General features: G+C 70.7%; 111 protein-coding genes, 1 tRNA gene and 2 pseudogenes (1 of these 114 cut by a window edge). 51 read left to right on the top strand and 63 right to left on the bottom strand.

Annotated elements, in window-relative coordinates; all coding sequences use genetic code 11:
* The 3 genes in view from leuC to M1105_RS11920 are tightly spaced (at most 17 nt apart) and all read left to right on the top strand, a layout consistent with a single transcriptional unit that may run on beyond the window.
* Positions 1-740, top strand: partial view of a 3-isopropylmalate dehydratase large subunit gene (leuC, locus tag M1105_RS11930; protein ID WP_249580595.1) — the 3' portion only. It extends 664 nt beyond the left edge of the window; the window shows 740 of its 1404 coding nt (coding positions 665-1404); its start codon lies off the left edge, out of view; the stop codon is at positions 738-740.
* Positions 741-757: 17 nt separating this feature from the next.
* Entirely contained in the window at positions 758-1372 is a 615-nt protein-coding gene (gene leuD, locus M1105_RS11925) for a 3-isopropylmalate dehydratase small subunit (protein WP_249580594.1), read from the top strand.
* Positions 1372-2562: an endonuclease/exonuclease/phosphatase family protein gene (locus M1105_RS11920; protein WP_249580593.1), complete on the top strand. Its 1191-nt coding sequence runs from the start codon at positions 1372-1374 to the stop codon at positions 2560-2562. Before leuD ends, M1105_RS11920 begins: the two co-directional genes overlap by 1 nt.
* A 74-nt stretch (positions 2563-2636) precedes the next feature.
* On the opposite strand, the gene M1105_RS11915 is transcribed toward M1105_RS11920, so the two are convergent.
* The 8 genes from M1105_RS11915 to ubiE form a co-directional block, all read right to left on the bottom strand.
* Entirely contained in the window at positions 2637-3401 is a 765-nt protein-coding gene (locus tag M1105_RS11915) for a HesA/MoeB/ThiF family protein (RefSeq protein WP_406600619.1), read from the bottom strand.
* Positions 3398-3703, bottom strand: coding sequence for a hypothetical protein (locus M1105_RS11910; RefSeq protein ID WP_249580592.1), 306 nt, complete (start codon positions 3701-3703; stop codon positions 3398-3400). Before M1105_RS11910 ends, M1105_RS11915 begins: the two co-directional genes overlap by 4 nt.
* A gap of 22 nt (positions 3704-3725) precedes the next feature.
* Positions 3726-4679, bottom strand: a complete 954-nt coding sequence (gene cysK, locus M1105_RS11905; RefSeq protein WP_249580591.1) for a cysteine synthase A — start codon at positions 4677-4679, stop codon at positions 3726-3728.
* Positions 4680-4712: 33 nt separating this feature from the next.
* A complete protein-coding gene (locus M1105_RS11900; protein WP_249580590.1) occupies positions 4713-5165 on the bottom strand; it encodes an RrF2 family transcriptional regulator in 453 nt (150 codons plus the stop codon).
* Between the two features lie 27 nt (positions 5166-5192).
* On the bottom strand, positions 5193-5660 hold the full coding sequence (gene dut / locus M1105_RS11895; protein ID WP_249580589.1) for a dUTP diphosphatase: 468 nt from the start codon (positions 5658-5660) through the stop codon (positions 5193-5195).
* Positions 5657-6877 (bottom strand): bifunctional phosphopantothenoylcysteine decarboxylase/phosphopantothenate--cysteine ligase CoaBC, encoded by a 1221-nt coding sequence (coaBC, locus tag M1105_RS11890; protein ID WP_249580588.1) that lies wholly within the window; start codon positions 6875-6877, stop codon positions 5657-5659. The genes dut and coaBC overlap by 4 nt, the downstream gene beginning before the upstream one ends.
* A gap of 183 nt (positions 6878-7060) precedes the next feature.
* On the bottom strand, positions 7061-8620 hold the full coding sequence (gene ubiB / locus M1105_RS11885; protein ID WP_249580587.1) for a 2-polyprenylphenol 6-hydroxylase: 1560 nt from the start codon (positions 8618-8620) through the stop codon (positions 7061-7063).
* A 3-nt stretch (positions 8621-8623) separates the two neighbouring features.
* Entirely contained in the window at positions 8624-9376 is a 753-nt protein-coding gene (gene ubiE, locus M1105_RS11880) for a bifunctional demethylmenaquinone methyltransferase/2-methoxy-6-polyprenyl-1,4-benzoquinol methylase UbiE (RefSeq protein WP_249580586.1), read from the bottom strand.
* Positions 9377-9538: 162 nt separating this feature from the next.
* On the opposite strand from ubiE, the gene mutM reads away from it, so the two are divergent.
* The 10 genes from mutM to M1105_RS11830 all read left to right on the top strand — a co-directional run bounded on the left by mutM (position 9539) and on the right by M1105_RS11830 (position 21653).
* Positions 9539-10390, top strand: a complete 852-nt coding sequence (gene mutM / locus M1105_RS11875) for a bifunctional DNA-formamidopyrimidine glycosylase/DNA-(apurinic or apyrimidinic site) lyase (RefSeq protein ID WP_249580585.1) — start codon at positions 9539-9541, stop codon at positions 10388-10390.
* An 88-nt stretch (positions 10391-10478) separates the two neighbouring features.
* Positions 10479-11255: an enoyl-CoA hydratase gene (locus M1105_RS11870; RefSeq protein ID WP_249580584.1), complete on the top strand. Its 777-nt coding sequence runs from the start codon at positions 10479-10481 to the stop codon at positions 11253-11255.
* 89 nt (positions 11256-11344) lie between these two features.
* Positions 11345-11611, top strand: a complete 267-nt coding sequence (gene rpsT / locus M1105_RS11865) for a 30S ribosomal protein S20 (protein WP_249580583.1) — start codon at positions 11345-11347, stop codon at positions 11609-11611.
* Between the two features lie 359 nt (positions 11612-11970).
* A complete protein-coding gene (locus M1105_RS11860; protein WP_249580582.1) occupies positions 11971-12432 on the top strand; it encodes a rhodanese-like domain-containing protein in 462 nt (153 codons plus the stop codon).
* Positions 12433-12915: 483 nt separating this feature from the next.
* Positions 12916-14310: a chromosomal replication initiator protein DnaA gene (gene dnaA, locus M1105_RS11855; protein ID WP_264759607.1), complete on the top strand. Its 1395-nt coding sequence runs from the start codon at positions 12916-12918 to the stop codon at positions 14308-14310.
* A gap of 130 nt (positions 14311-14440) precedes the next feature.
* Positions 14441-15559, top strand: coding sequence for a DNA polymerase III subunit beta (gene dnaN / locus M1105_RS11850; protein WP_249580581.1), 1119 nt, complete (start codon positions 14441-14443; stop codon positions 15557-15559).
* Between the two features lie 91 nt (positions 15560-15650).
* Positions 15651-16799, top strand: a complete 1149-nt coding sequence (gene recF / locus M1105_RS11845) for a DNA replication/repair protein RecF (RefSeq protein WP_249580580.1) — start codon at positions 15651-15653, stop codon at positions 16797-16799.
* A gap of 47 nt (positions 16800-16846) precedes the next feature.
* Positions 16847-19252, top strand: coding sequence for a DNA topoisomerase (ATP-hydrolyzing) subunit B (gene gyrB / locus M1105_RS11840; protein WP_249580579.1), 2406 nt, complete (start codon positions 16847-16849; stop codon positions 19250-19252).
* A gap of 105 nt (positions 19253-19357) precedes the next feature.
* Positions 19358-20371, top strand: a complete 1014-nt coding sequence (locus tag M1105_RS11835; RefSeq protein ID WP_249580578.1) for a DMT family transporter — start codon at positions 19358-19360, stop codon at positions 20369-20371.
* Positions 20372-20378: 7 nt separating this feature from the next.
* Positions 20379-21653, top strand: coding sequence for a glycerate kinase type-2 family protein (locus M1105_RS11830; RefSeq protein ID WP_249580577.1), 1275 nt, complete (start codon positions 20379-20381; stop codon positions 21651-21653).
* A gap of 401 nt (positions 21654-22054) precedes the next feature.
* On the opposite strand, the gene M1105_RS11825 is transcribed toward M1105_RS11830, so the two are convergent.
* Both M1105_RS11825 and M1105_RS11820 read right to left on the bottom strand, forming a co-directional pair.
* Positions 22055-23653, bottom strand: coding sequence for a thiamine pyrophosphate-binding protein (locus M1105_RS11825; RefSeq protein ID WP_249580576.1), 1599 nt, complete (start codon positions 23651-23653; stop codon positions 22055-22057).
* 82 nt (positions 23654-23735) lie between these two features.
* Complete coding sequence (locus M1105_RS11820) at positions 23736-24275, bottom strand: adenine phosphoribosyltransferase (protein WP_249580575.1); 540 nt, start codon at positions 24273-24275, stop codon at positions 23736-23738.
* A 166-nt stretch (positions 24276-24441) separates the two neighbouring features.
* On the opposite strand from M1105_RS11820, the gene M1105_RS11815 reads away from it, so the two are divergent.
* Positions 24442-25185: a Crp/Fnr family transcriptional regulator gene (locus tag M1105_RS11815; protein WP_249580574.1), complete on the top strand. Its 744-nt coding sequence runs from the start codon at positions 24442-24444 to the stop codon at positions 25183-25185.
* An 88-nt stretch (positions 25186-25273) separates the two neighbouring features.
* Here the strand turns inward: M1105_RS11815 and M1105_RS11810 are convergent, their stop codons facing one another.
* From M1105_RS11810 to M1105_RS11795, 4 genes are all read right to left on the bottom strand, one after another.
* Positions 25274-25516 carry a CDGSH iron-sulfur domain-containing protein gene (locus M1105_RS11810; protein WP_249580573.1) on the bottom strand — a complete coding sequence of 81 codons (243 nt, stop codon included), beginning with the start codon at positions 25514-25516 and terminating at the stop codon, positions 25274-25276.
* Positions 25517-25738: 222 nt separating this feature from the next.
* The gene (gene serA / locus M1105_RS11805) at positions 25739-27331 is read right to left on the bottom strand and encodes a phosphoglycerate dehydrogenase (RefSeq protein ID WP_249580572.1); all 1593 of its coding nucleotides are present in this window, start codon (positions 27329-27331) and stop codon (positions 25739-25741) included.
* 114 nt (positions 27332-27445) lie between these two features.
* Positions 27446-28621, bottom strand: a complete 1176-nt coding sequence (locus M1105_RS11800; protein ID WP_249580571.1) for a phosphoserine transaminase — start codon at positions 28619-28621, stop codon at positions 27446-27448.
* Positions 28622-28774: 153 nt separating this feature from the next.
* Positions 28775-29395: a glutathione S-transferase family protein gene (locus M1105_RS11795; RefSeq protein ID WP_249580570.1), complete on the bottom strand. Its 621-nt coding sequence runs from the start codon at positions 29393-29395 to the stop codon at positions 28775-28777.
* A gap of 178 nt (positions 29396-29573) precedes the next feature.
* On the opposite strand from M1105_RS11795, the gene M1105_RS11790 reads away from it, so the two are divergent.
* The 3 genes from M1105_RS11790 to argC all read left to right on the top strand — a co-directional run bounded on the left by M1105_RS11790 (position 29574) and on the right by argC (position 32431).
* On the top strand, positions 29574-30200 hold the full coding sequence (locus M1105_RS11790) for a GNAT family N-acetyltransferase (RefSeq protein WP_249580569.1): 627 nt from the start codon (positions 29574-29576) through the stop codon (positions 30198-30200).
* 151 nt (positions 30201-30351) lie between these two features.
* Positions 30352-31395, top strand: coding sequence for a Leu/Phe/Val dehydrogenase (locus M1105_RS11785; protein WP_249580568.1), 1044 nt, complete (start codon positions 30352-30354; stop codon positions 31393-31395).
* Between the two features lie 109 nt (positions 31396-31504).
* On the top strand, positions 31505-32431 hold the full coding sequence (gene argC / locus M1105_RS11780) for an N-acetyl-gamma-glutamyl-phosphate reductase (RefSeq protein WP_249580567.1): 927 nt from the start codon (positions 31505-31507) through the stop codon (positions 32429-32431).
* A gap of 4 nt (positions 32432-32435) precedes the next feature.
* On the opposite strand, the gene glmM is transcribed toward argC, so the two are convergent.
* Together glmM and folP are read right to left on the bottom strand one after the other, a co-directional pair.
* Positions 32436-33779: a phosphoglucosamine mutase gene (gene glmM, locus M1105_RS11775; RefSeq protein WP_249580566.1), complete on the bottom strand. Its 1344-nt coding sequence runs from the start codon at positions 33777-33779 to the stop codon at positions 32436-32438.
* Positions 33776-34816, bottom strand: a complete 1041-nt coding sequence (gene folP, locus M1105_RS11770; RefSeq protein WP_249580565.1) for a dihydropteroate synthase — start codon at positions 34814-34816, stop codon at positions 33776-33778. Before folP ends, glmM begins: the two co-directional genes overlap by 4 nt.
* Before the next feature lie 185 nt (positions 34817-35001).
* Here folP and M1105_RS11765 point away from each other — a divergent pair, with 185 nt between their 5' ends.
* From M1105_RS11765 to M1105_RS11750, 4 genes are read left to right on the top strand one after another with little or no spacing between them, the layout of a single operon-like run.
* Complete coding sequence (locus M1105_RS11765) at positions 35002-35316, top strand: DUF2849 domain-containing protein (protein ID WP_249580564.1); 315 nt, start codon at positions 35002-35004, stop codon at positions 35314-35316.
* A 10-nt stretch (positions 35317-35326) separates the two neighbouring features.
* A complete protein-coding gene (locus M1105_RS11760; protein ID WP_249580563.1) occupies positions 35327-36988 on the top strand; it encodes a nitrite/sulfite reductase in 1662 nt (553 codons plus the stop codon).
* On the top strand, positions 36972-37463 hold the full coding sequence (locus tag M1105_RS11755) for a DUF934 domain-containing protein (RefSeq protein ID WP_249580562.1): 492 nt from the start codon (positions 36972-36974) through the stop codon (positions 37461-37463). The genes M1105_RS11760 and M1105_RS11755 overlap by 17 nt, the downstream gene beginning before the upstream one ends.
* A complete protein-coding gene (locus M1105_RS11750; protein WP_249580561.1) occupies positions 37456-38226 on the top strand; it encodes a phosphoadenylyl-sulfate reductase in 771 nt (256 codons plus the stop codon). Before M1105_RS11755 ends, M1105_RS11750 begins: the two co-directional genes overlap by 8 nt.
* A gap of 22 nt (positions 38227-38248) precedes the next feature.
* Here M1105_RS11750 and M1105_RS11745 read toward each other — a convergent pair whose 3' ends face one another.
* Complete coding sequence (locus M1105_RS11745) at positions 38249-38875, bottom strand: prolyl hydroxylase family protein (RefSeq protein WP_249580560.1); 627 nt, start codon at positions 38873-38875, stop codon at positions 38249-38251.
* A gap of 19 nt (positions 38876-38894) precedes the next feature.
* Positions 38895-41555, bottom strand: coding sequence for a DNA gyrase subunit A (gyrA, locus tag M1105_RS11740; protein ID WP_406600621.1), 2661 nt, complete (start codon positions 41553-41555; stop codon positions 38895-38897).
* 312 nt (positions 41556-41867) lie between these two features.
* Here gyrA and M1105_RS11735 point away from each other — a divergent pair, with 312 nt between their 5' ends.
* Positions 41868-42551 carry a DUF2270 domain-containing protein gene (locus tag M1105_RS11735; protein ID WP_249580558.1) on the top strand — a complete coding sequence of 228 codons (684 nt, stop codon included), beginning with the start codon at positions 41868-41870 and terminating at the stop codon, positions 42549-42551.
* An 18-nt stretch (positions 42552-42569) separates the two neighbouring features.
* Here the strand turns inward: M1105_RS11735 and M1105_RS11730 are convergent, their stop codons facing one another.
* The 5 genes from M1105_RS11730 to M1105_RS11710 form a co-directional block, all read right to left on the bottom strand.
* Positions 42570-42890, bottom strand: coding sequence for a DUF3144 domain-containing protein (locus M1105_RS11730; RefSeq protein WP_249580557.1), 321 nt, complete (start codon positions 42888-42890; stop codon positions 42570-42572).
* Between the two features lie 12 nt (positions 42891-42902).
* Positions 42903-43409 carry a single-stranded DNA-binding protein gene (gene ssb / locus M1105_RS11725; protein WP_249580556.1) on the bottom strand — a complete coding sequence of 169 codons (507 nt, stop codon included), beginning with the start codon at positions 43407-43409 and terminating at the stop codon, positions 42903-42905.
* A 92-nt stretch (positions 43410-43501) separates the two neighbouring features.
* Positions 43502-44536 carry a phytanoyl-CoA dioxygenase family protein gene (locus M1105_RS11720; RefSeq protein ID WP_249580555.1) on the bottom strand — a complete coding sequence of 345 codons (1035 nt, stop codon included), beginning with the start codon at positions 44534-44536 and terminating at the stop codon, positions 43502-43504.
* 78 nt (positions 44537-44614) lie between these two features.
* Positions 44615-45322, bottom strand: a complete 708-nt coding sequence (locus tag M1105_RS11715) for an LrgB family protein (RefSeq protein ID WP_249580782.1) — start codon at positions 45320-45322, stop codon at positions 44615-44617.
* Positions 45323-45330: 8 nt separating this feature from the next.
* Positions 45331-45684, bottom strand: a complete 354-nt coding sequence (locus M1105_RS11710; RefSeq protein ID WP_249580554.1) for a CidA/LrgA family protein — start codon at positions 45682-45684, stop codon at positions 45331-45333.
* 202 nt (positions 45685-45886) lie between these two features.
* Here M1105_RS11710 and uvrA point away from each other — a divergent pair, with 202 nt between their 5' ends.
* Positions 45887-48766 (top strand): excinuclease ABC subunit UvrA, encoded by a 2880-nt coding sequence (uvrA, locus tag M1105_RS11705; protein WP_249580553.1) that lies wholly within the window; start codon positions 45887-45889, stop codon positions 48764-48766.
* 121 nt (positions 48767-48887) lie between these two features.
* Here the strand turns inward: uvrA and M1105_RS11700 are convergent, their stop codons facing one another.
* Positions 48888-49496, bottom strand: a complete 609-nt coding sequence (locus M1105_RS11700) for an RcnB family protein (RefSeq protein WP_249580552.1) — start codon at positions 49494-49496, stop codon at positions 48888-48890.
* A 166-nt stretch (positions 49497-49662) separates the two neighbouring features.
* On the bottom strand, positions 49663-49965 hold the full coding sequence (locus M1105_RS11695) for an RcnB family protein (protein ID WP_249580551.1): 303 nt from the start codon (positions 49963-49965) through the stop codon (positions 49663-49665).
* A gap of 179 nt (positions 49966-50144) precedes the next feature.
* On the opposite strand from M1105_RS11695, the gene M1105_RS11690 reads away from it, so the two are divergent.
* Together M1105_RS11690 and coaD are read left to right on the top strand one after the other, a co-directional pair.
* A complete protein-coding gene (locus M1105_RS11690; protein ID WP_249580550.1) occupies positions 50145-50576 on the top strand; it encodes a CBS domain-containing protein in 432 nt (143 codons plus the stop codon).
* A gap of 99 nt (positions 50577-50675) precedes the next feature.
* Positions 50676-51173, top strand: a complete 498-nt coding sequence (gene coaD / locus M1105_RS11685) for a pantetheine-phosphate adenylyltransferase (RefSeq protein ID WP_249580549.1) — start codon at positions 50676-50678, stop codon at positions 51171-51173.
* A gap of 87 nt (positions 51174-51260) precedes the next feature.
* On the opposite strand, the gene rnhA is transcribed toward coaD, so the two are convergent.
* From rnhA to folK, 18 genes and pseudogenes are all read right to left on the bottom strand, one after another.
* Positions 51261-51752, bottom strand: coding sequence for a ribonuclease HI (gene rnhA, locus M1105_RS11680; RefSeq protein ID WP_249580548.1), 492 nt, complete (start codon positions 51750-51752; stop codon positions 51261-51263).
* Positions 51749-52165, bottom strand: coding sequence for a DUF805 domain-containing protein (locus tag M1105_RS11675; RefSeq protein ID WP_249580547.1), 417 nt, complete (start codon positions 52163-52165; stop codon positions 51749-51751). The genes rnhA and M1105_RS11675 overlap by 4 nt, the downstream gene beginning before the upstream one ends.
* Positions 52166-52204: 39 nt before the next feature.
* Entirely contained in the window at positions 52205-53155 is a 951-nt protein-coding gene (gene ispH / locus M1105_RS11670) for a 4-hydroxy-3-methylbut-2-enyl diphosphate reductase (RefSeq protein WP_249580546.1), read from the bottom strand.
* Positions 53152-54939 (bottom strand): ABC transporter ATP-binding protein, encoded by a 1788-nt coding sequence (locus tag M1105_RS11665; RefSeq protein WP_249580545.1) that lies wholly within the window; start codon positions 54937-54939, stop codon positions 53152-53154. The genes ispH and M1105_RS11665 overlap by 4 nt, the downstream gene beginning before the upstream one ends.
* A 287-nt stretch (positions 54940-55226) precedes the next feature.
* A pseudogene (recO, locus tag M1105_RS11660) lies at positions 55227-55946 on the bottom strand (DNA repair protein RecO); the annotation flags it as partial.
* Positions 55947-56035: 89 nt separating this feature from the next.
* Positions 56036-56368, bottom strand: coding sequence for a DUF1491 family protein (locus M1105_RS11655; RefSeq protein ID WP_249580544.1), 333 nt, complete (start codon positions 56366-56368; stop codon positions 56036-56038).
* Positions 56369-56371: 3 nt separating this feature from the next.
* Positions 56372-57283 (bottom strand): GTPase Era, encoded by a 912-nt coding sequence (gene era / locus M1105_RS11650; protein ID WP_249580543.1) that lies wholly within the window; start codon positions 57281-57283, stop codon positions 56372-56374.
* A gap of 31 nt (positions 57284-57314) precedes the next feature.
* Entirely contained in the window at positions 57315-58013 is a 699-nt protein-coding gene (gene rnc, locus M1105_RS11645; RefSeq protein ID WP_249580542.1) for a ribonuclease III, read from the bottom strand.
* A 93-nt stretch (positions 58014-58106) separates the two neighbouring features.
* Positions 58107-58991, bottom strand: a complete 885-nt coding sequence (gene lepB, locus M1105_RS11640) for a signal peptidase I (protein WP_249580541.1) — start codon at positions 58989-58991, stop codon at positions 58107-58109.
* A gap of 86 nt (positions 58992-59077) precedes the next feature.
* A complete protein-coding gene (locus tag M1105_RS11635; protein WP_249580540.1) occupies positions 59078-60889 on the bottom strand; it encodes a TRAP transporter permease in 1812 nt (603 codons plus the stop codon).
* Positions 60890-61016: 127 nt separating this feature from the next.
* The gene (locus M1105_RS11630) at positions 61017-61976 is read right to left on the bottom strand and encodes a TAXI family TRAP transporter solute-binding subunit (RefSeq protein WP_249580539.1); all 960 of its coding nucleotides are present in this window, start codon (positions 61974-61976) and stop codon (positions 61017-61019) included.
* Positions 61977-62193: 217 nt separating this feature from the next.
* Positions 62194-62607 (bottom strand): holo-ACP synthase, encoded by a 414-nt coding sequence (gene acpS / locus M1105_RS11625; protein ID WP_249580538.1) that lies wholly within the window; start codon positions 62605-62607, stop codon positions 62194-62196.
* A gap of 16 nt (positions 62608-62623) precedes the next feature.
* The gene (locus tag M1105_RS11620; protein ID WP_249580537.1) at positions 62624-63250 is read right to left on the bottom strand and encodes a LysE family translocator; all 627 of its coding nucleotides are present in this window, start codon (positions 63248-63250) and stop codon (positions 62624-62626) included.
* Positions 63247-64062 (bottom strand): pyridoxine 5'-phosphate synthase, encoded by an 816-nt coding sequence (locus M1105_RS11615; RefSeq protein WP_249580536.1) that lies wholly within the window; start codon positions 64060-64062, stop codon positions 63247-63249. Before M1105_RS11615 ends, M1105_RS11620 begins: the two co-directional genes overlap by 4 nt.
* Positions 64055-64657: a DUF2062 domain-containing protein gene (locus tag M1105_RS11610; RefSeq protein ID WP_249580535.1), complete on the bottom strand. Its 603-nt coding sequence runs from the start codon at positions 64655-64657 to the stop codon at positions 64055-64057. The genes M1105_RS11615 and M1105_RS11610 overlap by 8 nt, the downstream gene beginning before the upstream one ends.
* Positions 64658-64715: 58 nt before the next feature.
* Positions 64716-66911, bottom strand: a complete 2196-nt coding sequence (locus tag M1105_RS11605; RefSeq protein WP_249580534.1) for a RelA/SpoT family protein — start codon at positions 66909-66911, stop codon at positions 64716-64718.
* Positions 66912-66969: 58 nt separating this feature from the next.
* Positions 66970-67341 (bottom strand): DNA-directed RNA polymerase subunit omega, encoded by a 372-nt coding sequence (rpoZ, locus tag M1105_RS11600; RefSeq protein WP_249580533.1) that lies wholly within the window; start codon positions 67339-67341, stop codon positions 66970-66972.
* Positions 67342-67405: 64 nt separating this feature from the next.
* Positions 67406-67984 (bottom strand): 2-amino-4-hydroxy-6-hydroxymethyldihydropteridine diphosphokinase, encoded by a 579-nt coding sequence (folK, locus tag M1105_RS11595; RefSeq protein ID WP_249580532.1) that lies wholly within the window; start codon positions 67982-67984, stop codon positions 67406-67408.
* 133 nt (positions 67985-68117) lie between these two features.
* Between folK and M1105_RS11590 the strand changes: the two genes are divergently transcribed.
* On the top strand, positions 68118-68711 hold the full coding sequence (locus tag M1105_RS11590; protein WP_249580531.1) for a LabA-like NYN domain-containing protein: 594 nt from the start codon (positions 68118-68120) through the stop codon (positions 68709-68711).
* Positions 68698-69354 (top strand): uracil-DNA glycosylase, encoded by a 657-nt coding sequence (locus M1105_RS11585; RefSeq protein ID WP_249580530.1) that lies wholly within the window; start codon positions 68698-68700, stop codon positions 69352-69354. Before M1105_RS11590 ends, M1105_RS11585 begins: the two co-directional genes overlap by 14 nt.
* Positions 69355-69522: 168 nt before the next feature.
* On the opposite strand, the gene M1105_RS11580 is transcribed toward M1105_RS11585, so the two are convergent.
* Complete coding sequence (locus tag M1105_RS11580; protein WP_249580529.1) at positions 69523-69942, bottom strand: hypothetical protein; 420 nt, start codon at positions 69940-69942, stop codon at positions 69523-69525.
* 196 nt (positions 69943-70138) lie between these two features.
* Positions 70139-71827, bottom strand: coding sequence for an acyl-CoA dehydrogenase family protein (locus tag M1105_RS11575; RefSeq protein ID WP_249580528.1), 1689 nt, complete (start codon positions 71825-71827; stop codon positions 70139-70141).
* 288 nt (positions 71828-72115) lie between these two features.
* Between M1105_RS11575 and M1105_RS11570 the strand changes: the two genes are divergently transcribed.
* Complete coding sequence (locus M1105_RS11570) at positions 72116-72895, top strand: sulfite exporter TauE/SafE family protein (RefSeq protein ID WP_249580527.1); 780 nt, start codon at positions 72116-72118, stop codon at positions 72893-72895.
* A 3-nt stretch (positions 72896-72898) separates the two neighbouring features.
* Here M1105_RS11570 and M1105_RS11565 read toward each other — a convergent pair whose 3' ends face one another.
* Together M1105_RS11565 and M1105_RS11560 are read right to left on the bottom strand one after the other, a co-directional pair.
* Positions 72899-74419 (bottom strand): gamma-glutamyltransferase, encoded by a 1521-nt coding sequence (locus tag M1105_RS11565; RefSeq protein WP_249580526.1) that lies wholly within the window; start codon positions 74417-74419, stop codon positions 72899-72901.
* A gap of 85 nt (positions 74420-74504) precedes the next feature.
* On the bottom strand, positions 74505-76109 hold the full coding sequence (locus tag M1105_RS11560; RefSeq protein WP_249580525.1) for a phosphoenolpyruvate carboxykinase: 1605 nt from the start codon (positions 76107-76109) through the stop codon (positions 74505-74507).
* A gap of 416 nt (positions 76110-76525) precedes the next feature.
* On the opposite strand from M1105_RS11560, the gene M1105_RS11555 reads away from it, so the two are divergent.
* Genes M1105_RS11555 through M1105_RS11530 form a run of 6 tightly spaced genes read left to right on the top strand, consistent with a single transcriptional unit; the run spans position 76526 to position 81091 of the window.
* The gene (locus M1105_RS11555; RefSeq protein ID WP_249580524.1) at positions 76526-77227 is read left to right on the top strand and encodes a response regulator transcription factor; all 702 of its coding nucleotides are present in this window, start codon (positions 76526-76528) and stop codon (positions 77225-77227) included.
* A 35-nt stretch (positions 77228-77262) separates the two neighbouring features.
* A complete protein-coding gene (locus tag M1105_RS11550; RefSeq protein WP_249580523.1) occupies positions 77263-78993 on the top strand; it encodes a stimulus-sensing domain-containing protein in 1731 nt (576 codons plus the stop codon).
* Positions 78990-79493 carry a serine kinase gene (locus M1105_RS11545; RefSeq protein ID WP_249580522.1) on the top strand — a complete coding sequence of 168 codons (504 nt, stop codon included), beginning with the start codon at positions 78990-78992 and terminating at the stop codon, positions 79491-79493. Before M1105_RS11550 ends, M1105_RS11545 begins: the two co-directional genes overlap by 4 nt.
* A complete protein-coding gene (gene rapZ, locus M1105_RS11540) occupies positions 79490-80377 on the top strand; it encodes an RNase adapter RapZ (RefSeq protein ID WP_249580521.1) in 888 nt (295 codons plus the stop codon). The genes M1105_RS11545 and rapZ overlap by 4 nt, the downstream gene beginning before the upstream one ends.
* Before the next feature lie 28 nt (positions 80378-80405).
* Positions 80406-80813 (top strand): PTS sugar transporter subunit IIA, encoded by a 408-nt coding sequence (locus M1105_RS11535; protein ID WP_249580520.1) that lies wholly within the window; start codon positions 80406-80408, stop codon positions 80811-80813.
* Between the two features lie 8 nt (positions 80814-80821).
* A complete protein-coding gene (locus M1105_RS11530) occupies positions 80822-81091 on the top strand; it encodes an HPr family phosphocarrier protein (protein WP_249580519.1) in 270 nt (89 codons plus the stop codon).
* On the opposite strand, the gene M1105_RS11525 is transcribed toward M1105_RS11530, so the two are convergent.
* A complete protein-coding gene (locus M1105_RS11525; RefSeq protein WP_249580518.1) occupies positions 81088-81693 on the bottom strand; it encodes a DNA-3-methyladenine glycosylase I in 606 nt (201 codons plus the stop codon). The genes M1105_RS11530 and M1105_RS11525 overlap by 4 nt on opposite strands.
* Positions 81694-82116: 423 nt before the next feature.
* On the opposite strand from M1105_RS11525, the gene M1105_RS11520 reads away from it, so the two are divergent.
* The gene (locus M1105_RS11520; protein WP_249580517.1) at positions 82117-83304 is read left to right on the top strand and encodes an EAL domain-containing protein; all 1188 of its coding nucleotides are present in this window, start codon (positions 82117-82119) and stop codon (positions 83302-83304) included.
* A gap of 42 nt (positions 83305-83346) precedes the next feature.
* Here the strand turns inward: M1105_RS11520 and phaR are convergent, their stop codons facing one another.
* Positions 83347-83985 (bottom strand): polyhydroxyalkanoate synthesis repressor PhaR, encoded by a 639-nt coding sequence (gene phaR / locus M1105_RS11515; protein ID WP_249580516.1) that lies wholly within the window; start codon positions 83983-83985, stop codon positions 83347-83349.
* Between the two features lie 294 nt (positions 83986-84279).
* On the opposite strand from phaR, the gene M1105_RS11510 reads away from it, so the two are divergent.
* Entirely contained in the window at positions 84280-85455 is a 1176-nt protein-coding gene (locus tag M1105_RS11510; protein ID WP_249580515.1) for an acetyl-CoA C-acetyltransferase, read from the top strand.
* 77 nt (positions 85456-85532) lie between these two features.
* Complete coding sequence (gene phbB, locus M1105_RS11505; RefSeq protein WP_249580514.1) at positions 85533-86258, top strand: acetoacetyl-CoA reductase; 726 nt, start codon at positions 85533-85535, stop codon at positions 86256-86258.
* Between the two features lie 77 nt (positions 86259-86335).
* Here phbB and M1105_RS11500 read toward each other — a convergent pair whose 3' ends face one another.
* Entirely contained in the window at positions 86336-86521 is a 186-nt protein-coding gene (locus M1105_RS11500) for a hypothetical protein (RefSeq protein WP_249580513.1), read from the bottom strand.
* A 114-nt stretch (positions 86522-86635) separates the two neighbouring features.
* On the opposite strand from M1105_RS11500, the gene gcvA reads away from it, so the two are divergent.
* Together gcvA and M1105_RS11490 are read left to right on the top strand one after the other, a co-directional pair.
* Complete coding sequence (gene gcvA, locus M1105_RS11495) at positions 86636-87583, top strand: transcriptional regulator GcvA (protein ID WP_249580512.1); 948 nt, start codon at positions 86636-86638, stop codon at positions 87581-87583.
* 64 nt (positions 87584-87647) lie between these two features.
* Complete coding sequence (locus tag M1105_RS11490) at positions 87648-88394, top strand: glutamine amidotransferase-related protein (RefSeq protein ID WP_249580511.1); 747 nt, start codon at positions 87648-87650, stop codon at positions 88392-88394.
* A 174-nt stretch (positions 88395-88568) separates the two neighbouring features.
* Here the strand turns inward: M1105_RS11490 and M1105_RS11485 are convergent, their stop codons facing one another.
* The 5 genes from M1105_RS11485 to M1105_RS11465 form a co-directional block, all read right to left on the bottom strand.
* Positions 88569-89030, bottom strand: a complete 462-nt coding sequence (locus tag M1105_RS11485; protein WP_249580510.1) for a DUF302 domain-containing protein — start codon at positions 89028-89030, stop codon at positions 88569-88571.
* Positions 89031-89206: 176 nt separating this feature from the next.
* Complete coding sequence (locus tag M1105_RS11480; RefSeq protein WP_249580509.1) at positions 89207-89380, bottom strand: YdcH family protein; 174 nt, start codon at positions 89378-89380, stop codon at positions 89207-89209.
* A 138-nt stretch (positions 89381-89518) separates the two neighbouring features.
* Positions 89519-90718 carry a M20 aminoacylase family protein gene (locus M1105_RS11475; protein WP_249580508.1) on the bottom strand — a complete coding sequence of 400 codons (1200 nt, stop codon included), beginning with the start codon at positions 90716-90718 and terminating at the stop codon, positions 89519-89521.
* Positions 90715-91506 carry a tRNA1(Val) (adenine(37)-N6)-methyltransferase gene (locus tag M1105_RS11470; protein ID WP_249580507.1) on the bottom strand — a complete coding sequence of 264 codons (792 nt, stop codon included), beginning with the start codon at positions 91504-91506 and terminating at the stop codon, positions 90715-90717. The genes M1105_RS11475 and M1105_RS11470 overlap by 4 nt, the downstream gene beginning before the upstream one ends.
* Positions 91503-91733: a putative signal transducing protein gene (locus M1105_RS11465; RefSeq protein ID WP_249580506.1), complete on the bottom strand. Its 231-nt coding sequence runs from the start codon at positions 91731-91733 to the stop codon at positions 91503-91505. The genes M1105_RS11470 and M1105_RS11465 overlap by 4 nt, the downstream gene beginning before the upstream one ends.
* 134 nt (positions 91734-91867) lie before the next feature.
* Between M1105_RS11465 and M1105_RS11460 the strand changes: the two genes are divergently transcribed.
* Entirely contained in the window at positions 91868-92884 is a 1017-nt protein-coding gene (locus M1105_RS11460; protein WP_249580505.1) for a polyprenyl synthetase family protein, read from the top strand.
* Positions 92885-92896: 12 nt separating this feature from the next.
* Here M1105_RS11460 and M1105_RS11455 read toward each other — a convergent pair whose 3' ends face one another.
* From M1105_RS11455 to M1105_RS11435, 5 genes are all read right to left on the bottom strand, one after another.
* Entirely contained in the window at positions 92897-93790 is an 894-nt protein-coding gene (locus M1105_RS11455; RefSeq protein ID WP_249580504.1) for a 4-(cytidine 5'-diphospho)-2-C-methyl-D-erythritol kinase, read from the bottom strand.
* Between the two features lie 2 nt (positions 93791-93792).
* A complete protein-coding gene (locus M1105_RS11450; protein WP_249580503.1) occupies positions 93793-95544 on the bottom strand; it encodes a tetratricopeptide repeat protein in 1752 nt (583 codons plus the stop codon).
* A 320-nt stretch (positions 95545-95864) separates the two neighbouring features.
* Positions 95865-96968, bottom strand: a complete 1104-nt coding sequence (locus M1105_RS11445) for an alpha/beta fold hydrolase (protein WP_249580502.1) — start codon at positions 96966-96968, stop codon at positions 95865-95867.
* Positions 96965-97705 (bottom strand): poly(R)-hydroxyalkanoic acid synthase subunit PhaE, encoded by a 741-nt coding sequence (locus M1105_RS11440; protein ID WP_249580501.1) that lies wholly within the window; start codon positions 97703-97705, stop codon positions 96965-96967. Before M1105_RS11440 ends, M1105_RS11445 begins: the two co-directional genes overlap by 4 nt.
* A gap of 80 nt (positions 97706-97785) precedes the next feature.
* Positions 97786-98772: a 2-hydroxyacid dehydrogenase gene (locus M1105_RS11435; RefSeq protein ID WP_249580500.1), complete on the bottom strand. Its 987-nt coding sequence runs from the start codon at positions 98770-98772 to the stop codon at positions 97786-97788.
* A gap of 165 nt (positions 98773-98937) precedes the next feature.
* Here M1105_RS11435 and M1105_RS11430 point away from each other — a divergent pair, with 165 nt between their 5' ends.
* The gene (locus M1105_RS11430; RefSeq protein ID WP_249580499.1) at positions 98938-99561 is read left to right on the top strand and encodes an SH3 domain-containing protein; all 624 of its coding nucleotides are present in this window, start codon (positions 98938-98940) and stop codon (positions 99559-99561) included.
* Positions 99562-99590: 29 nt separating this feature from the next.
* Here the strand turns inward: M1105_RS11430 and irrA are convergent, their stop codons facing one another.
* Positions 99591-100016, bottom strand: coding sequence for an iron response transcriptional regulator IrrA (irrA, locus tag M1105_RS11425; RefSeq protein WP_249580498.1), 426 nt, complete (start codon positions 100014-100016; stop codon positions 99591-99593).
* Between the two features lie 168 nt (positions 100017-100184).
* Between irrA and fabA the strand changes: the two genes are divergently transcribed.
* Genes fabA through M1105_RS11410 form a run of 3 tightly spaced genes read left to right on the top strand, consistent with a single transcriptional unit; the run spans position 100185 to position 102786 of the window.
* Positions 100185-100700, top strand: coding sequence for a 3-hydroxyacyl-[acyl-carrier-protein] dehydratase FabA (gene fabA, locus M1105_RS11420; RefSeq protein WP_249580497.1), 516 nt, complete (start codon positions 100185-100187; stop codon positions 100698-100700).
* A gap of 41 nt (positions 100701-100741) precedes the next feature.
* A complete protein-coding gene (gene fabB, locus M1105_RS11415; protein WP_249580496.1) occupies positions 100742-101968 on the top strand; it encodes a beta-ketoacyl-ACP synthase I in 1227 nt (408 codons plus the stop codon).
* Between the two features lie 14 nt (positions 101969-101982).
* Positions 101983-102786: an enoyl-ACP reductase FabI gene (locus M1105_RS11410; RefSeq protein WP_249580495.1), complete on the top strand. Its 804-nt coding sequence runs from the start codon at positions 101983-101985 to the stop codon at positions 102784-102786.
* Between the two features lie 5 nt (positions 102787-102791).
* Here M1105_RS11410 and M1105_RS11405 read toward each other — a convergent pair whose 3' ends face one another.
* On the bottom strand, positions 102792-103061 hold the full coding sequence (locus M1105_RS11405; RefSeq protein WP_249580494.1) for a BolA family protein: 270 nt from the start codon (positions 103059-103061) through the stop codon (positions 102792-102794).
* Positions 103062-103164: 103 nt separating this feature from the next.
* On the opposite strand from M1105_RS11405, the gene M1105_RS11400 reads away from it, so the two are divergent.
* The 6 genes and pseudogenes from M1105_RS11400 (at position 103165) to cobT (ending at position 108435) form a co-directional block, all read left to right on the top strand.
* Positions 103165-103836 carry a J domain-containing protein gene (locus M1105_RS11400; RefSeq protein ID WP_249580493.1) on the top strand — a complete coding sequence of 224 codons (672 nt, stop codon included), beginning with the start codon at positions 103165-103167 and terminating at the stop codon, positions 103834-103836.
* 6 nt (positions 103837-103842) lie between these two features.
* Complete coding sequence (locus tag M1105_RS11395) at positions 103843-104718, top strand: MBL fold metallo-hydrolase (protein ID WP_249580492.1); 876 nt, start codon at positions 103843-103845, stop codon at positions 104716-104718.
* Positions 104678-104950, top strand: a pseudogene (locus M1105_RS11390) (DUF3253 domain-containing protein). Before M1105_RS11395 ends, M1105_RS11390 begins: the two are co-directional and overlap by 41 nt.
* A gap of 152 nt (positions 104951-105102) precedes the next feature.
* The gene (gene cobS / locus M1105_RS11385) at positions 105103-106092 is read left to right on the top strand and encodes a cobaltochelatase subunit CobS (protein WP_249580491.1); all 990 of its coding nucleotides are present in this window, start codon (positions 105103-105105) and stop codon (positions 106090-106092) included.
* A 46-nt stretch (positions 106093-106138) separates the two neighbouring features.
* Positions 106139-106543, top strand: a complete 405-nt coding sequence (locus M1105_RS11380) for a VOC family protein (protein ID WP_249580490.1) — start codon at positions 106139-106141, stop codon at positions 106541-106543.
* Positions 106540-108435: a cobaltochelatase subunit CobT gene (gene cobT, locus M1105_RS11375; RefSeq protein WP_249580489.1), complete on the top strand. Its 1896-nt coding sequence runs from the start codon at positions 106540-106542 to the stop codon at positions 108433-108435. Before M1105_RS11380 ends, cobT begins: the two co-directional genes overlap by 4 nt.
* A gap of 3 nt (positions 108436-108438) precedes the next feature.
* Here cobT and M1105_RS11370 read toward each other — a convergent pair whose 3' ends face one another.
* Entirely contained in the window at positions 108439-108738 is a 300-nt protein-coding gene (locus tag M1105_RS11370; protein ID WP_249580488.1) for a hypothetical protein, read from the bottom strand.
* A 132-nt stretch (positions 108739-108870) separates the two neighbouring features.
* On the opposite strand from M1105_RS11370, the gene M1105_RS11365 reads away from it, so the two are divergent.
* A tRNA-Ser gene (locus tag M1105_RS11365) sits at positions 108871-108960 on the top strand.
* Positions 108961-109027: the final 67 nt, after the last annotated feature.

Genomic DNA, 109027 nt, shown 5'->3' with positions numbered 1-109027 from the left:
ACATGGCGATCGAGGGCGGCGCCCGCGCGGGCCTGATCGCGCCGGACCAAAAGACCTTTGCCTACCTCAAGGGCCGTCCGCACGCGCCGAAGGGCGATGACTGGGACAAGGCGATGGCCTACTGGGCCACTCTGTTCTCGGACGAGGGCGCGACCTATGACAGGGTGCTGACGCTCGACGCCGCGAAGATCGCTCCCGTTGTGACCTGGGGCACCAGCCCCGAGGACGTGCTGCCGATCACCGCGACCGTGCCGCACCCCGAGGACTTCGCCGACAAGGGCAAGCAGGCAGCCGCCCGGCGCGCGCTCGACTACATGGGCCTCACGCCCGGCATGCGGCTCTCGGACATCGAGATCGACACGGTCTTCATCGGCTCGTGCACCAACGGCCGGATAGAGGACCTGCGCGAGGTCGCCCGCGTCATGGAGGGCCACAAGGTCAAGGCGGGCCTGCGCGCCATGATCGTCCCCGGCTCGGGCCTCGTGCGCAAGCAGGCCGAGGAGGAGGGTATCGCCCGAAAGCTGATCGAGGCGGGCTTCGACTGGCGCATGGCCGGCTGCTCGATGTGCCTTGGCATGAACCCCGACCAGCTTGCGCCGGGCGAGCGCTGCGCCTCGACCTCGAACCGCAATTTCGAGGGGCGGCAGGGCTACAAGGGCCGCACCCATCTGATGAGCCCGGCCATGGCCGCCGCCGCCGCGATCACCGGGCGGCTGACGGACGTGCGCGAGATCGCCTGAGGCGGGGGAGAGAGACCATGGACAAGTTCACCAAGCTCACCGGCGTCGCCGCGCCCCTGCCGCAGATCAATGTCGACACCGACATGATCATCCCCAAGCAGTTCCTCAAGACGATCAAGCGCACAGGCCTCGGCGTCAGCCTGTTCAGCGAGATGCGCTATGACAGCGATGGGCGCGAGAACCCCGATTTCGTGCTGAACAAGCCCGCCTACCGCGATGCCAAGATCCTCGTCGCGGGCGAGAATTTCGGCTGCGGCTCGTCGCGCGAGCACGCCCCCTGGGCGATTCTCGACTTCGGCATCCGCTGCGTGATCGCGCCCTCGTTCGCGGACATCTTCTACAACAACTGCTTCAAGAACGGCATCCTGCCGATCGTGCTGCCGCAGGAGGAGGTCGACAAGCTGATGGACGACGCCGAGCGCGGCGCCAACGCCATCGTGACCGTCGATCTGGAGAGCCAGACCATCACCGGCCCCGATGGCGGCTCGATCGGCTTCGAGGTGGATCCCTTCCGCAAGCACTGCCTGCTGAACGGGCTCGACGACATCGGCCTCACGATGGAGAAGGCGGACGCCATCGCGGACTTCGAGGCGAAGCGCGCGACCCGGACCCCCTGGCTCGCGGGAGCCTGATGCGCCGGGCGGGCGCCGCCGTCGCGCTCGCGCTCGCCCTCGCCGCGCCCGACCGGGGGGCGGCGCTCGACCTTGGGCGCGCCGAGGGCGCGGTGCGGGTCGCGACCTTCAACACCGCGCTGTCGCGCCGTGGCGCGGGGCTGCTGGAGCAGGACATCCTCAAGCGCGCGCCGCAGGTGATGGCGGTGGCCGAGATCCTGCTTCGGGTCCGGCCCGACATCGTGTTGCTGCAGGAGTTCGACCGCGACCCCGAGGGGCGCGCGCTTGCTGCCTTCGCGGCGCTGCTGGCCGGGGGCGTCGCGGACCTGCCGGGCCTCGCCTATCCCCACCGCTTCCAGGGACGGGTGAATTCGGGCGAGCCCTCGGGGATCGATCTCGACGGCGACGGGCGGCGTATGGGGGCGGAGGATGCCTGGGGCTTCGGGATGTTTCCGGGGCAGTACGGCATGGCGGTCCTCAGCCGCCTGCCGCTGGGCGAGGCGCGCAGCTACCGCCTGTTCCTCTGGTCGGCGCTGCCCGAGGCACGCCGCCCCCGGCACCCCGGCGGTCGCCCGTTCCACGACGACGCGGTGTGGCAGGCCCTTCGCCTCAGCTCGAAATCGCATTGGATCGTGCCCGCGACCCTGCCGGGCGGAGACAGGCTGCACCTATTGGCCGCCCATCCCACGCCGCCCGTGTTCGACGGCCCCGAGGACCGCAACGGCGCGCGCAATGCCGACGAGATCAGGCTTCTTGGCGCGATGATCGACGGTGCGGGCTGGCTCACGGACGATGCGGGCGCCCCCGGCGGGCTTGGCCCCGGCGACCGCTTCGTGGTCGCGGGCGACCTCAATGCCGACCCCGCTGACGGCGAGGCAAGGCGCGACGCGATCGAGGCCCTGCTTGCCCATCCCCGCCTGCGCGACCCGGCGCCCGAAAGCCCCGGCGCGGCCGAGGCGTCGGCGCGGCAAGGCGGCGCAAATGCGCGCCATCGCGGCCCGCACGCCACCGACACCGCGGACTGGCGCGATGCGCCCGGCCCCGGCAACCTGCGGGTCGACTACCTCCTGTCCTCGGCGGACCTGACGGTCGCGGGCGCGGGCGTGTTCTGGCCCGGCAAGGGCGATCCTCTTGCCGCCCTCGTGAAAGGGGGGCGCGAGCCTGCATCCTCGGACCACCGGCTGGTTTGGGTCGATATCCTGCCCGAGTAACGGATGCGTGCGGGCTGCGGCGAGGCAGGCGGTCCCGCAGCGTAAGCCGTCACGGGTCCGCGCCCGAGCGGCCGTCAGCTCTGCCCGGCGCCCGCGCAGACCGCGCAGCCCTCGCGCCGCCTGACGCGGATCACGCGCGCCTCGGCCCCCAGCGCGTCGTAGAGCATCAGCCGCCCGCGCAGCGGCTCGCCCGCCTGCACGATCAGCTTCACGGCCTCGACCGCCTGCATCGCGCCCACCACGCCCGCCATGGCACCCAGCACGCCGGCCTCGGCGCAGGCCGGCACGAGGCCGGGCGCCGGCGGCTCGGGGAAGATGCATTCGTAGCAGGGCCCGCCGCGCGCGGGGTCGAACACCGCGACCTGCCCCTCCCACCGTCCGATGGCCGCGAAAACCAGCGGCTTGCCCAACCGCGCCGCCGCCCGGTTCACGAGGTAGCGCGTCGAGAAATTGTCCGACCCGTCGAGCACGAGATCGTAGTCCGCGAGGATCGACGCGGCATTCTCCTCGTCCAGCCGCAGGGCATGGGGCACCACCTCGACATGCGGGTTGAGGCGCGCCACGGCGCGCCCGGCGCTCTCGGTCTTAGGGGCACCCACCTCGTCGGTGTGGTGCAGCACCTGCCGCTGGAGGTTCGACAGGCTCACCTCGTCGTCGTCCACGACCCCGAGCCGCCCGACGCCCGCCGCCGCAAGATAGAGGATCGCGGGCGAGCCAAGGCCCCCCGCCCCCACCACCAGCACGCGCGCGCGCTTGAGCCGCTGCTGGCCGGGGCCGCCGATCTCGTGCAGCACGATGTGGCGCGCATAGCGCTCCAGCTCGTCGCGGTCGAAGCTCATCGGTCCCTCCCGGCCTGCCTCGCGCGGCGATGCGCCCAGCGCAGGAACAGGACGAAACCCCCCACGGGCAGCGCCGTCAAGCCAAGATAGCCCAAGCCCCGTGCCACCGCGCCGGGATGCGCCGCCGCCCAGACCAGTTCGGGATACCAGTAGAGCCCGACGACAAGCGCGAGCGCCGCGCGCATCACGCCCCGGGCCGCGGGGGCGTCGAGCGCGCCGGCGCGCCGTGCCGCCCGGATCGCCGCGCGGGCGATCAGCCAGCCGACGCCGAACAGCGCGAGCTTGATGAGCGGGAACAGCATGGCTCCCCCGCCGCGGCGGGCCTCAGAGCCCGTCGAACAGCGCGGTCGAGAGATACCTCTCGGCAAAGCTCGGAAGGATCGCAACGATGCGCTTGCCCTGCATCCCCTTGCGCTCGGCCACCTCCAGCGCCGCCGCGATCGCCGCGCCCGACGAGATGCCGCCGGGGATGCCCTCGAGCCTCGCCAGACGGCGGGCCATCTCGAAGGCGGTCTCGTTCGCCACCGTCAGCACCTCGTCGATCAGCCCGCGCTCGAGGATGCCCGGCACGAAGCCCGCGCCGATCCCCTGGATCTTGTGCGGGCCCGGCGCGCCGCCCGACAGCACGGGGCTGTCCTCGGGCTCAACCGCGACGATGCGCACATTGGGGTTGCGCGCCTTCAGCACCCGGCCGACGCCGGTGAGCGTGCCACCCGTGCCGACGCCCGAGATCAGCACGTCCACCTGCCCGCCGGTGTCGGCCCAGATCTCCTCGGCGGTGGTCTCGACATGGACCTGCGGGTTGGCGGGGTTCTCGAACTGCTGCGGGATCACTGCGCCCGGGATCGTGGAGGCAAGCTCCTCGGCCCGCGCGATCGCGCCTTTCATGCCCTTGGCGGCGTCGGTCAGCTCCAGCTCGGCACCCAGCAGGGCCAGCATCTTGCGCCGCTCGATCGACATCGATTCGGGCATCACCAGGATCAGCCGGTAGCCCTTGGCGGCGGCGACGAAGGCGAGCGCGATGCCGGTGTTGCCGGAGGTCGGCTCGATCAGCACGGCGCCCTGGCCGATCCGGCCCTGGGCCTCCATCGCCTCGATCATGCTCACGCCGATGCGGTCCTTGACCGACGACAGCGGGTTGAAGAATTCGAGCTTCGCAAGGATCTCGGCACCGACCCCGGCCTCGGCCGGGAGACGCTTCAGCCGCACAAGCGGCGTCGATCCGATCGTCTCGGTGATACAGTCATAGATCCGCCCGCGCGGCGCCGCCTCGAACATGCGTCCCCCTTAGAAAGAGCGTTGGTCTATCCCTCAAATGGTAAAGTCCGGCGTCGGTTTCGAGCCATGCGGCACGCCAAGTTCCTGCGCGCGCCGGCAAAGATCCTCCATGGTGATCGAATCGAGCTTGTCCAGCACCGCGTCGCGCGTCTCGGTCCACAGCGGCTGGATGACCTGCTCGCCCAGCGGCGCCTGGCTCAGCGGCTCGGCATCCGACTCGGCATCGATCTGGTCGACGACGCGCACGATGTCGCCCACGGTGATGCGCCGCCGCTCTCGCGCCAGCGTGTAGCCGCCCTTCGGCCCGCGAACGCCCTTGAGGATGCCGTGGCGCACGAAGCACTGCATGACATGCTCGAGATATCGCTGCGGGATGCCCTGCCGCTTGGTGATCTCCTTCGACTGCACCGGGTCGGGCCGGGCGTTGTAGGCCACGTCCAGCACCGCCTCGAGAGCCAGCATCGTCTTGCGCGACAGTCTCAGCATCTTCCTTGCGCCTCTCCCCGTTCCGTCTCAGCCCCGCCCGGTCGAGCCGAAGCCGCCCGCCCCCCGCGCGGTGTCGCCAAGCGCCCCCACCCGCACCATCGCCGCCCGCGTGACGGGGGCGATGACAAGCTGCGCGATGCGCTCGCCATGCCGCACTCGGAAGGTTTCCGGCCCGAGATTGACCAGCAGCACCCGCACCTCGCCGCGAAAGTCGCTGTCGATGGTTCCCGGCGCGTTGAGCACCGTGATCCCCTGCCGGGCGGCGAGGCCAGAACGCGGCCGCACCTGCCCCTCGAAGCCCGACGGGATGGCCATGGCGAGCCCCGTGGGGATCAGCGCCCGGCCCATCGGCGGCAGCGCGATGCCGCCGGCGCGGTCCTCGGGCATCAGCGAGGCGCGCAGGTCCATGCCGGCCGCCCCCTCGCTCTCGTAGGCGGGCAGCGGCAGCGCCGGGTCGTGGTGTCCGAGCGGCGTGACCGGAATTTCCAGTGTCATGCGACCCCCTCCCCCGCCAGATGCGCGGCGATCCGCGCGGCAAGCCGGCGCGCGATCTCGGCCTTCGAGGCCCTCGGCCAGTCCTCGGCACCCTCGGGCGTGATCAGCGTCACCGCGTTCTCGGCCCCGCCCATGATGCCCGTGGTCGGGCGCACGTCGTTCGCCACGATCCAGTCACAGCCCTTGCGGGCGCGCTTCTTCGTGGCGTTCGCGATCACGTCGTCGGTCTCGGCGGCGAAGCCCACCACCAGCGCGGGGCGCGCGCCCGCGGGCAGGTGGCTGACGGTCCTGAGGATGTCCGGGTTCTCGGTCAGCTTCAGCTCCGGGCAGCGGCCCGAGCCGTCCTTCTTGATCTTGGATGCCCCCGCCCCCTCGACCCGCCAGTCGGCCACCGCGGCGGCGAAGACCGCGGCCTCGACCGGCAGCGCCGCCTCGACCGCGGCCAGCATCTCGCGGGCGCTCTCGACCGCTAAGATGCGGGCGCCCTTCGGCATCGGCGCGCTGGCGGGTCCGGTGATGAACACGACCTCGGCCCCCAGCGCCGCCAGCGCCTCGGCGATCGCCGACCCCTGCGCCCCCGACGAGCGGTTGGCGATGTAGCGCACCGGGTCGATCGGCTCGTGCGTGGGGCCGGAGGTCACCAGCACCCGGCGTCCCGTCAGCGGCCCGGCGGGCGCGAGCCGCGCGGCGATGGCGGCGAGGATCTCGGCAGGCTCGGCCATCCGCCCGAACCCGTATTCGCCGCAGGCCATGTCGCCCTCGTTCGGGCCCACCACCGCGATCCCGTCGTCCGCCAGCGTGGCAAGGTTGCGCCGCGTCGCCGCGTGCTCCCACATCCGCACGTTCATTGCAGGCGCGATCAGCACGGGCGTGTCGGTCGCCATCAGGAGCGTCGAGGCAAGGTCGTCCGCATGCCCCTGCGCCATCTTCGCCATCAGGTCGGCGGTGGCAGGCGCCACCAGCACGAGGTCGGCAACGCGGCTCAGCTGGATATGCCCCATCTCGGCCTCGGCGGTGAGGTCGAACAGCGCCGTATGCGCCTTCTCCTCGGCCAGCGCAGCGACACTGAGGGGGGTCACGAACTGCTCGGCCGCGCGCGTGAGCACCGGGGTCACCGCGCCGCCCGCCTTGCGGATCAGGCGGATCAGCTCGAGGCACTTGTAGGCCGCGATGCCGCCCCCGACGATCAGCAGGATACGCTTGCCTTCCAGCGACATCTGCCCGGCCCTGTTAATCCCTCGCGCGATTGCCAACCTGCGAGGGGATTGCGTGAAATTCCGGCTGAACTTTGTAGTTTGAAGCCGCGCGCGGTTCAACCGCCAAGATCGCGCGCGCTCGCCGCGCGGCGGCGCCGGATTGCGAATCGGTTGATCGGGTGGCGCCGCAGGTCGCGCCCGGCGTCAGACCAGCCAGGCGACGATCCCCGCGACCGCCGCCCCCGCCGCGAAGGCGACGAGCCGGGGGCGCAGCAGCCCTTGCGCCGGCAGTTCGCGCACATCGACGGCCAGCGGCCCGCGCAGGCGGCGGGTCCGCATCTCCTCGGCCAGCATCAGCAGCTCCTCGGCGACGCCCGGCAGGCGGGGCCCGAGGCGCGCTATCACCTTCGCCGTCTCGGCAAGGTCGGCCAGCACCCGGCGGGGTCCCAGGTTCTCGCGGATCCAGCCCTCCACCTCGGGCTTCGCCGCCTCCCAGATGTTGGTGCGCGCGTCCAGCGTGCGCGCCACCCCCTCGACCACCACCATGGTGCGCTGAAGCAGGATCAGCTCGGTCCGCGTCTCCATGCCGAAGCGCTCGGTGTTTTCGAGCAGGTAGGCGAGGAGCTTGGCCATCGAGATCTGGCTCACATCCTGCCCGTGGATCGGCTCGCCGATCGAGCGCAGCGCCTGGGCAAAGGCCTCGACGTCGCGGTCGGCGGGGACATAGCCCGCCTCGAAATGCACCTCCGAGACACGGCGGTAATCGCGCGTGATGAAGCCGTAGAGGATCTCGGCGTAATGCCGCCGGGTGATCGCGTCGAGCCGACCCATGATGCCGAAGTCGAGCGCGATCAGCGTGCCGTCGGGCGCCACGCGCAGGTTGCCCTGGTGCATGTCGGCATGGAAGAAGCCGTCCCTCAGCGCGTGGCGCAGGAACACCTGGATGATCCGCGCCCCCAGGTCCTGCGTGTCGATGCCCGCACCCGCGACGATCACGGGGTCGAGCGGCATCCCGTCGATCCACTCGAGCGTCAGCACCCGCCGCCCGGTGCCCGGCCAGAACACCGCGGGCACTCGGAAGCCCTCGTCGCCGGCCGCGTTCTCGCGAAACTCGCTCGCCGCCGAGGCCTCGAGCCTGAGATCGAGCTCGGTCATCACCACGCCCTCGAAATGGGCGACCACCGCAGTGGGGCGCAGGCGGCGGGCCTGCGGCACGACCAGCTCGAGCGAGCGGGCGATGAAGTAGAATGCGCCGATGTCGCGGCGGAACTGCGCACGGATCGCCGGGCGCAGCACCTTGACGGCCACCTTCTCGCCGGTAGGCCGCCAGGTCGCGGGGTGGACCTGCGCGATCGAGGCCGCGGCCACCGGCTCGCCCAGGTCGTCGAACATCTCCCAGGCGCGCTGGCCGAATTCCTCCTCGATCGCGGCGCGGGCCTCGTGCAGCGGGAAGGGCGGCAGGCGGTCCTGCAGGTAGCGAAGCTGGCCCACGATGGTGTCGCCCACCACGTCGGGGCGGGTGGACAGCACCTGCCCGAACTTCACATAGGCCGGGCCCATCGCCTGCAGCGCGCGGGCAACCGGCGGCAGGCCGGGATCGCCGTCGCGGCCGAACCAGCCGAAGGGCCGCGCGATGGCGCGGATCGCGAGCCGCGGCCAGCCGGTGATCTCGAGCTCGTCGAGGATCACCCGCATCGCGCCCGTCCGCTCGAAGGTCGCGCCGGTGCGGAACAGGCGCCAGAGGTGCGAGACGGGATTCGCCATCGCTCAGAGACGCCAGCCCGAGTGGATCGCCGCGATCCCCATCGAGAGGTTGCGATAGGCCACGCGCTCGAAGCCCGCCGCGCGGATCATGCCGGCGAATGTCTCCTGATCGGGGAACTTGCGGATCGACTCGACCAGGTACTGGTAGCTGTCGCGGTCCCCCGTCACCGCCCGGCCCATCGGCGGAATGACGTTGAAGGAATAGAGATCGTAGAGCTTCTGCAGCATCGGCACGGGCATCTGGCTGAACTCGAGGCAGAGGAACCGCCCGCCGGGCCTGAGCACGCGGAAGGCTTCCGCCAGCGCGTCCTCGATGCGCGTGACGTTGCGGATGCCGAAGGCGATGGTGTAGGCGTCGAAGCTGCAGTCGGGGAAAGGCAGGCGCATCGCGTCGCCCGTCACCCAGTCGAGCCCGTGGATGCCCCGCGCCTCGGCCCGGCGCGCGCCCTCGCGCAGCATCGCCTCGGTCATGTCGCAGACGACGGCCTCGCCTTCGCCCTTAACGCAGCGCAGGAATCGGAAAGAGATGTCGCCCGTGCCGCCCGCCACATCCAGAAGCCGCATGCCGCGACGCGGCGCCATCCAGTCGATCAGCGCGTCCTTCCAGAGGCGATGGACGCCCGCTGACATCAGGTCGTTCATCAGGTCGTAGCGCGCGGCGACCGAGGAAAAGACGCCGTGCACGCGCCCCGCCTTCTCGTGCTCGGGGATGGTCTGGAACCCGAAATGGGTCTCGCGGGGGCTGTTCTCGCTCATGGGGCCGACAGATAGCGCGGATGTGCGCCCCGCGCTACTGCGCCGGCGCCGCGCCGGCCCCTTTGTCGCAATCCCGGCGCCGCGCCCGCGCAGGCCCCTTGATCGCGGCGCGGCAAGGGGCGACACAGGTCGGCATCCGCCATCCGATCCTCCGAGGACCCCATGCCCGAACTGCCCGAGGTCGAGACGGTGCGCCGCGGGCTCGAGCCCGTGCTCGCCGGGCATGTGCTCGCGCGGGTCGAACAGCGCCGCGCCGACCTGCGCTGGCCCCTGCCCGAGCGATTCGCCGAGCGCCTGACCGGCCGGCGCGTCGGGGCGCTGGGACGGCGGTCGAAATTCATCCTCGCGAGCCTTGATGGCGACGAGACGTGGCTGATCCATCTCGGCATGACGGGCCGCGTGCTGATCGAGGGCCGGATGATGGGAGAGTTCCACCATGCGACGCCCGCTCCGGGGCCGCACGACCACGTGATCCTGACCACCGGGGACGGTGTGCGCATCGTCTACAACGATGCCCGGCGCTTCGGTGCGATGGACCTGTGGCCGACCGAGTCGTTGTCCGCGCATCCCTGGCTCGCCCGCCTCGGGCCGGAGCCGCTCGGCAACGACTTCTCGGCCCCGGTTCTGGCGGCAAGGCTCGCGGGCCGGATGACGCCCATCAAGGCCGCGCTGCTCGACCAGCGCACGGTGGCGGGGCTGGGCAACATCTATGTCTCCGAGGCGCTGCACCGTGCCGGCATCCACCCCGCGCGGATGGCGGGCGCGATCTCGGCCGCCCGGATCGAGCGGCTGGTGGCCGAGATCCGCGCGACGCTGTCCGAGGCCATCGCCGCCGGGGGATCGAGCTTGCGCGACTACCGGCAGGCGGATGGCGAGCTCGGCTACTTCCAGCACGCGTTCCTCGTGTATGATCGCGACGGCGAGCCGTGCCGCCGACAGGGATGCGCCGGCACCATCCGGCGCATCGTGCAGGCGGGCCGCTCGACCTTCTACTGCGCGAAATGCCAGCATTGAGCCCGCGCCCCGCACTTGATCGGGCGTTCCGCGAGGGCTACACCCTGCGCGGCGCCGTCAGGCCCCGCCAGACAGCCGGAGGACCCCGATGGCCTACGAGAACATCATCGTCGAGACGCGCGATCACGTCGCGCTGATCCGACTGAACCGCCCCAAGGCGCTTAATGCGCTCAACTCGGCGCTGATGCGCGAACTCGGCGAGGCGCTCGCCAGGGCCGACGCGGACGAGGACGTGGGCGCCATCGTCATCACCGGCTCGGAGAAGGCCTTCGCCGCCGGGGCCGACATCAAGGAAATGCGGCCCAAGTCCTTCGTAGACGTCTACCGCGAGGACTTCATCACCTCGGAATGGGAGGCGGTGACGCGCGTCCGCAAGCCCGTCATCGCCGCGGTCGCCGGCTACGCGCTGGGCGGGGGCTGCGAGCTCGCGATGATGTGCGACTTCATTCTGGCCGCCGACACCGCCAAGTTCGGCCAGCCCGAGATCAATCTGGGCGTCATGCCGGGCGCGGGCGGCACGCAGCGCCTCACCCGCTTCGTCGGCAAGTCGACCGCGATGGAGATGAATCTCACCGGACGCTTCATGGACGCGGCCGAGGCCGAGCGGAAGGGCCTGGTGAGCCGGATCGTACCGGCCGACGAACTGGTCGACGAAGCCATCGCCACCGCCGCCAAGATCGCCGACAAGTCGCCCCTCGCGGTGATGGCGACGAAGGAGGCGGTGAACCGCGCCTACGAGACCACGATGGCCGAGGGCGTGCGCTTCGAGCGGCGCCTCTTCCACGCGCTGTTCGCGACCGAGGACCAGAAGGAAGGCATGGACGCCTTCGTCGAGAAGCGGACCCCCCAGTTCCGCGGACAGTGACCGAGACTGCCCGGGGGCAGCAGTTGACGGGCGGCGGGCTTTGAGCTAAGGACGCCGCTCACCCGGAATCGAGGATACGGACGATCAAGATGGCCAACAATCCGCAGGCAAAGAAGCGCGCACGTCAGACGCTCAAGCGCACCGAGATCAACAAGGCGCGCCGCTCGCGGATCCGCACCTTCATCCGCAAGGTCGAGGAGGCGATCGCGACCGGCAACCAGGCGACCGCGCTCGCGGCGCTCCAGGCCGCTCAGCCCGAGATCATGCGCGGCGTGACCAAGGGCGTGCTGCACAAGAACACGGCCAGCCGCAAGGTCTCGCGCCTGCATCACCGGATCGGCAAGCTGTCGGCCTGACCCCCGCACTGACGGGCACGCATCGGCGCCGCCTCACCCCGGGGCGGCGTTTTTGCATCACTGTCATCGAACCGAGATGTTCGCGTTTCGGACCGGTTGTCGAAAAGACGATTCTGTGGAATCGTGTCGCCTCATCTTCCCGCGCTCCAGGGACGATCTCACAAATAATGACCGATCAATCGTGCGGCTGCGTCAATCGAACGACGCGGCGTTACTTGCCATTCCGAAATAACGTTAGAGATTCTTCCCGCCCAATTGGTCGAATTTCTTGCCCGATCGGGTCGGATTCCTGTTGCCCCGAATCTTGCCCGGAGCTTAGTTCGGCTTGGCGTGGCAGAACAGAAACGGACAGGGCGGAGATGATGTCGGCAGGGCTTGGCGTGACGGTCGATGTGGTTGACCCAGGCGAGGCTTGGCACCTTCTCGAGACCGACCCTTCCGCCCAGCTCGTGGACGTGCGCACGCGGGCCGAATGGAGCTTCGTGGGCCTGCCGGACCTCTCGGCGCTCGGGCGCCAGGTCTGGCCGATCGAGTGGCTCAGCTTCCCCGCGATGACCCCCAATCCCGGCTTCGTCGACTCGGTGGCCGAAGCGCTGCGGCGGGACGGCGGCAGGATGCCGTCGCGAATCCTCTTCATTTGCCGCTCGGGGGCACGCTCGCTGGCCGCGGCCCGCGCCGTGGCCGAGGCGATCGGGCCCGGCAGCGGCCTCGAGCACTGCACCAATGTCGCCGAGGGTTTCGAGGGCGACCTCGATTCGGACGGTCATCGCGGCACGCTGAACGGCTGGAAGACGCGCGGCCTGCCGTGGCGGCAGAGCTGACGGAATTCGGGCGCCGGGCCCGTTAACTCGGCAGAACGACACGGGACGCCAAGATCCCGGAGGTCAGGAGCACAGTGCACTTCGCAAGCGGGCCGCATGGCCTGTGGCGAGAATGTTTTCCTGACCGAGACGACGGCGAGGGGCGAGAACCGCTCACGCTTTGCGCCACCGCGGGGCCCGAAAGGGCGCACCGGGTGGCAAAGTGGGGGCGCAAGCCCGGCAGTTGGCGGCGTGTGCGGCCGCGTGGTGATGTGTGGCGTGGATCATCGGGCGCGGACCCGATGAGGGCTGGGCGTTTCCCGCCGAACCTCCCCCGGACAGGCCCGGGCGGGGATCGGGACTTCCAACGGCGACGACCCGGACCAACCGGGCGCAGGCGACAGAACCGGGACCGAACCGGTCGATCTTCGTGAGGGCGAGCAGGCATGAGGAGTGGTTCAAGTCGGGGGTGGGAAGATGCCTTTGCAGGAAAGGAGCGCCGCCATGTCTGGTTCCGTCAGCGGGCTGGAGGGGGTCTGGCGCGACGTTCTGATCATGGCGCGGCGCGAGTTCGGCGATAAGGCGGTCGAGCAGTGGCTCGGCCAGGTTTCGCTGGTCGGCCTCAGCCAGGATCTCGCGACCCTGGTCGCGCCCACCCGATTCCTTGCCGACTGGATCGAGCGCAATTTCGGCCAGGCGCTCGTCCGGATGCTTGGCCATGCCGAGCCGGAGGTGCGCCGCATTCAGGTCGTGGTGCAGGACCGCGTCCTGCGCGCACCGATCCGGCTCCCCGAGCCCGCGATGGTCGCGCCGTCGGCGCCCGCCGTCCCGGCGCCGTTGCCCGAGACCGACCGGGTCCTGAACTCGGCCCCGCTCGACCCGCGCTTCACCTTCGACAGCTTCGTCGTCGGCAAGCCGAACGAGCTTGCACACGCCGCCGCGCGCCGCGTGGCCGACTGCCCGGACGCGAGCTTCAACCCGGTGTTCCTGCATGGCGGCGTCGGCCTCGGCAAGACGCACCTGATGCACGCGATCGCCTCGCACCTGCAGGCCACGCGCCCCGGGGTGAAGGTGCTGTATCTGTCGGCCGAGCAGTTCATGTACCGCTTCATCCAGGCGCTCAGGTTCCGCGACACCCTCTCCTTCAAGGAGGAATTCCGCTCGGTCGACGTGCTGATGGTCGATGACGTGCAGTTCATCGCCGGCAAGGATTCGACGCAGGAGGAATTCTTCCACACCTTCAACGCGCTGATCGACCAGAAGAAGCAGATCGTGATCTCTGGCGACAGCTCGCCCGACCGCATCGAGGGCATCGAGGAGCGGATCCGCTCACGCCTGCAATGGGGCCTCGTGGTCGACATCCACCCCGCCGATTACGAGCTGCGCCTCGGCATCCTGCATTCCAAGGCCGAGCGCATCATGGCGACGCATCCCGAGATCGTGCTCGACCCCAAGGTGCTCGAGATGCTGGCGCACCGCATCAACTCGAATGTCCGCGTGCTCGAGGGGGCGCTGACGCGCCTCGTCGCCTTCGCCTCGCTGGTGGGGCGGCGGATCGACCTCGACATGGCCATGGAATGCCTCGCGGACCTGCTGCGCGCCGCCGAGCGCAAGGTCACGATCGACGAGATCAAGCGCCGCGTCGCCGACCACTACAACCTGCGCCTCTCCGACCTCGTGTCGGCGCGGCGCGCGCGCGCCGTCGCCCGGCCGCGGCAGGTGGCGATGTATCTCGCCAAGACCCTGACCTCGAAGAGCCTGCCCGAAATCGGCCGCGGCTTTGGTGGGCGCGACCACACCACCGTGATCCACGCCGTCAAGAAGATCGAGAGCCTGCGCGAGAGCGACGGTCAGCTCTCCGAGGATGTCGAGCTTCTGCGGCGTATGTTGGAGGGGTGAGCCCCTCCGACCCCTGCATCTTGTGGCATTCTGGCATTGATCCGGCCCCGGATTTGACTAGTCTGGGTGTCCCGAAAAATCTGCCGGGCGGCCCCAAGCGGGCCGCCTTCGCGAGGGAATGGATCACGCGATGAAGGTCTCGATCGAACGCGCCCAGCTTCTGAAGGCCATGAGCCGCGCCCAGGGCGTGGTCGAGCGCAAGAACACCATCCCGATCCTCGCGAACGTGCTGATCGAGGCCGAGGGCGGCAGCGTCAGCCTGCGCGCGACCGACCTCGACATCGAGGTGATCGAGCGCCTGCCCGCGATGGTCGAGCAGGCGGGCGCCACCACCGTGGCCGCGCACCTGCTGTTCGAGATCGTGCGCAAGCTGCCCGAGGGCGCGCAGCTTCAGCTCATCGCCGACACGGCCTCGGGCCGGCTCGACGTGATCGCAGGGCGCTCGCGCTTCTCGCTCGCGACGCTGCCGCGCGAGGACTTCCCCGTGATGGCCTCGAGCGAGTACCGGGTCTCCTACGCCGCGCCGGTGCCGACGCTGCGCCGGCTGTTCGACAAGTCGCAATTCGCGGTGTCGACCGAGGAGACGCGCTACTACCTCAACGGCGTGTTCCTGCATGTCGCGGAGGGCGCCGAGGGCCCGGTGCTGCGCGCGGTCGCGACCGACGGCCACCGCCTCGCCCGGATCGACGCCCCCCTGCCCGACGGCGCCGACGGCGCGCCCGGCGTGATCGTGCCGCGCAAGACCGTGGGCGAACTTCGCAAGCTGCTGGAGGCGGACGACGGCGAGGTGGCGATCTCGGTCTCCGAGACCAAGATCCGCTTCTCGGTCGACGGGCTCGTGCTCACCTCGAAGGTGATCGACGGCGCCTTCCCCGACTATTCCCGCGTGATCCCCACCGCCAACAGCCGCAAGATGGAGGTGGACGCGAAGGAGTTCGCCCGCGCCGTCGACCGCGTCGCGACCGTCAGTCAGGAACGCTCGCGCGCCGTCAAGCTCAGCCTCGATCACGACCGTCTGGGCCTCTCGGTCAACTCGCCCGAGGCAGGCTCGGCCGCCGACGAGCTGACGGTTGCCTATGACGACGAGCCGCTCGAGATCGGCTTCAACGCGCGCTACCTGCTGGAGATCGCCGGCCAGATCGACCGCGAGAACGCGGTCTTCCTGTTCGCCGACCCCGGCGCGCCGACGCTGGTGCGCGAGGGCGAGGACCTCTCGGCCGTCTATGTCGTGATGCCGATGCGGGTCTGACGGGCCCCGCGCGCGCCATGCGCCCCGATGCTGCGGCGCGCACCCTCCGGCGCGGGGACGTCGCCACGTCGCCGCCCGCCGGACCGCAGCCATGAGCCGATCCGCCATCCTCAGCCTGCGCCTCGCGCAGTTCCGCTCCTACGACGCTGCCACGGTCGAGACCGGCGGCGCCTCGGTCGCGCTCCACGGGCCGAACGGGGCCGGCAAGACCAACCTGCTCGAGGCGGTCTCGATGCTCTCGCCCGGACGCGGCCTGCGACGGGCGGGGGCCGAGGAGATCCCGCGCCGCGGCGGGCCCGGCTGGCGCATCCGCGCCGAGGTCGAGACGCCCACGGCCGAAGTCGAGATCGTCACCGGCGTCGAGGGCGAGGGCGAGACGCGGCGCTCGGTCGAGATCGACGGCAAGCCCGCGCCGCAGACGCGGCTGGCCGAACTCGTCGGCATGGTCTGGCTTACCCCTGCGATGGACCGCCTGTGGACCGAGGGCGCGACCGAGCGGCGCGGCTTCCTCGACCGCCTGACCATGGGCTTCACCCCCAGCCACGCCGAGGCCGCGACAGGCTACGAGAAGGCCATGCGCGCCCGCAACCGCCTGTTGCGCGAGCCGCCCTGGGACGACGCCTGGCTCGGCGGCATCGAGGCGCAGATGGCCCGCCTCGGCGCCCGGATCGCCCGGGCACGCGCCGCCGCGCTGATCCGTCTCGTCGCGGCCCAGCGGGGGGCGCAAACATTGTTTCCGCGCGCCGATCTGGCTATCTTGGGAGACATGGAAACCCGCTTTCATCAAGCCCTTGCCGAAGGGGGCGATCCCGACACGCTGGAGGCTGAGGAAGCGGCGGGGCTGGCGCGCGCGCTGGCCCTCGGGCGCGCCCGCGACGCGGCGGCGGGACGCACGCTGGACGGGCCGCACCGCTCGGATCTCGAGGCCGTCTATGCCGAAAAGGCAATGCCGGCGCGGGCTTGTTCGACGGGCGAGCAGAAGGCTCTCCTCATCTCGCTGGTGCTGGGCCATGCCAGGGCGCTGGCCGAGGCGACTGGGGCCGCGCCGATCCTGCTGCTCGACGAGGTGGCCGCCCATCTCGACGCCGGGCGCAGGCATGCGCTCCACGCCGAGATCGGGGCGTTGGGCGCGCAGGCCTGGATGACCGGCACCGGGCCGGAGCTGTTCGACGGGCTGGACGGCGCCCGGATGATCGCCGTGAGCGAGTCGGATGGCCGCTCGCACCTCGCCGCCGCCTGACCGGGCCGCGGCGCAACATGACAACGATACGGGTCAGGACCTGACAGATGGCAGAGAACGGGCAGAACGGCGAGGACTACGGCGCCGAGTCGATCAAGGTGCTCAAGGGCCTCGAGGCGGTGCGCAAGCGCCCCGGCATGTATATCGGCGACACCGATGACGGCTCGGGCCTGCACCACATGGTCTACGAGGTGGTGGACAACGCCATCGACGAGGCGCTGGCGGGTTATGCCGACCACGTCAAGGTCGTGCTCCACGCCGACGGCTCGGTGTCGGTGACCGACAACGGGCGCGGCATCCCGACCGACATCCACCCCGAGGAGGGCGTCTCGGCGGCCGAGGTCATCATGACCCAGCTCCACGCGGGCGGGAAATTCGACCAGAACAGCTACAAGGTCTCGGGCGGGTTGCACGGCGTGGGCGTGTCGGTGGTCAACGCGCTGTCGGACTGGCTTGAACTGACGGTCTGGCGCAGCGGAAAGGAACATCAGGCCCGCTTCGAGCGCGGCGAGACGGTGAAGCACCTCACCGTCACGGGCGACGCAAAGGGCCAGCGCGGAACGCGGGTGCGCTTCCTCGCCTCGACCTCGACCTTCTCGAACGTCGACTACAGCCTCAAGACGCTCGAGCACCGGCTGCGCGAGCTCGCCTTCCTCAATTCCGGCGTGCGCATCATCCTGCGCGACCAGCGCCATGCCGACGCGGTCGAGCAGGAGCTGTTCTACGAGGGCGGTGTCGAGGCCTTCGTGCGCTACCTCGACCGCTCGAAACAGCCGCTGATCTCGAACCCGATCGTGATCCGGGGCGAGCGCGACGGCATCTCGATCGACGCGGCCCTGTGGTGGAACGACGGCTACCACGAGAACATGCTCTGCTTCACCAACAACATCCCGCAGAAGGATGGCGGCACGCATCTCGCGGGCTTCCGCGGCGCGCTCACCCGCACGATCAACGCCTACGCCGCCTCGTCGGGACTGGCGAAGAAGGAGAAGATCAGCTTCACCGGCGACGACGCGCGCGAGGGGCTGACCTGCGTGCTGTCGGTCAAGGTGCCCGACCCGAAATTCTCGTCCCAGACCAAGGAGAAGCTGGTCTCGTCCGAGGTCCGCCCCGCGGTCGAGAGCCTGATGGCCGAGAAGCTGGCCGAATGGTTCGAGGAAAACCCCGCCGACGCGCGCCAGATCGTCGGCAAGATCGTCGAGGCGGCGCTCGCGCGCGAAGCCGCGCGCAAGGCGCGTGAACTCACGCGCCGCAAGACCGCGATGGACGTGGCCTCGCTGCCCGGCAAGCTCGCCGACTGCCAGGAGAAGGACCCGGCCAAGTCCGAGCTCTTCATCGTCGAGGGCGACTCGGCCGGCGGCTCGGCCAAGCAGGGGCGGAGCCGCGCCAACCAGGCGGTGCTGCCCCTGCGCGGCAAGATCCTCAATGTCGAGCGCGCGCGTTTCGACAAGATGCTGTCGAGCCAGGAGATCGGGACCCTCATCACCGCGCTCGGCACCGGCATCGGGCGTGAGGAGTTCAACCTCGGCAAGCTGCGCTACCACAAGATCGTCATCATGACGGACGCCGACGTCGATGGCGCGCATATCCGCACGCTCCTGCTGACCTTCTTCTACCGCCAGATGCCGGAGCTGATCGAGGCCGGGCACCTCTTCATTGCCCAGCCGCCGCTCTACAAGGTCACCCGGCGCGGCCAGTCGGTCTATTGCAAGGACGAGCGCGGACTCGAGGACTACCTGATCCGCGAGGGGATAGAGGCCGCGACCCTGGTACTCGGCTCGGGCGAGCAGATCGCCGGCGCCGACCTCATCCGGCTGGTCGAGGAGGCGCGTCGCGTCAGGGCGGTGCTCAACGCCTTCCCACCCAGCTACCCGCGCTTCATCCTCGAGCAGATGGCCATCGCGGGCGCCATGGCGCCGGGGGTGACGCCGGAGAAGGCGGCGGCCGTCGCCGCGCGCCTCGACGCGCTGGCGCCCGAGACCGAGCGCGGCTGGCAGGGCGAAGCGACGCCCGATGGCGGCGTGCGCTTCACCCGCGTCCTGCGCGGCGTGGCCGAGACCCGCGCGATCGACGCCTTCGCGCTGCGGGCGGCCGAGGCGCGCAGGCTGGCCGAGCTTGGCCCCGGTCTTGCCGAGACCTATGCCGCGCCCGCACGGCTGGTGCGCAAGGACCGCGAGACGGCGATCCGCTCGCCCTCGGAACTCCTCGACGTCATCATGGCCGAGGGCGAGAAGGGGCTGACACTGCAGCGCTACAAGGGCCTTGGCGAGATGAACGCCGACCAGCTGTGGGAGACCACGCTCGACCCCGAGGCGCGCACGCTGTTGCAGGTCCGCATCGAGCACATGGCGGATGCCGACGAGATCTTCTCCAAGCTCATGGGCGACGTGGTGGAGCCGCGGCGCAACTTCATCCAGGAAAACGCCCTCTCGGTCGCCAATCTCGACATCTGACGGGGGCGCGCGCCCGGTCGCGCGCCTTCGCGACGCGATCCGCCGCGAAGGCGCGCGACCGGGCGCGCGCCCTGCCCGCATCCTGACGCCCGAGGAGGGGCCGCGATGACGACCGCGACCGAGGAGAGCGCCGCCCCCGGGCGGCACGCGGGCGGGATCGGCCTGATCCTGTTCGCCATGCTCTGCTTTGCGGTGCAGGACGCGAGCGTCAAGGCGATCGCCGGAGAGGTGTCGCTGTGGCAGCTTCAGACGGTGCGCTCGGCGGCGACGCTTCTCATCCTCGCTGTCGTCGCGCGCGCCATCCTTGGCGGGCAGACGCTCCTGCCCACGCGGTGGCGCTGGCCGCTGATCCGATCCGTCGTGTTCTCGGGCGCCTATCTGTTCTTCTACGCGTCGCTGCCGTTCCTCACGCTCACGCAGGCGGTGTCGGCCTTCTTCATCGGGCCTTTGCTGATCACCGTGTTGGCCGCGTTGATCCTGGGCGAGCAGATCGGGCCGCGGCGCATCGTGGCGGTGATCGCGGGCTTCTGCGGTGTGCTGCTGATCATCCGGCCGGCGTCGGGCGAGATCCAGCTTGCCGTGCTGCTGCCGCTGGCGGCGGCGGTGTGCTACGCGCTGGGCGTGATCACCACGCGCTGGCGCTGCGTGGGAGAATCCTCGATCGCGCTGACCTTCACGCATAACATCCTCTACACCGTCATCGGGCTTGCCGGCATCGCGGCGGTGAGCCTGCTGCCGCTCGACGCCGCAACGCGCGCAGCCCTGCCCTTCATCGCGACCGGCTGGCACCATGCGGGGATCGCGGTCTTCGCGGTGATGGTCGGCACCGCCGTGACCCATGTCTGCGGCATGATGTCGAGCATCCAGGCCTATCGGCGCGAGGAGGCGAGCCGCATCGCCCCCTTCGAGTATAGCTACCTCGCCATCATGCCGGTGTTCGACCTCGCCTTCTGGGACGAGTTGCCGGCGCCGCAGACATTGGCCGGTATGGCGCTGATCGCGGTCTCGGGGGCGTTCGTCGCCCGCCGCGAGGGCCGCGCCGCGCGCCCCCGCGTCGCCGGCCCCGCCGAGGCCGCCGCCGATGCCCCGTGGACAGCCGCCGGGGATGAGGGCAAATAACGTGCCCATGACCAGCTTCGCCCCTCCCCCCGCCGACCCCCGCGCGCTGCTGCGCGCCATGTTCGACGCGGCCGTCGCCGCCGCCGACCCAATGGCGATGCTGGCCCGCCACCTGCCCGCCCCGCCGAAGGGCCGCACGGTGGTGGTGGGCGCCGGCAAGGCCTCGGCCCGGATGGCCGAGGCGCTCGAGGCCGCCTGGGACGGCCCGCTCTCGGGCGTCGTGATCACCCGCTACGGCCACGCCTGCCCGACCCGGCAGATCGAAATCGTCGAATCCTCGCATCCCGTGCCCGACGAGGCCGGGCGGCGCGGCGCCGAGCGGGTGCTGGCGGCGGTGCAGGGGCTGACCGAGGACGACCTCGTGATCGCACTGATCTCGGGCGGCGGCTCGGCGCTGATGACGCTGCCCGCGGGCGACATCACGCTGGCCGAGAAGCAGGCGGTGAACCGCGCGCTGCTGGCCTGTGGCGCCGCGATCGGCGAGATGAACGTGCTGCGCAAGCACCTCTCGGCCATCAAGGGCGGGCGGCTTGCGGCCGCGGCGTGGCCCGCGCGCGTGGTGGGGTTGCTGATCTCGGACGTGCCGGGCGACGACCCCGCGGTGATCGCCTCGGGGCCCACGGTGGGCGAGCGCTCGACGCCCGAGGACGCCCGCGCGATCGTCCGACGATTCGGGCTTGAGCTGCCCGAGAGCGTGACGCGGCACCTGGCCGCCACCGATGGCTGCCCGGCGCCCGACGATCCGCGCCTGTCGCGCACCGAGAACCACGTGATCGCGGCGCCCCAGCTTTCTCTCGAGGCCGCGGCCGAGGTTGCGCGCACAGCCGGCGTGACGCCCCTGATCCTCGGCGACAGCCTCGAGGGCGAGGCGCGCGAGATGGGCAAGGTGATGGCCGGGATCGCCGCGCAGGTTCTGAGCCACGGCCAGCCCCTGCCGCGGCCCTGCGTGCTGCTGTCGGGCGGCGAGACCACCGTGACCCTGCGCGGCAGGGGGCGGGGCGGGCGCAACGTCGAGTTCCTGCTGGGCCTCGCCGTCGCGCTCGACGGCCGCCCGGTCTGGGCGCTCGCGGGCGACACTGACGGCGTGGACGGGGCCGAGGAGGTGGCGGGCGCCATCGCCACCCCCGACACGCTGACGCGCGCGCGCGCCGCGGGGCTAGATGCCCGCGCCGAGCTTGCGAACAACAACGCCCATGCCTTCTTCGAGGCGCTGGGCGATCAGGTCATCACCGGGCCCACGCTCACGAACGTCAACGACTTCCGCGCGATCCTGATCCCCTGAAATTCAGCGGCGTCGCGGGGCGCTGCCCCGCGACCGAGTCATGCGCTCTCAAAGCGCCTTGCGGCGCTCTGCGAGCCGGTTGTTGTGGCTGGGGGGAAGCGGCAGGGTCGCTTCTCGGCGAGGGTGATCCGAAGCTCGCGGCGCATCAACTCGCTGCCCAGGACCTGATCCGGGGACAAGCGGCTTGCGACCGTCGCCTGCGGCGATCCTTGACCCGCCGCGAGTTTGGGTGGCCCCCTCATGCCACGTTGCGCTGATCCGGGCTTACGCGGCTCAGGCCAGACTGCGTGCCGCGCGCTTGACCCCCGGGCCACCTGCCTTGGGTGATCCCATCGAGGCCCCGGCGCGGGACCGGGGCAGCGGCGTCTTCCCGGCTCGGTTCCAGTCAGTGCGAGCCGGTATCAGATCAGCCCGTCATAGGCCCGGCGCGGGATTTCCACCTCGATCAGCGTGAAGCGGTTGGCCCTGAGCGCGTCCTCGAGCGCCGGGCCCGCCTCGCCCGGCCCCCGCACCGTCACGCCAATGCCGCCGAAGAGCCGTGCGAGGCCCGCGAAATCGGTGCGGCCGAAATCGACGCCCGCGTTATGCAACCCCTCCTTGCGCTGCTTCAATTCGATCAGCGCGAGGGATCGGTCGACGAACACCACCACCACCACGGGCTCGCCGGAGTCGCGCAGGGTGGCAAGCTCGCCCAGCACCATCTCGGCGCAGCCGTCGCCCATGAACGCGACCGCCGGGCGTTGGGGCGCCGCGATCCGGTGCCCCAGCGCCAGCGGCAGCGCGCAGCCCATGGTGCAGAGCCCGGTGGACTGGATCAGCGCGCGCGGGTGACGTGCGAAGAAGTGCTGGCTCAGCAGGATCCGGTGCGCGCCGCTGTCGACGCTCGCCACCGCGTCCCCGGGCAGCACGACCAGCATCTCGGCCATCGCGACATCGGGGCCCCAGTCTGCCTTCGGACGCAACGCCTCCAGAAGCCGCGCGCGCACCGCCCCCGGCGTGCCGCATGGCCACAGCCCCTCGCCCACCCGTCCCAGCGCCGCGAGCCCGCCCGCGACCGAGCACACCCAGGAGAGCCCCGCATGGTGCATGTCATGGGTGTTGGGCGCATGGACAAATTCGATCGCTCGCGCCGGGTCCCACGGGTCGCGCCAGCCGATGCGCATCTCGATCGGGTCATAGCCGGCGGATATCACGACATCCGCCTCGCGCAGCAAGGGCAGCAGGATCGCGTCGGCCTTGGGGCTGAGGCCATGCCCGCCAAGGGATAGCGGATGATCCTCGGGCAGCACGCCCTTGGCCTTGTAGGTGGTCACCACGGGAATGCCACCCGCCTCGGCGAAGGCACGCAGGGCTTCGGCCCCGCCCGGCTCGTTCAGCACGTCGAGCCCCGCGACGATCACGGGCCGCCGCGCCGCCGCAAGCATCTCGCGCGCGCGGTCGAGCGCCTCGCCCGGCGCGGGCGCGGTCGGCAGCACGGGGCCGCGCAGCACGCCGCGCGGGGCGGGCTCCTCGCCCGCTGCCACCTTGATCGGCAGGTCGATATGCACCGGCCCCGGCCGGCCCGAGGTGGCGATGCCGATCGCCTTGTCGACCATCACGTCCACCGCGCCGGAGGCGGCGGTGAAGCTCGCCTTGCAGACCCGCGCGAAGACCGCGCCATGGTCGAACACCTGGTGCGTGTAGGTCATGGCGACCGCAGGATCGACCATGCCCGAGATCACGATCAGCGGCACCCTGTCCTGTTCGGCATTCGCCACCACGTTGAAGGCATTGGCGATGCCCGGCCCCACCGTCGCGACCAGCACACCCGGCGCCCCGGTCGCGTGCCATGCCCCCTCGGCCATGAAGCCGGCCGCGTTCTCGTGCCTCGCGAGGTGGAAGCGGATGCCGGCCCGCACCAGCGCGTCAATCAGCGTCAGGACCTCGCCGCCCGGGATGCCGAAGGCGTGGCGCACGCCCGCAGCATGGAGGCGGGCGGCGATGATCTCGGCGGCGTTCATGGGCGGCTCCTCGAGCGGGAAGGCTGGGTCACTCTCGCAGGCTCCCCGCCCGCGCGAGAACGGGATCGCAACGGCGGCCGGCTCAGTCCCCGTCGAAGTCGCACAGCGTCAGCACGTCGATCCCCATTGCCCTGAGCCGCGCCTCGCCGCCCAGATCCGGCAGGTTCACCACGAAGGCCGCCGCCACGATGTGCCCGCCCAGCCGCTCGATCAGCTTGGCACCCGCAACCGCCGTGCCCCCGGTCGCCAGCAGGTCGTCGACCAGCAGCACCCGGGCGCCCGCGTCGAAGGCGTCGTGATGGATCTCGACGATCGCCTCGCCATATTCCAGCGAATAGGCCTCGGCCACGGTCGCGCCCGGCAACTTGCCCTTCTTGCGGATCGGCACGAAGGGCAGGCCCAGCTTGTAGGCGACCGCGCCGCCCAGGATGAAGCCACGCGCGTCCATCGCCGCGACCGTCGTGAGCCGGTCCCCGGTGAACGGGTTGGCCAGCGCATCCACCGCCTGCCGCAAGCCCGTCGCGTCGTTGAACAGCGTGGTGACGTCCCGGAACTGCACCCCGGGGATCGGGAAATCGGGGATCGTGCGGATATAGTCCTTGATCGGGCGCGTCTCGCTCATCGGCTCTCTCTCGCTGCGGCGGCGCGATCATAGTCGGGCGCGTTGGAAACTCAACGCCCGAGGGACCGCTGCGCCGGCGCGTTGGTTGACAGCCCCGCGCCGTACACCCACCTTCAAGCAATGATACGGGGCGCAGCCGCGCGCCCGTCAGGGGAGGTTGTCGCTGTTGAACCATCGCGCCCTCAGAACCGCCCCCGCCTGCGAAATCTGCAATGTGCATCACCTCGGGCTCTTCGCCGCGCTCGGCGAGCGGTCGATCGACGCGCTCGGCCGGATCTCGCACCGACGGCAGGTCCCCGCGGGCCGCGTGATCTCGTCCGAAGGCGCCCCAAGCCGCGAGGTTCATTGCCTGATCTCGGGCCTCGTGCGGCTGTCCAAGCTCCTGCCCGACGGGCGCGAGCAGATCGTGGGACTGATGCACCCCTCCGACTTCCTCGGCTGCACCTTCGCCGAGACCTGCTCGCTCACGGCGGTCGCGATCAGGGACACCGAGCTCTGCAGCTTCGACAAGGCCGCGTTCGAGGCATTGCTGCGCAAGGACCCGGACATCGAGCACGCGCTCCTGACGGAAGTGCTGCACGAGCTCGACGCTGCGCGCGACTGGATGGTGGTGCTGGGCCGCAAGTCGGGGATCGAGCGGGTGGCGAGCTTCCTGCTCTTCGTGATCCGCCGCGCCGACAAGCTCGGCTGCCGACACACGCTGCGCGGGACGCGGCCGGTCTACGAGCTGCCGCTCACCCGCGTCGATATCGGGCACTTCCTTGGCCTTTCGCTCGAGACCGTGAGCCGGCAGATCTCGCGGCTCGTGGCGGACGGCGTGATCGAGCTGATCGATCCGCGCCGCTTCCGCGTCCGCGACATCGCGCGGCTCGAGGAACTTGCGGCAACGGGCGAGAGCGTGGCCGGCTGACGGCGCAGGGGCGCCGCCGTCGTCGCCGCGCCGCTCGGTCGATCGCGATGTACTTCCATGCCCGGCAACTTGGCCGGGGCGCGATGCCTTACAGGCGGTTGTGCGTTCCGTCGCAGAGCGGCTTCTTCCCGCTCGCCTTGCAGCCGCAGAAGAACACCCTTCCTGCCTTCTGGGCGGTGTATCTCACTGGCACCAGCCCGGTATCCTTGTGGCTGCCATCGCAGAAGGGTTGCCGGGCGGACCGACCGCAGGCGCACCAGAAATAGGTCTTGCCCTCCTCGACCTCGACCGGGAACGGGGCTTTCTGCGCGGGGATCGGCTGTTCGGGCATGGGCGACTCCTCGGCTCTTGCGTCGCCCGATGCTCGGGGCGGACCGGCGGGAATGCAAGTCCCGCAACCGGTCGATCGCAGCGGCTCGCGGCGCGCGCCATCCTCGGCTGTCCGCGCGATGGGACGCCAGATCTGAGGACGATCAAGACAAGCGCCATGAACGAGATGGATAACCCCCGCTTCACGCACGAAACGGGGGTCGCCGGCGGCATCTGGCCCGGCTCAGAAAGCCAGCGCCTTGGCCTCGCGCACCTGTGGCAGGGCCCGGATCTCCTCGAGGGTCGCGGGCGAGAGCGGCTCGTCCACGCCCATCAGTGTGATCGCCTCGCCCCCCTTCTCCGCCCGACCCAGCGCGAAGGTCGCGATGTTGATACCGAGCCGGCCCGTGGTCATGCCGATCGCGCCGATGAAGCCCGGCTGGTCGGTGTTGACGGTGTAGAGCATGTGGGGCTGGGGTTCGGCCTCCATGCCGATGCCCTTGATCTGGATGATGCGGGGCTTGCCGTCCGAGAACAGCGTGGCCGCGACCGAGCGGGTCTTGTCCGGGGTGGTGACCAGAAGCCGCATGTAGGTGCCATAGGCGCCCTGCGCGTCCTTGCGGGTCTCGGCGATGTTGACCCCTCGCTCGCGGGCGAGAACCGGGGCCGAGACCATGTTGACCGCCCCCTCGCCCATTTGCGGCGTCAGCAGAGCTGCGGTCAGAGCGGCCGTCAGGGGCTTGAGGTTCAGCTCGCCCACGCGGCCCACATACTCGATCTCGATCTCGGTGATCGGCTCCTCGGTGAGCTGGCCGGCGAAGCTGCCCAGCACCTCGGCGCAGCGCACCCAAGGGCGCAGGATCGGCGCCTCCTCGGCGGTGATCGAGGGGGCGTTGATCGCGTTCGAGATGGCGCCGGCGATCAGGTAGTCGGACATCTGCTCGGCGATCTGGAGGGCGACGTTCTCCTGCGCCTCCGTGGTGGCGGCACCCAGATGCGGCGTGACCACCACGTTGTCGAGGCCGAACAGCGGATTCTCCTTCGCGGGCTCGACCGCGAACACGTCGAACGCCGCGCCCGCCAGATGGCCGGATCGAACCGCATCCGCCACCGCCGCCTCGTCAACCAGCCCGCCGCGGGCGCAGTTGATGAGGCGCGCGCCCTTCTTCATGCGCCCGATCCGCTCGCGGCCGAGAAGGTTCGCGGTCTTGTCGGTCTTGGGCAGGTGCAGCGTCACGAAATCGGCGCGTGCGAGCAGATCGTCCACCTCCTCGATCTTCTCGACGCCCAGCTCCCGCGCCCGGGTCTCGCCCAGGAAGGGGTCGTAGGCGATGACCTTCATCCTGAGCCCGCAGGCGCGCGATGCGACCACCGAGCCGATGTTGCCGCAGCCGATCACCCCCAGCGTCTTGCCGGTGATCTCGACGCCCATGAACTTCGACTTCTCCCACCTGCCCGCATGGGTCGAGGCATTGGCGGCGGGGATCTCGCGGGCGAGCGCGAACATCATGGCGATGGCGTGCTCGGCCGTGGTGATGGAATTGCCGAAGGGCGTGTTCATCACCACGATGCCGCGGGCCGAGGCGGCCGCGAGGTCGATGTTGTCGACGCCGATCCCGGCGCGGCCGATCACCTTCAGATTGGCGGCCTTGCCAATGATCGCGGCAGTTGCCTTGGTGGCCGAGCGCACGGCGAGGCCGTCATAGGCGCCGATCACGTCCGCGAGCGCCGCGGGGTCCTTGCCAAGCTCGGGGCGGAAATCGACCTCGATCCCGCGGTCGCGGAAGATGGCGACGGCTTCGGGGGAAAGCTCGTCCGAGATCAGAACCTTGGGCATGTCTTACGTCCTTCGTTCGGGGGCGGTCCGGGGGCGGTGCCTCTCGCCGGTCGCCGCAATGCTGCTGTCGGTGACGCTGACGCCCCCTCCCGCTGGCGGGAGGGGGCCGGGGCCTCAGGCGGCGGCGCGCTGGGCCTTCACGGTCTCGAACGCCCAGTCGAGCCAGGTCGTCAGCGCCTCGATGTCGGCCGCATCGACCGTGGCGCCGCACCAGATCCGAAGGCCCGGCGGCGCATCGCGATAGCCGCCGATGTCGAAGGCCACGCCCTCGCGTTCGAGCGCGCTCACCATCGCCTTGACGAAGGCCCGCTGCCCCGCGTCGTCGAGTGCTGCGACCGCGGGATCGACGAGCCGCAGGCAGACGGAGGTGTTCGAGCGATGCGCGGCCTCGGCCACCAGGTTCTCGACCCACGGCGCGCGGTCGACCCAGCCCTGCAACGCCGCGAAGTTCGCATCCGCGCGGGCCATCAGCGCGGGCAGCCCGCCAATGCCCTCGCCCCAGGCCAGCGCATCATCGTAATCGGCCACCGCCAGCATCGAGGGGGTATTGATCGTCTCGCCGGCGAAGATGCCGTCGATCAGCTTGCCCCCCTTGGTGAGGCGGAAGATCTTGGGCAGCGGGCGGGGCGGCACGAAGCTCTCAAGCCGCTCGACCGCGCGGGGACTCAGGACCAGCACGCCATGCGCACCCTCGCCGCCCATCACCTTCTGCCACGAGAAGGTGACGACATCGAGCTTGCCCCAGTCGAGCGGCTGCGCGAAGGCGGCCGAGGTTGCGTCGCAGATCGTCAGACCTTCGCGGTCGGCGGCGATCCAGCCGGCATCGGGCACCCGGGCGCCCGAGGTGGTGCCGTTCCAGGTGAACACCACATCGGCCTCGGGCCGCACCGTGGTCAGGTCGGGCAGCGCGCCATAGGGCGCCTCGATCACCCGGCAGTCGGCCAGCTTGAGCTGCTTGACCGCATCCGTGGCCCAGCCCGCGCCAAAGCTCTCCCACACCAGGATGTCGACCGGGCGCGCGCCCAGCATCGACCACATCGCCATCTCGACCGCGCCGGTGTCGGAGGCGGGCACGATGCCGACGCGGTAGCCCGCGGGGACGCCCAGCAGCCGGGCGGTGCGGTCGATCACCGATTTCAGTTGCGCCTTGGGGGCCGCGGCGCGGTGCGAGCGGCCGAGGAAGGCGCGCGCCGCCACCGTCTCGGCCGACCAGCCGGGACGCTTCGCACAGGGACCTGAGGAGAATTCGGGACGCCGAGGACGCAGCTCGGGCGTGGAGGGGAACGTCATGGACGCGCTCCGTCGTCAGGGCGGGATTCCTGAGTCCGCCGCCACCCGCCCTGCCGGCGGCGCACCCACGAACCGCTTACGCGCGGGTCGGGGGTCGCGTCAACCGGGTTGATGTCGCAAGCGGAGCCGCAGGTGTCGCATCCGGGCCCTGTGTCAGCCCTTCTCGATCGCCAGCGCCCGTGCCACCGCGGGTCGGGCCCTCACCCGCTCGCGATGCGCCAGCACCTTGGGCAGTTTCGCGACATCGGCGCCGTCGCCTTCCAGCCACTGCGCCAGCGTGAACAGGTAGGCGTCGGCGATCGAAAAGGCCCCGCCCACCGCCCAGCCATCGGCGGGCAGGTCGCGCTCGATCAACTCGAACACCTGCGTCACCACCTCGGGCGCCTTGCGCTTCATCTCGGCGATGGCGGCAGGGTCGTCGGCCCAGCGCGAACCGCGCATCCGATGGGCGTGCGCGACGTGCACAGTCGAGGCGAGATAGCAGTTCAGCGCCTGCACCTCGGCAAAGGCAAAGGGATCATCGACCGGCGCAAGCCGCGCCTGCGGGTAGGTCTGCGCGATGAAGGCGAGAATGGCCGGCGTCTCGGTCAGGATGCCGCGCTCGGTCACCAGCGAGGGCACGCGGCCCTTGGGGTTGATCGCGAGATAGCCGGGACCGCGCTGCTCGGCCGTCTTGAAGTCGATCCAGCGAAGCTCGTAGTTGGCGCCCGCCTCCTCGAGCGCGATCAGCGCCGCGAGCGAGATGGTATGGCGGGCGAGGTGCAGGGTGATCATGGCGTTCTCCGGGGTCGGCTACGGTCTCGGGCGGCTCGCGCGGGGGCAGCGACGCCAGCGAAACAGCACCGCATGGCGCGGCGCAAGACGCCATTGCGTGAACGGGCGCGAAGGGTGGCCGCGCCGAGGCCTGCGTGACAGTATCGCGGGATCGGTGCAGCAGGATGGCAGCCGCGCGATGATCGAGCTTCCCTTCCCCTTCCGCCTCGCGACCCGGGACGATGCGCCCGCACTGGCGGATCTCGTGAACTTCGCGGGCGAGGGGCTGCCGCTCACGCTCTGGACCGGCATGGCCGCGCCGGGCGAGGATCCGTGGGAGGTTGGCCGCAGGCGTCAGGCCGACAAGACCGCGAGCGCCCTCATCGTCGTGGCAGACGAGGGGGACGGCGTGCGCGCGGCCCTCACCGGCTATGCGGTCGGCGCCGAGCCCGAAGAGATCACCGGCGACCTTCCGCCCGAGGTGGTGCCCCTGATCGAACTCGAGAACCTCGTGCCCTCGACATGGTATGTGAACGTCCTCGCCGCCTACCCTGAGGCGCGAGGGCGGGGCCTCGGCTCGCGGCTTCTGGGGCTCGCCGAGGAGATTGCGCGCGACGAAGGCTGCCCGGCCATGAGCATCATCGTGGCCGATGCGAACGAGGGAGCCCGCCGCCTCTACGAGCGCACGGGCTATGCCGAGCGCGCGCGGCGGGCCATGGTGCGCGGCCGCTGGCAGGGCGCGGGGCGCGACTGGGTACTGCTGGTCAAGCCGCTCCGAGGGGTGATTCGCGCGCCGGCCGGCGATGGCGAAAACTCCATGTCGTGACGCGAAACTTTCTTTCGCGGCACCTTGGCCCGCAGCCCGTCCAGCCCGATGCCGCGCGGCCGGCGCGACAGAACGAACCGTCATTTGATGTGATCGCGCGCGCCCGCCATCCTGCGTGCCAACGACACCAGAATGGCCGGGGAGGTCGCCCATGGAACTGTTCACCCATCCCGATTTCGACGATCACGAGCAGGTGGTATTCGCCCATGACGCCGCATCGGGCATGCGCGCGATCATCGCCGTCCACGACACGATGCTGGGCCCCGCGCTCGGCGGCTGCCGGATCTGGAGCTATGCCTCCGAGGCCGAGGCCGTGACCGACGTGCTGCGCCTCTCGCGCGGGATGAGCTTCAAGGCCGCGCTGGCGGGCTTGAAGCTTGGCGGAGGCAAGTCGGTGATGATGGTCGCGCCGGATCGGCCCAAGACGCCCGCGATGATGCGCGCCATGGGCCGCGCGGTCGAGCGCCTCGCCGGGCGTTACATCGTCGCCGAGGACGTGGGCGCCACCGTCGCCGACATGGACGAGATCGCGCGAGAGACCCGCCATGTCTCGGGCGTCTCGGGTGGCGCCGGCGACCCCTCGCCATGGACGGCGCGGGGCGTGTTCCTTTCGATCGGGGCGGCGGCGCGCTACCGCCTCGGCCGTGGCCTCGAAGGGCTGCGGGTGACCGTCACGGGACTCGGCCATGTGGGAGCAAGCCTTGCCGCGCACCTGATCGACGCGGGCGCCGAGGTCAGCGTCGCCGACATCCGGCCCGAGGCGGTCGAGGCGGCGCTTGCCCGCGGGGCGGCACGCGCGGTCGCGCCGGACGACGCCCACCGGACGCCCGCCGACGTGTTCGCGCCCTGCGCGCTGGGCGCCGTGCTCAACGCGACGACGATCCCGGAGCTTGCCGCGCCCATCGTCTGCGGCGCGGCGAACAACCAGCTTGCAACGCCCGCCGACGGCGCGCGGCTGCTGGCGCGCGGCATCCTCTACGCGCCCGACTATCTGGTGAACGCGGGCGGCCTGATCTCGGTCGCGCGGCCCTTCGCGGGCCTTGCGGACGCCGAGGCGAAGGCCCGGCTCGAAAGCATTCCGGACACCCTGCTCGAGATCCTCGCCGAGGCCGAGGCCGAGGGCGTCTCGCCCGACACGGCCGCCGGGCGCATCGCGGGCGGCCGCATTTCCGCGGCAACGGCCATGCCCGCCTGAACACCCGCCCGGGCCGCCCGGTGCAGCGCATCCTTGCCCGGACGACGCGATGGCGCTAACGGAATGGGCGCGCCCGACGGTCGGGCGCAGCTCAGGGGAGGCGTCCGGAATGGCGCACAGGATCTTCATCGACGGCGAGGCAGGCACGACCGGACTCCAGATCCGCGAGCGGCTGCAGCGACGCGCCGATGTCGACCTGATCCGCGTGGCAAGCGAGCGCCGCAAGGATCCCGAGGCCCGGCGCGAGGCCTTCGCCGCGGCGGACGTGGCCATCCTCTGCCTGCCCGACCAGGCGGCGCGCGAGGCGGTGGCGCTGTGCGACAACCTCGGCACCCGGCTGATCGACGCGAGCACCGCGAACCGGGTCGATCCCGACTGGGTCTACGGCTTCGCCGAACTGACCCCCGGGCAGGCCGCTGCCGTGGCCGCGTCGCGGCGCGTGTCGAACCCCGGATGCTACCCGACCGGCGCGGTCGCGCTGATCCGGCCGCTGGTCGATGCGGGGCTTCTGCCCGCGGATCACCCGGTCTCGATCAACGCGGTCAGCGGGTATTCTGGTGGCGGCAAGTCGATGATCGAGGAGTTCGCAGCGGGGACGGCTGGCGACTTCTTCGTCTATGGCACGGCGCAGTCGCACAAGCACCTGCCCGAGATGCGGGTCTACTCGGGGCTTTCGGTCACGCCGATCTTCGTGCCCTCGGTGGGTCGCTTCGCGCAGGGCATGATCGTGCAGGTGCCGCTGCATCTCGCGACCCTGCCCGGCACGCCCAGAGCCCGCGACCTGGCCGAGGCCCTGCGCGCGCATTACGCCGCGAGCCGTTTCGTGACGGTGGTCGAGCCCGACCACTACGGCGCGCGCATCGACCCGCAGCACCTGAACGGCACCAACATGCTCGAGCTTTCGGTGCATGGCGACGCCGCGTCGGGGCGCGTGGTGCTGATCGCGGTGCTCGACAACCTCGGCAAGGGGGCGTCAGGCGCGGCGGTGCAGAACCTCAACCTGATGCTGGGGATCGACGAGGCCGAGGGGCTCTGACCCCTCAACCGGCCGCCCGCGTCACGGCCTCGCAGATCGAATCGACGACGGCCGCGAGGCGGGCGGGGTCCTCCGCCTCGCCCATGACCCGGATCACCGGCTCGGTTCCCGAGGGACGGATCACCAGCCGGCCGGTCGCGCCCAGCGCCGCCTCGCCCTCCCGGATGGCCGCGCGCACCGCAGCGTCCTCGAGCGGACGGGCCGTCGCCTGGAAGCGGACGTTCTTCAGGAGCTGGGGGAAGGGCTCGAACATCGCGCAGACCTCGGAGGTCGGGCGCCCCTCGGTGACCACCGCGTCGAGCACCTGCAGCGCCGCCAGCAGGCCGTCGCCAGTGGTGACATGGTCGGCGAGCACGACATGCCCCGACTGCTCGCCGCCCAGGTTGTAGCCGCCTTCGCGCATCGCCTCGACGACATAGCGATCGCCGACGCGGGTGCGCACCAGCGCGATGTCCTGCGCGGCCAGCAGCCGCTCGAGGCCCAGGTTCGACATCACCGTGGTGACCAGCGTGTTCCTCGCCAGCCGCCCGGCCGCGGCCCAGCGCGTGGCGATCAGCGCCATGATCTGGTCGCCGTCGATCACCCGGCCCTTCTCGTCGATCAAGTGCACCCGGTCGGCGTCGCCATCGAGCGCGATGCCGATGTCGGCGCCCGCTTCGAGCACTGCTTTCTGGCAAGCCGCGGGGTCGGTCGAGCCGCAGCCGCGGTTGATGTTCTCGCCGTTAGGGTTCACGCCGATCTTCACGATCTCGGCGCCCAACTCCCACAGCACGCGGGGGGCGACCGAATAGGCCGCGCCGTTTGCGCAGTCGATCACCACCTTGAGCCCGTCGAGGCCGCGGCGCCGGGGAAACGTCGCCTTGGCGAACTCGATGTAGCGCGCATGGCCGTCGTCGAGCCTCTCCATGACGCCGATCCGGCTGGGGGGGGCGAGGTCGACCGGCGCCTCCATCAGGCGCTCGATCTCGGCCTCGATCTCGTCCGACAGCTTGTAGCCGTCGGGGCCGAACAGCTTGATGCCGTTGTCCTCGAACGGGTTGTGGCTGGCCGAGATCATCACGCCCACGTCGGCGCGCAGCGACTGCGTCAGCATCCCCACGGCGGGCGTCGGGATGGGCCCCAGCATCTGCACGTCCATGCCGACCGAGACGAACCCCGCCGCCAGCGCATATTCCAGCATGTAGCCCGACCGCCGCGTGTCCTTGCCGATCACCACGGTGTGCCGCCGCGTCCCCGTGCTGAAGTGCCGGCCAGCCGCCATGCCCAGCCGCATCGCCACTTCGGCGGTCATGGGATCGGTGTTCGCCCGGCCGCGGATGCCGTCGGTCCCGAAGAGCTTGCGGGTCATCTCTGCCCTCCCTCCCTCAGCGCGCGCCAGACCGCCACGGCCTGCGCCGTCTCGGCCACGTCGTGCACCCGGATCACATGTGCGCCCTGATCGAGGCCGGAAAGCCCCGCGGCGATCGAGCCCGGCGCACGACGCGCGGCCTCAGGTTCGCCCGACAGCGTGCCGATGAAGCGCTTGCGCGAGACGCCCAGCAGCAGCCCGCAGCCCAGGCCGTGGAACAGCGACAGGCGCCGGAGCAATGCGAGATTGTGCTCGAGCGCCTTGCCGAAGCCGATGCCCGGATCGACCAGCACCCGCGCGCGGGCGATGCCCGCCTGCTCGGCCGCCTCGACACGCGCGTCGAGCCAGTCATAGACGTCCAGCAGCACATCGTCATAGCGCGGGTCCTGCTGCATCGTCTGCGGGTCGCCGAGCGCGTGCATGAGGCAGACGGCCGGGGCCTCGCGCGCGACCCCAAGGCTCGCGGGGTCGTGCGTCAGGGCCGAGACGTCGTTGAACAGCATGGCCCCCGCCGCCAGCGCCGCGCGCGCCACGCCCGCGTTGCGCGTGTCGATCGACAGCGGCACCGGACAGCCCGCGGATTTCAGCCCCTCGATCACCGGCAGGACCCGGGCGAGTTCCTCGCTCTCGGCCACCGGCAGGGCGCCGGGCCGGGTCGACTCGCCGCCGATGTCGATGATCGCGGCCCCCGCGGCGGCCATCTCCAGACCGTGTTCGACCGCGTCACGCGCCGCCGAATGGCGCCCGCCGTCGGAAAAGCTGTCGGGCGTCACGTTCAGCACGCCCATGATCACCGGATGCGACAGGTCGAGCCCGGCGACCGGGTGGCGCGGCGCCCCCGCCCGGCTCACGGCCCGCGCGAGCGACGGTGACAGCGCGAGCGCCGCATCCACCGGCAGCACCTCGGGCGGCGCGCCGCGCCGCAGCACCTCGACCTCGCGGAACCACAGCGGCCCGCCGGCAAGACGCCACGCGCCCGGCCGGGCATCGGCACACGGGACCGGACGGGCATAGCGGCGGTAGGAGCTTGGCGGCATGGCGCGCGGATACCCGAAGGGACGCGCACGGTCAAAGAGATCTTTTTAACTTATAAAAAAAGTTATTTAATATATTAATGCTACATAATTCGTAATTTATTGCATTCCACAAACTTGATTGCTACCTAAGGCGCAAGCACCGCCCGGAAGGTGATTCCGGCGCCCCAGTCACGGGAGACCACGATATGGCCAAGGCGTTCATCCCCAGCGTTCTTGCGGCGAACGATCTCGTCGAAGGCGACAGCGTCTATCTCGGCACCGATACCTGGGTCCGCGAGATCGCGAGGGCGGCCGTTGCCACCACCCCGGCCGAGGCCGAGGCGCTTGCCGCGCGCGGCGTGGCGGCGGAGCGCGCGAACCTCGTGGTCGGCGCCTACGCCGTCGAGGTGAACCTCGCCGGCGGCACGCCCTGGCCCATCGCGCGGCGCGAGCAGATCAAGGCATCGCGCGCGACCACGATCCCGGTCGGGCCGGCGGCACTGCTCGACGTCGCCGCCTGAGGGCCTCGCCATGTATCGCTACGACGAATTCGATGCGGGCTTCGTTCGCGCCCGCGTGGCCGAGTTCCGCGACCAGGTCGGGCGCCGCCTTGCGGGCAGCCTCACCGAGGACGAGTTCAAACCGCTTCGCCTGATGAACGGGCTCTATCTGCAGCTTCACGCCTACATGCTGCGGGTGGCGATCCCCTATGGCACGCTGTCGTCGCGGCAGATGCGCATGCTGGCCGAGATCGCCGAGCGCTGGGACCGCGGCTACGGCCATTTCACGACGCGCCAGAACATCCAGTTCAACTGGCCGAAGCTGAGGGACGTGCCCGACATCCTCGACGCGCTCGCGTCCGTCGAGATGCACGCGATCCAGACCTCGGGCAATTGCATCCGCAACACCACCTCCGACCCTCTCGCGGGCGTCGCGCCCGACGAGATTGAGGACCCGCGCGTGACCTGCGAGCTGATCCGCCAGTGGTCGTCGCTGCACCCGGAATTCACCTTCCTCGGGCGCAAGTTCAAGATCGCGGTCAGCGCGGCCGAGGAAGACCGCGCGGCGGTGGCGACCCACGACATCGGCCTCTACATCGTGCGCAACGACGCGGGCGAGGTAGGCTATCGCGTGCTTGTGGGCGGCGGCCAGGGCCGCACGCCGATGCTGGCCAAGGAACTGCGCGCCTTCTTGCCGAAGGCCGACCTGCTGCCCTATCTCGAGGCCGCTCTGCGGGTCTACAACCTGCACGGCCGGCGCGACAACAAGTTCAAGGCGCGCATCAAGATCCTGGTCCACGAGCTCGGAATCGAGGAATATCGCCGGCAGGTGGAGGAGGAGTTCGCCCGGCTCGACCGCGCCGCCATTGCCGCGCCCGAGGCCGAGGTGGCCCGCATCGCCGCCTATTTCGCGCCCGCCCCCCTGCCGGCGCGACCCGCGGAGGACGCGGGCTTCGAGCGTGCACTCAAGGCAGATCCCGCCTTCGCCGCCTGGGTCGGGCAGAACACCCACCCCCACCGCGTGCCCGGCTATCGCGCCGTCACGGTCTCGCTCAAGCCGGTGGGCGGCGTGCCGGGGGACGCCACGGCCGAGCAGATGCGCGTGCTCGCGGATCTGGCCGAGGCCCATTCGGGGGCGGAGCTGCGGGTGACGCACGAGCAGAACATCGTGCTGCCTTCGGTCGGCTTGGGCGATCTGCCGAAGGTGTTCCGGGGCCTTGCGGGCGTGGGGCTCGACGCCCCGAACCGCGGCCTCGTGACCGACATCATCGCCTGCCCCGGTCTCGACTACTGCGCGCTCGCCACCGCCCGCTCGATCCCGGTGGCGCAGGCGATCTCGCGCCGTTTCGGCGATCCGCGCCGGCAGGCCGAGATCGGGCCGCTCGCGATCAAGATCTCGGGCTGCATCAATGCCTGCGGCCACCACCACGTCGGGCATATCGGCATCCTCGGCATCGACAAGGCGGGGGTCGAGAGCTACCAGATCACACTCGGCGGCCATGCCGGGGCCGATGCATCGCTGGGCGAGCGCACCGGGCCGGGCTTCGCATTCGACGAGGTGCCGGGCGTCATCGAGACCCTGGTCGACCGCTATCTCGAGCTGCGCACGTCGCGGCGCGAGACCTTCCTGCAGACCTACCGCCGCGTTGGCATGGAGCCGTTCAGGGAGGCGCTCTATGAGCCTGCTCATTGACCGCGGCGGCCCGATCGCCGACCCGTGGGTGCGGGTGCAGCGGGACGAGCCCCTGCCGGACGGCCCGGCGATCGTCGACCCCGACCGGCTGGCCGGGCTCGACCATGCGCCTCTCGGCGTGCATCTGCCGAACACCGCCGACGCCGCCGCATTGGCGAGCGAGTTCTCGCGGCTCGCGCTGATCTCGATCGACTTCCCGGCCTTCAACGACGGGCGCGGCTTCTCGATCGCGCGGCGGCTGCGGGAGCTTGGCTACACCGGGCGGCTGCGCGCCGCCGGGCCGGTCATCGCGGACCAGTTCGCCTATCTCCTGGAATGCGGCTTCGACGAGGTCGAGATCCCCGACGCGCTGGCCGCGCGTCAGCCGGCCGAGCACTGGCTCGCCGCGATCGCCCGGGCCGGCCACGCCTACCAGCGCGGGCGGACGGGGGCCCGCGCCTCGATCCTCGACGCCCGGAGCGCGGATCATGGCTGACGGTCTTTCCCGCCCCATCCGCCGGATGAGCGCCGCCGCGAGCGCCGCCGCGCTCAACCGGATCCATGGCGAGAGCAGCGCCGAGGAAGTGCTGGCCGAGGCGCTGGCCGTGCACGACCGCGGCGAGGTCGCGCTCGTCTCGTCCTTCGGGGCCGAGTCGGTCGTGCTGCTGCACATGCTCTCGCACATCGAGCGCGATCTGCCGGTGCTGTTCCTCGAGACCGGCATGCTGTTCCCCGAGACGCTGGCCTACCAGCGCGATCTCGCGGCGCGCTTCGGCCTGCGGGACGTGCGGCTGATCCGGCCCGATCCGCGCGACCTCACAGTTGCGGACCCTGACGGCAGGCTGCACCGGCGCGACACCGACGGCTGCTGCGACATCCGCAAGACGCTGCCGCTTCAGCGCGCGCTCCAGCCCTTCGCGGCCTGGATCACCGGCCGCAAACGCTACCAGTCGCAGACACGCGCGGCGCTCGAGCCCTTCGAGGTCGAGGCCGGAACGGTGCGGATGAAGATCAACCCGCTCGCGCTCTGGGATGCGAAGGATGCGGCGGCCTATATCGACCGCCACGGCCTGCCGCGCCATCCGCTGGTGGCGCGGGGCTACCCATCGATCGGCTGCGCGCCCTGCACCTCGCCCGTGGGCGAGGGCGAGGATCCCCGCGCCGGGCGTTGGCGCGGCCAGGCCAAGGTCGAATGCGGCATCCATTTTGACGGCGAGAGCTGGATCCGCAGCGCCGCGAGCCTGCCGGGGCCGTTCTGAGCGGACCGCGCGCCGCACGGCCTCAGGCGGGCGGCGTCCAGGCGCGCTCGCGCCACCAAACGGTGGCCGCCCATTTCTCGCCCCGGGTGACCGGCGTTCCAGCGTGGTTGGCGAGGCCCGTGACATCGCGCGAGCCCGCAAGCGTGTTCGCAAAGATCAGGAGCCGCCCTCGCTTTGGCGCGACCGTGGGGCCCAGCACCGGAAAGGCGGTGGCGCCCCCTTCCTCGACATCGTTCAGATAGCAGATGGTGGTGAACAGGCGCTGGCCGCCATTCGCCTCCATCGCCTCGACATAGCTGGGCCCGCGCGCCAGCGAGAATCCGTCCGAGTGGACGGTGAACTCCTGCCCCGGCGTGTAGTGCAGCACCGAGACGCCCTCGACATTCGCGAACGGCATCCGCAGGAGGACGCCCAGCTTGAGGCAGAGCGCGGCGAGCGCGGGGTCCGATTGCGGAGCGATCACGCAATGCGAGTTGGTCCGCTTCTCCGAGACCTCGATGCGGTGCTCGCTGTTGATCACCGTCGCGCGCTGCAACCGCCCGCGCGCCAGCTCGATGACCGCCTCGCATTCCACCGCCGACAGGAAGGCATCGACCGACACGACCAGCGGATTGACGTTCCAGACCTTCGCGCCTTCGCCGATCAGCATGGTTCCGCCCCGCGCGCCATCACCCTTCGCCGCCGTCGTCCTCGCCCTGTTCGGCGATCCAGGCGACCGAGACCACCTTCTCGTCCCCGGCGGTGTTGAATACCTTGACGCCGCCCGCGCTGCGCGAGCGGAACGAGATGTCCGAGACCGGGCAGCGGATCGACTGGCCGGCATTGGTGACCAGCATGATCTGATCGTCCATCTCGACGGGGAAGGCGGCGGCGAGCGGCCCGCCGCGCATCGCTCGGTCCATAGCCGCCACGCCCTGCCCGCCGCGGCCGCGCACCGGGTAGTCGTGGCTCGACGACAGCTTCCCCATGCCCCGCTCGGTGACGGTCAGGATCAGGTCCTCGGCCGCCGACATCTCGGCATAGCGGCCTTCGGGAAGCGCGATGTCGGCCACCGCCTCGGCCTCCTCGGCCTCCGGCGCCTCCTCGGCCTCCTCGACCGAACCCGCCACGGCGCGGCGCATCTTGAGATAGGCCGCGCGCTCCTCGGGCGTTGCCTCGAAATGGCGGATCACGGCCATCGAGACCACCATGTCGCCCCCGGCCAGCCGGATGCCCCGCACGCCCGTCGACTCACGGCCGGCAAAGACGCGCACATCCGTCGTCGGGAAGCGGATCGCGCGGCCCCGGGCGGTAACCAGCATCACGTCGTCGTTCTCGTCGCAGATCCGCGCGCCGATCAGGCGCGTCTCGGAGCCCGGCTCGAACTTCATGGCGATCTTGCCGTTGCGCATGACGTTGGTGAAGTCCGACAGCCGGTTGCGCCGAACGTCGCCCTCCGAGGTGGCGAAGACGATCTGCAGCTTTTCCCATTCGTCCTCGGGCACGTCCACGGGCATGATCGCGGCGATCCCCGCCTCCTCGCGGATCGCCTCGATGACATGCTTGAGATACCGCCCGCGCGCGTTGCGCCCGCCCAGGGGCAAGCGCCAGGTCTTGAGCTTGTAGACCATGCCGTCGGTGGTGAAGAACAGCAGTGGCGTGTGCGTGTTGGCGACGAACAGGCGGGTGACGAAGTCCTCCTCCTTCATCGCCATTCCGGCAAGGCCCTTGCCGCCGCGCCCCTGCGTGCGGAACTCGGCCAGCGGCGTGCGCTTGATGTAGCCGCCATGGGTGACGGTCACCACCATGTCCTCGCGCTCGATCAGGTCCTCGTCGTCGAGGTCGCCCTCCCACTCGACGATCTCGGACCGGCGGGGCGTGGCGAAATCGGCGCGGATCGTCGCCAGTTCGTCGCGGATGATGCCGAGGATGCGCTCGCGCGAGCGCAGGATGTCGAGATAGTCGGTGATCTTCTCCGCCAGCCCCTCGAGCTCGTCGCCGATCTCCTTCACCCCCATCGCGGTGAGGCGCTGGAGCCGCAGGTCGAGGATCGCCCGCGCCTGCGCGTCCGACAGGTTGTAGGTGCCGTCCTCGTTGATCCGGTGCGCGGGGTCGTCGACCAGCCGGATATAGCCCGCGATCTCGGCCGCCGGCCAGCGCCGTTCCTTCAGCCGCTCGCGCGCCGTCTGCGGGTCGGGCGAGGAGCGGATAGTGGCCACCACCTCGTCCACGTTCTCGACCGCGACGGCGAGCCCGCACAACAGGTGCGCCCGCTCGCGCGCCTTTGCCAAGAGATGCGCCGTGCGCCGGGCAATCACGTCCTCGCGGAAGGCGACGAAGGCGCTCAGCATGGTCTTGAGGTCGAGCTGCTCGGGCCGCCCGTTGTTGAGCGCCAGCAGGTTGCAGCCGAACGAGGTCTGGAGCTGCGTGAAGCGGTAGAGCTGGTTCAGCACCACGTCGCGCGTGGCATCGCGCTTGAGGTCGATGACGACGCGCACGCCGAAGCGGTCGCTCTCGTCCTGGATATGGGCGAGCCCCTCGATCTTCTTCTCGCGCGCCAGCTCCGCGATCTTCTCGACCAGCGTGGACTTGTTCACCTGATAGGGGATCTCGGTCACCACGATGCGCGGGCGCCCGCCGGATTCCGTCTCGCGCTCGTCGATGCGCGCGCGCAGGATCACGCTGCCGCGCCCCGTCGAATAGGCCTTGCGCGCGCCTGAACGCCCGAGGATCACGCCCCCGGTGGGGAAGTCTGGCGCGGGGACGAACTGCATCAGCGCGTCGGTGTCGAGCTCGGGATCGTCGATCAGCGCCACCGTCGCGTCGATCACCTCGCCCAGGTTGTGCGGCGGGATGTTGGTGGCCATGCCCACCGCGATGCCGCCCGCGCCGTTGACCAGCAGGTTCGGGAAGCGCGCCGGCAGGACCACCGGCTCGCGGTCCTGGCCGTCGTAATTGTCCTGGAAATCGACCGTGTCCTTGTCGAGGTCTTCCAGCAGGCCTTGCGCGGCCTTGGCCATGCGCACTTCGGTGTAGCGCATCGCCGCCGGCGCGTCGCCGTCGAGCGAGCCGAAATTGCCCTGCCCGTCCAGAAGCGGCAGGCGCATCGAGAAGTCCTGCGCCATGCGCACCAGCGCGTCATAGACCGCCGAGTCGCCGTGCGGGTGATACTTGCCGATCACGTCGCCGACGGTGCGGGCCGACTTGCGATAGGCCTTGTCGTGGGTGTTCCCGGCCTCGTGCATCGCGAACAGGATGCGCCGGTGCACGGGCTTGAGGCCGTCGCGCAGGTCGGGGATGGCGCGGCTCACGATCACGCTCATGGCGTAATCGAGGTAGCTACGCTTCATCTCCTCCTCGACCGCGATGGTCGGGCCGTCATGCGCGAGGCGGGGGAGTTCGCCGCCGTTCTCGTCGCCGTTCGTCGTCTCGTCGCTCACCGGAAATCCCCTTGCCCGGCTGCCCGGCCCGGGTCTCGTTCTCTGGCGGCCGAGTATAGGACGCGGGCCTTCGGCCGGGCAAGCACCAGACGCAGGATATTGCGGGAAGAGCTGCGAAAAACCACCGGATCTCGAAACGTCCGCAGGTGATCTGTCGCTGCTGCGGCGTCTGCGCTAAGCTTGCGGGAAAAACATCTTAAGGGGGAAACCAAGGGGGAAACGATGCCCGACGACCGCATGCCGGACGGGGCACCGGCGACGACCTTCTCGAGCCCCGAGCTGGGCGCCATCGCGCATCTCTACCGCGGCGAGGTCTACCGCTCGACGATCTGGCGCTCGCGCCTGGACAACACGACGAACTGGGCGGTGGTGACCACGGGGATTGCCCTCACGATTTCCTATTCCGGCCCCGAGGCATCGCCGCTGCCGCTGGTGCTGGTCGGGCTGCTGGTCGTCGTCTTCCTTCTGTTCGAGGGGCGGCGCTACCGCTACTTCAACGTCTGGCGGGCGCGTTGCCGGCTGATGGAGACGGACATCTACGCACCCCTCCTCCGCGGCGAAGGCGTCACGATGGATGGCCAGTGGAACAGGCTCCTCGCGCAGGACTATGCCCGGCCGCGCTTCCACATCAGCTTTCTCCGCGCCGTAGGCCGGCGGCTGCGGAAGAACTATGCGTATATCCTGATGGTGCAGGCGATCGCCTATTATGGCAAGCTCGCGATCCACCCCACGCCTCTCGAATACGGGGCGCAGATCTTCGAGCGCGCGACGATCGGGCCTGTACCTGGCGAGCTCGTGGTGCTCGCAGGCATCCTGTTCCATGGTGGCTGGGTCGCCCTCGCGCTCGTAACGCTCCGGATCGAGCGGCGCTACCGTCGCGCGGACAAGCTGATCGCGATCGCCTGAGACCGGGCCGCGTGGCGCTCAGTTCTGCTTCGCGACCAGCGACTGGCCCAGATTCTCGCGCAGCATCCGCTCGTACTCGTCGCGGAAATAGGCCACCGTCGCCTCGTCCATCTCGCCCGCCTCGACACCCTGGGTCTGCGCGAGGAAGGCGTTGAACCGCGCCGTCGCATACATCATGGCGGCCGAGATGCGCGACGCCGGCACCTCGTCCGCCAGCCGGTTCGCGACGGCGATGAACTGGTCGGCGATGTCGAAGAAGGCCCGGCCAGGATCCTCGGCCTCGTGCGCATGGCCGCAGCCGGGTCCGTGCTCGTGATCGTGGTCGTGATCGTGCGCCATTGCCGATCCGCCTCAGAACGGGATGTCGTCGTCGACATCGCCGCGCCCGCCGCCGCCACCGCCGCGTCCGCCGCCATAGCTGCCGCCGCCGCCCTGGCCACCGCCCTGACCCCCGCCGAAGTCGTCGCGCCCGCCGCTGAAGCCGCCGCCACCGCCACCGCCCTCGCCGCGGCCGTCCAGCATGGTGAGCTCGGAGCGGTAAGGCCTGAGCACGACCTCGGTCGTGTAGCGGTCCTGCCCGGACTGGTCCTGCCATTTGCGCGTCTCGAGCTGACCCTCGAGATAGACCTTCGAGCCCTTGCGCAGATAGCTCTCGGCCACCTTGATCAGCGGCTCGGAGAAGATCGCGACCGAGTGCCACTCGGTGCGCTCCTTTCGCTCGCCGGTCTCGCGGTCGCGCCAGTTCTCGGATGTCGCGATGCGCAGGTTGCAGACCCGCCCCCCGCTCGGGAACGAGCGCACCTCGGGGTCGCGGCCCAGATTGCCGATCAGGATCACCTTGTTCACGCTGCCAGCCATCTTGCGGCCTCCCTCCTGCGCCTCGAATCTGCCTCTGGGCGCACCTTATCCGCCACCTCGCGCCGGCGCCACACCATGACGCGGCGCCAGCTTCAGACCGAGGCGGGCGCGTCCAGCGCGACGGGCCCGGTCCAGTGCCACTTGCGCCGCGCGCCCAACCGGCGGACGGCGAATTCGTGCATCCCCGCGTCGATGTCGAGCTGGCGGTCGCGGATGAACGGCCAGGACTTCGCGTCCAGCAGGGCGGTCGGCAGGAACGGATTGGTTCGCAGATGGCCGTGCAGCTCGACCCGCACGGTGGGACGCGGACTGGGACTACGGCCGTGGAAGCCATGGGTATCGGCAACGATCAGGGTGTTCGCCGGCACGCACATCCGCACCGGCGCCGGCAAGCCCATCTCCTCGAGGTCCTCCGCCCCCAGCCGCAGGCTGCCGCCGCGGTGGTTCGAGCGCGGGTCGTCCGCGGCGTCGATGCTGGCGCGATGCTCCCAGGCGCGGCGCCGTGGCGTCAGGCGATGCGAGCCGGGCACGTAGGCGAAGGGGCCGTCCTCCTCGCCCACGTCGTGCAGGAACAGCCATGCCTTCGAGGTCGGGAAGAAGGTGTCCGAATGAAGCTCGGTCTGCGGGTCGGCCTCGCTGCGCGCGGGATCGGCGATCACCGTCTGGTAGAACCAGACCGGGGCGCTCGCCGTCGCGCCGGCATAGCGCACCAGATCGTTGATGCCGCGACCGCCGACCACCGCGCGCGTCTGCGGCAGGCGCGCGAGCGTGCGCGGCGTGAGCAGGAGCTGACGCGTCACCGTCTGCCCCTCGCGAATCTCGCGCGCCGGCAAGCGCAGGGCCGACGTCTCCTCGCTCAGCCTGCGCCATGCGTCGGCGGGCAGGAAGTCGTGGATGACGAAGAAGCCGTCCCGGTCGAACGCCCTGCGCTGGTCCGGGTCGATGCGCGAGCCCAGCCGTGCCCGGCGCATCGCCGCCATCCTGTGCGCGGTGGACAGCCGCCAGACATGCAGTCCCATCCGGTTGAGCCGCGGGCTGCCCAGGATCGGATTGCGCGCGAAGGACTTGGTCGGGCCAAGCACCTCGAGCGCCCAGAGCGGGTAGCGCAGGATTCGCCCGATCTGCATGGCCTCCTCCCCGAATGTTCGCGCCTGTCCCCGCCGAGTGGCGCGGCGCCGCGGCCCTGTCCAGTCCGAAGCCGCGCCTTACAACACCAGCCGCGCGAGCAGCGGCAGCAGAAGCGCGGTCGCCAGCGCGTTGAGCCCCATCGCGAGGCCCGCGAAGGCGCCCGCCACCTCGTTCACCTGCAATGCCCGAGCCGTGCCGATGCCGTGGCTGGCGGTGCCGATCGCAAGCCCCCGCGCCGCCCAGTCGCGCACGCCCACCAGCGTCAGCACCCAGGGACCCAGCATGGCGCCGAGGATGCCGGTCAGGATGACCAGCACTGCAGTGAGCGAGGGCAGGCCGCCCAGGCTCTCGGCGATGCCCATCGCCACGGGCGCCGTGACCGATTTCGGCGCGACCGAGATCAGCGTGTCGCGCGAGGCGCCGAGGCCCCAGGCCACCGCCACCGCACTGGCCGAGGCCGCGAGCGAGCCCGTGACGATCGACACCCCCAGCGCCAGGGCCGAACGGCGGACCTTCTCGACCTGCCGGTAGAGCGGGATCGCCAGCGCCACGGTGGCCGGCCCCAGCAGGAAATGCACGAACTGCGCCCCCTCGAAATAGGCATCGTAGGAGGTCCCGGTGACCAGCAGCCCCGACACCACCAGCACCACCGCGATCAGCACAGGGTTGAGCAGCGGGTTCATCCGCCCGCGCCGATAGACCCACGACCCCGCCTGGAAGGCCGCGAGCGTCAGCGTCAGGTGCACCAGCGGCTCGCGCGCCAGATAGACCCAGATGTCGCGCATGTCACCGCTCACCGCCCGTCCTCCGGCCCGCGCTCGCGGTTGAGGCGCGCCATCACCAGCCCGGTGACAGCGACCGTCAGCAGGGTCGATACCACCAGCGCCGCCGCGATCGGCAGCCAATCGCGGCCCAGCAGGCCGGCGTGGAGCATCACGCCCACCCCCGCCGGCACGAACAGGAGCGAGAGGTGCCCGAGCAATGCATCGCCCACTCGCGCAAGCCCGTCGGGCAGGCCGCGCAGCATCAGCCCCGCGAACAGGATCACCATACCGAGGACCGGCCCCGGCAGCGGAAGCCCCGCGGCCTTGACGACGATCTCGCCGGCAAGCTGGCAGGCGAGAATGAGGGTGAGATAGAAGACCATGCCGCCTCCGCGAGCCCGACGGCGCCCGATGCGCGCCGGCCACGAGTGTCACATGCCGGCGCGCGCGGCGCCAAGGCCCGGGCGGCGCATCGCCGAAATCTCGCGCGCTTGCAAATGTTCATGTTTTGTTTACACTCCGCCGACTCGCAAATCCCGCCCGAGGCGTTATGTCTGCGGGGAACCCCGAGAGGCACGGATTCGCATGGCTGAGCAGAAGTTCATCTCGGTGCGGGGGGCGCGCGAGCACAACCTCAAGGGCATCGACGTCGACATTCCCCGCGACCGGCTGACGGTCATCACCGGGCTTTCGGGCTCGGGGAAGTCGTCGCTCGCCTTCGACACGATCTATGCCGAGGGGCAGCGGCGCTATGTCGAATCGCTCTCGGCCTATGCCCGGCAGTTCCTGCAGATGATGCAGAAGCCCGAGGTCGACCACATCGAGGGACTGAGCCCCGCCATCTCGATCGAGCAGAAGACCACTTCGCGCAACCCGCGCTCGACGGTGGGCACGGTCACGGAAATCTATGACTACCTGCGGCTCCTGTTCGCCCGCGCCGGCACCCCCTATTCGCCCGCCACCGGCCTGCCGATCGAGGCGCAGCAGGTGCAGGACATGGTGGACCGGGTGATGGCGATGCCGCAGGGCACGCGCGCCTACCTGCTCGCTCCCGTCGTGCGCGACCGCAAGGGCGAATACCGCAAGGAATTCGCTGAACTCAGGAAGCAGGGCTTCCAGCGCGTCAAGGTCAACGGCGCGTTCCACGAGATCGAGGACGCGCCCGAGCTCGACAAGAAGTTCCGCCACAACATCGACGTGGTGGTCGACCGCATCGTGGTGCGCGAGGGGCTCGAGCCCCGGTTGGCCGACAGCTTCTCGACCGCGCTGAAGCTCGCGGACGGCATCGCGATCATAGAGATGGCGCCATCGCCCGTCGAGGACGGCACCGCGCCCGAGCCCGAGCGGATCACATTCTCGGAGAAATTCGCCTGCCCGGTGTCGGGCTTCAGCATCGCCGAGATCGAGCCGCGGCTGTTTTCCTTCAACGCGCCCTTCGGCGCCTGCCCCGACTGCGACGGGTTGGGGCAGGAGCTGTTCTTCGACGAGCGGCTGGTGGTGCCCGACGACACCGTGAGCCTGATGGACGGCGCGCTCGCGCCCTGGTCGAAATCGAAGACGCCATATTTCCGCCAGACCATCGAGGGCCTGGCGGCGCATTACGAGTTCAGCCCGGTCGTGCCGTGGCGCGACCTGCCGGATTTCGCGCGCGCCGTCATGTTGCACGGCTCGGGCGGCGAGAAGATCAAGTTCCGCTACGACGACGGCGGGCGCGTCTACCAGATCGCCCGGCCCTTCGAGGGCGTCATCCCGAACATGGAGCGCCGCTATCGCGAGACCGACTCGGCCTGGGTGCGCGAAGAGTTCGAGCGCTTCCAGGGCTCGCGCCCCTGCGCCACCTGCGGCGGCCACCGGCTGCGCGAGCAGGCGCTGGCGGTGAAGATCGGCGGGCTCCACATCGGCCAGGTCACCGAGATGTCGATCCGCGAGGCGCGAGACTGGGTGCTGACCGTGCCCGCGGCGCTGAGCGCGCAGAAGAACAAGATCGCCACCGCCATCCTCAAGGAGATCCGCGAGCGGCTGGGCTTCCTCGTGGACGTGGGGCTCGACTACCTGACGCTCAGCCGTGGTTCCGGCACCCTCTCGGGCGGCGAAAGCCAGCGCATCCGGCTGGCGAGCCAGATCGGATCGGGGCTGACGGGCGTGCTCTATGTGCTCGACGAGCCCTCGATCGGGCTGCACCAGCGCGACAACGGGCGGCTCCTGACCTCGCTCAAGGGGCTGCGCGACCAGGGCAACACCGTGATCGTGGTCGAGCATGACGAGGAGGCGATCCGCGAGGCCGACCATGTCATCGATATCGGGCCCGGCGCGGGAGTGCATGGCGGCGAGATCATCGCCCATGGCACGCCGGATGAAATCGCGGCGACGCCCGCCTCGGTCACGGGCGACTACCTTGCCGGGCGCCGCGAGATCGCCATCCCCCGCAGTCGCCGGAAGGGCAACGGCAAGTGGCTCGCGGTCGAAGGCGCGACCGGCAACAACCTGCACGACGTCACCGCCGAGATCCCGCTGGGCACGCTCACCTGCATCACCGGGGTCTCGGGCGGCGGCAAGTCAACGCTGACGATCGAGACGCTCTACAAGCACGCCGCCAACCGGCTGAACGGCGCGCGGCTGGTGCCCGCGCCCTGCCGGACGGTGCGGGGGCTCGAGCACCTCGACAAGGTGATCGACATCGACCAGTCGCCGATCGGGCGCACGCCGCGCTCGAACCCCGCGACCTACACGGGCTGCTTCACCCCGATCCGCGACTGGTTCGCGGGCCTGCCGGAATCGAAGGCGCGGGGCTACCAGCCGGGGCGCTTCAGCTTCAACGTCAAGGGCGGGCGGTGCGAGGCGTGCCAGGGCGACGGCGTCATCAAGATCGAGATGCACTTCCTGCCCGACGTGTACGTGACCTGCGACACCTGCCACGGCGCGCGCTACAACCGCGAGACGCTGGAGATCAAGTACCGCGGCAAGTCGATCGCCGAGGTGCTCGACATGACGGTCGAGGACGGCGTGGCGTTCTTCGACCCCATCCCCTCGATCCGCGAGAAGCTGGAAACGCTCGCCCGCGTCGGCCTCGGCTACGTCAAGATCGGCCAGCAGGCGACCACGCTGTCGGGCGGCGAGGCGCAGCGGGTGAAGCTGTCGAAGGAACTGAGCCGCCGGGCGACGGGCCGGACGCTCTACATCCTCGACGAGCCCACGACTGGCCTGCATTTCGAGGACGTCAAGAAACTGCTCGAGGTGCTGCAGGAGCTGGTGGACCAGGGCAACACGGTGGTGGTGATCGAGCATAATCTCGACGTCATAAAGACCGCCGACTGGATCGTCGACCTGGGCCCCGAGGGCGGCGACGGCGGCGGGCGGATCGTGGCCGAGGGCACGCCCGAGGCGGTGGCCGAGGTCGAGGCCAGCTATACCGGGCACTACCTGCGGCCGATGCTGGTCAAGGCCGGGCGGATGGCCGCCGAGTGATGCGGCCCGCCGGCCTTCGCGCGCGAGGCCATGGCCATCGGCTGACGGGCGACGTCATGAAGCTCATGCACCGCGCCGATGGCGACGCGGTGCAGGGGGATGACGCGCGAGGGCGAGCGCGTCAGTAGGCGATCGCGCTGACGATCAGGCCGGTGGCCAGCGCCACGAGGAAGACATCGCCGTCGACGCTGACATAGGCATGGCCCCAGGGCGGCGGCGCATAGCCGTAGCGGTGATACTCGCGCACGACGACATAGCGCTCGCGCGGCACGTAGTAGCCAGGGCGATAGCCCCAGCGGTTGCGGTAATGGCGCCGGCCGTCGCGGTAGCCGTCGCGATAGGCCTCGCGCCGCTCGTGGCGGAACTCGTGGCGGTCGCGCTCCCACTCGCGGCGGTCGCGCTCCCAGTCGCGGCGATCGGCCCGCCAGTCACGGCGGTCGTCGCGCCACTCGCGGCGGTCGTCTCGGCGGTCCCTGTGCCAGTCGCGATGATCGTCGCGGCGATAGGCGCGGTCGTCGCGGCCGTGGCGCCCGCGATCATCCCTGCCGCGGTGGCCGCGGTCGTCCTTCGCGGCCATGCGGATGGCGTCCGCGTGATCGGGCACCGCAAGGTCGGCGGCGACGCCCATCGCGGCATCGCGGCCCTGCGCCGGAGCAGGGCCCGCGGCGAGAACCATGAGAACCCCTGCGAGGGCAAGCGGCAGGGCGGCAAAACGATGCGCTCGGATCATGGCAGTCTCTCCTCGCTCTTCGCTAGGGATGCCGCCTTCGCGGCGGAGGCGCCGCCCGCTGCATTCTCGGCGGGGCCATCATCCATGCCGTGTCGAACGGAGGGGCGCGCGATCTCCGTCGCGCTGCCCGCTCACGGCGCGGTGAGCGGGCGGGCGTGGCGCGCGCTCAGCGCAACGCCTCGACGATCAGGCCGGTGGCCAGCGCGATCAGGAACACGTCGCCGTCGACACGGACATAGCCATAGCCCGACGGCGGGCGGCCATAGCCGTAGCGGTCGTAGTCCTCGACGATGACATACCGCGTGCGCGGGATGTAATCGCCCCTGCGGTAGACGTATTTCGGCCCCGGCGAGCACCAGCCCTTCTTGGCGTGGCCCGGCGGGCAGTGCGACGGGTCGGCGAGCGCCGGCCCCGCGCCCAGGGAGCCCGAGATGGCGAGGGCGGCAAGAACGAGAGCGGTCTGACGCATGATGCAGCACTCCTTGGCAAGCTTGCGTGGAGAATGCCGCAAAGCCCCGAATGGTTCCAGAGCCCCGCGATGGCGCCAGTGTCGGGAGGACGCCGCAAGCGTTGGCCGACGCCCCGAATGTTGACAGGCCCCGAATGTCGTCTCACGCTGATTTGATCGAACGCGCTGGGAGAGCCGACATGAACGTGATCCAGATTCTCCGAAGCAAGGGGTCCTCGGCCATCGAGACCATCCGCTCCGAAGTCACGCTGAGCGATGCGGCGGCCGTGCTTGCCGCGCGGCGGATCGGCGCGCTGGTGGTGACCGCGCGGGATGGGTCGATGGCGGGCATCCTGTCGGAGCGCGACATCGTGCGCCGCGTCGGCGAGGACGGCGCGCGCGCGCTGACGCTGCCGGTCAGCGCCGTGATGACCAGCAAGGTCGAAACCTGCGCCCCCGCCGATTCGGCGACCTCGGTTTTGGAACGCATGACCGCCGGGCGCTTCCGCCACATGCCGGTGATGGAGGGCGGACGGATGACCGGGATCCTGTCGATCGGCGATGTCGTGAAGGCGCGCATCGAGGAGGTCGAGGCCGAGAACCAGGCCATGGCGGGCATGCTGAGCGGCTGACGCGTCATTGCGGGATTCGGCCGCTTTCGCCGGATTCGAGCTTGATTTCCGGCGCGCGGCGCTGTTGCGTGAGGCTCCCGCGCAGAGGGGGAGGCTCGGTTGCGCACAGGACTCTATCCGGGGACGTTCGACCCGGTCACGCTCGGGCATGTCGACATCGTGCGGCGCGCCGCCAAGCTGGTCGACCGGCTGGTCATCGGCGTCGCGATCAACCGCGACAAGGGCCCGCTGTTCGACCTCGAGACCCGCGTCGAGATGATCGAGGCCGAATGCGCCCCGGTGGCGCGCGAGAGCGGCACGATCATCGAGGTCCGCCCCTTCGAGAACCTGCTGATGCATTTCGCCCGCGAGGTCGAGGCCGGCATCATCATCCGCGGCCTGCGGGCGGTGTCGGACTTCGAGTACGAGTTCCAGATGGTCGGCATGAACCGCGCGCTCGACGACGAGATCGAGATGGTGTTCCTGATGGCGGACGCGAGCCACCAGGCGATCGCCTCGAAGCTGGTCAAGGAGATCGCGCGCATGGGGGGCGACGTCTCGAGCTTCGTCTCGCCCCGGGTCGAGACGGCCCTGAAGGCCCGCTTCGGCCGGGTCTGAGGCGCACCCGCCGCTTTCGCGGGCCCCGCGCCGTCACATGCCGCCGCGGGCGATCGCGCGGCTCAGGGGGCCGCCGCGCCACGGGGGTCAGGCGCGCCCGGCGGCCTTCCGGTCGGCGCGCAGCGCGGCGATGGCTTCGCGCGCCAGCGCGTCGGCGCGCTCGTTCTGCTCGTGGCCCGAATGGCCCTTGATCCATTCCCAGCGCACCTCGTGGCGGGCGCGGGCGGCGTCGAGCCGCTGCCACAGATCGGCATTCTTGACGGGCTTCTTCGCCGCCGTCTTCCAGCCGTTGCGCTTCCAGCCATGAATCCAGGCGGTGATGCCGTCCTTGAGATAGGCCGAGTCGGTCACCACGGTCACCGGCACGCCGCGCTCGAGCGTCTCGAGCGCCATGATCGCGGCCATCAGCTCCATCCGGTTGTTGGTGGTCTCAGGCTCGGCCCCCGACAGCTCGCGCGTCTTGACCAGCTCGCCGCCGCGGCGCGCCTCCATCACCACGCCCCAGCCGCCGGGCCCGGGATTGCCCGAGCAGGCGCCGTCGGTGAAGGCGGTGATCTCGGGCGTGGCCGCCCGGCTCACCGCCGCCCCCCGCGCCCCTTCGGGTCGGGGCCATAGCCGTTCGGGCCGGGGGTTCCGTCCATGCAGGCCCAGACCAGCACCGCAAGCGCCCCGCAGAAGATCACGACATAGCCCACGGGCTCGAGGATGCCGCCCTGGATCGCGCCGCCCAGCAAGACGAAGGGCAGCCCCGCCCAAGGCAGAAGGATCAGCCAGCCGCTGCGCCCCACGTCGTGCAGGCGCCGCACGCCGACGGCCAGGCTCGGCAGCAGGATGACGAGGCTCCAGAGTTGGCCGAGCACCGGGATCTGCCCCAGCACCACCGAGCTGACCACCTGGAAGAGCGCCCACCACCAATATTCCGGCCGCGTCGCACGGCCGGCGAAGTTCGCGTAGTTGCGAACCACGGACTGGATGGCCTCGACCGGACCCATGCGCCGCCCCCCTCTCGTGCGACCCGTCGCGACGGGCCGTCAGACCGCCATGCGCAGGATTCGGGGCACCTTGAATGAGACATTCTCCTCGGCGGTCACGACGCGCTCGATGGCGAGGTCATAGCGCGCGCGGAAGGCGTCGATCACGCCCTCGACCAGCACCTCCGGGGCGCTGGCGCCCGCCGTGACGCCGACCGCGCGGACGCCGTCGATCGCGCGCCAGTCGATGTCGGCCGCGGTCTGGACCAGCATGGCATAGGGGCAGCCCGCCGCGCGCCCAACCTCGACCAGCCGCTGCGAGTTCGACGAGTTCGGCGCCCCCACCACCAAGAGCGCGTCGATCTTCGGCGCCATCTCCTTCACCGCCGCCTGGCGGTTGGTGGTGGCGTAGCAGATGTCCTCCTTGTGCGGGCCCACGATGCGCGGGAAGCGCGCCTTGAGCGCAGCGACGACGTCGGCGGTGTCATCCACCGACAGCGTGGTCTGGGTGATGAAGGCAAGCCGCTCGGGGTCGCGCGGGCCGATGCGGCCGACATCGGCCACGGTCTCGACCAGGATCACCTCGCCCTCGGGCAACTGGCCCATGGTTCCCACGGTCTCGGGATGGCCGGCATGGCCGATCATGACGATCTGGAAGCCCCGCTCGTGATGGCGCTCGGCCTCGATATGCACCTTCGAGACCAGCGGGCAGGTGGCATCGACATAGAGCATGTTGCGGCGCTCGGCCTCGGCCGGCACCGCTTTCGGAACGCCATGCGCCGAGAACACCACCGGGCGGTCGATCGGGCATTCGTCGAGCTCCTCGACGAACACCGCGCCCTTGGCGCGCAGCTCGTCCACCACGTGCTTGTTGTGGACGATCTCGTGCCGCACATAGACCGGCGCGCCCCATTTCTCGATCGCCTGCTCGACGATCTCGATGGCGCGCACCACGCCCGCGCAGAAGCCGCGGGGGTCGGCGAGATAGAGCGTGAGCGGCGGCCTTGTCATGCCCGTTCCTTCTGCGGCCCGAACTGGAGTTCGGCGAGCCTCGCATAGAGCCCGCCCCTGCCGGTGAGTATATCGTGGGTGCCTTCCTCGACCACCCGCCCCGTGTCAATGACCACGATGTGATGCGCGCGGCGCACCGTCGCAAGGCGGTGCGCGATCACGATGGTTGTGCGGCCCTTCATCAGCCGCGCCAGCGCCTCGGAGACATGCGCCTCCGACTCGGCGTCGAGCGCCGAGGTGGCCTCGTCGAGCAGCAGGATGGGGGCGTCGCGCAGGATCGCGCGGGCGATGGCGATGCGCTGGCGCTGCCCGCCCGACAGGCGGCCACCGCCCTCGCCCACCGCCGTGTCGTAGCCCTGCGGCAGGTCGGCGATGAAGCCCGCGGCGTTGGCCTCGGCGGCGGCTGCCTCGATCTCGGCGCGCGTGGCGCCGGGGCGGCCATAGGCGATGTTCTCGGCCACCGTCGCGTCGAACAGGAAGGTTTCCTGCGTCACCAGCGCCATGCTCGCGCGCAGCGAGGCGAGCGAGACGGTCCTGATCTCCTGCCCGTCGATCTCGATGCGGCCCGAATCGGGGTCAAAGAAACGCTCGGCCAGCGCCAGCACGGTCGACTTTCCCGCGCCGGAGGGGCCGACCAACGCCGTGACCTTGCCCGCCCGCGCGGTGAAGTCGATCCCGTCGAGCGCGGGCACCCCGCCATAGGCGAAGCGCACGTCTCGAAAGGCGATCTCGCCGCGCGGCACGACCAGGGCCGGCGCGCCCGGCAGTTCCGGGATCTCGGCGCGAGTGTCGAGCAGGGCGTAGATCGCCTCGACCCCGGCAAGCTGCTGGCGCAGCGCCACGTTGAGCTGGGCGAGCCGGCGCGCGGGGTCGGCCGCCATGAAGAGCGCGGTGACGAAGGAGAAGAAGGTGCCGGCCTCCATCGTCCCACCGATCACCCTGAGGCCGCCATAGAGGATGACGGCCGCGCCGGCGATGCCGGCCATGGTCTCCATCAGCGGCACGACCAGGCCCTGGAACACGGCAATGCGGTCCGAGCGGTCGCGCACATCGGCCACCGCGCGGTCCATGCGCCCGCGCATGATGTCCTCGAGCCCGAAGGCGCGGATCACGCGGGCGCCGGCCACCGATTCGGCCATCAATGACAGCACCCGGCCGTGCAGCGTCACCTCGGCGCGAGCAAGCTTGCGCACCCTGCCCACCAGCCAGCCGACGCCACCCAGCACCGCGGGTAGCCCGATCAGCGACAACGCCGAGAGCGCGAGGTCCTGCCACAGCATCACCCCCACCAGCGCCAGCAGCGCGAAGAGGTCGGCGCCCAGCCGCTGCGCGATCAGCTGCAACGCCGCGCGCGCCTGAGCCGCGTTCATCGAGATGCGGGTGGTCAGGTCGCCAGTGGTCTCGCCCGCGTGGAAGGCCATGCCCTGCGCCATAACATGCGAGAAAACCCGGTTCTGCAGGGTCGCCACGATGCGGTTGCCGATGCGGGTGAGGATGACCTGCGAGCCGAAGGTCGAGGCGCCGCGGATCAGGAACACCGCCAGCACGACGGCGGCGATCGCGGGCACGGTCTCGGCCCGGCGCTCGACGAAGACGTCCTGCATGACGTCCTCCATCAGGAGCGCGATGGCAGCCCCCATGGCACCCGTCACCGCCATCAGCCCCAGCGCGAGCGCATAGCCGCGGCGATGCGCCCAGGCGGTCTCGGCGATCAGGCGCGCGATGAGCCGCGTGCTGCCCGGCCCCAACACCCTGTCGAGAAGTGCGGCGAGCATCCGCTGCATCCGCCTCGCTCCCCTCAACGCCGCGCCGACGCGGCGGCGGCCGCTTCCTGCCGCTGCCCTTAGCGCATCGCGGCGCCAAGAACCAGCCCGCCCGGTGCCGGTGCGGTCGGGGTGCGGCGGCGCGGGGATCAGGGGGCGTGATGCCCCGGCACCGGGCGGTGCCGACCAGCCAGCGGCGGAGCGGGGGGCGACATGCCATGAGAAACGGCGCCGGGGCCGCCGCCGGCACCGGGTCCCGCGGCGCCGCCCGGACTGCCCTGCCCGCCCGTGGCGGGTGGCGTCTGCGGCCGGTCGAGCGCGCGGATCAGCCGGTCGCGCGCCTCGGGCAGCGCCTCGCGCTCCAGCGCTGGGCAGACGCGGTTGGCGAGGAACCAGCCGGTCATGCGCAGCGCCTCGCGCACCGCACCCGGATTGGCCCGGCCCTGACCGATCAGGAACCCCGGCAGCGGCAGCAGCTTGTCGGCCCATGGCCCGCCCACGGCGCGCGTCACCGCCCGCCCGGTGCGCGGCGAGACGAAGGCCAGGTCGTGCCGCGAGCCGCTGACCGCGCAGCGCTCGAGGTCGAGGCCGAAGCCCAGCACGTCGAGGAACGCGACCTCCCACAGCGCGTAGCGCGCGGGCCAGTCGGCGGCCTGCGCGGCCAGCGCGTCGGCAAGGTCCGTGCTCGCCTCGTGCAGCCCTGCCTCGGCGCCGCGCTCGGGCACCATTGTCAGGATCAGCGCAGCCATCGCGTTGAAGGCCGCCAGCGTGCCGCGGTCGGCCATGATGCCGGCGGCGCGGCTGCGCAGCGGCTCGACCCGGAAATGGCCCAGGTGCTCCTCGAGCCGAGCGCGCCACTCGACGGCAAGCTGCGAGCCCGGCTGGAGGATGGCCGACATCTTCTGCCCCGCGCCGCCGCGTACCAGCCCGGAATGCCGGCCATGCCCGGCCGTGAGCACGTCGATGATGGCCGAGGATTCGCCGTGATCACGGATGCTGAGAAGAAGCCCCTCGTCGCGCCAGTCCATTCGCCTGCCCCGTCCGTCCGCTGCATCCACCCGCCGCCGCGCACCCGTGCCCAGCCCGCGCCGCCGGCGGAACCGGGCCGGCGCCGCGCTCAGCCCGCGAGGCTCGGGTCCTCGAGCAGGTGGCGTCCGCGCCGGTCCTCGATCTCGATCACCCAGAGGTCGCGGTCGCGTCCGCGCGCTCGGGCAATCGCCGCGTCGACCTCGGCCTCCGGCGCGTCCGCGATCTCGGCGTCCCAGCCGAGCCCGCCCTCCAGACCGTATGTCCGTGACCACAAGGATGCACGCCCATTCATGAACGCAACCTTCACGGCGATCGCCCCCGCGGTGGCATCGCCGCGATGGATGACATGGGCGTAGATACCCTCGGCCCCCAGGCGGCTCAGATACGCCCCTACCCAGACATGCGCGGCGAGCCGGGCCATGCCTCAGCCGCCGTCCGAAAAGTCGAGCCCCATCTCGCGGTAGCGCTCGGGCTCCTCGAGCCAGTTGGGGCGCACGCGGACGGTCAGGAACAGGTGGCAGGGGCGCTCGATCAGCTTCGCGATCTCGGCGCGGGCCTCGGCGCCCACGGCCTTGATGGTGGCGCCCTTGTTGCCCAGCACGATGCCCTTGTGCCCCTCGCGCGCGACATAGACCACCTGCTCGATCCGGGCCGAGCCGTCCTTGCGCTCCTCCCAACCCTCGGTCTCGACGGTGAGTTGGTAGGGGATCTCCTGATGCAGGCGCAGGGTCAGCTTCTCGCGCGTGATCTCGGCGGCCAGCATCCGCAGCGGCAGGTCGGCGATCTGGTCCTCGGGGTAGAGCCACGGCCCCTCCGGCAGCGTTTCGGCCAGCCAGCGCTTGAGGTCCGCCACGCCGCTGCCCTTCTCGGCCGAGATCAGGAACGTCCGCGCGAAATCTCGCCGCTCGTTCAGCGCGGCGGCAAGCGCGAGCAGCGTGTCGCGCTTGACCCGGTCGATCTTGTTGATCGCGAGCGCAACCGTCCTGCCCGGCCGCACATGGGTGTCGAGCGCGGCGAGGATCGCCTCGACCCCGTCGGTGATGCCGCGATGGGCCTCGACCATCAGCACCACGATGTCGGCATCCTCGACCCCCGCCCAGGCCGAGGCGACCATCGCCCGGTCGAGCCTGCGGCGCGGCCGGAACAGGCCGGGCGTGTCGACGAACACGATCTGGGCCGCGCCCTCGAGCGCCACGCCGCGGATGCGGGTGCGGGTCGTCTGCACCTTGTGCGTGACGATCGAGACCTTGGCCCCGACCATGGCGTTCAGGAGCGTCGACTTGCCGGCGTTGGGCTCGCCGATCAGGGCGACGAAGCCGCAGCGGGTGGCGCTCATGCTGTTCTCTCCGGCATTGGGGCGGCGGCGCTCACGCGTCGGGCCCGAAGATGTGGGCGAGCAGCCGCGCCGCCGCGGCCTGCTCGGCGGCCTTCTTGGTGGTGGCCTCGGCACGGGTGCTCTCGCCGGTCTCGAGCCGGGCCTCGATGGTGAAGAGCGGCGCGTGATCCGGCCCCTCACGTCCCAGCACGCGATAGGCGGGCGGCGGCAGGCCGCGCCCCTGCGCCCATTCCTGCAGCCGGGTCTTCGCGTCCTGCGGCGCCTCGGCCGGGGCGCGCAGGCGCGTGGTCCAGCGGTCCTCGATGAAGCCGCGCGCCGCTGCCATGCCGCCGTCGAGATAGAGCGCGGCGATCACCGCCTCCATCGCGTCGGCGAGGATCGCGGTCTTGCGCCGCCCGCCCGAGACGTTCTCGGACCGGCCCAGCGCGAGATGCGCGCCGAGCCCGATCTCGCCCGCGACCTCCGCCAGCGTCTCGCGGCGCACCAGCGCGTTGAGGCGCGGCGCAAGGGTGCCTTCCGACTCGTCGGGATAGGCCGCGTGCAGCGTCTCGGCGATCACCAGCCCCAGCACCCGGTCCCCGAGGAACTCGAGGCGCTGGTTGTCGGGCCGCGCGGGGCCGGCGGCCGAGGGATGGGTGAGCGCCTCGGCCAGCAGTGCCGGCCGCGCGAAGCGGTGGCCGAGCGCGGTCTCGAGGTCGTGCAGGGCGGCGGGCTTGGCGGGTCGCGTCATCTCGGGCCGGTCATCAGGCGGGGTGTGCCCTTCCGGCTATACCGAACCCTGGGCTCCGGCGCAAAGGGCCCGGCCCAGACACGGCGCCACGCCTCACTCGACCGACTTGAAGAAGCGGTCGAAGCGCCAGCTCCAGACCTGCCAGAGCGGCCCGTCGGACGAGAAGGCGATCACGTCCGCCCGCCCGATCAGGTTCTCGAACGGGACCGCGCCGACATCTGGGAAGCGGCTGTCGACCGAGTTGTCGCGGTTGTCGCCCATGAAGAAGAAATGCCCCTCGGGCACCACGAATTCGCGCGTGTCGTCGGCCCGGCCCGCGATCGGCATGCGGTGGCCAATCTCGCCCTCGACGTTCAGCACGGCGTGGCGCCGCCCGCCGGGAAGCGTCTCGACATACTGCTCCTTGCGGCAGTCGCCGCCGAGGCGGACGGGCTCGTTCACGCAGCGCGGCAGGCTGGGCGGCGAGCCGCGCAGTACCTTGGGCTCGATGAAATCGGCCTGCCGATCGGTCGGCAGGGGCTCGCCGTTGATGTGCAGGATGCCGCCCAGCACCTGGATGCGGTCGCCCGGCAGGCCGATGACCCGCTTGACGTAGTCGATGCAGTCGTTGGCCCCCGGCTGACCCTGGCCCAGCACGGCGCGGACGAGGTTGTAGGTCCAGCGCACCGGCCCCTCCGAGCAGGCGTCGTGCCGGGGGTGCTTGAACACCACGACATCGCCGCGCTCGGGGAGCGCTGACCAGATCCGGCCCTCGAACAGGTCCGGCGCGAAGGGCAGCGAGTAGCGCGAATAGCCGTAGGAGAACTTCGAGACGAACAGGTAGTCGCCGACCAGCAGCGTCGGCTTCATCGAGCCCGAGGGGATCGAGAACGGCTGGAAGAACAGCGAGCGCACGACGGCCGCGATCACCAGCGCCCAGAAGACCGTCTTGACAGTCTCCCAAATGCCGCCATCCGGCTTCTTGTCGCGCTTGGCCATCGGGGGGAACTCGATCCTGAGTGCGGGGTCTGGCGTATGTGACCGCCTTGCCGGGGGCTGTCAAGGGAGCGCCGGGCGCGCGCGCCTCATCCGCCCAGCAGCGCCGAGGGGATCCCGCCCAGCAGCACCAGTACCCCCGCCCCGGCCGCCACGCGCGCGGCGCGGCTGAGGACGCTGCCGGGCGCGATGATGCCGAACGAAACCAGCGCGAGCCCGGCGGCCGTCACCGCCCCCTCGGCCAGCGCCGCCAGCGGCTGGGCGCCAAGCTCGATCAGCGCGGGCTGATGCACGATGCAGAGCGGCACGATGTAGAGCCCCAGCCCCAGCGCCATCGCAGTGAACGCCACGCGGATCCAGTTCTCGCCCACCATCCCGGCGGCGATGAACACCGCCCCGCAGACCGGCGGCGTGATGGTCGAGAGCAGCGCGAACCAGAACACGAAGAGATGCGCCGTGAGCGGCGCGAGCCCGAGGTCCTGCAGCGCCGGCCCCGCGATCGAGACGCAGATGACATAGGCCGCGGTCGTCGGCACCTCCATGCCCAGCACCAGGCAGGCCAGCGCGGTGAGCAGCAGGGCGGGCCACAGCGCGCCCCCTGCCCCCGACAGGATCAGCGAGGTGAGCTTGACCCCGAGCCCGGTCATCCCCAGCACGCCGATCACGATGGACGCGCAGAGGATGATCGACGCGATCATCGCCACCTGGCTGCCGGCCGCCATGCAGACCGCCTCGGCCCGCGCCAGCAGGGCACGCGGTCGCACGAAGCCGGCAGGCCCGAACATGAGCAGCACCGCCCCCGCCAGGATCGCCATTGCGGCTGCGTATTGCGGTGTCATCCCGGCCGCGAACATCACCCCCAGCAACACGCCGAAAGGGATCGCGAAGAAGGCCGCCGTGACCAGCACCGTCGCCGCGGGCGGCATCCGGTCGGCCGGCAGGCCGCTGAGGCCGAAGCGTAGCGCGAAGGCATCGATGCCCACCCAGACCGTCGCGAAATAGAGCACGGCGGGGATCAGCGCGGCGATCACGATCTCGGTGTAGGGGATGCCCGTGAGTTCCACCATGACGAAGGCCCCCGCCCCCATCAGCGGCGGCATGATCTGCCCGCCGGAAGAGGCGACCGCCTCGACCGCTCCGGCGAGGCGCTTGGGATAGCCGAGCCCCGTCATCGCCGGCAGTGTCACCGCGCCCGTCGAGGCAACATTGGCCGAGGCCGAGCCCGAGATCGACCCGAACAGCGCCGATGACAGCACCGCGACCTTGGCCGCGCCGCCGCGCAGCCGCCCCGCCGCCGCGGTGGCGAGGTTCATGAAGCCCTGCCCCGCCTCGCCCGCGTTGAGCACCGCGCCGAAGATCACGAAGATAGCGACGACGCCCGCCGAGATGCCGGTGAGGCTGCCCCAGATCCCGCCTTCGGTGATGGTGAGCGTGCCGAGGAAGCTCGAGAGCGGCAGGCCGGCATGGCCGAACTCGCCGGGGATGTGCTGGCCGAGGAGCCCGTAGGCCAACGCGAGCGCCGCGATCAGCGGCATCGGCCAGCCAATCGCGCGCCGCGCCATCTCGAGCACGATAACGAGCAGCGCCACCGCCATCGCGACCTGCCCGGGACCGGCGAGAAACCCGTACTGGTCGCCGAGCGCCGTGGCGTTCGCCGCGACATGGAGGCACGCCGCAAGCCCAACGGCGCAGAGCACCAGGCCCGAGCGCCGCGCGCGCCGCGTCCTCGCCGCGAAGACCAGCGCCCAGGGCAGCGCCAGCGCCATGTGCAGCGGCCGCGACACCAGGTTCGGCACGATCCCCGAGAACACGAGCCACAGGTGGAAACCGATCGTGAGCGCCCCAAGAGCCGCCCACAGCAGCCGGGCGTTGGGCGACAGCGGCGCGGTCTCGGCGGTCATCGGCGGATCCGGTCGGGGGCAAGGGCGGGCCGGGACGGGCGGGGCCGCGGCGGCGGGAGCACCGGGCAGGCGCGGCGCCCGCCCGGCGAGTGCGGCCGCCGCCGAGCGCGGCGCGGGCTCGCGCGCCTCAGCGGTTGGCCTCGGCGACCGGCATCCCGGCCTCGTCGTAGTATTTCAGCGCGCCGGGATGGATCTTGCCGTCGATGCTGGCAAGAAGCCCCGCATCGACGCCCGTCCACCACGCGGCCTCGCCCGCCATCCGCGCGCGCTCCTCCCAGAAGGTGCGCGTCAGGGCATAGGCGGTCGCCTCGTCCATGTCGGTCGTTGCATAGGTGACCACCGGCAGCGAGGTGGTCACGATGTCCGCGCCCTGGCCCGCATAGGTGCCCGCCGGGATCAGCGTGCGGGTGCGCTTGGTCGCGGCGACCTCGTCCTCCGAAAGCGAGAGCACCGTGACGCCGGTGCCCGCCGCGGCCTCGACCACGTTCGGCGCGGGCCAGCTCCCGGCAGTCACGAAGGCGTCGATCTGGCCGTTCTTGAGCGCGGCGACGGCGTTCGACAACTCGGCATCGGCGATGGTCACCCTGTCCTTGAGGCCGAAGAGCTCGAGATACTTCTCCCCCTCGGTCGCGCCGAAGCTGCCCTTGCCGAGCAGGATGGTCTTGCCCGCGAGCCCGGCGAGGTCGCTGACACCGGCATCGGCATCGACGACGAAATGCATGGTCAGCGACGGGATCGGGAACAGCGCACGGATCTCGGCAAAGCGCGGGTTGCCCTTGTCCTTGAACGGCCCCGTGGCCGCGGCGGCGGCGCCCACGAGCGCGGGCGGGGTGGTGAAGACGTAGTTGCCGCTGCGGGCGGCCACCTCCATCACGTTCTGCACCGAGCCCTGGCTCTCCTCGACCGTCAGGATCAGCGCCCCTTCCGAGCCGCGCTTGACCGCCTCCGACAGCTGCACCGCCATCTGGTAGTAGGACGAGCCGGTCTTGGCCGACTTGAGCGTGACGCGGGTCTCGGCCAGCCCGGCTGCGGGCACGAGGACCAGCGAGACGGCAATGGCCGCGATCGCGCTGCGGATGAAACTCATGGATCGATCCTCCCGACGTGTTGCCCCCTGGTCGGCACGGAGGCCGCGCCGGGGCGTTCTTCCCTGGGGCGCGACCATCGCCCGCGCGCGCGACCCTGTCCAGTGCGGATGCGATCGTTGCGCGGGCGGAGCGCACCGGCGGCCACGGGTGCCGCGGCGGCGCAGCCGGCGCCGGGCGCGGCGGGGCTCGATGCCCCGGCGCGGCCGACCCCCGGCCTCAGGCGCCGGCGATGGCGGGCGGCAGCGCCTCGATCACCACGAAGGCCTGGGCATAGGGGTGGTCGTCGGTGATCGTCACATGGATCCGGGGCTCAAGCCCGGGCGGCATCAGCGTCCTGAGCCGCAGAGCGGCGCCGCCTGTAAGCTGCATCGTGGGCTGGCCCGAGGGCAGGTTGACCACCCCCATCTCGCGCCAGTTCACGCCCATCCGCAGCCCCGTGCCCAGCGCCTTCGAGCATGCCTCCTTGGCCGCCCAGCGCTTGGCGTAGGAGGCCACGCGCTCGCGGCGGCGCTCGGACTTCGCCTGCTCGATCTCGGTGAACACGCGGGCGATGAAGCGCTCGCCGAAGCGCTCGAGCGTGCGCTCGATGCGGCGGATGTCGGCGATGTCCGACCCGATGCCGACGATCATCGCCCGGCCCCCACCGTCACGCCCGACCGGCGAGAAGCGCGCCGCCCGCCGCGCCGAAGACCGCGGCGCAGGCCCCGTCGATCCAGCGCCGTGCATGGGCATAGCCCGCCCGCACCGCCGGCAGCGAGAAAAGGACAGCATAGCCCCCATATATCGCGCATCCGAGCGCCGAGCAGACCGCGACGATCGCCGCGAACTCGCCCGCCCCGGCCCCCGCGGGCATGCCCAGCGCGATCACCGCCCCCCAGGCCAGCAGCGCCTTGGGATTGAGCAGGTTCAGCAGCAGGCCCTGACGGAACAGGCCCCACGGCCCCTTCGCGCCCGATGCCGCGCCCGCGGCGCCGTCGGGCCCGAGCGCGCTCTGCGCCGACTGCCAGGCGAGCCAGATCAGGAAGGCGCCGCCCGCGAGCCTGACCAGCTCCAGCGCCGGGGCCCAGGCCAGCACCAGCGCGCCGAGCCCGGTCGCCGCCACCACGCCCCAGGACCCGAGGCCCATCGACAGCCCCGCCGCCATGGCGAGCCCCGCCGCCCGTCCGCGCGCCATAGAGGTCGCGGCCACGGAGAGCGTCGCAGGTCCGGGCGAGGCCGCCGCGACGAAGAAGGCGAGCGCGGGCGCGATCAGGAAGGCGGCATCGCCCGTCACGCCGCGCCCTCGCCGAACGCCTCGCGGCGGGCCCGGTCCATCACCTCGCGCATCCGCCGGATGGCGCTGTCGAGGCCCGAGAAGATCGCCTCGCCCACCAGGAAATGGCCGATGTTGAGTTCCATCACCTCGGGGAAGGCCGCGACGGGCGACACGGTGTCATAGGTCAGTCCGTGCCCGGCATGGACCTCGAGCCCCAGCGAATGGGCGTAGGCCGCCATGTCACGCAGCCGCGCAAGCTCGGCGTCGCGCTCGGCTAGCCGCCCGTCGGCATGGGCGTCGCAATAGGCGCCAGTGTGGAGCTCGATGACCGGCGCGCCAATGCGTGCGGCGGCCTCGATCTGCCGACGGTCGGCGGCGATGAAGATCGACACGCGGCAGCCCGCCTCGCGCAGGGGCGCGATGAAATGCGCGAGCCGGTTCTCGTCGGCCGCGACCTCGAGCCCGCCTTCGGTCGTGCGTTCCTCGCGCTTCTCGGGGACGATGCAGACGGCGTGCGGGCGGTGGCGCAGCGCGATCGCCTGCATCTCATCGGTCGCCGCCATCTCGAAGTTGAGCGGCAGCGAGATGGTCGAGACCAGCGCCTCGATGTCGGCATCCGTGATGTGGCGCCTGTCCTCGCGCAGATGCGCGGTGATGCCGTCAGCGCCCGCCGCCTCGGCCACGCGCGCGGCCCGCAGCGGGTCGGGGTGGCCGCCGCCGCGCGCATTGCGGATGGTCGCCACGTGGTCGATGTTCACGCCAAGCCGCAACCGCCCCAGCGGCCGTGTCGGCTTCCCCGTCCCGGCCGCGCCGGATGTCATCTCAGGCATCGTCTCCCTCCCGGCGGTCATGCGCCGAATAGGCCGAAAGCTCGGCGTCGATGACTCGGCGCCGCTGCGCGGCAAGGCTCTCGAGCTTCCGCCGCCGCCTCTCCTGATACGCCTCGACGAGGGGGCCGATCAACCAGTAGGCGCCGAAGGCGGTCAGCAGGCCCGGCGCGATCCCGCCCACGAGATAGGGCAGGAAGATCAGCTCGAGGTTCTCGACCAGCCAGTGGAACGAGAACCCCTCGTCGACCGCGTGCGGCTTCTCGCCGAGGATCAGCCAGCCCAGCTGCAGCGAGGCCGCCGCGATGAAGGGGAAGCTCAGCGGGTTGCCCACCGCCGTGCCGAAGGCCGAGGCAAGCAGGTTGCCGCGCATCAGCCAAGCCAGCGCCGCGGCGATCACGAAATGGAAGCCGAAGAACGGCGTGAACGACGCGAAGGCCCCGCAGGCAAAGCCCAGCGCGATGCGGTGCGGGCTGTCGGGCAGCCGGTGCATGCGCTTCCGCAGGTAGGTCAGGCCACGCCAGACACCCTTGCGCGGGTACATGATCTCGCGCATCCGCTCGAGAAGAGGCGGTTTGTCACGCCGCTTGAAGATCATCTGCCGCCGAACTCCCCACGCCCCGCCGCCGGGGACAATACCGCCGCGCGCCGCGCGCTCAATCCCCGGATGGCCCGACGGGGTCGAGCGGCAGGCGCGGCTGATCGACGCTGGTCGCGGGCTCGGCCCCGGATGGCTGCGGCCGGCGCGCGCGCTCGACCCGGTTCACGAAGCTCTGTGCCCTGAGGGAAGTAAGGACGTCGTTGAGGTGGCGCAAGTCGCGCACCTCGAGGTCCATCGTCATCAGGAAGAAGTCGGGCTTGCGGGTGGTCACGCCGATGTTGTCGATGTTGGCGCTTTGCTCGCCCACCAGCGTGCAGACCTTGCCCAGCGTGCCCGGCTGGTTCAGCAGCGTCAGATCGATGCGCGCGAGGTTACCCGGCACGCGCGCGGCCTCGGGCGCCCAGCGCAGGTCGTGCCAGCGCGCGAGATCGGTCTCGTGCTGCGCCAGCACGGGGCACGAGATCTCGTGCACCACGACGCCGCCGCGCCGCGCGAGGCCGACGATCCGCTCGCCCGGCACCGGCAGGCAGGTCTGGCAGAAGATCACCGCGGCGCTGCGGCTCACGCCCGTGACGCGGCGCGGGTCGGCAAGCGGCTCGGGGGCTGGGTTGGGCTCGGCCGCCTGGCTCGGGTAGATCGCATCGACCACCTGGTGGGCGGAAAGCTCGCCCCGCGCGACCTGGATCAGCATGGCCTCGACCGACGGCAGGCCGAGCTTGGCCGCAGCCGCCTGCTGCGCCTTGGCGCCGCTGTCGCGGCCCTGCCGGGCGAAGGTCTGGTCGAGCAGGTCGCGGCCCAGCGCCACCTCCTCGTCGCGCTGACGGTCGCGCAGTGCACGCCGGATCGCGTGCTTGGCCCGGCCGGTCTTCGCCATGTCCTCCCAGTGCTGCGAGGGGCGCTGGCCTTCGGCGGTGATGATCTCGACCTGCTGGCCGTTCCTCAGCCGCGTCCACAGCGGCACGCGCCGCCCGTCGACCAGCGCGCCGGCACAGCGCTCGCCGATCCGCGTGTGGATGGCATAGGCGAAGTCGATGGGCGTGGCGCCGCGCGGCAGGCCCACCACATCGCCCTTGGGGGTGAAGCAGAACACCTGGTCGGTGAACATGTCGAGCTTGACGTGCTCGAGGAACTCCTGCGGCTCGTTGCCTGACTCGATGCGCGCGACGAGATCGCGCAGCCAGCGGTAGGGATCGACGGCGAAGGGGTTCTCGACCCGCTCGCCGTCGCGGTAGGCCCAGTGGGCAGCGACGCCCGTCTCTGCCACCGCGTGCATCTGATGGGTGCGGATCTGCATCTCGACCCGCGCCGCCCCCGGCCCCGAGACCGTGGTGTGGATCGAGCGGTAGCCGTTCGCCTTGGGCCCCGAGATGTAGTCCTTGAACCGTCCCGGCACCGCGCGCCAGTGCCGGTGGATCGCGCCCAGCGCGCAGTAGCAGTCCTCGTCCGCGGGAACGATCACCCGGAAGCCGTAGATGTCCGAGAGCTGCGAGAAGCTGATCTGCTTCTCCTCCATCTTGCGCCAGATCGAGTAGGGCTTCTTCTCGCGCCCACGCACCTCGGCCGCGATGCCGGCCTCGCGCAGCACGCGCGTCAGTTCCGCCGAGATCTTCGGGATGAGGTCGCCGCTGTCGCGCCTCAGCTTGAGGAAGCGGCGCATGATCGAGGTGCGCGCCTCGGGGTTCAGCACCTCGAAGGCCAGATCCTCCAGTTCCTCGCGCATCGACTGCATGCCCATCCGGCCCGCCAGCGGCGCGTAGATGTCCATCGTCTCCTGCGCGATGCGGCGGCGCTTCTCGGGCTTGAGGTGATCCAGCGTGCGCATGTTGTGCAGCCGGTCGGCGAGCTTGACGAGGATGACCCGCACATCCTTGGCCATCGCCAGCAGGAGCTTGCGGAAGTTCTCGGCTTGCGCCGCTTCGGTCGAGGTCACCTCGAGCTTGGTGAGCTTGGTGACGCCATCCACCAGCCCCGCGATCTCGTCGCCGAACAGGCGCGCGATCTCGTCCGATGTTGCGGGGGTGTCCTCGACGGTGTCGTGCAGGAGCGCGGTGACGATGGTCGAGTCGTCGAGCCTGAGATCCGTCAGGATCGAGGCCACCTCGAGGGGGTGCCCCCAGTAGGGCTCGCCGCTCGCGCGCCGCTGATTGGCATGGGCGGTGGCGCCGAAGACATAGGCGCGGTTCAGCAGCGCCTCGTCGGTGTTGGGGTTGTAGTCGCGGACCTTCTCGACCAGCTCGTATTGGCGGATCACCGCAATCACGCTCCGCTCGGGCCGGGGCCGGGCCGGGGCCCGGCGCCGGCCATGGCACTCAGCTGCGGTCCTGCTCGGCCATCAGGGCGCGCAGCAGCTTCTCCTCGTCAAGGTCGTCGGTCGCGGGCTGCGGCATGACAGGGTGGGCCCCCATCTCCGCCCCGAGCAGGAGCGCCATGTTGTCCTCCTCCGGCTCGTCGACCTCGATCTGGCGCTGGCTCGCCTCGATTGCCTGCTCGCGCAGGGCGTCGGGCTCGACCGTTTCCTCGGCGATCTCGCGCAGCGCGACCACCGGGTTCTTGTCGTTGTCGCGATCGATCGTGATCGGCGCGCCCGACGAGATGGTGCGCGCGCGATGCGCCGCGAGCATCACGAGGTCGAACCGGTTGGGGACCTTGTCCACGCAGTCTTCAACGGTGACGCGGGCCATGAGGCATCTCCCTGTCGCTGATCCAGATCGGAAGTGGGGTGTATATGGTGCGACCGCGGCGAATTCAAGACGCGCCGCCAGGCTCGAGCGGCACCACCGCCGCGCGGTCCGCCTCGGGCAGTGCGGCGAGCATCTCGGCCACGCTCAGCCCGGTCAGGGGGTGGCGCCAGTCCGGTGCGATGTCGGCCAGCGGCACCAGCACGAAGGCGCGCTCCTGCATGCGGGGATGCGGCAGGATCAGCCGCGGTGGCACCAGCGACTGTGCCTTCCCTTGGTCCAGCGCCATCCAGTCGCGCACGGTCGCCGCGTCCGGCAGCACCATGTCGTCCATCGCCAGCAGGTCGAGGTCGCAGATCCGGGGCGCCCAGCGCGCGGGGCGCGTCCGGCCCAGCGCCGCCTCGATCGCATGCATCCGCTCGAGCAGTTCGGCCGGTGCCAGCGTCGTCTCGACCCGGGCGACGCCGTTGATGAAATCGGGGCCGCTGCCGACGGGGTGCGCGGGCGTGCGGAACCAGCGCGACCGCCTCAGGCCGGCAACGCCGGGCAGATCGCCCAGCATCGCAGCCGCAGCCTCCAGCGACTGGGAGACATCACGCGTTGTTGACGGGATATTGCCGCCGAACGCAATCAGTGCGACGCTCATCGGGCTATTCGATCCGTTTGGGAATGGAAACCTGTTTCACGACGAGATAGAGAATTGGCCTGCGATTCGACCGGACGCCGATCAGACGCTCGGAAATCTCGACCAGACATGTGGCATAGCGCCCGAGGCTTGAATGTTCTACCGTGACGAGCGTCTCGCTCTCTTCATCGACGGATCCAATCTCTACGCCGCGACCAAGGCGCTCGGGTTCGATATTGATTACAAGCTTCTGAGATCCGAGTTCCTGCGCAGGGGCAAGCTGGTCCGGGCCTTCTACTACACGGCGCTGATCGAGAACGAGGAATACTCGCCGATCCGGCCGCTGGTGGACTGGCTCGACTACAACGGCTTCACCCTGGTGACCAAGCCCGCCAAGGAGTTCACCGACTCGACCGGACGGCGCAAGGTCAAGGGCAACATGGACATCGAGCTCGCGATCGACGCGATGGAGATGGCCAATTATGTCGAGCACATCGTGCTCTTCTCGGGCGATGGCGACTTCAGGCCGCTGGTGGCGGCGCTGCAGCGCAAGGGCGTGCGGGTCTCGGTGGTCTCGACCATCCGCTCGCAGCCGCCGATGATCGCGGACGACCTGCGCCGACAGGCCGACAACTTCATCGAGCTCGAGGAACTGCGCGAGGTCATCGGCCGCCCGCCGCGCGAGGAGCGCTTCGCCGCGCGCAGCGCCCGCGAGGCCGAGGAAGCCGAGAACGGTGCCGACGGCTGAGCCGCTGCCGTCGCGGCACGCGGCCGTCGAAGCCCCGCGCGACTGCCAGCTCTGCCCCCGACTCGTCGCCTACCGTGCGGCGAACCGGGCCGCGGAGCCGGGCTGGTTCAATGGCGCCGTGCCGAGCTTCGGAGACCCAGACGCCTGGCTGCTGGTGGTCGGCCTCGCGCCGGGCGTGACTGGGGCGAACCGCACCGGGCGGCCCTTCACCGGCGACTATGCCGGATCGCTGCTCTACGCCACGCTTGCAAAATTCGGCTTCACGCGCGGGGTCTTCGCGGCGCGACCGGATGACGGACTAAACCTCGTCGGCGCGATGGTGACGAATTCGGTGCGTTGCGTGCCGCCGCTCAACAAGCCCAACGGTGCCGAGATCAACGCCTGCCGCCCCTATCTCGCGGCGCGCATCGCCGCGCTGCCCCGCCTCCGCGCCATCGTCACGCTTGGCAGGATCGCGCATGATTCGACCGTGCGGGCCCTCGGCGCGAAGGTCGCGTCGCACCCCTTCGGACATGGCGCGGTGTCGCGGGTCGGCGCGGTGTCGATCCATGCGAGCTACCACTGCTCGCGCTACAACACGAACACGGGGCGCCTCACGCCCGAGATGTTCGAATCGGTGTTTGCCGCGCTCGGGCAGCCCTGACCGCGCCGCACGGCGGGCCGCACGCGACGCGGGCGAAGGCTGGCTCCCCCTCAGTCCCCCGCATCCCCGCTGGCACGGTGGCGCACCGGCTCACTCGGCCGGAAACGGCTTGTTCGTCCCGCCCGCCCCGCGCGCGGCACGCCAGTCGGCCACCACCCGGTCGAGGCATCACCGATCCTGCGCCGCGAACACGATCATCACCGCGGCCGCGCAGAGCGCGATCACCGACGGGTAGAACAGGTGCTGCACCGGCGCGAGCCTCGCCACCGGCAGCCACAGCCCGAAGGGATCGAGCAGCGCCGACCAGATCGTCGCGGCCGAGAAGCCCGTGATCGCGAGTTGTGCGGGCACCGCGACCACGCGCATCAGCCCCAGCGCCACCAGCGCACCGACGCCCGCCTCGACGAGGCCAAAGGCTGCCTGCAGTTCCGTCGAATCGAATAGCCCGAAATAGAAATGGTTCTGCACGTTGAGCCCCATCTCGAGGTTCACGACGCGCCCTATTCCCCACCAGACGAGCAAGAGGCCGAGGCTGACCCTGAGCGCGCAAAGCGCCGCTGCGTGCCGCCTCCCAAGTTCCACAGGCATGACAACCCTCCCAGAAGTGATCGAACGCCGGCGACACTGGCCGGAACCTTCTAACTTCGGGTGAAGCCTCGTAGATAACGGCGGGTTCGCGCCCGTCGCGGCAAGGCCGCGAGCCGGGCTGCGCGGGGCTCGATGCCCCGCGCGGTCCGTCTCTGCAGCGACAGCTGCCTGTCGCGGCCCGTGCCCGACGCGCGGGTCAGTTCCCCTCGAGCACCCGCCGCGCAATCACGCCCGCCTGGATCTCGGCCGCGCCCTCGAAGATGTTGAGGATGCGGGCGTCGCACAGCACCCGGCTGATGGGGTATTCCAGCGCGAAGCCGTTGCCGCCGTGGATCTGCAGGCCGTTGTCGGCCGCGGCCCAGGCGACGCGGGCGCCCAGCAGCTTCGCCATCCCGGCCTCGAGGTCGCATCGCCGGTCGGCGTCCTTTTCGCGGGCCGCGAAATAGGTGATCTGGCGCGCGATCATGATCTCGACCGCCATCATGGCGAGCTTCGAGGCCACCCGCGGGAAGGCCGAGAGCGGCTTGCCGAAGGCCACCCGCTCCTGCGCATAGCGCAGCGCAATCTCCATCGCCGACTGTGCGACGCCTATGGCGCGGGCCGCGGTCTGGATGCGGGCCGACTCGAAGGTGCGCATCAGCTGCTTGAAGCCCTGCCCCTCGACGCCCCCCAGCAGCGCGTCGCCCGGCACCCGGTGCCCGTCGAGCGCGAGCGTGTATTCCTTCATGCCGCGGTAGCCCAGCACCTCGATCTCGCCGCCTGCGAGGGTCGCATCGGGGAAGGGCTCGGCGTCGGTGCCGCGGGTCTTGGGCGCGAGGAACATCGAGAGGCCCGAATAATCGGTGGTCCCCGGCACGGTCCGGGCCAGCACGGTCATCAGGTCGGTGCGCCCGGCATGGGTGATCCAGGTCTTGTTGCCGGTGATGATCCAATCGTCGCCGTCGCGCGCCGCGCGGGTCCTCAGCGCGCCGAGATCCGAGCCGGTGTTGGGCTCGGTGAACACGGCGGTCGGCAGGATCTCGCCGCTGGCGATCTTCGGCAGGTATTGGGCCTTCTGCGCCTCGGTACCCCCGCCGAGGATCAGCTCGGCCGCGATCTCGGAGCGCGTGCCGAGGCTGCCCACCCCGATATAGCCGCGGCTCAGTTCCTCCGAGACCACGCACATCGCGGTCTTGCCCATCGAGAGGCCGCCATGCTCCTCGGGGATCGTCAGGCCGAAGACGCCAAGCGACGCCATCTCGTCGACGATCTCCATCGGGATCAACTCGTCGCGCAAATGCCAGCCATGGGCATGGGGCACCACGCGCTCATCCGCGAAGCGGCGGAACTGGGCGCGGATCATCTCGAATTCCTCGTCGAGCCCGCAGTCGCCGAAGGTCGCCGCCCCCTCGCGCTCGGTCATGATCTGCACCAGCCGCGTCCGGTGCGCGTCAGAATTGCCCTCGGCGGTCAGGCGCCGGACGGCGGGCGTCGCGAAGCGCGCGAGATCAGCGTCGGTCAGCCCCATGTCGGCGGGGCGGGCGATCTCGCCCTGGCTCATCGGGATGCCGCCCGCCACCTGGGCCAGATACTCGCCCATGCCGATGGCGTAGATCAGCCGCTCGGCCTCGCCGAGCCGCGCTTCGGCCTTCAGGCGCGCGGCCCAGCCGGTCATCTGCCGCAGGGCCTCGACGTAGGTGGCGAGCCAGGCGAGGGCGTGCGCCGCGTATTGGTGATCGTCAAGCATCCGGCCCGAGACGCGGCCCTGCGCGCTGACGGCACGCGCAAGCCGCCCGCGCGCCTCGACGAGCAGCGCATCGGCCGCCGCAACGGCCTCGCGGCCGAGGCTCACGAGCTCGGGCGCCTCGGCGAGCGGCACGGGATCGGCGAGCGCGGGCTGGGTCATCGGCAAGGCTCCTCCACCGGCTACGCGGCTGCCTGGTTGCGCCGCGGAATCGTCTCTGCTGCAGCTGCGAACTGTCCTAGCGCCGGACCCCGGCGCGGTCAAGGCGTGGGGAAAGATTATTGCGCGCTGGATGGGGAAAACGGGTATTTCTTGCGAGTGCTGTACGGCGCCCCGCGCCGCCCGGCGGCCGGCGCAATGGTGATCGCACATGGGGGCGACAGGCGCGACCCGACCCGCTATGGAAGGCACGCCCCTCTGCCCGCTGCCACTCCACCGGATGCCGACACCTTGGATCTCGTCTCGCCCCTTGCCGCCTACGACCCGGCGATCATCGCCGCCGCGACGCTGATCATGCTGCTTGGCGGCTTCGTCAAGGGTGCGGTCGGCTTCGCCATGCCGATGATCGCGCTCAGCGGCCTCGGCAGCCTGCTGTCGGCGCAGGAGGCGGTGGCGATCCTGATCCTGCCGACCTGCCTCAGCAACTTCTGGCAGACCTTCCGCCAGGGCGGGCTCGCGGCCCGCGACACGGCGGTGCGGTTCTGGCGGCTCAACCTGTTCATGGGCCTCTCGATTGGGGTGATCGCGCAATTCGTGCCCGGCATCCGGTCCGAGGACCTGTTCGTCGCGCTGGGCCTCGTGATCGTGGCGGCGGCGGGGGCGCAACTCTCGGGCTGGCGGCCGAGGGTGCCGGAGAACGGCGGCAGGCGCGCGACGGTCGAGATCGTGGCGGGTCTCGTCGCCGGTGTGATCGGCGGCGTCTCGGGCGTCTGGGGGCCGCCGGTGATCCTGCTCCTGGTCGCGCTCGACACGCCGAAGACCGAGATGGTGCGGGCGCAGGGGGTGAGCTACCTGATCGGCTCGGTCGTGCTGGTGGCCGCGCATTTACAGAGCGGGCTGCTCGACGCCACCACCGTGCCGATGTCGGCGCTGATGTGCCTGCCGGCCGCAGCAGGCATGTGGGCGGGCCTGGTGGCGCAGGACCGGATGGATCAGGCCCGTTTCCGCCGGATGACGCTGGTGGTGCTGTGCCTCGCTGGGCTCAACCTGCTTCGGCGCGGGCTGTTCTGAGCCTCAGCCTGTGATCGCGACGCCGTCGCGGCGCGGGTCGCCCGCAGCGTCGACATGCCCCCGCGCATCGCGCATCACCGCATGGACGCCGCCGAAGAACATCGAGCGCGCTGACCAGCCCCGCGCCTCGGGGAATGCCGCGAGGAGGGCCTCGCGCTCGGCATCGGGCATGGCCTCGAGCTCGAAATCGACCCCTGCCTCGCGCCCCTCGACATGCAGCCGGGGCGCGGCGATCGCGGCCTCGAGGCCCATCCCCTGCCCCGCCAGACGCAGAACCACCTGCGCCAGCGCCGTGCGGATGCGGTTCGAGCCGCCCGAGCCCATCAGCGCCACCCGCCCATCCGGCCAGCCAAGCGCAAGCGGCGCCATCATCGAGGCGAGCCGCTGGTCGGGCTCCCAATTCAGCGGGTCGCCCGGAACGAGGTCGTCCTCGCCCAGCATGTTGTTGGGGATGATCCCGGTGCCCGGCAGCACCAGCCCCGCGCCCTCGCCGTTGGTCAGCGTGAGCGCCACGCCAAGGCCCTGGCCGTCGATCAGCGAGACATGCGTCGTGCCCCGCGCGGCACCGCGCCGGCCCGCGATCCCGCCGCGGTAGCGCGCGAGGAGCGCGGGGTCGAGAAGCCGCGCCGCGCCCGCGACGGGGTCGCCGTCGAGCCCGGCTTCGAGGCGCGCGCGCGCTGTCGCCGCGAAGGCGCGCGCGAGCTCCACGGCACCGGGGTCGCGCCCGACGAGGCCCAGCGCGAAGGCGATCAGCGTCCCGCCGAGCGCGGGCGGGGGGTTCAGCGCCACCGTGGCGGGCCCATGCGAGGCCCTCACCGGCTCGCGCCAGACCGCGCGGTGGCGGCGCAGGTCCTCGACGGTCAGGTGCCCGCCCTCGGCCATCAGGGCCAGCAGGGCGGCAGCGACCTCGCCCTCCTGGATGAAGCGCGGACCCTCGCGGGTGAAGACGTCGAGCACCTCGGCCAGATCCGGGTTGCGCATGAGCACCCCTTCGCCGAAGGGCACGTCCTCGTCGCACATCAGCGCGCGGATCGAGGGCGTGGCGGTCAGGATGGGCGCGATGATCCGGCCGATGGCGGCCTGGAACGCGGTGATCCGCACGCCATCGCGCGCCGCGCGGATCGCTGGGGCGGCAAGTTCGGCCAGCGGCATCCGCCCCAGCGCCCGGTGCGCCTCGGCCAGCGCGGGCGCGAGGCCCGGCGCGGCCACTGCGCCCGCGCCGATCACGAAGCGCTGGCGCGTCTCGCCGAAATCGGCCTCGACCTCGCGCAGGTCGAGCTCGACCAACGGCCGCTTGCGACGCGGCGTCTGCACGAAGGCGTCGAGCACGCGAATCTCGCCCGACGGACGGCGGACCAGCAGGAAGCCCCCGCCCATCAGCCCCGCCAGCACAGGCTCGGCGACCATGGCGGCGAAGGCGGCCGCGATCGCGGCGTCGACGGCGTTGCCGCCCGCGCGCAACACCTCGGCCCCGGCCTCGGCCGTCAGCGCATGGCCCGCGGCGATGGCAAAGCGCCCGCTCATCGCCGCGGCCTGCCCGCAACGCAAGCCGCCGCGCACATGGCGCGGCGGAGCGGAGACGTCGCCGGCATGTCGGCCGGGCGCTGGGTCACGCGGCGCGCAGGGCGGCCGCCTTCACGTCGTCGCCGACATGCGGCTCGTACTGCTTGAAGTTCTTCGCGAACATCGCGACCAGCTCGGCCGCCTGGCGGTCATAGGCGGCGGCGTCCTTCCAGGTCGCGCGTGGGTCGAGCAGGCTGGGCTCGACACCGGGCACCGCGACCGGAACCTCGAATCCGAAATTCGGGTCGACGCGGAACTCGACGCCGTTCAGCGAGCCGTCGAGCGCGGCCGAGAGCAGCGCGCGAGTCGCCCGGATCGGCATCCGGTTGCCCTCGCCATAGGCGCCGCCGGTCCAGCCGGTGTTGACCAGCCAGCAGGTCGCGCCCGTCCGGGCGATCTTGTCGCGCAGCAGGTTGCCATAGACCTCGGGTCGCCGCGTCATGAAGGGCGCGCCGAAGCAGGTCGAGAAGGTGGGCTGCGCCGTGGTAACGCCCTTCTCTGTCCCCGCCATCTTCGAGGTGAAGCCGGTCAGGAAGTGATACATCGCCTGCGCGGGCGTGAGCCGCGCGATCGGCGGCATCACGCCGAAGGCGTCGCAGGTCAGCATCACCACGTTCCTGGGCACGCCCGCGACCCCGGTCGCCGAGGCGTTCGAGATGTAGTGCAGCGGGTAGGCGCAGCGCATGTTGGTGGTGAGGCTGTCGTCCTCGAAGTCGAGCTCGCGCGTGTAGGGATCGTAGACCATGTTCTCGATCACGGTCGCGAACATCGAGGTGGTCTTGAAGATCTCGGGCTCGGCCTCGGGGCTCAGGTTGATGGTCTTGGCGTAGCAGCCGCCCTCGAAGTTGAAGATCCCCTGCTCGGTCCAGCCGTGCTCGTCATCGCCCAGGAGCGTGCGCGCGGGGTCGGCCGAAAGCGTGGTCTTGCCGGTGCCCGAGAGCCCGAAGAACACGGCCGCCTGCGACGGGTCGCCATTGGCGTGGTTGGCCGAGCAGTGCATCGGCATCACGCCCTTGCCGGGCAGGATGAAGTTGAGGATCGAGAATATCGACTTCTTGTTCTCGCCCGCATAGGAGGTGTCGCCCACGAGCACGAGGCGCCGCTCGAAGCTGATCGCGATGATGGTCTCGGACCGGCAGCTGTGCCGGGCGGGATCGGCCTTGAAGTCCGGGCAGTTGATGATCGTGAACTCGGGGACGAAGCCCTCGAGTTCGGCCGCCTCCGGACGCCTCAGCATGTGCCGGATGAAGAGGTTGTGCCAGGCGAGCTCGTTGACCAGCCGCACCTGCAGCCGATGCGCGGGGTCGGCGCCAGCATAGAGGTCCTGCACGAAGACCTCGCGCCCCTTCAGGTGTACAAGCATGTCCTGATAGAGCCGCTCGAACGCGTCGGGCGTCATCGGCGCGTTGTTCTCCCACCAGACATCGGCCTCGACCGAAGGCTCGCGGACGACGAACTTGTCCCTGGGGCTGCGGCCGGTGTGCTTGCCGGTGTTGCACAGGAAGACACCGCCGATCCCGAGCTCACCCTCCCCGCGCCGGACGGCGGCCTCGACGAGCGCGGCCTCCCTCAGGTTGTAGTGGACGGTGCCGACGCCGCCGATCCCCATGTCTTCGAGACGGCATTTCGGGTTGACGATTCCGCGCTGCATTCTCTTCGATCTCCATCACCCGGACGTGCCGGCGAACCGCGGCCGGTCATCCTCTCCCAATGGCTCTTCCCGGGGGGCGGCGTCCGCGATCCGGTCCGGCGCGGCCCTCTTGTTGGTGTGCGGGTCCTGCCCGCATGGTCGAGTCGAAGGCTCTATAAGCAGCGAGCGGATCGAGGTCCACCCCGATCGACGGCGACATCGCGGCACAGGCGGGCGTGGCGCGGCGGTCGCAGCGCGCAACCGGAACGTTCCGGGCGCGCGCCGGAAAATTGCGTTGACAGGCGGGCCATGCAATCATCCTGTCCTTAGAACAACCTCAAGACCCGCCGAAGCTTCCGGACGACGCCGAGCGGGCGGGCAGGCGAGCAGACAGGACGGCCCGGCCGAAAGGGCCGCACCGATCGGGAGAGACCGTCATGGCGATCATCGCGCTTGTCGACGACGACCGGCATATCCTGAGTTCCGTGTCGATGGCGCTCGAGGCCGAAGGCTACGAGGTCCGCACCTACAACGACGGCGCGAGCGCGCTGCAGGGCCTCGAGCAGAGCCCGCCCGATCTCGCGGTCTTCGACATCAAGATGCCCCGGATGGACGGCATGGAGCTGCTGCGCCGCCTGCGGCTGAAAAGCGATCTGCCGGTGATCTTCCTGACCTCGAAGGAGGAGGAGATCGACGAGCTGATCGGCCTGCGCATGGGCGCCGACGACTACATGCGCAAGCCCTTCTCGCAGCGCTTGCTGGTCGAGCGCATCCGCGCCGTGCTGCGCCGCCGCGAGGCCGCGGGCGAGGGCCCGGTCGAGCGGGCCGAGACCGAGAAGATCCTGCGCCGCGGCAAGCTCGAGATGGACCCGATGCGCCACTCGACGACCTGGGACGGCGAGCCGGTGACCCTCACCGTGACCGAGTTCCTGATCCTGCACGCGCTGGCGCAGCGCCCCGGCTTCGTCAAGAGCCGCGACCAGCTGATGGACGCGGCTTATGACGACCAGGTGTATGTCGACGACCGCACGATCGACAGTCACATCAAGCGGATCCGCAAGAAGTTCCGTGACGTGTCCGAGGAGTTCAACGCCATCGAGACACTTTATGGCGTCGGCTACCGCTACAAGGAGGCCTGAGAGCGCGATTGGAGGCGGGCAGGCGGCATCGCGACATGGGCGCCGGGCCGATCGGGCTCGACCGGCGCCGCAGACCGGCATCAGCACGCAACCGCATCGTCGTGGGGCTGCGCAAGTCGGCGCCGTTCTCGTCGCTGCAACGCCGGATCATCTTCTTCAACCTGATGGGCCTCGCCGTCCTCGTCTTCGGCGTCCTCTACCTCAACCAGTTCCGCACCAGCCTGATCGAGCAGCGCGTGCAGTCCATCCGGACGCAGGCCGAACTGATCGCCGTCGCGCTCGCAGGCGGGCTTGAGGGCGCGGCCGAGGGAACCGAGCCGCCATCCCTCGATCCGGAGAAGGCCCGCAGCATCCTTGCGGCGCTCGGCCGTCCGCTCGACCTGCGGGTGCGGCTGTTCGATGCCGACCTGAACCTGATCGCGGACACGCGCAGCCCCGAGACCGGCGGCGCGGTGCCGATCGCCGTCGCGCCCCTGCCGCCACCCGGCGAGAGCAGCGATGAGAGCGTGCTGACCCGCGCCGAGGAAGCCTATGACGCGCTGGTGCGCGGCCTCTCGGCGGCGCGTCTGGGGTATTCCGAAGTGCCCGGCGCCGCCGTCGCGCAGGATGCCGAGGTGCGTCAGGCGGCCGAGGGGCGCGTCGCCTCGTCTATCCGCATCAACTCGGCCGACGAGCTGATCCTGTCGGTCGCCATGCCCGTCCGGCGGCTGCTGAAGGTGCAGGGCGTGCTCGTGCTCTCGACCGAGGGCGGCGACATCAACCGCATCGTCCAGCGCGAGAGGGTCATCATCCTCCAGGTGTTCGTCGTCGCCGCGGCGGTGTCCGTCGTGCTCTCGATCATCCTCGCCAACACCATCGCCGCGCCGATACAGCGCCTTGCCGAGGCCGCCGATCCCGAAGGCGATCGCAGCGGACGGCTGGTCAACCCGGACCGGGTCGAGATCCCCGACCTCACGCACCGGATCGACGAGATCGGCGACCTGTCGGACTCGCTCATCCGGCTCACCGCCGCGCTCTACAGCCGGATCGAGGCGATCGAGAGCTTCGCCGCCGACGTGGCGCACGAGATCAAGAACCCGCTGACCTCGCTGCGCTCGGCGGTCGAGACGCTCGACTACGCCAGGACCGACGAGCAACGCCACCGCCTGCTCGGGATCATCCAGAAGGACGTGAACCGGCTGGATCGGCTGGTGACCGACATCTCGAACGCCTCGCGGCTCGATGCCGAGCTGGTGCGCGAGCGCATGGAGCCCGTCGATCTCGGCGAGATCATCACCGCGATGACGTCGATCACCGCGACGCAGGGACACGAGCGCGGTGTCGCCGTCATCACCCGGATGCCGGCCACGCCGCTGACGGTCGAGGGGCTCGAGGTGCGGCTCGCTCAGGTCTTCGCCAACCTGCTCGACAACGCGCTCTCGTTCTCGCCGGAGGGCGGCAGCATCCTCGTCGAGGGACGCGAACTGCCCGACGGCGCCGTGCGCGTCGCGATTACCGACCAGGGGCCCGGCATCCCCGAGGAGAACCTCGAGTCGATCTTCCAGCGCTTCTACTCGGAACGCCCGGCCGAGGGGTTCGGAAATCATTCGGGGCTCGGGCTCTCGATCTGCCGGCAGATCGTCGAGGCCCATGGCGGCCGCATCTGGGCGGAAAACATCCGCGAGCCCGGCGCGCCCGCGGATGCCCTGCCACGCGGCGCGCGCTTCGTGGTCGAGCTGCCGGGCAGCCCGGATGCGGGCGGATGGAGCGGGAGCCGGACCCGATGACACCCGCGCCGGCCGCCGACAGACGTCCGGGCGCCCCGGACGCGACGGACCCCGCGGTGATCCATGCAAGCGCGGTCGGTCATTGCGGCCGCGGCTGCCTAATCCTCGGCGCGGCGGGCAGCGGCAAGACGGCGCTCGCGCTGGCGATGCTGGCGCTGGGCGCCGAGCTCATCGCCGACGACCGCGTGGCGGTGCGCGACTCCGCGGACGGGCCGCGGCTCGATCCGGTCCCGCATCTTGCGGGGCTGATCGAGATCCGCGGCGCCGGGATCCTGCGCCTGCGGAGGCACGCCTCGGACGTGCCGCTCTGGCTCGCGGCCGATCTCGATCGCGAGGCGCCCGCGCGGATGCCGCCGCGGACCCATGCAAGGGTCGCCGATCACGACATCCCCGCAATTGCCTGCCGAGGCTGGGCGGGAGCGGCGGCGGGGCTGATGGCCATCCTTTCCGCGGGCGTCCTGCCGGATCCCGAGTTCTTCCCGACGGGAGGCCTGCGATGAGCGGGGAGCCCGGCCGCACGCCCGCGCCGGCGCCCGGCGCGGTCGTGGTCACGGGCATGTCCGGCGCCGGCCGGACGACCTCGATCCATGCCTTCGAGGACATGGGCTACGAGGTCGTCAACAACCTGCCGCTGTCGATGCTCGACACGCTGTTCGAGCCGGGCGGCGGCAGCAAGCCGATCGCGCTGGGGGTCGAGGCGCGGACCCGCGGCTTCTCGGCCCGCGCGCTGGCGGGCGCACTCGACCTGCTGCGCGCGCGGCTCGACGCGGCGCCTTTGTTGGTCTTCCTCGACTGCTCCGACGCGGTGCTCGAGCGCCGCTTCGTCGCGACCCGGCGGCGCCATCCCCTCGCGCCGGCCGAGGAGCCCGGCATCGGCGTCGCGCGCGAGCGGGATCTGCTGGCCGAGATCCGCGCCGCGGCCGACATCGTGATCGACACGACCATGCTATCACCGCACGAGCTGCGAAGCGAGCTCGAGGCCCGCTTCTCGCCCGACCGGGCCCGGCGGATGACCGTCGGGCTCACCTCGTTCAGCTACAAGCGCGGCGCCCCGGCAAGCGCCGAAATGGTGTTGGACTGCCGCTTCCTCCGCAATCCGTACTGGGACGAGACGCTGCGCGCCCTTGACGGGCGCGATCCGGCTATACAGGGTTACGTCGGCGACGATCCACGGTTCGGCGCCTTCGTCGACCAACTGACCGAGATGATCGTGATGCTGCTGCCGGCCTATCTGGACGACGGAAAGGTGTTCTTCTCGGTCGCGCTGGGCTGCACCGGCGGGCAGCACCGGTCGGTGGCGGTGGCGGAATGCCTTGCCCGGCGGCTGGCGGATCTGGGATGGCCAGTCTCGCTGCGGCACTCCGAGCTCGAGCGGCGCCGGTGAAGGGGGCGGAGTCCCGCATGATCGCAGCATGATCGGTCTGGTGATCGTCGCGCATGGCAGCCTCGCGCAGTCGCTCCTCGAGGCGACCGAGCATGTCGTGGGCGCGCAGCCGAACGCGCGCGCCGTGGCGATCGCGCCCTCCGACGACCTGCATGCCCGCCAGGCCGAGATCAACGCGCTGGTCTCGGAGGTCGATGACGGCTCAGGCGTCGTGCTGATCACCGACATGTTCGGCGGCACCCCGTCGAACCTCGCGCTGGGCGCCATGACCCGGCCGGGGATCGAGGTGATCTACGGCGCGAACCTGCCGCTTCTGGTCAAGCTCGCGAAATCACGCGAGCGCCCGATGGCCGAGGCCGTGCGCCTCGCCATCGAGGCGGGCGAGAAATACATCGACTCGGCGGCGCGGATGCTCGACCCGCAGGCGCGCGGATGACCGCGGCGATGCCGGCCCGAAGCCTCGAGATCGTGAACGCGAAGGGGCTCCACGCCCGCGCCTCGGCCAAGTTTGTCGAGACGGTCGAGCGATTCGATGCGCGTGCGCGCGTCAGCCGCGACGGCCAGTCGGTCGAAGGCGACTCGATCATGGGCCTCCTGATGCTCGCGGCATCGCGCGGGACCTCGATCCACGTGGAGACCGACGGACCGGACGCCGAGGCGCTGCTCGACGCGCTGGCGGAGCTGGTGGCCGCTCGCTTCGGCGAGGCGGCCTAGCCCATCCGAAAGCCCTGCGCCTCGGCCGCGCAGGCGGCATGGGCGGGGCAGCCGACGAGATGGTCGTTCACCATGCCCGTCGCCTGCATGAAGGCATAGACGATGACTGGGCCGCAGAAGCGGAAGCCCTCGGCCTTGAGCGCCTTCGACATCGCGCGCGAGGCGGGCGTCTCGGCCGGCACCTCGGCGAGGCTGGCGAAGCGGTTCTGGCGGGGCGCGCCATCGACGAACTGCCACAGGAAGCGGGCAAAGCCCTCGCGCGTCTCGATGCGCTGGTAGGCGCGGGCATTGCCGATGGTCGACTCGATCTTGGCGCGCGACCGCACGATGCCCGGATCCGCCATCAGGCGCGCCACCTCGGGCTCGCCCCAGCCGGCGATCACGTCGGGATCGAAGCCCTCGAAGGCATGCCGGAACGCGTCGCGCTTGCGCAAGATGGTGATCCAGGCGAGTCCCGCCTGGAAGCCGTCGAGCACGAGCTTTTCCCACAGGGCGCGCCCGGACGGCTCGGGCCGGCCCCACTCGGTGTCGTGATAGGCGACGTAGAGCGGGTCGCTGCCGCACCACCCGCAACGCCCCTCGCCCGCCGCCGTCGCGCCCATCCGCCGCCTCCCCGCCACTGGCCGGACCCTGCCGCGCCGCGCCCGCCTTTGCAAGGCCGGCCGCGCGCGCCGCGCCCGCCGCCGTCAACCATGTGCGTTAACGCTTTGGCAGGTAGAATGCAGGCAGGCTGGTGATCGAGACCGGGACTCAGGCAAGGGGCCGCACCGGAACCGGCGCGGGATGGCGAGTGCAGCGTATCGAGGAACTTCTCCGGCGTCTGGGTCTCGGCTCACGGCCTTCGGGCGAAAACCGCGGCACCCCCCGCCCGGTGCGGCCGGGAGCCGAGCCGGCGGAAGGCGGCGCCCGGGGCGCGGACGCCCCCGCCGGGTCGGCCCGGAGCGGCGATCCCGGCCAGCGCGCGGGTCACGAGCCGCCCCCCGCCACCGCTCCCCGACACCGGCAGCGCCGAGCTGCATGGCCTCGTGCTGCTCGAAATCGACGACTTCCCGTCCTACGAGGCGCTGTTCGGCGAGCAGGCGGCACGCGGGATCCTGCATGCGGTCGAGGAGCGCGTGATGCCCGCGCTCGCCGCCCAGGCGGGCTTCTGGAGCCCCGGGCGCGGCAAGCTGGCGGTGAGCCTGCCCGGCGCCGATCTCGAGGGGATCCGCATGACGGCCCGCCATCTTCAGCGACTGGTCGCGCGCGACGGCCTCGATACCCCGGCCGGCAGGCTCTTCGTCACCGTCTCGGCCGGCTGCGCCGTCGCCGACACCGCAGCGCTGCCGCTGCTGGGTCCCACCGCCGAGCGCGCGCTGGGCGACGCGCGACGCGCCGGGCGCGGCCGCTGCCGGATCGTCCCGGCAACCGCGGGCGACGCTGCGGGGCCCGACATCGGCGAGGCGGCGCTGCGCGACCTCGAGGCCGGCCGCGTCACCTTCGCCTTCCAGGCGGTCCGCCGGATCGACGGCAGCGGACGGGCCGCCGCCTTCCTCGAATGCCTCGCGCGCCTGCCCAATGCCGGCTCGGCGCCGGTCGAGGCGGCACGCTTCATGCCCAGCCTGATCGAGGCGGGCCAGGCGCCGGCGCTGGACCGCCTGGCGCTTGAGCGCGCGCTCGAGTTGATGGCGGTCAACCCCGCCGCGCGCCTGTCGGTCAATGTCTCGCGGCAGACCATGGAGGACCCCGGCTGGCTTGGCATGCTCACCGCGCGCTGCGCGGTGGATCTCAGCCTCGGCGACCGGCTGATCGTCGAGCTGTCCGAGCGCGACCTCGTTGCCGAGCCGGCGCTGGCGGGGGGCTTCATGGCAGCGGTGCGCCGCAGCGGCGCGGCCCTCGCGCTCGACCGCTACGGCCAGAGCCCGTTGACCGCCGCGGAGCTGCGCAGCTTCCATGTCGACATCGTCAAGCTCGCGCCGGAGCTCTGCCACGGCATCGTCGACGAGCCGGTGCGGCAGATCCGGCTGCGCGATCGCATCACCCTGGCCCGCGCCGCCGATCTGATGATCGTCGCCACGGGGGTCGAGCGGCAGGCCGATGCCGAGTGGCTGTCGCGGGCCGGCGCATCCCATGCGCAGGGCCGCCTGATCGCCCCGCCGGACGCGGCGCCGGACGAGCTGTCCACGTCGCATGTCACGGAGGGCACCCCGACGCGCTTCGGTCTCTACGGCTGACCGCCGGAAGCGGCGCCGGAGACGCGGGAGGCGCGCCTCGCCTCAGCCCTTGCCGCGCGTGAGCTTCTCGAGCTGCGCCTGCATCTCGCGCAACTGCCGTTGCAGGGCGTCGAGATCCTCGCTGATCGTGCCCGTGCCGGCCCGGCGCTCCTCGGCGTCGGGCACCGGGCGCGGGCCCTGCGGCGGCGCTCCCTCGGCCCCGCCACGGCCCTGCTGCGCCGCGCCGAACGGGTTGAACATGCGCATCGCCTGCTCGAAGAACTCCATGTTCGAGCGGGTGAGGGCCTCGAAATTCTGCATCGCGGGATTGGCGGCAAAGGCCGCGCGCATCCGCTCCTGGTTCTTCGCGAAGGCGTCCATCGAGGCGTCGAGATACCCCGGCACCACCGACTGCAACGCATCGCCATAGAGGCGGATCAGCTGGCGCAGGAAGTTCGTGGGCAGCATGCTGCGCCCCTTGGCCTCCTCCTCGAAGATGATCTGCGTGAGGACCGAGCGGGTGATGTCCTCGCCTGTCTTGGCGTCGAAGACGGCGAAGTCCTGCCCCTCGCGCACCATCTTCGCGAGGTCGTCGAGCGTGACGTAGGAACTGCGCGCCGTGTTGTAGAGGCGGCGGTTGGCGTACTTCTTGATGATCACGCGCTCGGTCGCCGCCGGCTCTTCCTTCTCTGCTGCAGACACGAGCGCCTTCCTCCCTCAATTCGCGCGCGAACCGGGCCAATCTTGCATCCCGCAACGGCGAGGGCAACACTTCGTTGCAGATGCGAAACTGCGGCGCGGCGCGAGCTTGCCATTGCCCCCGGGCGGAGGGCGTTGCATCCTGCGGCGGCAGACCGCAATGCGGCGCCGCAACGGCAGAATCGTTATTGTGCACCGCACAATTGTCGCATTGTGCCGAACGCGGAGGACGTGCAAGACAACGCCCCAAGGCGCCGCAGAGAGGCGCCTCACGCCAGGGGAGAAAGGGAAAGGCCCATGACCAACATCGTGATCGCCTCGGCCGCGCGGACGCCGGTGGGCAGCTTCAACGGCGCCTTCGCGAGCGTGCCCGCGCACGAGCTGGGCGCCGTCGCCATTCGCGCGGCGCTCGCGCGCGCGGGCGTCGAGGCGCAGGACGTGTCCGAGACCATCCTCGGCCAGGTGCTGACGGCGGCTCAGGGCCAGAACCCGGCGCGCCAGGCGCATATCGCGGCCGGCCTGCCGGAGGGCTCGGCCGCCTGGGGGATCAACCAGGTCTGCGGCTCGGGCCTCAGGGCGGTCGCGTTGGGCGCGCAGCACATCATGCTGGGCGACGCCGCGATCGTGGTCGCCGGCGGGCAGGAAAGCATGTCGCTCTCGACCCACGCCGCCTATCTGCGCGCGGGCACCAAGATGGGCGACGTCAAGTTCATCGACACGATGATCCGCGACGGGCTGTGGGACGCCTTCAACGGCTACCACATGGGCACGACCGCCGAGAACGTGGCGCGCCAGTGGCAGATCGGCCGCGACGAGCAGGACGCCTTCGCGCTCGCCAGCCAGAACAAGGCCGAGGCCGCGCAGAAGGCCGGCCGGTTCAAGGACGAGATCGCATCCGTCACCGTCAAGGGCCGCAAGGGCGACACCGTGGTCGAGGACGACGAATACATCCGCCATGGCGCGACCCTCGACGGCATGCAGAAGCTCAGGCCCGCCTTCGAGAAGGACGGCACGGTGACCGCGGGCAACGCCTCGGGAATCAATGACGGCGCGGCGGTGACCCTGCTCATGACCGCCGAGGAGGCCGAACGCCGCGGCATCGAGCCGCTCGCCCGCATCGTCAGCTACGCGACCGCGGGCGTGGATCCCAAGATCATGGGCACGGGGCCCATTCCCGCCTCGCGCCGCGCGCTCGAGAAGGCGGGCTGGAAGGTCGGCGACCTCGAACTCGTCGAGGCGAACGAGGCCTTCGCGGCGCAGGCCTGCGCGGTCAACAAGGACATGGGCTGGGACCCGGCGATCGTGAACGTGAACGGCGGGGCCATCGCCATTGGCCACCCGATCGGCGCCTCGGGCTGCCGGGTGCTCAACACGCTCCTCTTCGAGATGAAGCGGCGCGGGGCGAAGCGCGGGCTTGCCACGCTCTGCATCGGCGGCGGCATGGGCGTCGCCATGTGCGTCGAGCGGCCCTGAGCGGATTTCGCCCGCGCCCCTGGTGGCGCGGGCCCATCGCATCGATCTGACGGAACGGTTGGACAGGAGGAAACATCATGGGACGCATTGCACTGGTCACGGGGGGCTCGCGCGGCATCGGGGCCGCCATCTCGGTGGCGCTCAAGGCGGCGGGCTACACGGTCGCTGCCAACTATGCCGGCAATGACGAGGCCGCGAAGGCCTTCACCGCCGAGACCGGTATCCCGACCTACAAGTGGTCGGTCGCCGACTACGAGGCCTGCAAGGCTGGCGTCGCCAAGGTCGAGGCCGATCTCGGCCCGGTCGAGGTGCTGGTGAACAATGCCGGCATCACCCGTGACGCGATGTTCCACCGCATGACGCCCGAGCAGTGGAACGAGGTGATCTCGACCAACCTCAATGGCGTTTTCAACATGACCCACCAGGTCTGGTCGGGCATGCGCGACCGCAAGTTCGGCCGGGTCGTCAACATCAGCTCGGTCAACGGCCAGAAGGGCCAGGCGGGCCAGGCGAACTACTCGGCCGCCAAGGCGGGCGACATCGGCATCACCCGGGCGCTGGCGCAGGAGGGCGCGCGCGCCGGCATCACCGTCAACGCGATCTGCCCGGGCTATATCGGCACCGACATGGTCCGCGCCATCGACGAGAAGGTGCTGAACGAGCGCATCATTCCGCAGATCCCGGTGGGCCGCCTCGGCGAGCCCAAGGAGATCGCGCGCTGCGTGGTGTTCCTCGCGTCGGACGATGCGGGCTTCATCACCGGCTCGACCATCTCGGCGAATGGCGGGCAGTTCTTCGGCTGACGCCATCGCTCGGACGCTCGAGCGGCCGGCAGCCCCCTCGGGCAGCCGGCCGTTCCATTTTCTTGGCCGCGCGCCTGTCAGCAGGCCTCGCACGGGTTTCCCGTGGCCTCGGGTGCGGTGAAGAGGCGGCGCACCCCGGCCACCGCCGCGCGGGCAAGCTCGCGGGCGACGCGGGCGCGCTCGGCCATGCCCCGCTCGCGCGCGGCCCGATAGGCGGCGTCGAGGTCGATGCGGCTGATGTCGATCTCGTCATGCAGCGACATGATCGTCAAGCTCCCTTTAATCGGTCAGGGCGGGATGCCCTTGATGCGATCCAATATGCGAAGTATTTTTCCCCCCGACAAACGAGGAATTCCGGATCTTCGGTTAAGGTAAACTTGTCCGAACTCAGCCGCCTCCCGCCCCTGACCGCGCTGCGCGCCTTCGAGGCCGCGAGCCGCCATCTGAGTTTCTCCAAGGCGGCGGAGGAGTTGTTCGTCACCCCGGCCGCGCTCAGCTACCAGATCAAGAGCCTGGAGGAACACCTCGGCGTCGCGCTGTTCCGGCGCCTCAACCGCGCGGTCGAACTGACCGAGGCCGGACGCGCCTTGCAACCGGGCCTTGCCTCGGCGTTCCGCGAGATGATCGAGGCGGTGCGCTCCGTCGAGCGGCAGAAGGGCGCGCGGGCGCTGACGGTGACGGCGGGCCCCGCCTTCACGGCCAAGTGGCTGGCGCCACGCTTCTTCGGCTTCGCCGAGAGGCATCCCGAGATCGAGCTGCGCTTCGTGGCGTCGCTGCGGCTGATGGATCTCGAGCGCGACGAGATCGACGCCGCGATCCGCTACACGCCCGCGCCGGACGAGGCGAACTACTGCGAACTCCTGATCGAGGACTGGGTGGTCCCCGTGGCGGCCCCCGCCGTCGCCGCCCGGATCGAGGGCCCGCGCGACATCCTGCGCGAGCCGCTGCTCCACGACGACAGCCTTGCCATCATCCGCCCCGCGGTCGAGCTTGCGCACTGGCTCGCCGCCGCCGGGGCCGGATCCGCGCCGGCGCCGGCCCGGGGGACGCATTTCTCGGACGCGGGGCATGCGATCGACGCGGCCGTCGCGGGTGCGGGGGTCGCGCTGTCGCGCGCCACGCTGGTCGAGCGCGACCTCGCGGCCGGGCGGCTGGTCGCGCCGATCAGGGTCGGGCTGCTGACGCCCGGCAAGTATTACTTCGTATGCCGCAAGGGCGCCGAGAGCGAGCCGAGAATCGCGACCTTCCTCGACTGGCTGCGGGGGGAGGTGGAGTCGCTCTCGGCCTTGGGGACGGGCTTCGATCTGCGGCCCTTCCCGCGCTGACCCCCTTCCCCGCACCCGCACGCTCGCCTATGTTCCCGCCGCAGGTGACGGCGGAGGCTGAAGGATGCTGATCGGGATTCTCGAGACCGGAAAGGTCAACGAGGCGCTGGTAGAGAAGCACGGCGCCTACCCGCCGATGTTCGAGCGGTTGCTGGGCCTTGCCGGGCCCGGGCTTAAGTTCCGGGCCTACCCGGTCGTTGACGGCGTGCTGCCCGCAAGCCCCGAGGAATGCGACGCCTGGCTGATCACCGGCTCGCGCCACGGGGTCTATGACGATCTGCCGTGGATCGGGCCGCTCAAGGAGTTCCTGTGCGCCGCGCGCAAGGCCGGGCGGCCGATGATCGGGATCTGCTTCGGCCACCAGATCCTAGCCGAGGCGCTGGGCGGCAAGGCCGTGAAGTCCGAGAAGGGCTGGGGGATCGGCGTGCAGGAATACGAGGTGATCCGCCGCCCCGGCTGGATGGCGGACGCGCCCGCGCGCCTTGCCTTCCACGCGATCCACCAGGACCAGGTGGTTGCGCTGCCGCCGGACGCCACGCGGCTGGCGACCTCGCCGTTCTGCGAACACGCCTTCGTCGCCTATGGCGACCCGGAGGTGCCGGACGCGATCTCGATCCAGCCGCATCCCGAGTTCGACCGCGAGTACGGCTACGACCTCATCGTCCTCGGCAAGGGCGAGCGCTTCACCGAGGAGGAGGCCGAGCGCGCCATGGCTAGCAATGGCAGCCCGGTCCATGCCGACGATTTCGCGCGCTGGTGCGTGAACTATCTCGAGGCCTTCGCCCGCAGGCGGGGCGCGAAGGCGGCCTGAGCGCGGTGCCCGGCCGCGGGCGCGTCGCGTGTTGTCACGCGCGAACGCGCATCCATCCGATTGCCATGCAACACGCCTCGTGGCGTCCGAAGACTCCGGACCTGCGGGCAGGTGCCATGCACGACGCGGGCGGCGCGCCGGAGCGGAGGCGTGCCCGGCCCTGCCGCGCCGCGGCTATTGCGCCGCCTTGCCGGTGAGGCCGGCGAGCGCGCCGGCCATCTTGGCGATCACGGGGTGATCTGCGGGCAGGCCATGATCGGCCGCCAGTTGCGCGGGGTCGTGATAGATCAGCACCGTCGCGCCACCCTCGTCGAGCACCTGCACCCTGAGCGGCAGGTCGAGCCCGGCGCCCGGCGCGTCCTTGATCACCCCGGTCCCGAGCGCGGGATTGCCGAATATCACCATCTGGTTCGCGGGGATATCGACCCCGACCGACTTCGCGCCCCCGGCGTGATCGATCCGGGCGAAGACCTTCGCGCCCGCGGCTTCGACGGCGGCGACGAGGCGGTCGGCCGTCTCGGCGACCGGGTGGGCGCTTGGCACTCGCACGAGGTCGGCCGCGAGGGCGGGGGCGGATGCGAGGATCGCAAGTGCCGCGCCCGTCGCGAGACGGCGGGCAAGGCTCGGAAGGGACATGTCGGGCTCCTGCTCTGATCGGCGATTGCCGACCGAGGTTAACCGCGCACGGGCCGCGACGCATTGCGGATCACGGTCACAAAACGCACGATTCCGCGCGTCGATGTTGCGGGCCACGCCGCGCACCGACAGGGACAACGAAAGGGCCGGTTACCCGGCCCTTGGAAGTGCGTCTCTCAGTGGTAGTCGGGAGAGAGCCTCGTGATCTCGTCCTTCAGGTGCAGTTTCTGGCGCTTGAGCGAGGCGATGGTGAGCGGGTCCGATCCCGGTCGGCGCTGTTCGTCCTCGATCATCTTCTCGAGCGCCTGATGCTTCTGCCGGAGTTGGTCGAGATGTGAGGTGAGACTCATATCCGTCCTCCTGTTGCCGATGTGACAGCTTGACTACAGCAGGATTCGCGACGCCTGTCACGGCTCTCGCGAAAACGATCGCGTCATAGAGGCTTATCCCCGAATTTACCGGCTTCCCCACAGGCGCCTGTGGAAGACTCACCCCAGCGGCAGCGCCCGCTCGACGAGGCCCGACCAGAAGGCGACGCCGGCGGGCGCGGCCTCGTCCGAGAAGTCGTAGGCCGGATGGTGCAGCGGCGCGCTGTCGCCGTTGCCGATGAACACGAAGCAGCCCGGCACCTCCCGGCTGAGGAAGGCGAAATCCTCGCCGCCCATGGTGCGCGGATGGCCGCGCGTCACCCGGCCGTCGCCGAAGATGTCCCTGAGCGCGGCCTCGGTGAAATCGGTGGCCTCGGGGTTGTTCACGGTCGCGGGATAGGGCGTCTGCGAGCGCTCGAGCGTGATCTCGCACGCGAAGCTGCGCCCCGTCTCGGCGCAGATGCGGTCCATCTCGGCATGGACGAGGCGCTGCACCGCGTCCGAGAAGGTGCGCGTCGTGCCCATCAGAATCGCGCTCTCGGGGATCACGTTATGGGTCGAGCCGGCATGGAACTGCGTGATCGAGATCACTGCGGGCTCGAGCGGGTCGACCACGCGGCTCACGATCGACTGCAGCGCCGAGACCAGCGCCGCGCCCGCGACGATCGGGTCGCGCGCCAGATGCGGCTTGGCGGCGTGGCCGCCCTTGCCGGTGATCGTGATGGTGAATTCGTCGGCGGCCGCGAGGACCGGCCCTTCCTGCAAGGCGAAATGGCCGGCGGGCATGCCCGGCCAGTTGTGCATGCCGAAGACGCGGCTGACGGGGAAGCGCGTCATCAGCCCGTCGTCCAGCATCGCCTTGGCGCCCGCGCCGCCCTCCTCGGCCGGCTGGAAGCAGAAATAGACCGTGCCGGCGAAGTTTCGGGTGGCCGCGAGATGCCTGGCCGCGCCCAGCAGCATGGTGGTGTGGCCGTCGTGGCCGCAGGCATGCATCTTTCCAGGCTCGATGCTCTCATGGGCGACGCCGCTCGTCTCGTGGATCGGTAGGGCGTCCATGTCGGCGCGCAGCATGATGGCGGGGCCGCCCGGGCCCCCGCGGCCATGCAGCACGCCAACGACGCCAGTGACGCCGATACCGGTCTCGACCCGATCGAGGCCGAACTCGCGCAACAGCGCCGCTACCTTCGCCGAGGTGCGTTGCTCGTGGTAGCCAAGCTCCGGGTGTCGGTGGAAATCCTGCCGCCATTCGGCAAGGTCGGGCGCCATGGCGGCGATGGAGTTCGCGATGGGCTTCACGGCCGCGTTCAGGGGGGCGTTCACGGGGCTGTCTCCTCGAAGTCGATGGCGCGGCCCTCGCGCAGGATGGCGCGGGCACGGGCGGTGAAATCGTCCTGGTCGGCAACATGCGCCGGCCCTTCGTGCAGGACAAGGGGCGCGAGCAGGCGCAGGGGCGTGCGCACCCCCTTGCGCGCCCGGACGATCACCCGCCCGGCATCGCGCCCGGCGCGTGCAGCCAGCGGCAGGATCTCGACCGCCCCGGCCCGGCCGGCGAGGGCGCCAAGGATCCCGGACAGCCGCTCGGCACGGTGGATGATGGCAATGCGCCCGCGCGGCCGGGCACGGGCAAGCGCCGCCGCGATCCATTCGTCCAGCCCGGCATCGCCCTCGCGATGGGCGCGATCGCGATGCGCGACGGGCGAGGCGGGACTGGGCGGCGGGTGGTAGGGCGGGTTCAGGATCACGTGATCGAAGCTGCACGCCCTCAGCGCCGCCGGGGGCGCCGCCACATCGCCCGCGAAAAGCTCGACCTCCACCCCGTTGAGCGCGGCGTTGCGGGCAGCGAGGCCGAGATAGAGCGGCTCGATCTCGAGCCCCGCATGGAGAAGCCCCGGCACGCGCGCGGCGAGGCAGAGCGTCGCCGCCCCCGCCCCGATGCCGAGCTCGAGCACACTCTCGGCCGGGCGCGCCGGGACGCTGGCTGCCAGCAGCACCGGGTCGGTCGCGGCGCGATAGCCCGAAAGCGGCTGCACGAGCCGCACCCGCCCGCCCAGCAGGCGGTCCTCGCGCAGCCCCGCCTCGCCCGTCGCGTGCGATGCGTCCCCGCTCATCCCCAGGGCCCCGGCTCGTAGGTCTCGACGCCGTTCTCGCGCAGGATGGCGCGGGCGCGGAACAGGTCGGCGCGGTGCACCATGATGCGGCGGGGAAAGGCGCCGATGCCGCCCTCGAGGATGCTCATGTTGTGGTCGAACACGAAGCAGTCTATATCCTCGGCGGCGAGGAGCGCCCTCGCGAAGGGGATCAGCGTCGGGTCGGTCGTGCGGACGAGTTCTTCCATGCCGGGCAGGGTTACGCGAAGCGCCCCCCGGCGTCGAGAGCCGCGGGACCCCGAGCCGCGCGCGGCCGCGGCGATACCGCCCGTCGATGCCACCCTTCCCTGAGCCTCCCTCTACCAGCCGAAGGACGCCGCGCATGCCCCCCATCTCAGCGATGAGCCCAGATCCTGCGCCCGGCCCGTTCGAGCGGCTGGTGGCGCTGGTCGCGGACGACCTCGACCGCGTGGGTGCGCTGATCCACGAGCGCATGAGCTCGCAGCACGCGCCGCGCATCCCCGAGATCTCGGCCCACCTGATCGAGGCGGGCGGCAAGCGCCTGCGCCCGATCCTGACGCTGGCGGCGGCGCGGCTGTGCGGCTACGAGGGCGAGGATCACGTCAAGCTGGCGGCGACCGTCGAGTTCATCCACTCGGCGACGCTGCTGCATGACGACGTGGTGGACGAGAGCGCCAAGCGCCGCGGCCGGGCGACCGCCAACATCCTGTGGGACAACAAGTCGAGTGTGCTGGTGGGCGACTACCTGTTCGCCCGGGCCTTCCAGCTGATGGTCGAGACCGGGTCGGTGCGGGTGCTTGGGATCCTGTCGGACGCCTCGGCCGTGATCGCCGAGGGCGAGGTGCTGCAATTGATCACCGCGCATGACCTGACGACCGGGCTCGACCGCTACGAGCAGGTGATCCGGGGCAAGACGGCCGCGCTGTTCGCCGCCGCGACCGAGGTGGGAGCGGTGATCGCCGGGCGCCCGGAGGCCGAGGTGGCGGCAATGCGGACCTATGGCGACGCCCTTGGAATCGCTTTCCAGCTGGCCGACGACTGGCTCGACTATGGCGGCTCGGCCGAGTCTCTGGGCAAGAACACGGGCGATGACTTCCGCGAGGGGAAGGTCACGATGCCGGTGATCCTGGCGGTGCAACGGGGCGATGCCTCGGCGCGGGCCTTCTGGCAGCGCACGATCGCGAAGGGGCGGCAGGGCGAGGGCGATCTCGAGCAGGCACTGGCGCATCTGCACGCCACCGGTGCGCTCGAGGCCACGCGGCAGGCCGCGCGCGAGGAAGCGGCCCGCGCCATCGCGGCGCTCGATGCCTTCCCGGAGGGCGAGATGAAGACGGCGCTCGCCGACATCGCGGGCTTCGTGGTGGCGCGGACGGTCTGAAGCGCCGGCGCGTCAGGCGCCGACCGGCGCGGCCGCGACCCACCAGCCGGGGGCGGCGGCGCGGAGCCGCTCGGCCTGCGCGATCGCCTCGGGGCCGGTCTCGTGCAGCGCGAAGCAGGTCGCGCCCGAGCCCGACATCCGCGCGAGCGGCGCGCCGGCAAGCGCCTCCAGAACCTCGGGGATCGCGGGGCAGAGCGCGCTGGCCGCGGGCTCGAGATCGTTGCGCTGGGCGCGCAGCCAGCCGACGAGGTCGGCGAAGCCGGCGAAGCCGCCCGCGGGCGCGGCGGGTCCCGGCGGCAGGTCCTTCCGGACGCTGGCCGCGAACACGGCACGGGTCTCGACCGACCGCAGCGGGTTCACCAACACCATCCAGAACCCCGGCATCGCCGGGGCGGGCGCAAGTCGCTCGCCCACCCCGGCCATCAGCGTCGCCCCCGGCGCGGCAAGGCAGACGGGGACGTCCGCGCCAAGGCGGGCGGCGAGGTCCGCGGGCAGCCCGACGTTCCAAAGCCGCGCGAGCAACCGCAGCGCCGCCGCGGCATCGGACGAGCCGCCGCCGATGCCCGAGGCCACGGGCAGGTTCTTCACCAGCCTGAGCGCGGCGCGCGGCCGGGCCAGCCCGGCGGCCTCGGCCAGGGCCCGGGCGGCGCGCAGCACGAGATTGTCGCCGTCCGCCGACAGCTCGCGCGCGAACGGGCCGTCGAGCGCGAGCGACAGGCCCGGCCCGCTCTCCGCCTCGAGGAGATCGCCGATCGCCGGAAAGACGGCGAGGCTCTCAAGCAGGTGATAGCCGTCGGCGCGCTGCCCGCGCAGGTGCAGGAACAGGTTCACCTTGGCCCGCGCGAGCTGCGAAAGCGGCTCGGCCGCCGCGCCGGGCGCGGCGGGTGCGGGCGTCGCCGTCGTCATGCTCAGCCGCCGTTCTTCGCGTCCGCCGCGCCGAGCACCGCGGGCGTGCCGCTTGCAGATTCCTCGGCAAGGACCGTGTCGAGCCCGACCTCGAGCTTGCGCCGGATCCGGGTAAGGTCCTTCTCCTCGGGCTCGAAGGAGAGCGCCCGCTTCCACTGGAATCGCGCCTCGGTGCGCCGGCCGATCATCCACAGCGCGTCGCCGTAATGGTCGTTGATGACCGGATCGACGGGGTTGATCTCGACCGCGCGCTCGAGCTGCTCGACGGCGCCCTGATACTCGCCGAGCCGGTAGAGAACCCAGCCGAGGCTATCGACGATATAGCCGTCCTCGGGTCGCTGCTCGACCGCCTTTTCGATCATCGCCCGGGCCTCGGCGAAGTTCCGGCCCATCTCGATCCAGGAATAGCCAAGGTAGTTCAGAACCAGCGGCTGGTCGGGCTCGAGTTCCAGCGCGCGAAGGAAATCTGGCTCGGCGAGATCCCATTGCTTCGAGCGCTCGTAGGCGATGCCGCGCTGGTAGAACAGGACCCAGTGATGCGGCTCGATCTGCGGCAGCAGGCGGATCGTCGCGTCGTAGGCGACCGCCGCTTCCTCGAAGCGCTCCTCGCGGCGCAGCAGATCGCCGAGCGCGTTCTGCGCCTCGATCGAGCGGGGATAGCGCGCCGCGACCTCGCGCATCGCGACGATGGCGGCGTCGGCACGCTCGGCAAGCTGCATCGATTCGGCGCGTCCGATCATCGCCTCGAGCGCCTCGGGCGCGTCGCGCGGGACCGATTCATAAGCCGCGATGGCCGCGTCGTATTGCTGCGTGACGCGCAGCATCTGCGCCGTCAGCAGCTTCGCCTCGATCAGGTCGGGGTCGAGGAAGCTCGCGAGCCGCGCATAGGCGAGCCCCACCGTGCGGTTCGCGCCGCGCGAGAGGTAGCCCGAAAGGCCGAAGAACGCCTCGCCCGCGCCCTGCGCGGCGGTCGTCACCACCGGCGCCGGCCGGGTGCCATCGGCAATCGCGCGCTCGAGTTCCTCCAGCCGGGTATCGCCCAGCGTGCGCTCGAGGCGGCCCGTGATCAGCGCGCGCGCCTCCTCGGCCCGGCCAAGCCGCGCGAGCACGCCCGCCTGGATGCGAACCAGCCGCAGCGTCGGCGTGTCGGCCTTCTCGGCGGCCCGCGCCAGCGCCTCGGCCGCGGCGGCGTCGTTGCCGGCGGACGCCTCGACCAGCCCGAGATGATAGGCTGCCATCATCTGCCCGGCCGTGCCCAGCTTCTCGTCCGCCTCGAGCTCGGCCAGCGCCTTGACCGCGGCAGGCACGTCGCCGGCCGACACATGCGACCATGCGCCGAGCAGGAGGCCGAGGAACTGGCTGCCGTCGCTGGGCACGGCCGCGAGCGCCTCGCGCGCTGCATCGGGCGCGCCGCGCCGGATCGCATCGGCGGCGAGCACGAGCGCGCCGAAGGCATGGCCCGGCTCGATGGCGTCGAGCCGGCGCGCGATCGGCACCGCGGTCTCCACCTGGCCGGCCGCAACCTTGGCGAGGATCGTGCGCTCGAGCAGCGTGGTGTTCGACTGGTCGCCGGCGAGCGCCTGCGCATAATACATGGCTGCGCCCGCGACATCGCCGTTGCGAACCGCGTGCTCGGCGGCGAGGTAGGGGCCGACGGCCGGCTCGGCCCGCGACGGCAGGGGCGCCGCCGCGATCAGGAGCGCGATGGCGGTAGCGCAGAGCGCGCGGGTAGGATGCGTGAAGCGGCGGAGCAATGCGGCCTCCTCGAAGCGGTGTCTCGTCAAGCGGCAGATGGGTGCCGCGCCACGGATTTCCCAGCGCCTGGCGCCGGCATGCCCCCCAGCATATCTCAATGCGCGGACGCGGGAAGGAAATATAGCGTGCTGACGCCGTGACACGGCGCGCGCCGTTGCCGTCATGCCAGCCTGCACCGATCGGGCCCCATCCGCGAAGTCCCCGCTTCCCCGGCCGGCGAGCCGGGGCCGCGGCGGCATCGCCGGGGCGGAGAGGCACCTTGTCGAGCCCGGCGCAGCCCAGCCTGCACTGCGCGGGACCGGAGCGGCGCAAGGTGGTATCAGTCCAGCCCTTCCAGCCACTCGATCACCGCGGGCGGCACGATCGCCTGCGCGCGGCGCGAGACGAAGACCCCGATATGCCCCGTGGGCACCTCGACCTCCCGATAGGGGGCGTGGCGCAGGTGCCGCCCGAGCGCCCGGCTGCAGGGTGGCGGGATGATGTGGTCGCGCGCGCCATAGATGTTGAGAACCGGGCAGGCGATGTCCCCGAGCCGCACCGGCTGGCCCGCCACCATGAACGTGCCCTCGACCAGCCGGTTCTCGGCATAGAGGCCGACCAGCCATTCGCGCGCCGCCGCGCCCGGATGATCGGGGCGGTCGGCGAGCCATTTCTCCATCCGCAGGAAGGTCTCGAAGGCGTCGTCGTCCCCGGCGATCTCAAGCAGGTCGGCGCCGTATTTCGAGACGGTCCGGGCGGGCGCGAGGTTCTGGAATACCGCGCCCGTGAGCTCGCCCGGCAGGTTGCCCCAGTCGTCCACCATGCGCGCGATCAGGTCCGGGTCGAGGTTGCGGGTCCAGAGGTTCAGGTGGCCGTGGCCCGGCTCGGGGTCCTCGACATCGGCGTGGAAATCGACCGGCGTGACCGCGAGCGCGAGCCCCTTGAGCCGCTGCGGGTGCAGGGCCGCGTGGCACAGCGCGAAGACCCCGCCCTGGCAGATGCCGAACAGCGCCGCCCGCGCCGCGCCGCTTTCGCGCGACACGGCGGCCAGGACCTCGCCGAGGAAGATCTCGGCATAGTCGGTGAAGTCGAGGAATCGGTCGGCCCGGGTCGGATTGCCCCAGTCCACGACATAGGTGTCCACACCCCCCGCGAGCAGCCGCTGGACCAGCGAGCGGCCGGGTTCGAGGTCGGTCATGGTCTGCCGCCCGATCAGGCCGTGCAGGATGACGAGCGGGCCCAGCCGCGGTGCCGTGACAGGACGGTAGCGGGAAAGGGTGATCTTGCCCTCGCGCCAGATCTCGTCGCGCGGCGTGGTGGCGATCTCGACGGCGCGCAGGTCGGCGCGAGCAAGCTGCGCGCCAAGGCGCGCCATGCGGCTTGCGAGATCGGCCATGCGCCCGCCCGCGCCGCCGCCCGTCCCGCCCCCCTGCCCCGTGCTCACGGCGCGCGATCCATGCCCGGCGGCGCTGCGCGCGCGCGCAGCTCGCGGATCTCGCGCTTCAGGGCGTGCACCGTGGCGTGCAGGTCGTCGAGCTCGGCTCGCGTCGGCAGGCCCAGGAAACCCGCGAGCCGGTCGATCCTGGTCCGCAGCGTCGAGCGCAGCGCGATCTGCGCCTCGACGAGGTCGCGCTGCGCCGCGAGGAAGGCGTCCGAGCGGTGGGTGCGCGCCATCTCGGCATCGGCGACGTCGCGCCACAGCGCGGTCATCGCGCTCCAGTCGGGATCGGGGCGTTTCTCCGCGCGCGCGGCAGCGAGATCGTTCGAGAGGCGCTCGACGAAGCCCTTGAAGGCGCGCATCCAGCCCTCGGCCACCACGGCGCGGAACTGTTCGAGCGCGGCGGCGAAGGCGATCCATTCGCGGGTGGCGCGGATCGCGGCGCGCTCCTCGCGGAAGATGTCGGCAAGGTCGGGGCCCTCGATCCAGCGCCAGAGGTCCGCCATGCCGCCCTGTCCCTCGGGCCTGAGCCAGCCGGCGGGATCGAGCGGGCTGGCGCCCGGGCCGGGGTGCTTGTCGGCCGCAGCGGCGGCGAAGGCGTCGGAGAACCGCGCCCAGGCCTTGTGCATCGCCTCGGCGCGGCTCCAGGCGGCGCCGGCGTCGGGCCCGGATTCGGCAAAGGCGCGCGCGCCTTCCAGCCACAGCCGGAAGAGATCGCCCTCGGCGCCACCGCCATCGGACATGCCCGGACCCTCCGTCACATCTCGGACGGCTCTACACCGCTTCGGCCCAGATCGCCAGTGCGCGCGGGCCGGGCGGGACGTCAGAGCATCGAGGGCAGCACCTGGTCGGGCGGGCGATGGCCATCGGCGAAGGTCTTGATGTTGATGATGACCTTCTCGCCCATGTCGAGCCGCCCCTCGATGGTGGCCGAGGCCATGTGCGGCAGCAGCACGACGTTCGGCAGGCCCATCAGGCGGGGATTCACCCCGGGCTCGTGCTCGAACACGTCGAGACCCGCGCCGGCGAGCTCGCCCTTCACCAACATCCGGGTGAGCGCGTTCTCGTCGATGATCTCGCCGCGCGCGGTGTTGACGATGTAGGCGGTCTTCTTCATCAGCGCGAGCCGGCGCGCCGAGAGCAGGTGGAACGTGCCCGGCGTGTGCGGGCAGTTGACGCTGACGATGTCCATGCGCGCGAGCATCTGGTCGAGGCTCTCCCACCAGGTCGCCTCGAGCGCCTCCTCGACGCTCTCGTGCAGCCGCCGGCGGTTGTGGTAGTGGATCTGCAGCCCGAAGGCGCGCGCGCGCCGCGCCACCGCCTGGCCGATGCGGCCCATGCCGACGATGCCCAGTCGCTTGCCCCAGATCCGGTGGCCCATGATGGCCGTGGGGCTCCAGCCCTGCCAGTCGCCCGACTGCATCAGGTGGATGCCCTCGGCCAGCCGGCGCGGGACGGCCAGGATCAGCGCCATGGTCATGTCGGCGGTGTCCTCGGTCAGCACGCCGGGCGTGTTCGAGACGAGGATGCCGCGCGCCCGCGCCGTCTCGACGTCGATGTGGTCGAAGCCCGCGCCGTAGTTGGCGATCAGCTTGAGCCGCTCGCCGGCCTGCGCCAGCAGCTTCTGGTCGATCCGGTCGGTCACCGTGGGCACCAGCACGTCGGCCGTGCGCATCGCCTCGGCCAGCTCCGCCTCGGTCATCGCGTGGTCGTCGTCGTTGAGACGGACCTCGAACAGCTCGCGCATCCGGGTCTCGACGGCATCCGGCAGCTTGCGGGTCACGACGACGGAGAGACGCTTGCGGGTCATCCCAAATCCCTTTCCTCTGGGTCTGCCCAATGTGTTAAATTCTTGCGCGGGTGGATTGAAGAGGTCATTTCCTCCCCGGACAACAATTCACGCGGCACCCGGGCGCAGGTGGCAGGCACAGGCCGCGGCGGGGCAGGTTCGCGGAACGCGAGGGCAGAGCGGGCAATGAGACGAGACGGCATCGGGCGAGCACGGCCCCGGCGCGGCCTGGCGTGGCTGGCGGGGATCGCGCTTGCCGCTCTGGTCGGCGTGACGCTGGGCCTTGGACCGCGCGATGGCCGGGCGCAGACGGGTGTCGATGTGCCGGCCGCGGATACGGGCGCGGCCGGGACGCCCCCCGGCGAGGCCGCCGCCGCCACGCTCGGGCCCGTGACCAAGCTGCCCCTGCCGCGCTATGTCTCGCTCAGGTCGAACAAGATCAACGTGCGGCGCGGGCCGGGACAGATCTATCGTATCGACTGGGTGTTCCGCCGCGCCGGGCTGCCCGTGCGCATCGTCGACGAATACCGCGACTGGCGGCGCATCGTCGATTCCGACGATGCGGGTGGCTGGGTGTTCCACTCGCTGCTGTCGGGGCGCCGCACGGTGCTGATCACCGCCCCGATCGCCGAGCTGCATGACGAGCCCACGCTGGCCTCGCCCGTCGCCGCGCGGGCCGAGCAGGGCGTCGTGGCGAGCCTCATCGAGTGCGAGCCCGACTGGTGCGAGATAGAGACCGGCGAGATTTCCGGCTGGGTGCGCAAGGAGGCCATCTGGGGCGTCGATCCGGGCGAGACGCTGCCGGACTGACAGGCGCGCAAGCGGCGCAGCCGGACCCGTCAGCTCCGACGCAGGCGGATCACCACATCGACCTTGGCGATCTCGGCGCCCTGCGGGGGATCGGGCAGGCGCTCGAACCGCACGGCGCCAAAGGGCGCGTCGGTCAGCCGGCCCTCGTCCTCCCAGTAGAAATGCGCGTGGTCCGACACGTCGGTGTCGAAATACGAGCGGGTTCCGTCCACCGTGATCTCGGTCATCAGGCCGGCGGCGGTGAAGCTGCGGAGCGTGTTGTAGACGGTGGCGAGCGAGACATTGGTGCCGCTGCGCCCGGCCGCCTCGAACAGGCTCTCGGCGGTGACGTGGCGGTTCCGGCCGTCGCCGATCAGCAGTTCGGCAAGCAGCAGGCGTTGGCGCGTGGGCCTCAGCCCCGCGCTCGCCAGCCAGTTTGCCGCGCGCCAGGCGGGCGTCGCTGCCCGTTCGTCCATCGCGCAAAACCCTTCGCAGCCCATGGTCTCGAACCGCCTTTTAACCCGAAACGCCGGGGAACCGCCAGACCAAAGCGCCACGGCGCGCGCATGGGCAATCACGTTCTTGTCTGCCCCCGGCACGGGTGCTAGGGAGGCTGCGGACGGGGACCGCTGATGGGAAGGCCGATGACCGCGCGTGCGAACAGCTATGACTACGAGGGCCTGCTGAGCTGCGCGCGCGGCGAGCTGTTCGGCCCCGGCAACGCCCAGCTTCCCGCGCCGCCGATGCTGATGGTCGACCGCATCACCGCGATCACCGCCGACGGCGGCGCGCATGGCAAGGGCGAGGTGGTGGCCGAGCTCGACGTCAAGCCCGATCTCTGGTTCTTCAAGTGCCATTTCCTGGGTGACCCGGTGATGCCGGGATGCCTTGGCCTCGACGCGCTGTGGCAGCTGACGGGCTTCTTCCTCGGCTGGACGGGAATGCCCGGCCGCGGCCGCGCGCTGGGCGTGGGCGAGGTCAAGTTCTCGGGTCAGGTAACCCCGGCGACCAGCCTCGTGCGCTACACCGTCACGATGAAGCGCGTCATCGACCGCAAGCTCAAGCTCGGCATCGCCGACGGGCAGATGGAAGCGGACGGGCAGGTCATCTATACCACCACCGACATGCGGGTCGGCCTCTTCACCGAGGCTACCGGCTGAACGCGCCCCAAGGGGGCCACGCAACTCGGGAGCAGCGGCTCATGCGTCGTGTCGTCATCACCGGCATCGGGATCGTCTCGTCCATCGGATCGAACGCGCAGGAAGTGACGGCGAGCCTGCGCGAGGGCCGCTCGGGCATCGTCTTCGCGCCCGACTATGCCGAGCGCGGCTTCCGCTGCCAGGTCCACGGCCAGCCGAACGTCGACATCGACGCGATGGTCGACAAGCGCGTGCGCCGCTTCATGGGCGACGGCGCGGCCTGGAACTACATCGCCATGGAGCAGGCGATCGCCGATGCGGGGCTGGCCGAGGCCGAGGTGAGCCACGAGCGCACGGGGCTGATCATGGGCTCGGGCGGGCCATCGACCAAGGCGCTGTTCGAGGCCCATCAGACCGTGCTGCACAAGGGCGGGCCGCGCCGGATCGGGCCCTTCGCGGTACCCAAGACCATGTCCTCGACCAACTCGGCGACGCTGGCGACGCCGTTCAGGATCAAGGGGATCAACTACTCGATCACCTCGGCCTGCTCGACCTCGGCGCATTGCATCGGCAATGGCGTCGAGCAGATCCAGTGGGGCAAGCAGGACATCGTCTTCGCGGGCGGGGGCGAGGAGCTGGACTGGACGCTCTCGTGCCTGTTCGACGCGATGGGGGCGATGAGCTCGAAGTTCAACGACACGCCGCAACGCGCGAGCCGGGCCTACGACAAGGACCGCGATGGCTTCGTGATCGCCGGCGGCGCGGGCGTCGTCGTGCTGGAGGAGCTGGGCCGGGCCCAGGCGCGTGGCGCGAAGATCTATGCCGAGGTGACGGGCTATGGCGCGACCTCGGACGGCTACGACATGGTGGCGCCCTCGGGCGAGGGCGCGGTGCGCTGCATGCGCCAGGCGATCTCGACGCTGGACGGACGCAAGGTGGATTACATCAACACGCATGGCACCTCGACCCCGGTGGGCGACAAGAAGGAGGTCGAGGCGATCCGCGAGGTGTTCGGCGCGGGCACCGAGCCGCGATTCTCGTCCACCAAGTCGCTGACCGGCCACAGCCTGGGCGCGACCGGCGTGCAAGAGGCGATCTATTGCCTGCTGATGATGCAGGGCGATTTCATCGCGGCGAGCGCCAATGTCGAGGATCTCGACCCCGACTTCGCCGGTGCGCCGGTGGTGACCTCGCGCCTCGATGGCGCAGGGCTCGACACCGTGATCTCGAACAGCTTCGGCTTCGGCGGCACGAACGCGACACTCGCGCTCAGCCGGTATCACGGCTGAGCGGAGGGCAGGCCATGTCGGGTCTGATGCAGGGCAAGCGCGGGCTGATCATGGGGGTGGCGAACAACCACTCGATCGCCTGGGGCGTGGCGCAGGCGCTTCATGCGCAGGGGGCCGAGCTGGCCTTCACTTACCAGGGGCACGCCTTCGAGAAGCGGGTGCGTCCGCTGGCCGAAAGCCTTGGCGCGACCATCGTGATGAACGTGGACGTGACCAGCGAGACCAGCCTCGACGAGGCGTTCGGGACGCTGGGGCGGGAATGGGGCCGCATGGACTTCGTCGTCCACGCGATAGCTTATTCGGACAAGGCAGAACTGACCGGGCGATTCGCCGACACGACTCGGGCGAACTTCCTGCGCTCGATGGACATCTCGTGCTTTTCCTTCGTCGATGTCTCGCGCCGCGCGGCCGAACTGATGCCGGATGGCGGCTCGCTGGTGACGATGACCTATCTCGGCGCGCAGCGGGTCATGCCGAATTACAACGTGATGGGCGTGGCAAAGGCGGCGCTCGAGGCCTCGGTGCGCTATCTGGCGAACGACCTCGGGCCGCAGGGGATCCGGGTGAACGCGATCAGCCCGGGGCCGATGCGCACGCTGGCGGGCTCGGCGATCGGGGGCGCGCGGCGGGTGTTCAAGGCGACCGAGGAGAATGCGCCGCTGAGGCGCAACGCGGCGCTCGAGCATGTCGGCGGCGCGGCGGTCTACCTGCTGTCGGACCTCGGGGCATCGACCACCGGCGACGTGCTGTTCGTCGATGGCGGCTATCACGCGCTGGGCATGGCGCAGCCCGAGAACCTGCCGGCCAACAACGCCTGACCGGCTCAGCCCTCGCCCGGCGCTCGCAGCTCCATCGCGAGCGCGTGGACGGGGCCCGCAAGCTCCTCCGCCAGCGCCTTGTTCACTGCGCGCTGGCGCGCGACGCGGGACTGGCCAGCGAAGGCGGGCGCGGTCATGCGCAGGTGGAAATGCGTCTCGCCCCCCTCGCGCCAGCCGCCATGGCCACGGTGCTTCTCGCTCTCGTCGACGAGCTCGAGCGACTCGGGCGCGAAGGCTTCGCGCAGCTTGCGCTCGATCCGGGCGGCGACGGTCATCGGCGGATTCCTCATGTCAAGAATTGGACTTCGATTTCTCTAGGCTATGATCTTCGCCTGCCTACATGAGAGATCAAGAGCAGAGGACCGCGAACGCACCACGATGCCGCCGAACCGCCATCTCGACTACGACGTCTCGGTCACCGCGGACAAGCGGCGGCGGATGCGCGCGCGCGGCATGACGGGCGCCTTCGAAAGCTCGGAGCGGGCCTGCGACTGGCCGGGATGCGACGGCAAGGGCGCCTACCGCGCCCCGGCGAGCCCCGAGCGGCTCGACGAGTTCCGCTGGTTCTGTCTCGACCATGTCCGCGACTACAACGCAGCCTGGAACTTCTTCGAGGGGCTGGACGAGAGCGCGCTGGAGGAACGGCTGCGCAACGCCACCGTCTGGGAGCGCCCGACATGGCGGATGGGCAACGGCCCGGCGGCGGCGATGGGGTATCTTCACACCCATGCCGACGGCCGCGCCTGGGAGCGATTCGGCATGTCCGACCCGCTGGACGTGCTGGGCGCCGCCGCCACCATCAACCCCGCGCGCAGCGCAGCCGAGGAACGTCCGCGCCGGCGCCTGACGCGCGAGGAGCAGAAGGCAATGGACACGCTGGGCCTGCCGCATCAGGTCGAGACGCGCGTCGAGGTGCGCCGCCGCTACCGCGCACTGGTCAAGGACCTGCATCCCGACATGAACGGCGGCAGCAACCCCGAACCCGAGCGCCTTGCCCGTGTTCTCAAGGCCTGGCAGATCCTGCGCAAGAGCCGCAACTTCCGGGACTGAGGGGTCATGCGCGTCACCCTTCTCGGCACCGGCTGCCCGCGGGTCAGCCCCCATCGCGGCGGGGCGGCAACCCTGATCGCGACGGCGTCCGCGGCGGTACTGATCGACTGCGGCGCGGGGGTCACGCAGCGGCTGGTCGAGACCGGGCGCGAGGGTGCGGCAGTCGACGCGCTGATCGTCACGCATCTCCATTCCGACCACCTGGTCGACTTCTACCAGCTGGTGATCTCGTCGTGGCACCAGGGGCGGGCGCGGCCCTGGCCGGTGCACTGCCCCGCCACGGTCGTGCCGCTGATCGAGGGGACGATGGCGCTGTGGGCAGCCGAGCGGGCGCTTCGGGTCGAGTGGGAGCAGCGCCCCTCCGCCGCCGGGCTCGACGTGACGACGCATCCGATCGAGTCGGGGCGCCGCATCACCATCGGCGATCTCGAGATCGAGCCGGTGCTGGTCGATCACGCACCCGTCGCCCCCGCCTTCGGCTTTGTCTTCCGCGCGGGCGGGCGCACCGCGGTCGTCTCGGGCGACACCCGGGTCTCGGAGCCGCTGATCGCCGCCGGGCGGGGCGCCGACCTGCTGGTGCACGAGGTGTTCATCCATCGCGAGATGCCGGCCATCCCCGGCAAGCGCAGCGCCGCCTCGGTCGAGCGGGTGGCAAGCTATCACACGCGCTCGGACGAGGTGGGCCAGGTGGCCGCGGCGATGGGCACGCGGGCGCTCGCGCTCACGCATTTCGTGCCGCCCGAGTTCGACCGCGCGGCGCTGCTGGCCGAGGTCGCGCGCGACTTCGCGGGGCCCGTCTTCGTCGGCGAGGACGGCATGGAGTTCGACCTTGCCAACGGCGATGTCGCCCATGGCCGGTTCCGGGCACGGCTGCTGGGCTGAGGCGGCCGAGGCCGCGATCCTCGCCGCGCTGGCCCGCCGGCGCCCGGGCGCGACGATCTGCCCGTCGCAGGCGGCGCGCCGACTCGACGCGGACGGCTGACGCGCCCGGATGCCCGAAATCCGCGCCGCCGCCAGCCGCATGGCCGCCGACGGCCGGCTGGTGGTGACACAGCGCGGCACGCCGCTCGATCCCGCGAAGATCCGCGGCCCAGTCCGCTTCGGGCTTCCCTGACGCGGCCTTCGGCATTATATCGGGCGCATCCCGATCACCCAGCCCGTGACCGAAGGAGCCCTCGACGCGCCGCGCGCGACGTCGCGCTTGCTCTTGCATCGACCGGGTCTATGGTTCACACGGGGCGCGTCGCGGAGACGATGGAGGACGAGATGGCAGACGGCGGCAACAGGAACCCCGCGGAGCTTCCGACCGTCGAATATTCGGTGCGCGAGCTTTTCGGCATCGACACGGACATGACGGTGAAGGGCTTTGCCGAGCCGACCGACCGCGTACCCGAGATCGACCCGACCTACCGCTTCGACCGCGACACGACGCTGGCGATCCTCGCAGGCTTCGCCCACAACCGCCGCGTCATGATCCAGGGCTATCACGGGACCGGCAAGTCGACGCATATCGAGCAGGTCGCGGCCCGCCTCAACTGGCAGTGCGTGCGCGTCAACCTCGACAGCCATATCAGCCGTATCGACCTGATCGGCAAGGACGCGATCCGGCTGCGCGACGGAATGCAGGTGACCGAGTTCCAGGAAGGCATCCTGCCCTGGGCGCTGCGCACACCCACCGCGATCGTGTTCGACGAATACGACGCGGGCCGCCCGGACGTGATGTTCGTGATCCAGCGCGTGCTCGAGGTCGACGGCAAGCTCACGCTGCTCGACCAGAACCAGGTGATCAAGCCGCACCCGTCCTTCCGCCTGTTCGCCACGGCGAACACCGTGGGGCTGGGCGACACCACCGGGCTCTATCACGGCACGCAGCAGATCAACCAGGGCCAGATGGACCGCTGGTCGATCGTGACCACGCTCAACTACCTTCCGCACGACGCCGAGCGCGACATCGTGCTCGCCAAGTGCCCCGAATACCGCAATGGCCGCGAGAAGACGATCAGCCAGATGGTGACGGTCGCCGACCTGACCCGGCAGGCCTTCATGAACGGGGACCTGTCGACCGTCATGAGCCCCCGCACCGTGATCGCCTGGGCGCAGAACGCCGAGATCTTCGGCCACGACATCGGCTTTGCCTTCCGGCTGACCTTCCTCAACAAGTGCGACGAGCTCGAGCGCCAGCTGGTGGCCGAGATCTACCAGAAGTGCTTCGGCGAGGAATTGCCGGAGAGCGCGGCGAGCGTGAGCCTCGGCTGAGGCCGCAGACGCGATGATCGGCCAGCCGCCAGAGGGATACCGGAGCGTGAGCGCCTACCTCGTGCATCCCGAGGCCGAGGCGATCCACCGGTTCTGCCGGGCGGTGTTCGGGGCCGAGGATGTCGAGGCACCGGTTCGAGGATCGGATGGCCGCTTCATCCACGTGGCCGTCCGGATCGGCGACAGCGTGGTGATGATGGGGGCGCCCGATCGGGACTTTCCCGGGCAGAGCGCCCTCCTCCACGTCGATGTCGCGGACTGCGACGCGGTCATGGGCAAGGCGCTGGCGGAAGGGGCCGTGGGAGAGATGACACCGAGGGACATGCCGCATGGCGACCGCGCCGGCTGCGTCCGCGACTGCGCGGGGAACCGGTGGTGGATCGCCCAGCGTCTCGAGCATGTCGCGCCGGAGGAGATCGGACGGCGCGCGGACGCGGCACGGAAAGCATGACCTACAAGTCCGATAACCCGGCAGACCCGTTCAAGAAGGCGCTCGGCGAGGCCACGCGCGCCCTCGCGGGGCAGGACGAGATCGAGGTCACCTACTCGGCCGACCCGCCGGGCCGCACCAACACCGGCATCCGGCTGCCGCAGGTCTCGCGCCGCATGACGCGCTCCGAGGTGATGCTGGCGCGCGGCACCGCCGACGCCTACGCGCTGCGCGAGCGGTTCCATTCCGACACGACCCATGCCCGCTACACGCCGCGGGGCGAAATGGCCCGCGCGATCTTCGACGCGCTCGAGGACGCGCGCTGCGAGGCGATCGGCGCCCGCGCCATGCCGGGCGTGGCGGACAACCTCGACGCGCGGCTCGCCAACATCGCCGAGAAGCGCGGCTATGCCACGATGGCCTCGACGCAGGATGCCCCGATGGCCGAGGCCGCCGGCCTGATGCTGCGGCAGGCGATCACCGGGCGCCCGCTGCCCAGGGGGGCCGAGCACCTGCTCGACATCTGGCGCGGCTATTTCGAGAGCCATCTGGGCGAGAGCGTCGAGCGGATCGGCGACAACCTCGAGGACCAGGCCGCCTTCGCCCGGAAGGCGTGGCGGATGATCGACGAGCTTGGCTATGGCGACCAGCTTGGTGACGACCCCGACGAGCCCCTGCCCGAAGAGTTGCAGGACGAGAACGACGGCGAGGCCGAGGATCAGGAACAGGACGGCGAGGACGGCGGCGAGGACGACCAGCAGGACCAGGAGTACCTGCCCGACGACCAGCGCGGCGAGCAGGACGACAGCCGCCGCATGGAAGTCGAGATGTCCGAGTCCGAGGACGATGCCGAGGAGATGGACGCCCTCGACGCCGAGGACGGCATGCCCCCGCCCGAGGAACGCGCGCCCGCGCCGCCCTCCGAGGCCGATCCCGCCTACCGGGTCTTCACCCAGAAGCACGACGAGGTTGTGACCGCCGAGGAGCTTGCCGACGAGGCCGAGCTTGAGCGCCTGCGCGGCTATCTCGACAAGCAGCTGGAACCCCTCAAGGGCGCCGTCTCGCGGCTGGCGAACCGGCTTCAGCGGCGGCTCCAGGCGCAGCAGAACCGCAGTTGGGAGTTCGACCGCGAGGAAGGAATCCTCGATGCCGGGCGGCTCGCGCGCGTCGTGGCGAACCCGACCACACCACTCAGTTTCAAGGTCGAGAAGGACACCGAGTTCCGCGACACCGTGGTGACGCTACTGATCGACAATTCGGGCTCGATGCGCGGCCGCCCGATCTCGATCGCGGCAATCACCGCGGACGTGCTCGCGCGCACGCTCGAGCGCTGCCAGGTCAAGGTCGAGATCCTCGGCTTCACCACCCGCGCCTGGAAGGGCGGCGAGAGCCGCGAGGACTGGCTGAACGCCGGGCGTGCGCCCAATCCGGGCCGGCTCAACGACCTGCGCCACATCGTCTACAAGGGCGCCGATGCGCCATGGCGGCGGGCGCGGCGCAATCTCGGGCTGATGATGCGCGAGGGGCTGCTCAAGGAGAACATTGACGGCGAGGCGCTGGAATGGGCGCACAAGCGTCTGAGCGGGCGGCCCGAACAGCGCAAGATCCTGATGGTCATCTCGGACGGCGCGCCGGTCGACGACTCGACGCTGAGCGTGAACCCCTCGAACTACCTCGAGCGCCACCTGCGCGAGGTCATCGCGATGATCGAGCGGCGTCGGGCGGTCGAGCTCCTCGCCATCGGCATCGGCCACGACGTGACGCGCTATTACGCGCGCGCCGTTACGATCACCGACGCCGAGCAGCTTGCCGGCGCCGTGACCGAGCAGCTGGCCGCGCTCTTCGAGGCCGACCCAAGGCAGCGCGAGCGCGCGAGCCAGCGCGCCGGCCGGCGCCGGCGCCGGGCAGCCTGAGCCTCACAGCCTCCGCCACGGGCGTCCGAACAGGAGCAGGAGCGCGCCGAGAACCAGCGCCTCGACTGCCAGCGGCCACTCCAGCAGCGTCTGGATGCCCGGGTCCCAGAGCGCAGGCGACAGATGCCGCTCGACCGCGGGCTGCAGCAGCTGGAGACTGTCCGGGTGGAGCGCGAACCACCACTCGCCCAGCGCGCTCAGCCGGAAACCGGCTCCGTCACGCAGCGCCGCCGTGACATCGGCCCCGAGGACGAGCGCCGCGCCGATCAGGAGCAGGACACCCAGAACCCTGCAAGTCCGCATCGCCACCCTCCCCCACGCCCGGCCATGCCCGCGGCGCAGAAACCGCCTGCAAGCCCCCGCCTTCTGCCAGCACGCGCGGCAGCCCGCAACACTTGCGAAATCCCCGCACTGCGGATAGCGTCCGCCCGCGTCGGAGAGGTGGCCGAGTGGTCGAAGGCGCACGCCTGGAAAGCGTGTATACCGGCAACGGTATCGCGGGTTCGAATCCCGCTCTCTCCGCCACCCAGACCAGTCTCGATTTGACATCTCGGACTTCTCCCGGAATGTCGGGGGATATCCGTCTATTAGA

The sequence above is a fragment of the Thermohalobaculum sediminis genome (assembly GCF_023487995.1).
GTDB classification, from domain to species: domain Bacteria; phylum Pseudomonadota; class Alphaproteobacteria; order Rhodobacterales; family Rhodobacteraceae; genus Thermohalobaculum; species Thermohalobaculum sediminis.
Note: the sequence above shows the minus strand (reverse complement) of the source record. Positions and strands in the feature narration are given on the sequence as shown.

What these genes read in the sequence shown, in the direction of transcription:
- leuD (WP_249580594.1), top strand. Translation starts at nt 758, where the DNA reads ATGGACAAGTTCACCAAGCTCACCGGCGTCGCCGCGCCCCTGCCGCAG.
- M1105_RS11920 (WP_249580593.1), top strand. Translation starts at nt 1,372, where the DNA reads ATGCGCCGGGCGGGCGCCGCCGTCGCGCTCGCGCTCGCCCTCGCCGCG.
- M1105_RS11915 (WP_406600619.1), bottom strand. Translation starts at nt 3,401, where the DNA reads ATGAGCTTCGACCGCGACGAGCTGGAGCGCTATGCGCGCCACATCGTG.
- M1105_RS11910 (WP_249580592.1), bottom strand. Translation starts at nt 3,703, where the DNA reads ATGCTGTTCCCGCTCATCAAGCTCGCGCTGTTCGGCGTCGGCTGGCTG.
- cysK (WP_249580591.1), bottom strand. Translation starts at nt 4,679, where the DNA reads ATGTTCGAGGCGGCGCCGCGCGGGCGGATCTATGACTGTATCACCGAG.
- M1105_RS11900 (WP_249580590.1), bottom strand. Translation starts at nt 5,165, where the DNA reads ATGCTGAGACTGTCGCGCAAGACGATGCTGGCTCTCGAGGCGGTGCTG.
- dut (WP_249580589.1), bottom strand. Translation starts at nt 5,660, where the DNA reads ATGACACTGGAAATTCCGGTCACGCCGCTCGGACACCACGACCCGGCG.
- coaBC (WP_249580588.1), bottom strand. Translation starts at nt 6,877, where the DNA reads ATGTCGCTGGAAGGCAAGCGTATCCTGCTGATCGTCGGGGGCGGCATC.
- ubiB (WP_249580587.1), bottom strand. Translation starts at nt 8,620, where the DNA reads ATGGCGAATCCCGTCTCGCACCTCTGGCGCCTGTTCCGCACCGGCGCG.
- ubiE (WP_249580586.1), bottom strand. Translation starts at nt 9,376, where the DNA reads ATGAGCGAGAACAGCCCCCGCGAGACCCATTTCGGGTTCCAGACCATC.
- mutM (WP_249580585.1), top strand. Translation starts at nt 9,539, where the DNA reads ATGCCCGAACTGCCCGAGGTCGAGACGGTGCGCCGCGGGCTCGAGCCC.
- M1105_RS11870 (WP_249580584.1), top strand. Translation starts at nt 10,479, where the DNA reads ATGGCCTACGAGAACATCATCGTCGAGACGCGCGATCACGTCGCGCTG.
- rpsT (WP_249580583.1), top strand. Translation starts at nt 11,345, where the DNA reads ATGGCCAACAATCCGCAGGCAAAGAAGCGCGCACGTCAGACGCTCAAG.
- M1105_RS11860 (WP_249580582.1), top strand. Translation starts at nt 11,971, where the DNA reads ATGATGTCGGCAGGGCTTGGCGTGACGGTCGATGTGGTTGACCCAGGC.
- dnaA (WP_264759607.1), top strand. Translation starts at nt 12,916, where the DNA reads ATGTCTGGTTCCGTCAGCGGGCTGGAGGGGGTCTGGCGCGACGTTCTG.
- dnaN (WP_249580581.1), top strand. Translation starts at nt 14,441, where the DNA reads ATGAAGGTCTCGATCGAACGCGCCCAGCTTCTGAAGGCCATGAGCCGC.
- recF (WP_249580580.1), top strand. Translation starts at nt 15,651, where the DNA reads ATGAGCCGATCCGCCATCCTCAGCCTGCGCCTCGCGCAGTTCCGCTCC.
- gyrB (WP_249580579.1), top strand. Translation starts at nt 16,847, where the DNA reads ATGGCAGAGAACGGGCAGAACGGCGAGGACTACGGCGCCGAGTCGATC.
- M1105_RS11835 (WP_249580578.1), top strand. Translation starts at nt 19,358, where the DNA reads ATGACGACCGCGACCGAGGAGAGCGCCGCCCCCGGGCGGCACGCGGGC.
- M1105_RS11830 (WP_249580577.1), top strand. Translation starts at nt 20,379, where the DNA reads ATGACCAGCTTCGCCCCTCCCCCCGCCGACCCCCGCGCGCTGCTGCGC.
- M1105_RS11825 (WP_249580576.1), bottom strand. Translation starts at nt 23,653, where the DNA reads ATGAACGCCGCCGAGATCATCGCCGCCCGCCTCCATGCTGCGGGCGTG.
- M1105_RS11820 (WP_249580575.1), bottom strand. Translation starts at nt 24,275, where the DNA reads ATGAGCGAGACGCGCCCGATCAAGGACTATATCCGCACGATCCCCGAT.
- M1105_RS11810 (WP_249580573.1), bottom strand. Translation starts at nt 25,516, where the DNA reads ATGCCCGAACAGCCGATCCCCGCGCAGAAAGCCCCGTTCCCGGTCGAG.
- serA (WP_249580572.1), bottom strand. Translation starts at nt 27,331, where the DNA reads ATGCCCAAGGTTCTGATCTCGGACGAGCTTTCCCCCGAAGCCGTCGCC.
- M1105_RS11800 (WP_249580571.1), bottom strand. Translation starts at nt 28,621, where the DNA reads ATGACGTTCCCCTCCACGCCCGAGCTGCGTCCTCGGCGTCCCGAATTC.
- M1105_RS11795 (WP_249580570.1), bottom strand. Translation starts at nt 29,395, where the DNA reads ATGATCACCCTGCACCTCGCCCGCCATACCATCTCGCTCGCGGCGCTG.
- M1105_RS11790 (WP_249580569.1), top strand. Translation starts at nt 29,574, where the DNA reads ATGATCGAGCTTCCCTTCCCCTTCCGCCTCGCGACCCGGGACGATGCG.
- M1105_RS11785 (WP_249580568.1), top strand. Translation starts at nt 30,352, where the DNA reads ATGGAACTGTTCACCCATCCCGATTTCGACGATCACGAGCAGGTGGTA.
- argC (WP_249580567.1), top strand. Translation starts at nt 31,505, where the DNA reads ATGGCGCACAGGATCTTCATCGACGGCGAGGCAGGCACGACCGGACTC.
- glmM (WP_249580566.1), bottom strand. Translation starts at nt 33,779, where the DNA reads ATGACCCGCAAGCTCTTCGGGACCGACGGCATCCGCGGCCGGGCGAAC.
- folP (WP_249580565.1), bottom strand. Translation starts at nt 34,816, where the DNA reads ATGCCGCCAAGCTCCTACCGCCGCTATGCCCGTCCGGTCCCGTGTGCC.
- M1105_RS11765 (WP_249580564.1), top strand. Translation starts at nt 35,002, where the DNA reads ATGGCCAAGGCGTTCATCCCCAGCGTTCTTGCGGCGAACGATCTCGTC.
- M1105_RS11760 (WP_249580563.1), top strand. Translation starts at nt 35,327, where the DNA reads ATGTATCGCTACGACGAATTCGATGCGGGCTTCGTTCGCGCCCGCGTG.
- M1105_RS11755 (WP_249580562.1), top strand. Translation starts at nt 36,972, where the DNA reads ATGAGCCTGCTCATTGACCGCGGCGGCCCGATCGCCGACCCGTGGGTG.
- M1105_RS11750 (WP_249580561.1), top strand. Translation starts at nt 37,456, where the DNA reads ATGGCTGACGGTCTTTCCCGCCCCATCCGCCGGATGAGCGCCGCCGCG.
- M1105_RS11745 (WP_249580560.1), bottom strand. Translation starts at nt 38,875, where the DNA reads ATGCTGATCGGCGAAGGCGCGAAGGTCTGGAACGTCAATCCGCTGGTC.
- gyrA (WP_406600621.1), bottom strand. Translation starts at nt 41,555, where the DNA reads ATGAAGCGTAGCTACCTCGATTACGCCATGAGCGTGATCGTGAGCCGC.
- M1105_RS11735 (WP_249580558.1), top strand. Translation starts at nt 41,868, where the DNA reads ATGCCCGACGACCGCATGCCGGACGGGGCACCGGCGACGACCTTCTCG.
- M1105_RS11730 (WP_249580557.1), bottom strand. Translation starts at nt 42,890, where the DNA reads ATGGCGCACGATCACGACCACGATCACGAGCACGGACCCGGCTGCGGC.
- ssb (WP_249580556.1), bottom strand. Translation starts at nt 43,409, where the DNA reads ATGGCTGGCAGCGTGAACAAGGTGATCCTGATCGGCAATCTGGGCCGC.
- M1105_RS11720 (WP_249580555.1), bottom strand. Translation starts at nt 44,536, where the DNA reads ATGCAGATCGGGCGAATCCTGCGCTACCCGCTCTGGGCGCTCGAGGTG.
- M1105_RS11715 (WP_249580782.1), bottom strand. Translation starts at nt 45,322, where the DNA reads ATGCGCGACATCTGGGTCTATCTGGCGCGCGAGCCGCTGGTGCACCTG.
- M1105_RS11710 (WP_249580554.1), bottom strand. Translation starts at nt 45,684, where the DNA reads ATGGTCTTCTATCTCACCCTCATTCTCGCCTGCCAGCTTGCCGGCGAG.
- uvrA (WP_249580553.1), top strand. Translation starts at nt 45,887, where the DNA reads ATGGCTGAGCAGAAGTTCATCTCGGTGCGGGGGGCGCGCGAGCACAAC.
- M1105_RS11700 (WP_249580552.1), bottom strand. Translation starts at nt 49,496, where the DNA reads ATGATCCGAGCGCATCGTTTTGCCGCCCTGCCGCTTGCCCTCGCAGGG.
- M1105_RS11695 (WP_249580551.1), bottom strand. Translation starts at nt 49,965, where the DNA reads ATGCGTCAGACCGCTCTCGTTCTTGCCGCCCTCGCCATCTCGGGCTCC.
- M1105_RS11690 (WP_249580550.1), top strand. Translation starts at nt 50,145, where the DNA reads ATGAACGTGATCCAGATTCTCCGAAGCAAGGGGTCCTCGGCCATCGAG.
- M1105_RS11675 (WP_249580547.1), bottom strand. Translation starts at nt 52,165, where the DNA reads ATGGGTCCGGTCGAGGCCATCCAGTCCGTGGTTCGCAACTACGCGAAC.
- ispH (WP_249580546.1), bottom strand. Translation starts at nt 53,155, where the DNA reads ATGACAAGGCCGCCGCTCACGCTCTATCTCGCCGACCCCCGCGGCTTC.
- M1105_RS11665 (WP_249580545.1), bottom strand. Translation starts at nt 54,939, where the DNA reads ATGCAGCGGATGCTCGCCGCACTTCTCGACAGGGTGTTGGGGCCGGGC.
- M1105_RS11655 (WP_249580544.1), bottom strand. Translation starts at nt 56,368, where the DNA reads ATGGCCCGGCTCGCCGCGCATGTCTGGGTAGGGGCGTATCTGAGCCGC.
- era (WP_249580543.1), bottom strand. Translation starts at nt 57,283, where the DNA reads ATGAGCGCCACCCGCTGCGGCTTCGTCGCCCTGATCGGCGAGCCCAAC.
- rnc (WP_249580542.1), bottom strand. Translation starts at nt 58,013, where the DNA reads ATGACGCGACCCGCCAAGCCCGCCGCCCTGCACGACCTCGAGACCGCG.
- lepB (WP_249580541.1), bottom strand. Translation starts at nt 58,991, where the DNA reads ATGGCCAAGCGCGACAAGAAGCCGGATGGCGGCATTTGGGAGACTGTC.
- M1105_RS11635 (WP_249580540.1), bottom strand. Translation starts at nt 60,889, where the DNA reads ATGACCGCCGAGACCGCGCCGCTGTCGCCCAACGCCCGGCTGCTGTGG.
- M1105_RS11630 (WP_249580539.1), bottom strand. Translation starts at nt 61,976, where the DNA reads ATGAGTTTCATCCGCAGCGCGATCGCGGCCATTGCCGTCTCGCTGGTC.
- acpS (WP_249580538.1), bottom strand. Translation starts at nt 62,607, where the DNA reads ATGATCGTCGGCATCGGGTCGGACATCGCCGACATCCGCCGCATCGAG.
- M1105_RS11615 (WP_249580536.1), bottom strand. Translation starts at nt 64,062, where the DNA reads ATGCCTGAGATGACATCCGGCGCGGCCGGGACGGGGAAGCCGACACGG.
- M1105_RS11610 (WP_249580535.1), bottom strand. Translation starts at nt 64,657, where the DNA reads ATGATCTTCAAGCGGCGTGACAAACCGCCTCTTCTCGAGCGGATGCGC.
- rpoZ (WP_249580533.1), bottom strand. Translation starts at nt 67,341, where the DNA reads ATGGCCCGCGTCACCGTTGAAGACTGCGTGGACAAGGTCCCCAACCGG.
- folK (WP_249580532.1), bottom strand. Translation starts at nt 67,984, where the DNA reads ATGAGCGTCGCACTGATTGCGTTCGGCGGCAATATCCCGTCAACAACG.
- M1105_RS11590 (WP_249580531.1), top strand. Translation starts at nt 68,118, where the DNA reads ATGTTCTACCGTGACGAGCGTCTCGCTCTCTTCATCGACGGATCCAAT.
- M1105_RS11580 (WP_249580529.1), bottom strand. Translation starts at nt 69,942, where the DNA reads ATGCCTGTGGAACTTGGGAGGCGGCACGCAGCGGCGCTTTGCGCGCTC.
- M1105_RS11575 (WP_249580528.1), bottom strand. Translation starts at nt 71,827, where the DNA reads ATGACCCAGCCCGCGCTCGCCGATCCCGTGCCGCTCGCCGAGGCGCCC.
- M1105_RS11565 (WP_249580526.1), bottom strand. Translation starts at nt 74,419, where the DNA reads ATGAGCGGGCGCTTTGCCATCGCCGCGGGCCATGCGCTGACGGCCGAG.
- M1105_RS11560 (WP_249580525.1), bottom strand. Translation starts at nt 76,109, where the DNA reads ATGCAGCGCGGAATCGTCAACCCGAAATGCCGTCTCGAAGACATGGGG.
- M1105_RS11555 (WP_249580524.1), top strand. Translation starts at nt 76,526, where the DNA reads ATGGCGATCATCGCGCTTGTCGACGACGACCGGCATATCCTGAGTTCC.
- M1105_RS11550 (WP_249580523.1), top strand. Translation starts at nt 77,263, where the DNA reads ATGGGCGCCGGGCCGATCGGGCTCGACCGGCGCCGCAGACCGGCATCA.
- M1105_RS11545 (WP_249580522.1), top strand. Translation starts at nt 78,990, where the DNA reads ATGACACCCGCGCCGGCCGCCGACAGACGTCCGGGCGCCCCGGACGCG.
- rapZ (WP_249580521.1), top strand. Translation starts at nt 79,490, where the DNA reads ATGAGCGGGGAGCCCGGCCGCACGCCCGCGCCGGCGCCCGGCGCGGTC.
- M1105_RS11535 (WP_249580520.1), top strand. Translation starts at nt 80,406, where the DNA reads ATGATCGGTCTGGTGATCGTCGCGCATGGCAGCCTCGCGCAGTCGCTC.
- M1105_RS11530 (WP_249580519.1), top strand. Translation starts at nt 80,822, where the DNA reads ATGCCGGCCCGAAGCCTCGAGATCGTGAACGCGAAGGGGCTCCACGCC.
- M1105_RS11525 (WP_249580518.1), bottom strand. Translation starts at nt 81,693, where the DNA reads ATGGGCGCGACGGCGGCGGGCGAGGGGCGTTGCGGGTGGTGCGGCAGC.
- M1105_RS11510 (WP_249580515.1), top strand. Translation starts at nt 84,280, where the DNA reads ATGACCAACATCGTGATCGCCTCGGCCGCGCGGACGCCGGTGGGCAGC.
- phbB (WP_249580514.1), top strand. Translation starts at nt 85,533, where the DNA reads ATGGGACGCATTGCACTGGTCACGGGGGGCTCGCGCGGCATCGGGGCC.
- M1105_RS11500 (WP_249580513.1), bottom strand. Translation starts at nt 86,521, where the DNA reads ATGTCGCTGCATGACGAGATCGACATCAGCCGCATCGACCTCGACGCC.
- M1105_RS11490 (WP_249580511.1), top strand. Translation starts at nt 87,648, where the DNA reads ATGCTGATCGGGATTCTCGAGACCGGAAAGGTCAACGAGGCGCTGGTA.
- M1105_RS11485 (WP_249580510.1), bottom strand. Translation starts at nt 89,030, where the DNA reads ATGTCCCTTCCGAGCCTTGCCCGCCGTCTCGCGACGGGCGCGGCACTT.
- M1105_RS11480 (WP_249580509.1), bottom strand. Translation starts at nt 89,380, where the DNA reads ATGAGTCTCACCTCACATCTCGACCAACTCCGGCAGAAGCATCAGGCG.
- M1105_RS11470 (WP_249580507.1), bottom strand. Translation starts at nt 91,506, where the DNA reads ATGAGCGGGGACGCATCGCACGCGACGGGCGAGGCGGGGCTGCGCGAG.
- M1105_RS11465 (WP_249580506.1), bottom strand. Translation starts at nt 91,733, where the DNA reads ATGGAAGAACTCGTCCGCACGACCGACCCGACGCTGATCCCCTTCGCG.
- M1105_RS11460 (WP_249580505.1), top strand. Translation starts at nt 91,868, where the DNA reads ATGCCCCCCATCTCAGCGATGAGCCCAGATCCTGCGCCCGGCCCGTTC.
- M1105_RS11455 (WP_249580504.1), bottom strand. Translation starts at nt 93,790, where the DNA reads ATGACGACGGCGACGCCCGCACCCGCCGCGCCCGGCGCGGCGGCCGAG.
- M1105_RS11440 (WP_249580501.1), bottom strand. Translation starts at nt 97,705, where the DNA reads ATGTCCGATGGCGGTGGCGCCGAGGGCGATCTCTTCCGGCTGTGGCTG.
- M1105_RS11435 (WP_249580500.1), bottom strand. Translation starts at nt 98,772, where the DNA reads ATGACCCGCAAGCGTCTCTCCGTCGTCGTGACCCGCAAGCTGCCGGAT.
- M1105_RS11430 (WP_249580499.1), top strand. Translation starts at nt 98,938, where the DNA reads ATGAGACGAGACGGCATCGGGCGAGCACGGCCCCGGCGCGGCCTGGCG.
- irrA (WP_249580498.1), bottom strand. Translation starts at nt 100,016, where the DNA reads ATGGACGAACGGGCAGCGACGCCCGCCTGGCGCGCGGCAAACTGGCTG.
- fabA (WP_249580497.1), top strand. Translation starts at nt 100,185, where the DNA reads ATGACCGCGCGTGCGAACAGCTATGACTACGAGGGCCTGCTGAGCTGC.
- fabB (WP_249580496.1), top strand. Translation starts at nt 100,742, where the DNA reads ATGCGTCGTGTCGTCATCACCGGCATCGGGATCGTCTCGTCCATCGGA.
- M1105_RS11410 (WP_249580495.1), top strand. Translation starts at nt 101,983, where the DNA reads ATGTCGGGTCTGATGCAGGGCAAGCGCGGGCTGATCATGGGGGTGGCG.
- M1105_RS11405 (WP_249580494.1), bottom strand. Translation starts at nt 103,061, where the DNA reads ATGACCGTCGCCGCCCGGATCGAGCGCAAGCTGCGCGAAGCCTTCGCG.
- M1105_RS11400 (WP_249580493.1), top strand. Translation starts at nt 103,165, where the DNA reads ATGCCGCCGAACCGCCATCTCGACTACGACGTCTCGGTCACCGCGGAC.
- M1105_RS11395 (WP_249580492.1), top strand. Translation starts at nt 103,843, where the DNA reads ATGCGCGTCACCCTTCTCGGCACCGGCTGCCCGCGGGTCAGCCCCCAT.
- cobS (WP_249580491.1), top strand. Translation starts at nt 105,103, where the DNA reads ATGGCAGACGGCGGCAACAGGAACCCCGCGGAGCTTCCGACCGTCGAA.
- cobT (WP_249580489.1), top strand. Translation starts at nt 106,540, where the DNA reads ATGACCTACAAGTCCGATAACCCGGCAGACCCGTTCAAGAAGGCGCTC.
- M1105_RS11370 (WP_249580488.1), bottom strand. Translation starts at nt 108,738, where the DNA reads ATGCGGACTTGCAGGGTTCTGGGTGTCCTGCTCCTGATCGGCGCGGCG.